Annotated in this window: 105 protein-coding genes and 3 tRNA genes; 18 read left to right on the forward strand and 90 right to left on the reverse strand. The window is 70.7% G+C overall.

Annotation, left to right across the window (positions count from 1 at the left end; translation table 11 throughout):
- Positions 1-372: 372 nt before the first annotated feature.
- Positions 373-1,608: a nucleotide sugar dehydrogenase gene (locus AB0F62_RS20175; RefSeq protein ID WP_361800493.1), complete on the forward strand. Its 1,236-nt coding sequence runs from the start codon at positions 373-375 to the stop codon at positions 1,606-1,608.
- 12 nt (positions 1,609-1,620) lie between these two features.
- On the opposite strand, the gene AB0F62_RS20180 is transcribed toward AB0F62_RS20175, so the two are convergent.
- The 11 genes from AB0F62_RS20180 to AB0F62_RS20230 form a co-directional block, all read right to left on the reverse strand.
- Positions 1,621-2,712 carry an NDP-sugar synthase gene (locus AB0F62_RS20180; protein ID WP_361800496.1) on the reverse strand — a complete coding sequence of 364 codons (1,092 nt, stop codon included), beginning with the start codon at positions 2,710-2,712 and terminating at the stop codon, positions 1,621-1,623.
- Positions 2,709-3,263 (reverse strand): GtrA family protein, encoded by a 555-nt coding sequence (locus tag AB0F62_RS20185; protein WP_361800499.1) that lies wholly within the window; start codon positions 3,261-3,263, stop codon positions 2,709-2,711. Before AB0F62_RS20185 ends, AB0F62_RS20180 begins: the two co-directional genes overlap by 4 nt.
- A gap of 87 nt (positions 3,264-3,350) precedes the next feature.
- Positions 3,351-4,070, reverse strand: a complete 720-nt coding sequence (locus AB0F62_RS20190) for a polyprenol monophosphomannose synthase (protein ID WP_361800729.1) — start codon at positions 4,068-4,070, stop codon at positions 3,351-3,353.
- Positions 4,071-4,129: 59 nt separating this feature from the next.
- Entirely contained in the window at positions 4,130-5,452 is a 1,323-nt protein-coding gene (locus AB0F62_RS20195) for a UDP-glucose/GDP-mannose dehydrogenase family protein (protein ID WP_361800732.1), read from the reverse strand.
- A gap of 37 nt (positions 5,453-5,489) precedes the next feature.
- Positions 5,490-7,286 carry a glycosyltransferase family 39 protein gene (locus tag AB0F62_RS20200; protein ID WP_361800502.1) on the reverse strand — a complete coding sequence of 599 codons (1,797 nt, stop codon included), beginning with the start codon at positions 7,284-7,286 and terminating at the stop codon, positions 5,490-5,492.
- A complete protein-coding gene (locus tag AB0F62_RS20205; RefSeq protein ID WP_361800505.1) occupies positions 7,286-8,290 on the reverse strand; it encodes a glycosyl hydrolase in 1,005 nt (334 codons plus the stop codon). Before AB0F62_RS20205 ends, AB0F62_RS20200 begins: the two co-directional genes overlap by 1 nt.
- Complete coding sequence (locus AB0F62_RS20210; protein ID WP_361800735.1) at positions 8,287-9,702, reverse strand: glycosyltransferase family 2 protein; 1,416 nt, start codon at positions 9,700-9,702, stop codon at positions 8,287-8,289. Before AB0F62_RS20210 ends, AB0F62_RS20205 begins: the two co-directional genes overlap by 4 nt.
- Positions 9,703-10,274: 572 nt before the next feature.
- Positions 10,275-11,396 (reverse strand): GuaB3 family IMP dehydrogenase-related protein, encoded by a 1,122-nt coding sequence (locus AB0F62_RS20215; RefSeq protein WP_361800508.1) that lies wholly within the window; start codon positions 11,394-11,396, stop codon positions 10,275-10,277.
- 116 nt (positions 11,397-11,512) lie between these two features.
- A complete protein-coding gene (guaB, locus tag AB0F62_RS20220) occupies positions 11,513-13,015 on the reverse strand; it encodes an IMP dehydrogenase (RefSeq protein ID WP_361800511.1) in 1,503 nt (500 codons plus the stop codon).
- 98 nt (positions 13,016-13,113) lie between these two features.
- A complete protein-coding gene (locus AB0F62_RS20225; protein WP_361800514.1) occupies positions 13,114-13,728 on the reverse strand; it encodes a sigma-70 family RNA polymerase sigma factor in 615 nt (204 codons plus the stop codon).
- 261 nt (positions 13,729-13,989) lie between these two features.
- Complete coding sequence (locus AB0F62_RS20230; RefSeq protein ID WP_003948568.1) at positions 13,990-14,601, reverse strand: response regulator transcription factor; 612 nt, start codon at positions 14,599-14,601, stop codon at positions 13,990-13,992.
- Positions 14,602-15,071: 470 nt separating this feature from the next.
- Between AB0F62_RS20230 and AB0F62_RS20235 the strand changes: the two genes are divergently transcribed.
- Positions 15,072-15,386 carry a WhiB family transcriptional regulator gene (locus AB0F62_RS20235; RefSeq protein ID WP_319138961.1) on the forward strand — a complete coding sequence of 105 codons (315 nt, stop codon included), beginning with the start codon at positions 15,072-15,074 and terminating at the stop codon, positions 15,384-15,386.
- Positions 15,387-15,454: 68 nt separating this feature from the next.
- Here AB0F62_RS20235 and AB0F62_RS20240 read toward each other — a convergent pair whose 3' ends face one another.
- Positions 15,455-16,378 (reverse strand): LysR family transcriptional regulator, encoded by a 924-nt coding sequence (locus AB0F62_RS20240; RefSeq protein WP_361800518.1) that lies wholly within the window; start codon positions 16,376-16,378, stop codon positions 15,455-15,457.
- Between the two features lie 84 nt (positions 16,379-16,462).
- Here AB0F62_RS20240 and AB0F62_RS20245 point away from each other — a divergent pair, with 84 nt between their 5' ends.
- From AB0F62_RS20245 to AB0F62_RS20260, 4 genes are all read left to right on the forward strand, one after another.
- The gene (locus AB0F62_RS20245; protein ID WP_361800521.1) at positions 16,463-17,518 is read left to right on the forward strand and encodes an aminotransferase class V-fold PLP-dependent enzyme; all 1,056 of its coding nucleotides are present in this window, start codon (positions 16,463-16,465) and stop codon (positions 17,516-17,518) included.
- 49 nt (positions 17,519-17,567) lie between these two features.
- A complete protein-coding gene (locus AB0F62_RS20250) occupies positions 17,568-18,227 on the forward strand; it encodes an MOSC domain-containing protein (protein ID WP_361800524.1) in 660 nt (219 codons plus the stop codon).
- A 10-nt stretch (positions 18,228-18,237) separates the two neighbouring features.
- Positions 18,238-19,023, forward strand: a complete 786-nt coding sequence (locus tag AB0F62_RS20255) for an SDR family oxidoreductase (protein ID WP_361800527.1) — start codon at positions 18,238-18,240, stop codon at positions 19,021-19,023.
- An 85-nt stretch (positions 19,024-19,108) separates the two neighbouring features.
- Positions 19,109-19,813 (forward strand): ester cyclase, encoded by a 705-nt coding sequence (locus AB0F62_RS20260; RefSeq protein ID WP_361800530.1) that lies wholly within the window; start codon positions 19,109-19,111, stop codon positions 19,811-19,813.
- A gap of 78 nt (positions 19,814-19,891) precedes the next feature.
- On the opposite strand, the gene groL is transcribed toward AB0F62_RS20260, so the two are convergent.
- Together groL and groES are read right to left on the reverse strand one after the other, a co-directional pair.
- Positions 19,892-21,520, reverse strand: a complete 1,629-nt coding sequence (gene groL, locus AB0F62_RS20265; RefSeq protein WP_361800533.1) for a chaperonin GroEL — start codon at positions 21,518-21,520, stop codon at positions 19,892-19,894.
- A gap of 124 nt (positions 21,521-21,644) precedes the next feature.
- Positions 21,645-21,953, reverse strand: a complete 309-nt coding sequence (groES, locus tag AB0F62_RS20270) for a co-chaperone GroES (protein WP_319158003.1) — start codon at positions 21,951-21,953, stop codon at positions 21,645-21,647.
- A gap of 631 nt (positions 21,954-22,584) precedes the next feature.
- Here groES and AB0F62_RS20275 point away from each other — a divergent pair.
- On the forward strand, positions 22,585-23,793 hold the full coding sequence (locus AB0F62_RS20275; protein ID WP_361800537.1) for a class I SAM-dependent methyltransferase: 1,209 nt from the start codon (positions 22,585-22,587) through the stop codon (positions 23,791-23,793).
- A gap of 232 nt (positions 23,794-24,025) precedes the next feature.
- On the opposite strand, the gene AB0F62_RS20280 is transcribed toward AB0F62_RS20275, so the two are convergent.
- The 5 genes from AB0F62_RS20280 to tsaB all read right to left on the reverse strand — a co-directional run bounded on the left by AB0F62_RS20280 (position 24,026) and on the right by tsaB (position 27,473).
- Entirely contained in the window at positions 24,026-24,679 is a 654-nt protein-coding gene (locus AB0F62_RS20280) for an HAD family hydrolase (protein ID WP_361800540.1), read from the reverse strand.
- Between the two features lie 251 nt (positions 24,680-24,930).
- Positions 24,931-25,191, reverse strand: a complete 261-nt coding sequence (locus tag AB0F62_RS20285) for a hypothetical protein (protein WP_361800543.1) — start codon at positions 25,189-25,191, stop codon at positions 24,931-24,933.
- Positions 25,188-26,315, reverse strand: a complete 1,128-nt coding sequence (tsaD, locus tag AB0F62_RS20290; RefSeq protein ID WP_361800546.1) for a tRNA (adenosine(37)-N6)-threonylcarbamoyltransferase complex transferase subunit TsaD — start codon at positions 26,313-26,315, stop codon at positions 25,188-25,190. Before tsaD ends, AB0F62_RS20285 begins: the two co-directional genes overlap by 4 nt.
- The gene (gene rimI / locus AB0F62_RS20295; RefSeq protein WP_361800738.1) at positions 26,308-26,811 is read right to left on the reverse strand and encodes a ribosomal protein S18-alanine N-acetyltransferase; all 504 of its coding nucleotides are present in this window, start codon (positions 26,809-26,811) and stop codon (positions 26,308-26,310) included. The genes tsaD and rimI overlap by 8 nt, the downstream gene beginning before the upstream one ends.
- A gap of 8 nt (positions 26,812-26,819) precedes the next feature.
- On the reverse strand, positions 26,820-27,473 hold the full coding sequence (gene tsaB / locus AB0F62_RS20300; RefSeq protein ID WP_361800549.1) for a tRNA (adenosine(37)-N6)-threonylcarbamoyltransferase complex dimerization subunit type 1 TsaB: 654 nt from the start codon (positions 27,471-27,473) through the stop codon (positions 26,820-26,822).
- Positions 27,474-27,637: 164 nt separating this feature from the next.
- Here tsaB and AB0F62_RS20305 point away from each other — a divergent pair, with 164 nt between their 5' ends.
- A complete protein-coding gene (locus tag AB0F62_RS20305) occupies positions 27,638-28,180 on the forward strand; it encodes a hypothetical protein (protein ID WP_361800552.1) in 543 nt (180 codons plus the stop codon).
- Between the two features lie 141 nt (positions 28,181-28,321).
- Here the strand turns inward: AB0F62_RS20305 and AB0F62_RS20310 are convergent, their stop codons facing one another.
- From AB0F62_RS20310 to AB0F62_RS20355, 10 genes are all read right to left on the reverse strand, one after another.
- Complete coding sequence (locus tag AB0F62_RS20310) at positions 28,322-28,492, reverse strand: hypothetical protein (RefSeq protein ID WP_361800555.1); 171 nt, start codon at positions 28,490-28,492, stop codon at positions 28,322-28,324.
- A 127-nt stretch (positions 28,493-28,619) separates the two neighbouring features.
- Positions 28,620-29,144, reverse strand: coding sequence for a tRNA (adenosine(37)-N6)-threonylcarbamoyltransferase complex ATPase subunit type 1 TsaE (tsaE, locus tag AB0F62_RS20315; RefSeq protein ID WP_361800558.1), 525 nt, complete (start codon positions 29,142-29,144; stop codon positions 28,620-28,622).
- Between the two features lie 11 nt (positions 29,145-29,155).
- Entirely contained in the window at positions 29,156-30,439 is a 1,284-nt protein-coding gene (locus AB0F62_RS20320) for an alpha/beta hydrolase (protein ID WP_361800561.1), read from the reverse strand.
- 31 nt (positions 30,440-30,470) lie between these two features.
- Positions 30,471-31,607 (reverse strand): alanine racemase, encoded by a 1,137-nt coding sequence (gene alr, locus AB0F62_RS20325; protein WP_361800564.1) that lies wholly within the window; start codon positions 31,605-31,607, stop codon positions 30,471-30,473.
- Positions 31,608-31,642: 35 nt separating this feature from the next.
- Entirely contained in the window at positions 31,643-32,641 is a 999-nt protein-coding gene (locus AB0F62_RS20330; RefSeq protein WP_361800567.1) for a L,D-transpeptidase, read from the reverse strand.
- A gap of 80 nt (positions 32,642-32,721) precedes the next feature.
- Positions 32,722-34,188, reverse strand: a complete 1,467-nt coding sequence (locus AB0F62_RS20335; protein WP_361800570.1) for an NAD(P)H-hydrate dehydratase — start codon at positions 34,186-34,188, stop codon at positions 32,722-32,724.
- A gap of 1,041 nt (positions 34,189-35,229) precedes the next feature.
- Entirely contained in the window at positions 35,230-35,598 is a 369-nt protein-coding gene (locus tag AB0F62_RS20340) for a holo-ACP synthase (protein WP_361800573.1), read from the reverse strand.
- Between the two features lie 7 nt (positions 35,599-35,605).
- Complete coding sequence (glmS, locus tag AB0F62_RS20345) at positions 35,606-37,453, reverse strand: glutamine--fructose-6-phosphate transaminase (isomerizing) (protein WP_361800576.1); 1,848 nt, start codon at positions 37,451-37,453, stop codon at positions 35,606-35,608.
- Positions 37,454-37,539: 86 nt separating this feature from the next.
- On the reverse strand, positions 37,540-38,346 hold the full coding sequence (locus AB0F62_RS20350) for an ABC transporter permease (protein WP_361800579.1): 807 nt from the start codon (positions 38,344-38,346) through the stop codon (positions 37,540-37,542).
- Positions 38,343-39,317 carry an ATP-binding cassette domain-containing protein gene (locus AB0F62_RS20355; RefSeq protein ID WP_361800582.1) on the reverse strand — a complete coding sequence of 325 codons (975 nt, stop codon included), beginning with the start codon at positions 39,315-39,317 and terminating at the stop codon, positions 38,343-38,345. The genes AB0F62_RS20350 and AB0F62_RS20355 overlap by 4 nt, the downstream gene beginning before the upstream one ends.
- A gap of 163 nt (positions 39,318-39,480) precedes the next feature.
- Between AB0F62_RS20355 and coaA the strand changes: the two genes are divergently transcribed.
- Both coaA and AB0F62_RS20365 read left to right on the forward strand, forming a co-directional pair.
- The gene (gene coaA / locus AB0F62_RS20360) at positions 39,481-40,473 is read left to right on the forward strand and encodes a type I pantothenate kinase (RefSeq protein WP_361800585.1); all 993 of its coding nucleotides are present in this window, start codon (positions 39,481-39,483) and stop codon (positions 40,471-40,473) included.
- 35 nt (positions 40,474-40,508) lie between these two features.
- The gene (locus AB0F62_RS20365) at positions 40,509-41,480 is read left to right on the forward strand and encodes a DUF389 domain-containing protein (protein ID WP_361800588.1); all 972 of its coding nucleotides are present in this window, start codon (positions 40,509-40,511) and stop codon (positions 41,478-41,480) included.
- 26 nt (positions 41,481-41,506) lie between these two features.
- On the opposite strand, the gene glmM is transcribed toward AB0F62_RS20365, so the two are convergent.
- From glmM to AB0F62_RS20385, 4 genes are all read right to left on the reverse strand, one after another.
- Complete coding sequence (gene glmM / locus AB0F62_RS20370; protein WP_361800591.1) at positions 41,507-42,865, reverse strand: phosphoglucosamine mutase; 1,359 nt, start codon at positions 42,863-42,865, stop codon at positions 41,507-41,509.
- Between the two features lie 152 nt (positions 42,866-43,017).
- Entirely contained in the window at positions 43,018-43,518 is a 501-nt protein-coding gene (gene rpsI, locus AB0F62_RS20375) for a 30S ribosomal protein S9 (RefSeq protein WP_319140461.1), read from the reverse strand.
- A 40-nt stretch (positions 43,519-43,558) separates the two neighbouring features.
- Positions 43,559-44,005 (reverse strand): 50S ribosomal protein L13, encoded by a 447-nt coding sequence (gene rplM / locus AB0F62_RS20380; protein ID WP_361800595.1) that lies wholly within the window; start codon positions 44,003-44,005, stop codon positions 43,559-43,561.
- 268 nt (positions 44,006-44,273) lie between these two features.
- Entirely contained in the window at positions 44,274-45,896 is a 1,623-nt protein-coding gene (locus AB0F62_RS20385) for an ATP-binding cassette domain-containing protein (RefSeq protein ID WP_361800598.1), read from the reverse strand.
- 66 nt (positions 45,897-45,962) lie between these two features.
- Here AB0F62_RS20385 and AB0F62_RS20390 point away from each other — a divergent pair, with 66 nt between their 5' ends.
- Both AB0F62_RS20390 and AB0F62_RS20395 read left to right on the forward strand, forming a co-directional pair.
- Positions 45,963-47,000, forward strand: a complete 1,038-nt coding sequence (locus AB0F62_RS20390) for a hypothetical protein (RefSeq protein ID WP_361800601.1) — start codon at positions 45,963-45,965, stop codon at positions 46,998-47,000.
- 25 nt (positions 47,001-47,025) lie between these two features.
- On the forward strand, positions 47,026-48,876 hold the full coding sequence (locus AB0F62_RS20395; protein WP_361800604.1) for a hypothetical protein: 1,851 nt from the start codon (positions 47,026-47,028) through the stop codon (positions 48,874-48,876).
- Positions 48,877-48,888: 12 nt separating this feature from the next.
- On the opposite strand, the gene truA is transcribed toward AB0F62_RS20395, so the two are convergent.
- The 33 genes from truA to AB0F62_RS20560 form a co-directional block, all read right to left on the reverse strand.
- On the reverse strand, positions 48,889-49,737 hold the full coding sequence (gene truA, locus AB0F62_RS20400; RefSeq protein ID WP_361800741.1) for a tRNA pseudouridine(38-40) synthase TruA: 849 nt from the start codon (positions 49,735-49,737) through the stop codon (positions 48,889-48,891).
- Between the two features lie 78 nt (positions 49,738-49,815).
- Complete coding sequence (gene rplQ, locus AB0F62_RS20405) at positions 49,816-50,319, reverse strand: 50S ribosomal protein L17 (RefSeq protein ID WP_361800607.1); 504 nt, start codon at positions 50,317-50,319, stop codon at positions 49,816-49,818.
- 81 nt (positions 50,320-50,400) lie between these two features.
- Positions 50,401-51,423: a DNA-directed RNA polymerase subunit alpha gene (locus tag AB0F62_RS20410; RefSeq protein ID WP_361800610.1), complete on the reverse strand. Its 1,023-nt coding sequence runs from the start codon at positions 51,421-51,423 to the stop codon at positions 50,401-50,403.
- A gap of 106 nt (positions 51,424-51,529) precedes the next feature.
- On the reverse strand, positions 51,530-52,156 hold the full coding sequence (rpsD, locus tag AB0F62_RS20415; RefSeq protein ID WP_361800613.1) for a 30S ribosomal protein S4: 627 nt from the start codon (positions 52,154-52,156) through the stop codon (positions 51,530-51,532).
- A gap of 36 nt (positions 52,157-52,192) precedes the next feature.
- Positions 52,193-52,597: a 30S ribosomal protein S11 gene (rpsK, locus tag AB0F62_RS20420; protein ID WP_018558890.1), complete on the reverse strand. Its 405-nt coding sequence runs from the start codon at positions 52,595-52,597 to the stop codon at positions 52,193-52,195.
- 67 nt (positions 52,598-52,664) lie between these two features.
- Positions 52,665-53,045: a 30S ribosomal protein S13 gene (gene rpsM / locus AB0F62_RS20425; RefSeq protein ID WP_361800616.1), complete on the reverse strand. Its 381-nt coding sequence runs from the start codon at positions 53,043-53,045 to the stop codon at positions 52,665-52,667.
- A gap of 188 nt (positions 53,046-53,233) precedes the next feature.
- Complete coding sequence (rpmJ, locus tag AB0F62_RS20430; protein WP_003956441.1) at positions 53,234-53,347, reverse strand: 50S ribosomal protein L36; 114 nt, start codon at positions 53,345-53,347, stop codon at positions 53,234-53,236.
- Positions 53,348-53,376: 29 nt separating this feature from the next.
- Positions 53,377-53,598: a translation initiation factor IF-1 gene (gene infA, locus AB0F62_RS20435; RefSeq protein ID WP_003956442.1), complete on the reverse strand. Its 222-nt coding sequence runs from the start codon at positions 53,596-53,598 to the stop codon at positions 53,377-53,379.
- 154 nt (positions 53,599-53,752) lie between these two features.
- On the reverse strand, positions 53,753-54,589 hold the full coding sequence (map, locus tag AB0F62_RS20440; RefSeq protein WP_361800619.1) for a type I methionyl aminopeptidase: 837 nt from the start codon (positions 54,587-54,589) through the stop codon (positions 53,753-53,755).
- A 92-nt stretch (positions 54,590-54,681) separates the two neighbouring features.
- Entirely contained in the window at positions 54,682-55,356 is a 675-nt protein-coding gene (locus AB0F62_RS20445; protein WP_361800622.1) for an adenylate kinase, read from the reverse strand.
- The gene (gene secY, locus AB0F62_RS20450) at positions 55,356-56,669 is read right to left on the reverse strand and encodes a preprotein translocase subunit SecY (RefSeq protein WP_361800625.1); all 1,314 of its coding nucleotides are present in this window, start codon (positions 56,667-56,669) and stop codon (positions 55,356-55,358) included. Before secY ends, AB0F62_RS20445 begins: the two co-directional genes overlap by 1 nt.
- A gap of 223 nt (positions 56,670-56,892) precedes the next feature.
- On the reverse strand, positions 56,893-57,348 hold the full coding sequence (rplO, locus tag AB0F62_RS20455; RefSeq protein ID WP_361800628.1) for a 50S ribosomal protein L15: 456 nt from the start codon (positions 57,346-57,348) through the stop codon (positions 56,893-56,895).
- 1 nt (position 57,349) lies between these two features.
- Complete coding sequence (rpmD, locus tag AB0F62_RS20460) at positions 57,350-57,532, reverse strand: 50S ribosomal protein L30 (protein ID WP_018558884.1); 183 nt, start codon at positions 57,530-57,532, stop codon at positions 57,350-57,352.
- Positions 57,532-58,137, reverse strand: coding sequence for a 30S ribosomal protein S5 (gene rpsE, locus AB0F62_RS20465; protein ID WP_319158054.1), 606 nt, complete (start codon positions 58,135-58,137; stop codon positions 57,532-57,534). Before rpsE ends, rpmD begins: the two co-directional genes overlap by 1 nt.
- Positions 58,138-58,177: 40 nt before the next feature.
- Entirely contained in the window at positions 58,178-58,561 is a 384-nt protein-coding gene (gene rplR, locus AB0F62_RS20470; protein ID WP_361800633.1) for a 50S ribosomal protein L18, read from the reverse strand.
- 3 nt (positions 58,562-58,564) lie between these two features.
- Positions 58,565-59,104, reverse strand: coding sequence for a 50S ribosomal protein L6 (rplF, locus tag AB0F62_RS20475; protein ID WP_319139016.1), 540 nt, complete (start codon positions 59,102-59,104; stop codon positions 58,565-58,567).
- 21 nt (positions 59,105-59,125) lie between these two features.
- Positions 59,126-59,524 (reverse strand): 30S ribosomal protein S8, encoded by a 399-nt coding sequence (rpsH, locus tag AB0F62_RS20480; protein WP_018558881.1) that lies wholly within the window; start codon positions 59,522-59,524, stop codon positions 59,126-59,128.
- A 195-nt stretch (positions 59,525-59,719) separates the two neighbouring features.
- The gene (locus AB0F62_RS20485; protein ID WP_003948630.1) at positions 59,720-59,905 is read right to left on the reverse strand and encodes a type Z 30S ribosomal protein S14; all 186 of its coding nucleotides are present in this window, start codon (positions 59,903-59,905) and stop codon (positions 59,720-59,722) included.
- Between the two features lie 3 nt (positions 59,906-59,908).
- Positions 59,909-60,478, reverse strand: a complete 570-nt coding sequence (gene rplE, locus AB0F62_RS20490; protein WP_361800637.1) for a 50S ribosomal protein L5 — start codon at positions 60,476-60,478, stop codon at positions 59,909-59,911.
- Entirely contained in the window at positions 60,478-60,801 is a 324-nt protein-coding gene (rplX, locus tag AB0F62_RS20495; RefSeq protein WP_361800640.1) for a 50S ribosomal protein L24, read from the reverse strand. The genes rplE and rplX overlap by 1 nt, the downstream gene beginning before the upstream one ends.
- Positions 60,802-60,804: 3 nt before the next feature.
- The gene (gene rplN, locus AB0F62_RS20500; RefSeq protein ID WP_055718836.1) at positions 60,805-61,173 is read right to left on the reverse strand and encodes a 50S ribosomal protein L14; all 369 of its coding nucleotides are present in this window, start codon (positions 61,171-61,173) and stop codon (positions 60,805-60,807) included.
- 149 nt (positions 61,174-61,322) lie between these two features.
- Positions 61,323-61,607 carry a 30S ribosomal protein S17 gene (gene rpsQ, locus AB0F62_RS20505; protein ID WP_319658487.1) on the reverse strand — a complete coding sequence of 95 codons (285 nt, stop codon included), beginning with the start codon at positions 61,605-61,607 and terminating at the stop codon, positions 61,323-61,325.
- Entirely contained in the window at positions 61,607-61,831 is a 225-nt protein-coding gene (gene rpmC / locus AB0F62_RS20510) for a 50S ribosomal protein L29 (RefSeq protein ID WP_319139014.1), read from the reverse strand. Before rpmC ends, rpsQ begins: the two co-directional genes overlap by 1 nt.
- Positions 61,831-62,250 carry a 50S ribosomal protein L16 gene (gene rplP, locus AB0F62_RS20515; protein WP_018558876.1) on the reverse strand — a complete coding sequence of 140 codons (420 nt, stop codon included), beginning with the start codon at positions 62,248-62,250 and terminating at the stop codon, positions 61,831-61,833. The genes rpmC and rplP overlap by 1 nt, the downstream gene beginning before the upstream one ends.
- A gap of 5 nt (positions 62,251-62,255) precedes the next feature.
- Positions 62,256-63,080 carry a 30S ribosomal protein S3 gene (gene rpsC / locus AB0F62_RS20520; protein WP_361800646.1) on the reverse strand — a complete coding sequence of 275 codons (825 nt, stop codon included), beginning with the start codon at positions 63,078-63,080 and terminating at the stop codon, positions 62,256-62,258.
- Positions 63,080-63,427: a 50S ribosomal protein L22 gene (gene rplV / locus AB0F62_RS20525; protein WP_361800744.1), complete on the reverse strand. Its 348-nt coding sequence runs from the start codon at positions 63,425-63,427 to the stop codon at positions 63,080-63,082. The genes rpsC and rplV overlap by 1 nt, the downstream gene beginning before the upstream one ends.
- 43 nt (positions 63,428-63,470) lie before the next feature.
- Complete coding sequence (rpsS, locus tag AB0F62_RS20530; RefSeq protein WP_018558873.1) at positions 63,471-63,752, reverse strand: 30S ribosomal protein S19; 282 nt, start codon at positions 63,750-63,752, stop codon at positions 63,471-63,473.
- Positions 63,753-63,764: 12 nt separating this feature from the next.
- On the reverse strand, positions 63,765-64,601 hold the full coding sequence (rplB, locus tag AB0F62_RS20535; protein WP_361800650.1) for a 50S ribosomal protein L2: 837 nt from the start codon (positions 64,599-64,601) through the stop codon (positions 63,765-63,767).
- Positions 64,602-64,648: 47 nt separating this feature from the next.
- Positions 64,649-64,975, reverse strand: a complete 327-nt coding sequence (gene rplW, locus AB0F62_RS20540; protein WP_018558871.1) for a 50S ribosomal protein L23 — start codon at positions 64,973-64,975, stop codon at positions 64,649-64,651.
- A complete protein-coding gene (rplD, locus tag AB0F62_RS20545) occupies positions 64,975-65,625 on the reverse strand; it encodes a 50S ribosomal protein L4 (protein ID WP_326572869.1) in 651 nt (216 codons plus the stop codon). Before rplD ends, rplW begins: the two co-directional genes overlap by 1 nt.
- A gap of 4 nt (positions 65,626-65,629) precedes the next feature.
- Positions 65,630-66,274, reverse strand: a complete 645-nt coding sequence (gene rplC, locus AB0F62_RS20550; RefSeq protein ID WP_018558869.1) for a 50S ribosomal protein L3 — start codon at positions 66,272-66,274, stop codon at positions 65,630-65,632.
- A gap of 14 nt (positions 66,275-66,288) precedes the next feature.
- On the reverse strand, positions 66,289-66,597 hold the full coding sequence (rpsJ, locus tag AB0F62_RS20555; RefSeq protein WP_014144312.1) for a 30S ribosomal protein S10: 309 nt from the start codon (positions 66,595-66,597) through the stop codon (positions 66,289-66,291).
- Positions 66,598-66,988: 391 nt separating this feature from the next.
- Positions 66,989-68,170: a S8 family peptidase gene (locus AB0F62_RS20560; RefSeq protein ID WP_361800656.1), complete on the reverse strand. Its 1,182-nt coding sequence runs from the start codon at positions 68,168-68,170 to the stop codon at positions 66,989-66,991.
- Positions 68,171-68,398: 228 nt separating this feature from the next.
- Between AB0F62_RS20560 and AB0F62_RS20565 the strand changes: the two genes are divergently transcribed.
- On the forward strand, positions 68,399-70,438 hold the full coding sequence (locus AB0F62_RS20565) for a PIG-L family deacetylase (protein ID WP_361800659.1): 2,040 nt from the start codon (positions 68,399-68,401) through the stop codon (positions 70,436-70,438).
- A gap of 118 nt (positions 70,439-70,556) precedes the next feature.
- Here the strand turns inward: AB0F62_RS20565 and tuf are convergent, their stop codons facing one another.
- From tuf to AB0F62_RS20640, 15 genes are all read right to left on the reverse strand, one after another.
- Positions 70,557-71,750, reverse strand: a complete 1,194-nt coding sequence (gene tuf, locus AB0F62_RS20570) for an elongation factor Tu (protein WP_361800662.1) — start codon at positions 71,748-71,750, stop codon at positions 70,557-70,559.
- Between the two features lie 160 nt (positions 71,751-71,910).
- Positions 71,911-74,040 (reverse strand): elongation factor G, encoded by a 2,130-nt coding sequence (gene fusA, locus AB0F62_RS20575; RefSeq protein ID WP_361800665.1) that lies wholly within the window; start codon positions 74,038-74,040, stop codon positions 71,911-71,913.
- Positions 74,041-74,079: 39 nt separating this feature from the next.
- Complete coding sequence (rpsG, locus tag AB0F62_RS20580) at positions 74,080-74,550, reverse strand: 30S ribosomal protein S7 (protein WP_018558864.1); 471 nt, start codon at positions 74,548-74,550, stop codon at positions 74,080-74,082.
- A gap of 2 nt (positions 74,551-74,552) precedes the next feature.
- On the reverse strand, positions 74,553-74,924 hold the full coding sequence (rpsL, locus tag AB0F62_RS20585; protein WP_014144289.1) for a 30S ribosomal protein S12: 372 nt from the start codon (positions 74,922-74,924) through the stop codon (positions 74,553-74,555).
- 300 nt (positions 74,925-75,224) lie between these two features.
- Positions 75,225-75,656, reverse strand: coding sequence for a DUF1707 and DUF4190 domain-containing protein (locus tag AB0F62_RS20590; protein WP_361800669.1), 432 nt, complete (start codon positions 75,654-75,656; stop codon positions 75,225-75,227).
- 215 nt (positions 75,657-75,871) lie between these two features.
- The gene (locus tag AB0F62_RS20595) at positions 75,872-79,771 is read right to left on the reverse strand and encodes a DNA-directed RNA polymerase subunit beta' (protein WP_361800672.1); all 3,900 of its coding nucleotides are present in this window, start codon (positions 79,769-79,771) and stop codon (positions 75,872-75,874) included.
- 98 nt (positions 79,772-79,869) lie between these two features.
- A complete protein-coding gene (gene rpoB / locus AB0F62_RS20600; RefSeq protein ID WP_361800675.1) occupies positions 79,870-83,358 on the reverse strand; it encodes a DNA-directed RNA polymerase subunit beta in 3,489 nt (1,162 codons plus the stop codon).
- 565 nt (positions 83,359-83,923) lie between these two features.
- Positions 83,924-84,307, reverse strand: coding sequence for a 50S ribosomal protein L7/L12 (gene rplL, locus AB0F62_RS20605; protein ID WP_361800678.1), 384 nt, complete (start codon positions 84,305-84,307; stop codon positions 83,924-83,926).
- Positions 84,308-84,388: 81 nt separating this feature from the next.
- On the reverse strand, positions 84,389-84,943 hold the full coding sequence (gene rplJ, locus AB0F62_RS20610) for a 50S ribosomal protein L10 (RefSeq protein WP_018558859.1): 555 nt from the start codon (positions 84,941-84,943) through the stop codon (positions 84,389-84,391).
- 325 nt (positions 84,944-85,268) lie between these two features.
- On the reverse strand, positions 85,269-86,195 hold the full coding sequence (locus AB0F62_RS20615; protein ID WP_361800682.1) for a hypothetical protein: 927 nt from the start codon (positions 86,193-86,195) through the stop codon (positions 85,269-85,271).
- 162 nt (positions 86,196-86,357) lie between these two features.
- Positions 86,358-87,083, reverse strand: a complete 726-nt coding sequence (gene rplA / locus AB0F62_RS20620; protein ID WP_361800685.1) for a 50S ribosomal protein L1 — start codon at positions 87,081-87,083, stop codon at positions 86,358-86,360.
- Positions 87,084-87,157: 74 nt separating this feature from the next.
- A complete protein-coding gene (rplK, locus tag AB0F62_RS20625) occupies positions 87,158-87,592 on the reverse strand; it encodes a 50S ribosomal protein L11 (RefSeq protein WP_319135229.1) in 435 nt (144 codons plus the stop codon).
- A gap of 389 nt (positions 87,593-87,981) precedes the next feature.
- Entirely contained in the window at positions 87,982-88,806 is an 825-nt protein-coding gene (nusG, locus tag AB0F62_RS20630; RefSeq protein ID WP_361800690.1) for a transcription termination/antitermination protein NusG, read from the reverse strand.
- Between the two features lie 69 nt (positions 88,807-88,875).
- Positions 88,876-89,175, reverse strand: coding sequence for a preprotein translocase subunit SecE (gene secE, locus AB0F62_RS20635; RefSeq protein WP_361800693.1), 300 nt, complete (start codon positions 89,173-89,175; stop codon positions 88,876-88,878).
- Between the two features lie 64 nt (positions 89,176-89,239).
- A tRNA-Trp gene (locus AB0F62_RS20640) sits at positions 89,240-89,312 on the reverse strand.
- Positions 89,313-89,525: 213 nt separating this feature from the next.
- Between AB0F62_RS20640 and AB0F62_RS20645 the strand changes: the two genes are divergently transcribed.
- Positions 89,526-90,743, forward strand: coding sequence for a pyridoxal phosphate-dependent aminotransferase (locus AB0F62_RS20645; RefSeq protein WP_361800696.1), 1,218 nt, complete (start codon positions 89,526-89,528; stop codon positions 90,741-90,743).
- Between the two features lie 139 nt (positions 90,744-90,882).
- The gene (locus AB0F62_RS20650; protein ID WP_361800699.1) at positions 90,883-91,896 is read left to right on the forward strand and encodes an adenosine deaminase; all 1,014 of its coding nucleotides are present in this window, start codon (positions 90,883-90,885) and stop codon (positions 91,894-91,896) included.
- A gap of 327 nt (positions 91,897-92,223) precedes the next feature.
- On the opposite strand, the gene AB0F62_RS20655 is transcribed toward AB0F62_RS20650, so the two are convergent.
- On the reverse strand, positions 92,224-93,279 hold the full coding sequence (locus tag AB0F62_RS20655; protein ID WP_361800702.1) for a UDP-N-acetylmuramate dehydrogenase: 1,056 nt from the start codon (positions 93,277-93,279) through the stop codon (positions 92,224-92,226).
- Positions 93,280-93,334: 55 nt separating this feature from the next.
- Complete coding sequence (locus AB0F62_RS20660) at positions 93,335-94,504, reverse strand: thiolase family protein (RefSeq protein WP_361800705.1); 1,170 nt, start codon at positions 94,502-94,504, stop codon at positions 93,335-93,337.
- A 112-nt stretch (positions 94,505-94,616) separates the two neighbouring features.
- Between AB0F62_RS20660 and AB0F62_RS20665 the strand changes: the two genes are divergently transcribed.
- The gene (locus tag AB0F62_RS20665) at positions 94,617-95,099 is read left to right on the forward strand and encodes a helix-turn-helix domain-containing protein (protein WP_361800708.1); all 483 of its coding nucleotides are present in this window, start codon (positions 94,617-94,619) and stop codon (positions 95,097-95,099) included.
- 454 nt (positions 95,100-95,553) lie between these two features.
- On the opposite strand, the gene AB0F62_RS20670 is transcribed toward AB0F62_RS20665, so the two are convergent.
- From AB0F62_RS20670 to AB0F62_RS20700, 7 genes are all read right to left on the reverse strand, one after another.
- Entirely contained in the window at positions 95,554-96,996 is a 1,443-nt protein-coding gene (locus tag AB0F62_RS20670; protein WP_361800711.1) for a DHA2 family efflux MFS transporter permease subunit, read from the reverse strand.
- Between the two features lie 81 nt (positions 96,997-97,077).
- Complete coding sequence (locus tag AB0F62_RS20675) at positions 97,078-97,641, reverse strand: TetR/AcrR family transcriptional regulator (RefSeq protein WP_361800714.1); 564 nt, start codon at positions 97,639-97,641, stop codon at positions 97,078-97,080.
- Positions 97,642-97,718: 77 nt separating this feature from the next.
- Positions 97,719-98,153, reverse strand: a complete 435-nt coding sequence (locus AB0F62_RS20680) for a MaoC family dehydratase (protein ID WP_361800717.1) — start codon at positions 98,151-98,153, stop codon at positions 97,719-97,721.
- Positions 98,154-98,157: 4 nt separating this feature from the next.
- Entirely contained in the window at positions 98,158-98,610 is a 453-nt protein-coding gene (locus AB0F62_RS20685) for a MaoC family dehydratase N-terminal domain-containing protein (protein ID WP_361800720.1), read from the reverse strand.
- Between the two features lie 163 nt (positions 98,611-98,773).
- Positions 98,774-98,938 carry a 50S ribosomal protein L33 gene (gene rpmG / locus AB0F62_RS20690; protein ID WP_004571794.1) on the reverse strand — a complete coding sequence of 55 codons (165 nt, stop codon included), beginning with the start codon at positions 98,936-98,938 and terminating at the stop codon, positions 98,774-98,776.
- An 87-nt stretch (positions 98,939-99,025) separates the two neighbouring features.
- Positions 99,026-99,098, reverse strand: a tRNA-Met gene (locus AB0F62_RS20695).
- Between the two features lie 46 nt (positions 99,099-99,144).
- A tRNA-Thr gene (locus AB0F62_RS20700) sits at positions 99,145-99,217 on the reverse strand.
- 213 nt (positions 99,218-99,430) lie between these two features.
- On the opposite strand from AB0F62_RS20700, the gene AB0F62_RS20705 reads away from it, so the two are divergent.
- Both AB0F62_RS20705 and AB0F62_RS20710 read left to right on the forward strand, forming a co-directional pair.
- Positions 99,431-100,675, forward strand: coding sequence for an amidohydrolase family protein (locus AB0F62_RS20705; RefSeq protein WP_361800723.1), 1,245 nt, complete (start codon positions 99,431-99,433; stop codon positions 100,673-100,675).
- A 28-nt stretch (positions 100,676-100,703) separates the two neighbouring features.
- Entirely contained in the window at positions 100,704-101,366 is a 663-nt protein-coding gene (locus AB0F62_RS20710) for an NAD(P)H-binding protein (protein WP_361800726.1), read from the forward strand.
- Positions 101,367-102,257 lie beyond the last annotated feature (891 nt).

Below are 102,257 nucleotides of genomic sequence, written 5' to 3' on the forward strand. Positions count from 1 at the left end.
GTGCGGCATCCGGGACGACAAGAGCAGGTGCCCGCCATGCACATAAATATGCGGTCCAGAATGCCCAGCCCCGGAGGCCCCGACCCCGGCCCACCCACACACGCAGCGGCGCGGTCACTGACCGCGCCGGATGGGGGCACCCCCGGCCGAAGGTTGGGGGAGGGAGGGCGGGCGGGAAACCCCCAACCGAAACCACAGCGGCGCCGCACACGGCAACGGGCCGCAAGGGGCACCCCGCGCACCCCGCGCACCCCCCGGGCGGGAGCCCGCGTGGCGTGCAGTCATATCAGCTACCTGTCTGGTTAGCCTGATTTCGCGCCATTTGGGTACCCATGCGTACCAGGACGCGCCCCGCCGCCCGAGAGGACCCCCATGCCCACAGACCTCGCAGTCATCGGACTCGGCCACGCCGGGCTGCCCCTCGCGCAGGCGGCCGGCACCGCCGGGCTGGGGGTGATCGGGTACGACCCGGACGAGCGGGTGGTGGAGGCGATCAACTCCGGCACCCGGGTGCCCTGCGGGGCGCTGGCCGCCGCGGACGTGCGGCGGATGCTCGCGGGCGGATTCCGGGCGACCGCGGACCCGGGCGCGCTGGGCCGGGTGCGGGCGGCCGTGCTGTGTCCGCCGACCCCGCTCGGGGAGCGCGGCGAGCCGGACCTGACGGCGCTGGCGGAGGCCGCCCGCGCGCTGGCCGCGCAGCTGCGGCCGCACACCACGGTGGTCTTGGAGTCGCCGGTGTACCCGGGGACCACGGAGGACTTCCTGCGCCCGCTGCTGGAGGAGGGGTCCGGGCTGCGGGCCGGGCACGGCTTCCACCTGGCGTACGCCCCGGCCCGGCACCCCGGTACGCCGAAGGTGATCGGCGGGCTCACTCCCGCCTGCACGGAGGCCGCCGCCGCCTTCTACGGCCGGTTCACCGAGCGGATCGTCCGGGCCCGGGGCGTGCGGGAGGCGGAGACCGTGCAGTTGCTGGAGACCAACTACCGGCACGTCAACATCGCCCTGGCCAACGAGATGGCGGTGTTCTGCCACGACATCGGGGTGGACGTCTGGGACGTCATCCGCTGCGCCGAGACCCGCCCCCAAGGCTTCCAGGCGTTCCGCCCCGGCCCCGGTGTCGGCGGCCACACGATGCCGCTGGACCCGGGCCACCCGCCGTACCAGGGCCGCGTCCGCGGCCACCCGCTGCGCCTGGTCGAGTACGCGCAGGAGGTCAACGCCCGCATGCCGCGGTACGTGGTGCAGCGCGCCGCGGCCCTGCTCAACGAGCACGGCAAGTCGCTGCGCGGGGCCCGGGTCCTGCTGCTGGGCGTGACCTACAAGCCCGATCTGCCCGACCAGGAGCGCTCGCCCGCCCCCGAGATCGGCGCCCGCCTCGTCGAGTTGGGCGCGCAGCTGAGCTACCACGACCCCTACACCCCGCAGTGGCGGGTGCTGGACCGCCCGGTCCCGCGCGCCGACTCCCTGTGGGAGGCCGCGGCGCATGCCGACCTGACGGTCCTGCTCCAGCACCACCGCACGTACGACATGCAGGGTCTGGCGGTGAAGGCCCAGTTGATGCTGGACACCCGCGGGGCCACCCCGGTCGGGGCGGCCGCGCGGCTGTGAGCCGCCCGGGACTCAGGCCGGGGAGGTGGGGGCCGAGAGGCGGACCGCCCTCTCGGGAAGGCGGACGCCGCAGTCGACGCGCACGCCCGTCGGGAGCTCGTTGTGCGGGCCCACGTGGGCGTGGTCGCCCACCACCGCGCCGACCACGCTGGTGCGCTCGCCGACGACCGCCCCTCGTCCCACCACGGACCGCTGCACCAGCGCCCCCCGCCCGATGCTCGCCCCGGGCAGCACGACACTGCCCTCGACCACGGCACCGGCCTCCACGACGGCGCCCTCGCACACCGCGGTGCCCCCCGTCAGCACCGCCGTCGGGTCGACCCGTGCCCCCGGCAGGACCAGGGCCTCCCCCGTCGGACCGGGGAGCGCGGGCGAGGACACCAACCCGCGCACCAGATCGGCCGACCCGGTGACGAAGGCCGCCGGCGTGCCGAGGTCCAGCCAGTACGTCTCGTCGACGACGCCGCGCAGCAGGGCGCCGGCCGCCAAAAGGCCGGGGAACGTCTCCCGCTCGACGGAGACCACCCGGTCCCCGGGGATGGAGTCGATGACGGAGCGGGTGAACACGTAGCAGCCCGCGTTGATCTGGTCGGTGACGATCTCCTCCGGCCGCTCCGGCTTCTCCAGGAACGTCGTGACCCTGCCCCGCTCGTCGGTGGGGACCAGCCCGAAGGCCCGGGGGTCCGAGACCCGGGTCAGGTGCAGGCTGACGTCGGCTCCGGAGGCGCGGTGTCCGTCCCGGAGGCCGCGGATGTCGAGGCCGCTGAGGATGTCGCCGTTGAAGACCAGGACCGGCTCGTCGGGGCCGCAGGTCAGATGGCGGGCGGCGTTGCGGATCGCGCCCCCGGTGCCGAGGGGCTCGGTCTCGGTGACGTAGACCAGTTCCAGGCCCAGTCCGGCGCCGTCGCCGTACTCCCGCTCGAACAGCTCCGCGAGGTAGGACGTCGCGAAGACCATCCGGGTCACCCCCGCGGCCGCGGCGCGGGCCAGCTGATGGGTGAGCAGCGGCACACCGGCGACGAGCAGCAGGGGCTTGGGGGTGAAGGTGCACAGCGGATGCAGCCGGGTGCCCTTGCCGCCGACGAGGAGAATCGCTTCGCTCATGTCTTCTCCCAGGAAACGTTCAGGAGGGGTTCGGAGGGCGGCGCTGCCGGCGGAGTGTGGTGGGCGGGCGCTCCGCCGCGCTGGACGGGTACGGTCGCCCCCGTGTCACCGGTGGCGGTCTTGAAGACCCACGTCCGGTAGGACCAGAAGCGGAAGAGGGTGGCGACGCCGATGCCGACGAACTTGAAGGCGTTGTTGGCGAGCGCGCCGTCCCAGCCGAATCCGTATGTGGTGATGTAGAGCACGGAGTTCTCGATCACCAGGCCGACCGCGCTGAAGAAGAGGAAGAGCCCGAGCTCCCTCTTCTGGCCGCCCTGGCCGTCCTGGCCGCGGTCGCGGTAGGTGAAGTACCGCAGGCCGAGGTAGTTGGTCATGATCGCCACGACCGTCGCCAGGACGCTCGCCCGCACGGTCTGCCAGTGGGCGACGTGCCTGATGAAGTTGAAGACCCCGAGATTGACCACGAATCCCGAGAGCCCCACCAGGCCGAACTTCGCGATCTCGCGGTACAGGTGCCCCAACCGCGAAGGAAGCGCGTGCCGTCCGCTCATGGTGAAGTCATGTCCCTTGTCTCGGCAGTCTCGTGACTCGTGGCCTCTGGGTCGTCCGCCGGCCCGCCGCGGCCGGCGGTCTCCGGTTCAGCTCCGGCGGTTGCGCATCCGCAGTCGCAGCGGCACCAGCGCCGACTCGATCTGCGTCGCGAGGTTCATCTTGGAGACGCCCTCGGTGCGCTCCTCGAAGCGGATCGGGATCTCGACGCCGTTGTGGCCGTTGCGCGCCGCGAGGAACTTCAGCTCCACCTGGAAGCTGTAGCCGGCGCTGTCCAGCGTCCGCAGGTCCACGTCGCGCAGCGTCTCGGCACGCCAGAGGTTGAAGCCCGCGGTGATGTCGCGGATCTTGGTGTCGAGGATGGTCCGCGCGTAGCGGTTGGCGAAACGCGACAGCAACTGCCGGTGCCTGCCCCACTCCTCGTCCAGGGAGCCGCCGTCCACGTACCGGCTGCCCACGACGAAGCCCGCCCCGGTGGACAGCGCGGTGCCCAGCATCTGCGGGATCACGTCGGCCGGGTGGCTGCCGTCGGCGTCCATCTGCACCACGAACTCGGCACCCTCGTCGAGCGCGGCCAGCATGCCCTCCGTGTAGGCCCTGCCCAGGCCGTCCTTGGCGGTGCGGTGCAGTACACTCATGCGCGGATACAGGCCGAACTCGTTGTACTTCTCAGCCAGTTGCTCGGCGAGCGCACCCGTTCCGTCGGGGCTCGAGTCGTCCACGACCTTCAGATGCAGGCCGGGCAGCGGCAGCCGCATCACGATGTCCGCGATCCTCGGCAGATTCGCCGCCTCGTTGTACGTGGGCATGACGACCGTCAGTGGAACGTTCCCCCACGACGGGGGGAAGTGGGCCGGATCGAGAGTGTTCACGGTCGCTCCTGTCTCGGTTGGGCCGGACGGCCCAGGGCGTGAAATTCCCAGCCGGCGGCGGCCCAACGGGCGCCGTCCAGGAAGCCCCGGCCGTCGATGATCCGGGGACGGGCGGTGGCGGCGGCCAGTTCGGCCGGATCCAGCGCCCCGAACTGCGGCCATTCGGTGAGGTGCAGCACCAGGTCGGCGCCCCGCACCGCGTCCGGGGCCGAGACGGCGTAGCCCAGCGCCGGGTACGCCTTGCGGGCGTTGTCCATGGCCTCGGGGTCGAAGACGGTGACCTCGGCGCCCTGGAGGTGGATGCGACAGGCGATGTCCAGGGCCGGCGAGTCACGGATGTCGTCCGAGTCGGGTTTGAACGCCGCGCCCAGCACGGCCACCCGCTTGCCTTCGAGGCTGCCGCCGCACAGTTCGCGCGACAGCTCCACCGTCCGCTCGCGACGCCGCAGATTGATGGCGTCGACCTCGCGGAGGAAGGCCAGCGACCGACCGGTGCCCAGTTCCTCGGCACGCGCGGCGAAAGCCCGGATGTCCTTGGGCAGACAGCCGCCGCCGAAGCCGATCCCGGCACGCAGGAAGCGGGACCCGATGCGCTCGTCGTGGCCGATCGCACGGGCCAGCACCGAGACGTCGGCGCCGGTTGCCTCGCACACCTCGGCCATCGCGTTGATGAAGGAGATCTTGGTGGCGAGGAAGGCGTTGGCCGCCGTCTTCACCAGCTCCGCCGTGGGGAAGTCGGCGGTGACCACGGGCGTGCCCGCGTCGATGACCGGGGCGTAGACCTCCCGCAGCAGCGCCTCGGCGGGCTCGGAGCGTACGCCGAGCACCAGCCGGTCGGGGCGCAGCGTGTCCTGCACCGCGAAGCCCTCGCGGAGGAACTCGGGGTTCCACGCCAGCTCGGCCTTCCCCTCCAGTCGCTCGGCGAGCCGCTCGGCCGTCCCCACCGGGACCGTGGACTTGCCGACCACCAGCGCCGGGGCGTCGCCGAGGTGCGCGCGCAGCCCGTCCACGACCGCGTCGACATGGCGCAGGTCGGCGGCATCGGAGTCCTTGCGCTGCGGGGTGCCGACGCACACGAAGTGCACCCGGCCGAAGGCCGCGGCCTCCTCGTACGAGGTCGTGAAGCGCAGCCGCCCGGAGGCAGTGTGCTTGGCCAGCAGTTCCTCGAGCCCGGGCTCGTAGAAGGGGACCCGGCCGGCGCGCAGCGCCGCGATCTTGTCCGGATCCACGTCCACGCCGAGCACGTCGTGACCGAGCTCCGCCATACAGGCGGCATGGGTGGCACCGAGGTATCCGGTGCCGAAGACGGTGAGCCGCAGGGCCACGGTCTCTCCTCACAAAAATCCGTAGGTGCGGCTACTGCTTGATCCAGATGCGGTACTCGCCGTGGCCGGAGGAATTCTTGAAGGGCACGTTGCCCAGCAGCCGGTAGTGGGAGCTGCCCTTCATCTGCCCGGCGATGTACTCGTCCATCTCCGGGGTGGTCACCATGTCCAGGACCACCATGTCGAAGTAGCCGTCCTTGATGGCCTGGCGGTACCCGTCGCGCCCGGTGTGGGTCTTGCCCTTCTTGTCCTCGTAGGAGATGAAGAAGGTCGACGTCCACTGGCGCTGGTTGGTGCGGTCCCTGAGGTAGTAGATGGGCACCTCGTAGGTCTCCGCGAGGTAGCGCCCCTCCTTGCTCACATGGGGCTTGATCGCCGCCACGAGCTGGCTGGAGTCCGACCAGACCCCGAAGCGCCAGGTGGACTGGCTCAGTCCCAGGCACAGCATCACGACCCAGACGAGTATCCCGAGCTGGGGGTAGCGGAAGTGCGCGCCCACCAGCCGGGTCACGCCGATGCCCGCCATCGGCGCCGCGAAGAGCAGGCCGAAGCCGATGTGCTTGAAGAGCGACACCGAGGTGTGCAGGTGGATCTGGTAGGCCGGGGCCAGCAGCGCCGTCCCGCACAGGGTCAACGCGAGCAGCGTCCGCCAGCGCCAGCCCGGACCGCTCATGCGCAGGGAGAGCGGCGACTCGTTCATCCGGCTCCGCCGGATGTACGACACCAGTCCGCCGCAGGCGGTGAGGAACATCAGACCGCCCCAGTCCCTGGACTTCTCGATGAGCGACCAGGTGCTGTCGGTGCCGTGCTCGCGGTTGGTGGTCGTCTGCTGGACGCCGGACAGCACGTCCGTGTACTTCGCCCCGATCAGGATGAGGCCGCCGACGAAGACGGCGAGCAGCACACCGCGCAGCAGCGCACGCCACTTCCGGTGCGGCCAGGAGGTCAGCACCGCGAGCACGACGATCGTCGGCAGGTACAGGGCGGAGGCGTACTTCACCCCGACGGCAAGCACCGCGATCGGGGCCGCGAGCAGCACGGCGGCGATGGGCGCGCGGTCGGTCCGCACCACGATCCAGGTCGTCAGCGCGAGCAGGAACAGCGCGGCGGCGTCGTAGGTGGCGAAGTTGCCCATGACGATCGCCGACTGGGTGACCGCGAACATCGCGGCCGCCACCAGGGCCACCCGCTCGTTGAACATCCGCCGGGTGAAGGCGTAGAGCAGGGTCGTGGTGCCCAGCATGAACGCCAGGCTGAGCAGCCGGGCGCCGATCAGGCCGAAGGTTCCGTCGACGGCGGCCGCCAGCACCGGGTACAGCACGGGCGAGCCCGAGAAGTACGAGTTGTAGTCGATCGGGGTGGGCGTGCCGTGCAGGAGGTTGGCGATCTCCATGTGCCCGGCGTAGAGGTAGAGCGCCTCGTCCTGGAAGGCCGTGTTGTCCAGGCGCAGCGACAGCACTGCCTGGATGGCCAGGATGGCCAGCAGGATGGCGCGGCTGACCCAGTCCCTGCGGCGGCTGGGCGCTGCGTCCCAGCCGGCCTCGGGGCTCTCCGGCACGTGGTAGGCGGGCTCGGGCTCCGGCTCGTGGTCCGGGTACTGGCCGGCGTGGGTGTACGACTCGTACGAGGGGTAGCCCTCGTGCTGCGGGTACGCCTCGTGCTGCGGGTAGCCCTCGTGCTGCGGGTAGGCCTCCTGCTGCGGGTACGCCTCGTGCGCCCCGTAGTCCTCGTAGGTCTCCTCCTGCGGCGGGTAGGGGGCGTATGCCGCCGGCTGCCGGTTCCACCTCTGGCGCGCCGCGTAGCGCGCATCGTTGGTCTCAGGTTCCATCACGGTTTCCGGACGTCGAAGCCGAAGCGGTCGTCGGCGGCGAGGCGCTTGAACTCGGCCAGGGCCAGCGGGCTCACCTTCAGGCGCCAGTCGGCGCGCTTGCGGTAGTCGAACCAGACGAATCCGAGGAGATCGTCATCGGCTGCGACGCCCTCGAAGAGGTTGCGGACGTCGGCACGCCGGCGCTCGCCGGGCTCGGCGGCCGTCTCGACGATGATGAAGGGCTTCTTGCTGAAGGTGCGGACCTCGCGCATCGTCGGGCCGAAGACGCTGTCGAAGGCGTTGTCCGATTGCAGGGTGAAGTAGCCGATCATCCCGATCCAGTCGACGTACCCGTCGCCGGGGTAGTACGGCTTCAGCTTGACCTGCTTCACCGGGTTGATCACGTTGGGCGACCAGGCCCAGATCACGTTGGCGGCGCCGACATCGGCGAAGACGTCGTGGATGTGCCGCCAGGCGGCCACGAACTCGGCGGCCGTGACGTGCTTGGTGCCCCAGTTCTCCCAGCCGCCGTTGAACTCGTCGGCGAAGTCCAGGACCACGGGCAGGTTGAGCTTGCGGACCGCGGTCGCGTACTCCCTGATGTAGTCGTCGTCCTTGCCGGCCGCGATGTCGGCCAGGGAGATGTGGAAGGGCTCCCACGACATCAGCGTGATGGCGCCGGACTGCCAGGCCTTCCGCACGCCCGAGGCGTCGAAACCGGCACCCCACTCCGCGTAGTACGCGACCAGGTTGGGCTGCTTGCCGGTCATCCCGGCGTACTTCTCCACCGGCGCCATCGAATGCGGCGCCTTGTCCTCCGCGACACCGAAGTACTTCTTGTCGGGCCGCAGCAGCGGACGCACGTCATAGGGGAGGGAGGCCGGAGCGCTCGCCTCGTTGGAACCGTCCGGCTTGTGGGCCGCCGGCGAGCCGGACCCGGAGGGGCTGCAGGCGGTGAGCGCCAGCAGGGCCGCCGCCACCAGCCCGGCCGATGTCCGGATGATCCTCGCCGTCGACCTCATGCCGCGCTCCCCGCTCGCGGCTGCACCAGGACACGCCCGACGACCACCGCGTAGAAGAGGCCGGACGAGAGGACGAGGGCGAAGTCCAGCGGGTCCATCGACAGCATCCGCCACACCGCGACGCCGACCCAGAGCAGGGCGGTGCCGCCGCCCCAGGCCCACATGCCGATCCAGAAGCGCCGGGTCTTGTTCTTCTTGGCGCCGGAGGACCCGGTGGGCTGCCAGCCCATCCGGTTCTTGCGGAGGATGTCCCAGATGGCGAAGACGTGCGCCCAGCCGTACATCATGCGGGCGGCCCAGGCCTCGAGACGGTACGGGGCACGGTGCCACAGGGGGAAGATGATCGTGGTGTAGAGGATGCTCGGCACGACGAGCGCCAGGTTCTCCACCCGGAGCTTCTCCGGCATGGCCAGCAGCAGCACGATCGGGATGATGGGCGCCGCGAAGGTGAACAGCGCCGTGTGGATGTAGTAGAAGAAGCCGGACATGTAGCACATGCGGCTGGAGAACTTGATCTTCGAGTCCCAGAACTTGCGGCTTCCCAGCAGGCTCATCGAACCGGAGCACCAGCGGTACTGCTGGTTGAAGAACGCGCCCGCGTTGTCCGGGCACACGCCGGTCGACACGGGGACGGGCACGTAGCGCACGTCCCAGCCGAGGTTGCGGAGGTCGAAGCCGGTGTGCACGTCCTCGGAGTGCTCGATCAGCGTGGTGCCGCCGTTGGTCTCCAGCGCGGCCCGCCGGTAGACGGCGCAACTACCCACACAGATCGCGCCATCGCTGCCCTGCCGGGCGACCTGCACGGAGCGGTAGAACAGCTCCTGCACGGCGCCGGCGCCCCGCTCGATCCAGTTCTGCGAATCGAGGACGCGGAAAAACTGCGGGGACTGGACGATGCCGATGCGCTCGTCCGCCGCCATATACGGAATCAGTTCTTCCAGAAGATCGGAACGCGGTGTGAAATCGGCGTCGAGGATGAGGATGTACTCCCCATCCGTCTGCTCGAAGCCGAAGTGGAGGTTGCCCGCCTTCTTGAACCAGCCGCGATTCTCCCGGGTGCCGTAGCGGAACCCGAAGTCCCTTGCCATGGCGGCCAGCTCGGGGCTCGCGCCGTCGTCGAGGACGAAGGGAACGCACCGGCCGGGGTAGCGGTCGGCGAGGGCGCGCACATGGGTCCACGTGTTGTGGAGGACCTCGATGGGTTCACCGCACACGGGGAGGAAGACGTCGACGGAGGGATACACCTCCGGACGCCATTCGCGCACGAGACGCTTGTGCGCCTTCATGTCGAAGTCCCTGGTCAGCGCGTTGACCCGGAGCGAGATCAGGTAGTACACCACGGTGAAGACCAGCAGTGGCATGTAGATCCACATCCACGGCGTGGACTGCGCCAGCTTGAACTGGCTCACCACCAGGCAGCAGAAGCTGACCAGCGAGAAGATCGTCAGGACCCACAGATGCCGCTTGGCGTACGAATACTTCTCGCGGTCCGTGGGCGGCATCGGCAGCAACCCGAGTTGCAGGGCGTGCTTGCGCGTCGCGTGACGGCGATTCACGGCAGGCTGCCGCCCCCGGCTTCCCCCCGCGAACACAGGTTGAAGAGAACTCATTTTCACTCCCCGGACCGGCGGCCCGTATACCCCCACCCTTTACTCGGCCTCCACAAGTCGAACACGCAGCCGAGCATCGGAAGCATATATGAGACTTCTCGCGACGCCAGATACCAGAGGGACCTCGGGTGTCCGTTATGTGCATCTTGCATATAAGTAGAAACGGAAACTTTTGGTTACGGAATGGTTGCCGCCGCGGTTGGCTCGAACTGATCGGCCCAGGCTGCGCGTTCACGGCAGGGGCGGTCCCGCGTCCGGACCGGCGGACGGCGCGACGTGTCCGACATCACGTGAGTCGGTCCGCGGCGTCCGCGCATGACGAAGGGCCCGGACCACGCGCGGTGGTCCGGGCCCCGGTACGGCTTCGGGAGCGGTCAGCGGTGCTGCGCCGGCGACACCGTCACCTCGACCCGCTGGAACTCCTTGAGCTCGGAGTAGCCGGTCGTGGCCATCGCACGGCGCAGCGCGCCGAAGAAGTTCATCGAGCCGTCGGGAGCGTGGGAGGGGCCGAGCAGGATCTCCTCGGTCGTGCCCGCGGTGCCCAGGTTCATGCGCTTGCCGCGCGGCAGCTCCTCGTGGGTGGCCTCCATGCCCCAGTGGAAGCCGCGGCCGGGCGCGTCGGTGGCGCGGGCCAGCGGGGAGCCCATCATGACCGAGTCGGCACCGCAGGCGATCGCCTTGGGCAGGTCACCGCTGGAGCCGAAGCCGCCGTCGGCGATGACGTGCACATAGCGGCCGCCGGACTCGTCCATGTAGTCGCGGCGGGCCGCGGCCACATCGGCGACCGCGGTCGCCATGGGGACCTGGATGCCGAGCACGTTGCGGGTGGTGTGCGCGGCGCCGCCGCCGAAGCCGACGAGGACGCCCGCCGCGCCGGTGCGCATCAGGTGCAGCGCCGCGGTGTACGTGGCGCAGCCGCCGACGATGACCGGGACGTCCAGCTCGTAGATGAACTGCTTCAGGTTGAGCGGCTCGTGCGAGCCGGACACGTGCTCCGCGGAGACCGTCGTGCCGCGGATGACGAAGATGTCCACGCCCGCGTCGACCACGGCCTTGGAGAACTGGGCGGTGCGCTGCGGGGAGAGCGCCGCGGCGGTGACCACGCCGGCGTCGCGCACCTCCTTGATGCGCTGGCCGATCAGCTCCTCCTTGATCGGCGCCGCGTACAGCTCCTGCAGGCGCCGGGTGACGGCGGCGTCGTCCAGCTCGGCGATCTCGGCGAGCAGCGGCTCGGGGTCCTCGTAGCGGGTCCACAGGCCCTCGAGGTTGAGCACGCCCAGGCCGCCGAGGTTGCCGATGCGGATCGCGGTCTCCGGGGAGACCACCGAGTCCATCGGGGCCGCGAGGAAGGGCAGCTCGAAGCGGTAGGCGTCGATCTGCCACGCGATCGAGACCTCCTTGGGGTCCCGCGTGCGGCGGCTCGGGACGACGGCGATGTCGTCGAATGCGTACGCCCTGCGGCCGCGCTTGCCCCGCCCGATCTCGATCTCAGTCACTGTCGCTATGCCTTTCCTTCGTGGCTTGCCCGTCCAGTATCCCAGGGAGGGCAGGCGAAAGCCCGCGGCCGTACGGGGCCGCGGGCTCCCGGTGATCCGTGGATCCGGTGGATCCGTCAGCGCCCGTGGTAGTTCGGCGCCTCGGTGGTCATCTGGATGTCGTGCGGGTGGCTCTCCTTGAGGCCGGCCGCGGTGATGCGCACGAAGCGGCCCTTCTCCTTGAGCTCGGGGATCGTCGCGGAGCCGACATAGCCCATGGAGGAGCGCAGGCCGCCGATGAGCTGGTGGGCGACCGCGGAGAGCGGGCCGCGGTAGGGGACCTGGCCCTCGATGCCCTCGGGGACGAGCTTGTCCTCGGAGAGGATGTTGTCCTGGAAGTAGCGGTCCTTGGAGTAGGACTTGGCCTGGCCGCGCGACTGCATCGCGCCGAGGGAGCCCATGCCGCGGTAGGACTTGAACTGCTTGCCGTTGATGAAGAGCAGCTCGCCCGGCGACTCCTCGCACCCCGCGAGCAGGCTGCCCAGCATGACGGTGTCCGCGCCGGCCGCGATGGCCTTCGCGATGTCGCCGGAGTACTGCAGGCCGCCGTCGCCGATCACCGGGACGCCCGCCGGGCCCGCCGCGAGGGAGGCCTCGTAGATCGCCGTCACCTGCGGCGCGCCGACACCGGCGACCACGCGGGTGGTGCAGATGGAGCCCGGGCCGACGCCGACCTTGATGCCGTCGGCACCGGCGTCGATCAGCGCCTGGGCGCCGTCGCGGGTGGCGACGTTGCCGGCCACCACGTCGATCTTGATGTTGGCCTTGACCTTGGCGACCATGTCGAGGATGCCGCGGCTGTGGCCGTGCGCGCTGTCGACGACCAGGAAGTCCGCGCCCGCCTCGACCAGTCGCTGCGCGCGGAGGAACGCCTCGTCGCCGACGCCCACCGCGGCGCCGACGAGCAGCCGGCCCTCGGCGTCCTTCGCGGCGTTGGGGTACTTCTCGGCCTTCACGAAGTCCTTGACCGTGATCAGGCCCTTGAGCCGGCCCTCGTCGTCGACGAGCGGCAGCTTCTCGATCTTGTGCCGGCGCAGCAGCTCCATCGCCTCGACACCGGAGATGCCGACCTTGCCGGTGACCAGCGGCATCGGCGTCATGACCTCGCGGACCTGGCGGGAGCGGTCGCTCTCGAAGGCCATGTCGCGGTTGGTGACGATACCGAGCAGCTTGCCGGCGGCGTCCGTGACCGGGACACCGCTGATGCGGAACTTGCCGCACAGGGCGTCGGCCTCGGCCAGGGTGGCGTCGGGGTGGACCGTGATCGGGTCGGTCACCATGCCGGACTCGGACCGCTTCACCAGGTCGACCTGGTTGACCTGGTCCTCGATGGAGAGGTTGCGGTGGAGGACGCCGACACCGCCCTGACGGGCCATCGCGATGGCCATCCGCGCCTCGGTGACCTTGTCCATCGCCGCCGACAGCAACGGGATGTTCACGCTGACGTTCCGGGAGACCCTCGACCGGGTGTCGACCTGGTTCGGCACGACGTCCGACGCACCCGGGAGCAGCAGTACATCGTCGTAGGTGAGTCCGAGCAGCCCGAACTTCTCGGCTACTCCGTCGGCGTTCAGTGTCATGACACCTTCCCCATGGTCTTGCCCGGCGAGATGTTCAATGCTAATGGCTCCCGCGGGAAACCCATTCCGCCCCCTGACGAGGGCGAAGGGGGAGCTCCCTAGGCGCTCAGACCGGGCGCGCCCGCGGCGGCTTCCTCCGCCAGCGCCCGCAGCCGGGACAGCGCTCGGTGCTGCGCCACGCGGACGGCCCCCGGCGACATGCCGAGCACCTGACCGGTCTCCTCGGCGGTGAGGCCCACGGCGACGCGGAGCAGCACCAGCTCGCGCTGGTGCTCCGGGAGATTCGCCAGCAGCTTCCTGGCCCACTCCGCGTCGCTGCTGAGCAGCGCCCGCTCCTCGGGGCCGAGCGAGTCGTCCGGCTGCTCGGGCATCTCGTCGGAGGGCACCGCCGTCGAGCCCGGGCCGCGCATGGCGGCCCGCTGCAGATCGGCGACCTTGTGCGCCGCGATGCCGAAGACGAAGGCCTCGAAGGGCCGGCCCTGGTCCCGGTAGCGGGGCAGGGCGCACAGCACCGCGAGGCAGACCTCCTGCGCCAGGTCGTCCACGAAGTGGCGCGCGTCGCCCGGCAGCCGCGACAGCCTGGTACGGCAGTAGCGCTCGGCGAGCGGGTGCACATGGGCGAGCAGGTCGTGGGTCGCCTGCTCGTCCCCCTCCACGGCTCGACGTACGAGAGCCCCTATGGCTGTCTCATTGCCGGTGGCCTCGTCGCGCATCCATCCATAGTGCATCGCCGCGGGCCGCTCCGTGGGCTCACACCCGTGGTTCTGGTCCGAAGCGTTATGCGGCGAGCCGTGTGGAACGTTTCGAGGGACCGCACCGGCCGTAGTCATGTCGTGCACCCGCCGCCCCGCCCGCCCGTGTCCCCGAGAGTCCATACCTCAAGCATGCGCCCTCGGCGCGGAAACCGGTACGAGCGGGGCAGCCGCACAGCCGCCCCACAGCTCATCGGCCCCTCAGCCCTCAAAGCCGCTGCCTCAGCGCACCAGGCCCCAGCGGAACCCGAGCGCCACCGCGTGGGCCCGGTCCGAGGCGCCGAGCTTCTTGAAGAGGCGTCGCGCGTGCGTCTTGACGGTGTCCTCGGAGAGGAAGAGCTCACGACCGATCTCGGCGTTGGAGCGGCCGTGGCTCATGCCCTCCAGCACCTGGATCTCGCGGGCGGTCAGCGTCGGGGCGGCGCCCATCTCCGCGGAGCGCAGCCGGCGCGGCGCCAGCCGCCACGTGGGGTCGGCGAGCGCCTGGGTGACCGTGGCCCGCAATTCGGCGCGCGAGGCGTCCTTGTGCAGGTATCCGCGGGCACCGGCGGCGACCGCGAGGGCGACCCCGTCCAGGTCCTCGGCGACCGTGAGCATGATGATGCGGGCGCCGGGGTCGGCGGACAGCAGCCGCCGTACGGTCTCGACACCGCCGAGGCCGGGCATCCGGACGTCCATGAGGATGAGGTCCGAGCGATCGGCGCCCCAGCGGCGGAGGACTTCCTCGCCGTTGGCCGCGGTCGTTACACGCTCGACGCCGGGCACGGTCGCAACCGCGCGGCGCAGGGCCTCTCGGGCAAGCGGGGAGTCGTCGCAGACGAGAACGGAAGTCATGACCGTCCTCCGCAGCTGATCCGCGTCACGTTGAGCCTCCAGGCTGTACGAATCGTTCACCGGTGGGGCTGACGTCCTCGGGCGTCTGCCCGATTAGTTCGACCGCCAACCACTTCCGCACCTTCAACGACCCTCACTCGAAAGAGTTACGGAGTTTGGCGACCGTCTCCCGCACTCTCCGTGCGCGGACCGACACGGATCAGCAACGTCGCAGGTCGCGGCGGCAGACCGGGCCCCAAAACCCGATGCGACGGGCGCCCGCTTGCAGCACAGACCCCCCGCCGACCGGGGGGCAATGTCAGATTTTGCCTGTTTGGAGGCTTTTTACCCGCATGGCGGGAGTTCGTTGGCGATTTTGTGATGAATCATATTTACATCTACTTCGACAGTAGATGTACGGTCGACAGCACCTCCCCCAGAGCTTCGTCTGGGCGGTGTCCCCTGCAGGCCACCTCTCGAGGAGATGAGCAATGGCAGACTTCTCCCGCCTCCCGGGCCCCAACGCCGACCTCTGGGACTGGCAGCTGGTCGCCGCCTGCCGCGGTGTCGACAGCTCCCTGTTCTTCCATCCCGAGGGAGAGCGCGGCGCCGCCCGGAGCGCGCGTGAGGCCGCAGCGAAGGAGGTGTGCATGCGCTGCCCCGTGCGCGCCGAGTGTGCGACGCACGCTCTGACGGTCCGCGAACCCTACGGGGTCTGGGGCGGACTCACCGAGGACGAGCGCGAGGAGATGATGGGCCGGTCCCGCAACCGGGTCATGAGCTCGCACGCCACCGGCAGTCACTGACACACCGGCCACCAGCCACCGAGGAAACGTTTCGTCACAAGCGACGGGGCACCCGCAGCGGTGCGTCCTCAGCCCGCCGTGGGGTCGCGCAGGGCCGCGAGCCGCAGCCGCCCCAGCATCATGTCCACGGCCGGCACTTGGGCAAGGTCGGGCAGCGTCAGCGCCACCACGTGGCGGCGTACCGCCGGGCCGAGTTCCCTGACGGCCACCCCGCGCAGCCGTACCGCCTCCAGCGCGAGGCCGGGCTGCGCCGACACCCCCATCCCCGCCGCCACCAGTCCAATCGCCGCCGGATAGTCGTCCGTGGCGAAGTCGATCCGCGGCGTGAAGCCCTCGCGCGCGCACAGCTCGACCAGATGCCGCCGGCAGTGCGGGCAGCCCGCGATCCACGGCTCCTCCGCCAGGTCGCCGAGCCGCACCGGGCCGTCGCCGCGGGCGAGCGCGTGCCCGGCCGGCAGCACCGCGAAGAGCCGGTCGCGGAGCAGCGGGCGCGCCGACAGCCCCTCCCAGTCGGCCGCGCCCCCGGCGCCGTCGTCGTCCTCGTAGCGGTAGACCAGCGCCAGTTCGCACTCCCCGCCGCGCAGCATCTCCACCGCGTGCGGCGGCTGCGCCTCCGCGAGCGTGATCCGTACGTCCGGGTACGCGGCGCGCATCGCGGCCAGCGCGGTGGGCACCAGCGACGGGCCCGCGCTCGGGAAGGACACCAGCCGCACCCGCCCGGCGCGCAGGCCCCCGATGGCCGCGACCTCCTCCTCGGCGGCGGCCAGCCCCGCGAGGATGCCGCTCGCGTGCCGTGCCAGCGCCTCGCCCGCCTCCGTCAGCCGGGTCGTCCGCCCGCCGCGGACCAGCAGCGGGGTGCCCGCCGCGAGCTCCAGCGCCTTCATCTGCTGGCTGACCGCCGGCTGCGTGCAGCCCAGCTCCCGCGCGGCGCCCGACAGCGAGCCGGTGCGGGCCACGGCGCGCAGCACGCGGAGGTGACGGGCCTCGAACACGCTCCGAGCATAAGCATTGCTTGGGGGTTCCGCCCGGGGATCGATGATGGACTTTGGGCAACCGGGGGCGCACGCTGAGGAACCATGGACATCACCGGGGAATTCGCGCTGGACGCCGGGGTCACCTACCTCAACACCGCCTCGTCGGGCATCGGGCCGCGCCGTGCCGCCGAGGTGCTGCGCAGCGCCGTGGCCGCCTGGTCCGACGGCACCGACGACTGGGTGCGCAACGAGCGCGCCGTGAACGCCGCCCGCGCCGTCTACGCCCGCCTCACCGGCGTCGCCGCCGACCGCGTCTCGGTGGGCTCCTCCGTCACAACGCACGTCGGCATGATCGCCGCGGGTCTCCCGGCCGGAGCGGAAGTCGTGCTGGCCGAGGGCGACTTCAGCTCGCTGGTCAACCCCTTCGCCTCCCGGGCCGACGTCACCACACGCACCGTGCCCCTGGAAGGCGTCGCCGACGCCGTACGTCCCACCACCGACCTCGTCGCGGTCAGCGCGGTGCAGTCCGCGGACGGCCGGGTCGCCGACCTCGCGGCGGTCCGCGAGGCGGCGGCGCGGCACGGGGCGCGCGTCCTCGTCGACGCCACCCAGGCCGCCGGGTGGCTGCCACTGCGCGCGGACGGCTTCGACTACGTCGTGTGCGGCGGCTACAAGTGGCTGCTCGCCCCGCGCGGGGTGTCCTTCCTGACCGTGCGGGAGGGCGCCGAGGACGGGCTGTCGCAGCAGTTCGCCGGCTGGTACGCGGCCGAGGACCCGTGGGGCGACTGCTATGGGCCGGTCGCGCATCTCGCCCGCTCCGCACGGCGGTTCGACGTGCTGCCGCCGCTGCTGCCGTACCTGGCCGGGGCCGCCTCGCTCGGGCTGATCGAGGAACTGGGCGTCGAGGCCGTCGGCGCCCACGACGTCGCGCTGGCCGAGCGCTTCCGGGAGGGTCTGCTGCGACTCGGCCACAAGCCGGTGCCGTCCGGCGCGCGCGCCTCGGCGATCGTCGCCGTCCCGGGCCTGGGCGACGCCGCGCAGCGGCTGGCCGCCGCCGGCATCCGGGTCTCGGCCCGGGCCGGCAATCTGCGGGCGGCCTTCCACCTGTACAACACCGGCGCGGACGTGGACCGGCTGCTCGCCGTGCTCGCCCGCTGAGCCGCAAAACGCTTCGCCGGGCGGCGCACCGGCACCGTACCGTCGGAGCATGAAGCTGCTCTCGGTGAACGTGGGCCGCCCCCGCGCCAACCCGTGGAAGGACTCCGGGACGACGGGCATCGACAAGCATCCCGTGCCGGGCCCGGTCGCGGTGACCGCCCCGGGCCCCAAGGGCACCGGCGCGGTCGGCCTCGCCGGCGACCGGGTGTACGACGTGGCGCACCACGGCGGCGCCGACCAGGCGGTCTACGCCTACGCCCGCGAGGACCTGGACGGTTGGGAACGCGCACTGGACCTGCCGCTGCGCAACGGCATGTTCGGGGAGAACCTGACCACCCTGGGGCTGGAGGTCAACGGCGCCCTGATCGGTGAGCGCTGGCGGATCGGCGGCCCGGGCGGCGCCGTCCTGGAGGTGTCCTGCCCGCGCGTCCCCTGCGCCACGTTCCAGGGCTGGCTGGAACAGGGCGGCTGGATCAAGCGGTTCACCCGGGCCGCGCTGCCCGGCGCCTACCTCAGGGTCGCCGAGCCCGGGGAGATCCGGGCGGGCGACCCGGTCGAGGTCGTCCACCGCCCGGACCACGGGGTGACGGTCGCCCTGACCTTCCGGGCGGTCACCCTGGAGCCGGAGCTGCTCCCCCGGCTGCTCGCGGCGAACGCGCTCCCGGAGGAGGTACGCGCCGCGGCCCGCAGACGCACGGGGGGCCACTAGCCTGCGGGACATGACGACTTCACTCATCACGGGAGCCACCGCGGGCATCGGCGCGGCCTTCGCGCGCCGGCTCGCGAACGACGGTCACGCCCTTGTCCTCGTCGCGCGCGACGAGCAGCGGCTGGAGGAGTGCGCCGCCGAGCTGCGGCGCGCGTACGCGGTGACCGTGGAGGTGCTGCCGGCCGACCTGTCGACGGACAAGGGCATCGAGGCGGTCGAGGCCCGGCTCCGCGACCGTGAGCGCCCGGTCGGCGTGCTGGTCAACAACGCGGGCTTCGGCAACCGGGGAGCCTTCGGCGACGTGCCGATGGCCGACGAGCTGACCATGCTCAAGGTGCACTGCGAGGCCGTGCTGCGGCTGACCGGCGCCGCGACCGGGGCCATGCGGGAGCGCGGACGCGGATTCGTGATCAACGTCGCCTCCGTCGCGGCCTTCGTGCCGCGCGGCACATACGGGGCGAGCAAGGCGTGGGTCGTCAGCTTCACCCAGGGCCTGGCACGCGAACTGGCGGGCACGGGTGTGCGGCTGCTGGCGCTGTGCCCGGGCTTCGTCCGCACCGAGTTCCACGAGCGGGCCGGGATGGACACCGGCAACATCCCCGGCTGGGCGTGGCTCGACGCCGACAAGGTGGTCGCGGCGGCCGTCCGCGATCTGGCCCGCGGCCGTTCCCTGAGCGTGCCCGACCCCCGCTACAAGGCCGCGGTCGCCGCGGCCAAGCTGGCGCCGAGCGGGGCGTTCGGCCGGGTCTCGACGAAGGCGGGGCGGCGCTTCGGGCCGGCCTATCCCCGCGACTAGGACGGTCGCCGGGGGTCGGTCATTCCGCCATAAAATGGGCGGTGGACTCGGGGATCGCCCACCACACGGCCCCCGGGAGGCCGCCATGACATTCGTCCAGATCATCGACTGCAGGACCAGCAGGCACGACGACATGAACCGGCTCATGGACACCTGGATCGAGGCGACGAAGGGCAAGCGCACCGCCACCCACTCCATGGTCGGCCGGGACCGGTCCGGGCCGGACCACCTCGTGGAGATCGTCGAGTTCCCCTCCTACGAGGAGGCGATGCGGAACTCCACGCTCCCCGAGACCAACCGGATCTTCGAGGAGATGGTCGCCCTCTGCGAGGAGATCCCGACCTTCACCGACCTGGACGTCGTCCGCGACGAACAGCTCGGCAAGGAGACGTGCCGCCGCTACCTGAGGGAGCTGTGCGGCCGGGACGACCCCGCCGCGTACGCCGAGATGTTCACGCCGGCGTACATCGACCACGACATCGCGATGGACGTGGACACCATCGGCCCCGACGCCCTGCGCGAGGAGACCCTGGCCTACCGGCACGGCTTCCCGGACTTCGAGTTCACCGTCGAGGACCAGATCGCCGAGGGCGACCGGGTCGTGACCCGCTGGAGCTGGCGCGGCACCAACTCCGGGGAGATGCGCGGAATGCCGCCGAGCGGCAAGGAGGTCTCCGTCGTCGGCACGACGACCTTCCGCTTCGAGGGCGGCAGGATCGCGGAGGGCTGGTGGCACTGGGACTCGCTCGGCATGCTCAGCCAGATGGGCGTCATCAGGCTGCCCTCGTGACGGCCGGGCCGCGCGCCGGCCCCGGGCAGCCCGAAGGCCCCCGTTCCCGGGCGGGAAGGGGGGCCTTCGCGGAACAGCTCAGTGGGAGTGGCCGTGACCGTGGCCGTGACCGGCCTCGGCGGGCTCCTCCTCCTTCTTCTCCACCACGAGGGTCTCGGTGGTGAGGAGCAGGGAGGCGATGGAGGCGGCGTTCTCCAGGGCGGAGCGGGTGACCTTGACCGGGTCGATGACGCCGGCCTTCACCAGGTCGCCGTACTCGCCGGTCGCGGCGTTGAAGCCGTGGCCCTTCTCCAGCTCGCCGACCTTGGAGGTGATGACGTAGCCCTCCAGGCCCGCGTTCTCGGCGATCCAGCGCAGCGGCTCGACCGCGGCGCGGCGCACGACCGCGACACCGGTGGCCTCGTCGCCGGACTTGCCGAGGTTGTCGTCCAGCACCTTGACCGCGTGGACGAGCGCGGAGCCACCACCGGAGACGATGCCCTCCTCGACCGCGGCGCGGGTCGCGGAGATGGCGTCCTCCAGACGGTGCTTCTTCTCCTTGAGCTCGACCTCGGTGGCCGCGCCGACGCGGATGACGCACACGCCGCCGGCCAGCTTGGCGAGGCGCTCCTGGAGCTTCTCGCGGTCCCAGTCGGAGTCGGTCGCGGTGATCTCGGCCTTGATCTGGTTGATCCGGCCGGTGATCTCCGAGGAGTCGCCGGCGCCGTCGACGACGGTGGTGTCGTCCTTGGTGACGGTCACGCGGCGGGCGGTGCCGAGCACGTCCAGGCCGACCTGGTCGAGCTTGAGGCCGACCTCCTCGGCGACGACGGTGCCGCCGGTGAGGGTGGCGATGTCGCCCAGCATGGCCTTGCGGCGGTCGCCGAAGCCGGGGGCCTTGACCGCGACCGCGTTGAAGGTGCCGCGGATCTTGTTGACCACCAGGGTGGACAGGGCCTCGCCCTCGACGTCCTCGGCGATGATCAGCAGCGGCTTGGAGGCGCCGGCCTGCAGGATCTTCTCGAGCAGCGGGAGCAGGTCCTGGATGGAGGAGATCTTGCCCTGGGTGATGAGGATGTACGGGTCCTCCAGGACGGCCTCCTGGCGCTCCTGGTCCGTCACGAAGTACGGCGACAGGTAGCCCTTGTCGAAGGCCATGCCCTCGGTGAAGTCCAGCTCCAGGCCGAAGGTGTTGGACTCCTCGACGGTGATGACACCGTCCTTGCCGACCTTGTCGATCGCCTCGGCGATCAGCTCGCCGACCTGCTTGTCCTGGGCGGACAGGGCGGCGACGGCGGCGACGTCCTCCTTGCCCTCGATCGGGCGGGCGGTGGCGAGCAGCTCGTCCGAGACGGCCTTGACCGCCGCGTCGATTCCCTTCTTCAGGGCGGCCGGGGAGGCGCCGGCGGCGACGTTGCGCAGACCCTCGCGAACCAGCGCCTGGGCCAGCACGGTGGCGGTGGTGGTGCCGTCACCCGCGATGTCGTTGGTCTTGGTCGCCACCTCCTTCACCAGCTGCGCGCCGAGGTTCTCGTACGGGTCGTCGATCTCGACCTCACGCGCGATGGTCACACCGTCGTTGGTGATGGTCGGGGCGCCGAACTTCTTGTCGATGACGACATTGCGGCCCTTGGGGCCGATGGTCACCTTCACGGTGTCGGCGAGCTTGTTGACGCCACGCTCGAGGGCGCGACGGGCGTCCTCGTCGAACTTCAGGATCTTGGCCATACCGGCGGAATTCCTCGTCTTTGGGTTCTCGTCAAAGACCGCGCCCCGGGTCCCCGGTCCGTGCGTGGACTCGGTGTGCCCGGGGCGTGGTCACGGCATTTCTCGGTTAAGAGCGGCGCCGGTTCTACTTCTCGACGATCGCGAGGACGTCGCGAGCCGAGAGGACGAGGTACTCCTCGCCGCTGTACTTGACCTCGGTGCCGCCGTACTTGCTGTACAGCACGATGTCGCCGACCTTGACGTCGAGCGGGATGCGGTTGCCGTCCTCGAAGCGACCCGGGCCGACGGCCAGGACGACGCCCTCCTGGGGCTTCTCCTTGGCGGTGTCCGGGATGACCAGGCCGGAGGCGGTGGTCTGCTCGGCATCCAGCGGCTGGACCACGATGCGGTCCTCGAGCGGCTTGATGGCAACCTTGGTGCTGGTGGTCGTCACGATCCGACCTCCCCCTTCAAAGGGCTCACGGGAGTGTCTGTCTGGGGTGGCGACCTGGTAGGCCCGTCGTCGCGGGTGCCGGACCTGCCCGTCGCGTTTGTGCTGGCACTCGGCATGGCTGAGTGCCAGGTCCGAGATTAGGACGCGCTTAGCACTCGGTCAAGCGGAGTGCCAACGCCGCGCCGTGTTGGACGCGTTTCCGATGGGGGAACGCCCTGCCCCGGCGCCGGGTTCCGGGCCCGGGGCGGCTGCCCGGATCGCCGCGGCGTCCTGCTCGCCGCGCCCGGCGCGGCGAGGGCGGAACCGTCGCGCACCCCGCCCGCGCGGAGCCCACGAGGCCGGTCTCCTCCCGGAGTTCGGACGGGGCGCCGGGGCGGCGCGGCCCTCGCCGAGGCCGCTCGGCAGCTCCCGGGGCCGGCGGCCGGCCGCGGGCTTCCGCTGACGGATCCTCGGCACGCACCCCACCCCGCCGGGCGAGGACCACGACATCTGTGCGACCGCCGCCGGCCCCGACCCGTTGCGGCTGCGTCTCCGCCCCCGGGCAGCCGGTCGGCGTACCGCCCCGATGGTCCCGCGGGCGCGGCGGCCGCCCGTACCGGGCAGGTCCGCCACGCGCCGGCGCCGCGGGACAATGGGCAGCGTGGATCTTGACGCGTTCTCGGCACTGCTGACCGACGAGGGGCAGTCGCTGCTCGCCTCCCTGCGGGACTACGACCCCGCCGCCGAACTGGCGACCGCCACACGCCTGCGGCGCGAGCACGACGCCGGGCTGGTGTCGGCGGCACTGACCCAGGCACGGCTGCGGCAGCGGGCGGCGGCGAAGTTCGGGGAGGACGCGTACCGGATGTACTTCACGCCCGACGGGGTCGAGCAGTCGACGCGGGCGTCGGTGGCCGGGCACCGGGCGGCGCGGTTCGCTGCGCTCGGGGTGCGCCGGCTGGCGGACCTGTGCTGCGGGATCGGCGGGGACGCGATCCCCTTGGCGCGCGCCGGGGTGGAGGTGCTGGCCGTCGACCGGTCCCCGCTGACCTGCGCGGTGGCGCGGGCCAACGTGCAGGCGCTGGGGCTGTCCGGGCTGATCGAGGTGCGGTGCGCCGATGTCACGGAGGTCGGCACGGACGGCTTCGACGCGGTGTTCGTCGACCCGGCCCGGCGCGGCGGACGGGGCAGGATCTTCGACCCCGAGGCGTACTCCCCGCCGCTGTCGTGGGCGGTGGCGGCGGCCCGGAAGGCACCGCTGGCCGCGCTGAAGGTGGCGCCCGGTATCCCGCACGAGGCCGTGCCCGAGGACGCCGAGGCGGAGTGGGTCTCGGACCACGGCGATGTGAAGGAGGCCGTGCTGTGGTTCGGCACCGCGCCCGGCGCCCGCCGCGCCACACTGCTGCCGGCCGGTGCCACCCTGCCCGCCGCCGGGCTGCCCGACCCCCGGGTGCGTCCCGTGGGGCGCTGGCTGTACGAACCGGACGGCGCGGTCATCCGCGCCCACCTGGTGGCCGACGTGGCGGCACGGGTCGGCGGCGGGCTGATCGACGAGACCATCGCGTACGTCACCTCGGACGAGCCGCACGCCACCCCCTGGGCGACCGCGTACGAGATCACGGATGTGCTGCCCTTCAACCTCAAGCGGCTCAAGGCGCTGCTGCGTGAACGCGGGATCGGCGTACTGACCGTCAAGAAGCGCGGCTCGGCCGTCGAGCCGGAGGAGCTGCGCCGCCGGGTCAAGCCCCAGGGGCCCAACGCGGCCACCGTCTTCCTGACCCGGGTCGCGGGCGCCCCGAGCATGCTGCTGGGCGCGCCGGCCGCGTCCTCCGCCGCCCCCTCGGCGCCGCCGAGCGCCTGACCCGGGCTGAGCCCGGCTGAAGCCTGTCGTCACATCGGCTCCCCCCGCTACCGCCGGGAGGTGCCCCCACGTGCGGTGCATCCCTAGGCGGAGAGTCGTCCTCGCAGTGGGCTACGCGGACGATGCGACAACTCCCCCGGGCCGAAGGCCGAGGGGAGTGTCGTTGCCCGGGGACTCCTCCCGGCGCCCCCCGGCCGAAGGTTGGGGGAGGGAAGGTGACGACGGGCTCCGGCTAGGACCGGCCGAGCAGGCGCCTCGCGACGCCCGGCACGTCGGTGAGGGCACCGGCGAGCACGGTGGGGTCGCACTTCTCCAGCGCGGGGCCGGTGTACCCCCAGACCGCGCCGATCGAAGGAATCCCGGCGGCCGCCGCGGCGGCGACGTCGGAGGGGCTGTCGCCCACGAAACACGCACGGCCCGGGGGCACCCCGAGGCGGTCGAGCGCGAGCAGGATCCCCTTCCCGGAGGGCTTGGGTTCCGCGTCGCCCCATCCGACCACCACACCGAAGTACGAGGACAGCTCCGCGGGGACGAGCCGCGCCACCCGGCTCGCGGGCTGCATGGTCACCACCCCGATCGCCGTGCCGGAGGCCGCGAGGTCGCGCAGCACGCCGGCCGCGCCCGGGAACGGTGACGCGCCCCACCCGGCGAGGGTGAGCGCCTCCTCCCAGGTGGCGCCGAACACGGTCTCCTCGTCGGTCACGCCGAGACGCGCCAGGAGGTCGTGGTGGGGAAGGTGGTCGAGTCCGGCCGGCAGACGGCTCTCGTCGACGGGCTCGCCCAGGGCGGCGCGGGCGATGTCGAGGATCGCCTGCCGCATCGCCCGCCGGCTGTCGAGGAGGACGCCGTCGAGATCGAAGAGGACGGCACAGCCGGAATCGGACACGCGTACTTCGCCACCTGCGAGAACGCCTCCCGGACACCGGTCGTCCGGCAGGACGCCTGCTCGGGGGGCGCCGAGACAGAAGCCCGGTTGCGATCGACGCCGGACACATCATAGGACGGGCCCCATCGCGCCCCGGGGCGCAGGTCCGGACCAGGGGGATGCCCGCGCCGCGCCCGGGCCGGGACCGCGCCCGGGCCGGGACCGCGCCCGGGCCGGACCATGACCGTGCCCAGGCCGTCCCCAGGCGTTCCCTAGGCGCCGTCCTCCACCGACTCGAAGCGCCAGCGGTGGACGGCCCGCCGGGCCAGCCCCCCGTCCGGCTCGGGCAGCTCGGGCAGCTCGGCGTCGTACGGGGCGTCCCACCAGGTGATGACCAGGACCCGGTCCTGAGGGGCGGCGAAGGTCTCGCGGCGCAGCGGGGCGGGCGCCAGCGTCCGCGCGCGGGCCCACGCCAGCAGCTCGGGCCCGCGGCCCTCGACGGCGCGGGCCTCCCACATGAGGGCGACGGTCACGAGTAGAGGTTGTCCTTGCTGAGCTCGTGGACGTGGTCGTGGTCGTGGCCGTGCGTGTGGCCGTGGCCGTGGTCGTGCGTGTGGCCCGGCACGGACACGTCCGTGATCTGCAGCGAGGAGTCCGCCGGCAGGTCCCAGGTGGAGGACGGGCGGCCGCGGGCGACCATCTCCGCACCGAGCGCCGCGACCATCGCGCCGTTGTCGGTGCACAGCTTGGGCCGCGGCACGCGCAGGATGATCCCCGCGTCCTCGCAGCGCTCCTGCGCCAGCGAGCGCAGCCGGGTGTTGGCCGCGACACCGCCGCCGATCATCAGATGGTCGACGCCGTTGTCCTTGCAGGCCCGGATCGCCTTGCGGGTGAGGACGTCGACGACGGCCTCCTGGAAGGACGCGGACACGTCCGCGACCGGCACCTCCACGCCCTCGCGGCGCTTGGACTCGATCCACCGGGCCACCGCGGTCTTCAGCCCCGAGAACGAGAAGTCGTACACCGGGTCGCGGGAGCCGGTCAGGCCGCGCGGGAAGCGGATCGCGTTCGGGTCGCCCTCGCGCGCGGCACGGTCGATGGCCGGGCCGCCGGGGAACCCGAGGCCCAGCACACGGGCCACCTTGTCGAAGGCCTCGCCCGCCGCGTCGTCGATGGTGGAGCCCAGCGGACGCACGTCGCCGGTGATGTCGGGCGCCAGCAGGAGGGAGGAGTGGCCGCCGGAGACCAGCAGCGCCATCGTCGGCTCGGGCAGCGCCCCGTGCTCCAGCTGGTCCACGCAGATGTGGGAGGCGAGGTGGTTGACCCCGTACAGCGGCTTGCCGAGCGCGTAGGCGTACGCCTTGGCAGCCGACACGCCGACCAGCAGCGCGCCCGCGAGGCCGGGACCCGCGGTGACCGCGATCCCGTCGAGGTCGGAGGCGGCGACGCCGGCCTCCTTCAGCGCGCGCTGGATGGTGGGGACCATCGCCTCCAGGTGCGCGCGGCTGGCGACCTCGGGGACGACGCCGCCGTAGCGGGCGTGCTCGTCCACGCTGGAGGCGACCGCGTCGGCGAGCAGGGTGTGCCCGCGCACGATGCCGACACCGGTCTCGTCGCAGGACGTCTCGATGCCGAGGACAAGGGGCTCGTCAGCCATGGGTGGTCTCTGTTCCTTGTAGTCCCGGTACGTCAGGGGATGCCGGCAGCTCGCCGAGCCTCATCACGAGCGCGTCGACGTTGCCCGGCTGGTAGTAGCCGCGGCGGAAGCCGATCGGCTCGAAGCCGAAGCGCTGGTACAGCCGCTGGGCGCGGATGTTGTCGACCCGCACCTCCAGCAGCACCTCGTGGCACTCGAAGGCGGTGGCCTGATGGAGCAGTTCCCCGAGCAGCCGGGCGCCGAGGCCGGTGCCCCACTGCTCGGCGGCGACGGCGATGGTCTGCACGTCCCCGGTGCCGCCGACGGCGGCCAGGCCCGCGTAGCCGACGACGCGCCGGTCCCCGTCCTCGGCCACGACGTAGTGCCGGGTCGCCGACGGGTGCCGCGCGTCGGCCAGTTCGGACCAGAACATGCCGCGCGACCACGCGTCGTCCGGGAAGAGCGCCTGCTCGAGCTCCATCACCGGGTCCAGATCCCACCAGCGCATCTCGCGCATCACCGCGGTCACTTCGGCAGGACCGCCTTGTAGCCGGCCGGCACCTGGGCGTCCGGGCGGCGCAGGTACAGCGGCAGCGGGGGAAGGAACTCCTCGCCCTCCGCCAGCTTCGCGGCGGCGAGCGCGGCCAGGGCGGCGGCGGACTGGTCGGCGGGCGGGCGGATGTCCGTGAACACCTCGGGGTAGAGGGCGGCGCCCGCGCCGACCGCCGGCACCCCGGCGACCTCGCCGGCGATGTCGGCCGGCCGGTCCACGGACGGATCGGTCAGCCGGGTCCGCGGACCCTCGTACCGCGCCCAGTAGACCTCCTTGCGGCGGGCGTCCGTCGCCACGGTGAACGGCCCCTCGATCCCGGCGGCGTACGCCAGGCCGTCGAGGGTGCAGATCCCGTGCACGGGGACGCCGAGGACATCGCCGAAGGAGACGGCGGTCACCAGGCCGACGCGCAGCCCCGTGTACGGTCCGGGGCCGACGCCAACCACGATCCCGGTCACGGCGCCGAGGTCGGTCCCCGCCTCGCGCAGCACGCGGTCCACGGCGGGCATCAGCAGCTCCCCGTGCCGCCTCGCGTCGATCTCGGTCGACTCTGCGAGTACGCGCCGGCCGTCGTGCAGGGCGGCCGTGACGGCGGGGGTTGCGGTATCGAAGGCAAGCAGCAGCACGCGTTCAGCCTACGGCGTTCACCGGGGTGGCCCTGCCAGGACGGGGCCAGTGCCGCGGGCCGGGACGGCGCTCCCGTGGCGGTGCGGCCCGGCTGCTAACGTCAACCCAGCGTGACGCCCACCTCCGGAGGAAAGCCGTGGCAAGGATCGGTTCAGGGACGATCGTGACCGGACTGACCGCAGCCGCTCTGGCCGCCGTCGGCGTGCTCGCCGTCCAGGCCTCCGGCTCCGCGAGCGAGATGGCCAAGAACGTCCGTCCCTTGGACACGGGCGGCACGGACACCTCCGTGGCGGCCTCCGCCTCCCCCGCGCCGAAGAAGGCCCACGAGCTGCCCCCGGCTTCCGGAAGCGGCACCAGGGTCGTCTACTCCCTGCGCGCGGACCGCGTGTGGCTGGTCGGCACCGACGGGAAGGCGCGCACCACTTATGTGGTCGTCCCCGGCACCGTGGACCCGGCCCCCGGCACGTACTCCGTGACCTCCCGGAGCGCCGGCGGGGTCGGCGGCGACGGTGTGCCGGTCGAGAACGTGGTGCGGTTCACGACCGTCGACAGCGTGGTCATCGGCTTCAGCGCGGCGAAGGACGGCTCGCTGCCCGATCCCCCTCCGCCGGGCCAGCAGACCGGCGGTATCCGCGAGAAGCGGAAGGACGGCGCGGCGCTGTGGAAGTTCGCGACCATCGGCAGCAAGATCGTCGTCGTCCGCTGATTCCCCCGAAAGAGTGAACGCCCACGGGGGTGCGACGAACGCCGCGCCCCTCGCGTGCGGCGTCCCCGCCGGTTCCGGCGGATCCGGATCCCGGCGTCCGGAACCACCCCGGCCGGGCATGGGCCAAGCCCTGGAGCAGGTCTAGGCCGCGTCCGCCTCGGGCCGCTTCACGGGCTCTTCCGGCGTCGCTTCCGGTTCCGGCGCCTCCGGCTCTGCCGGCGGGGTGCACACCGCGTTCGCCGCCGCGCACGCCGCGAGCAGCTCTTGCATCGAGTAACCCGGCTCCGGCTCCGGGGCCGTGTGGGCCGACATGGATGCCTCCTGGGTCCGACGGGGTCGGGTTAGGCAGCCCTAACCAGCTCCTGGACTCCAGCAGAACACGTGGGACGTGCCGCACGCAACATCTTCCCGACAGCTTGTCGGAACGGTTACGCGCCGCTCAGGCGCCCAGCCCCGTCAGATCCGCACCCGCCCAGCGCGCGCCGACCCCGCTGACGACGACCTCGCGCACGTCGTGGTCCTCCTGACCGTTCTCCGCCACCTCGCCCACCGCGCGGTGGATCACCAGTTGCAGCCGGTCCTCCGACAGCTCCTCGACCTTGCCCTCGCCCCACTCGACCACGACCACCGACTCCGGCAGCGAGACGTCGAGGTCCAGGTCCTCCATCTCGTCGAGGCCGCCGGTCAGCCGGTACGCGTCCACGTGCACGAGGGCCGGGCCCCCGCTCAGCGAGGGGTGCACCCGCGCGATCACGAAGGTCGGCGACGTCACCGCGCCGCGGACGCCCAGCCCCTCCCCGAGCCCACGGGTCAGCGTGGTCTTCCCCGCGCCCAGGTCACCGCTGAGGACGACGAGGTCGCCGGCGCGCAGCAGGGGCGCGAGACGGCGCCCCAGCTCGCGCATCCGGTCGGGGGTCTTGACGGTGACCCGGGTCGCTTCCATGCCGATGGCTTCCATGCCCATGTGCCCGAATGCTACGCGCCGCCGGAGGCCACCCGGTCCGCCCGCTCCGATGAGCCGGGCGGCGGCACCGCCAGTTCGCGCAGCGCCTGCGGAAACGGGGCGCGCGAGGCGTCGGCCGCCTCGGCAAGCAGCGCGGCAAGGTGCGTGTTGACCAGTTCGGGGTGTTCCAGCATCACCAGGTGCCCGGCGCCGGGCACCACGACCAGCTCGGTGTCCGGCAGGCGTTCGGCGATGGCGCGGCTGTGCTCACTGGGCGTCAGCAGGTCCTTGTCCCCAGCCAGTACGAGCCCGGGCAGTCCGTCCAGGACGTCCAGCGCCTCGCTCTTCTCGTGCTCGGTGAAGGCCGGGTAGAACTCGGCGACGACGTCGATCGGGGTGGACTCGATCATCCGCTCGGCGAAGCGCGCGACCCCCGGGTCCACCTCGGAGCCGAAGGAGTAGCGCTTGATGATCCCGGCGAAGAGGTCGGCTGTCGCCCGGCGCCCCCGTTCCACCAGGTCGACCTGGGCGCCCAGGATGCGCAGCACCCCCGGAGCCAGCGCCCGCAGCGCCCGCGCGCCGGCCGCCGGCAGACCGAGCGTCACGCTGGCCAGCTTGCCGGAGGAGGTACCGACGAAGGCGAAGCCGGCCACTCGCTCGGCCACCATCTCGGGGAACTGGTCGGCGAACGCCATGACCGTCATCCCGCCCATGGAGTGCCCGACCAGCACCAACGGTCCCTCCGGCGCGGCGGCGTCGAGGACCGCCTTGAGATCGCGGCCGAGCTGGTCGATCGTCGCGGGCCCGCCGTCCGCCTGGTCCTTGCCGCGGCCGGAGCGGCCGTGGCTGCGCTGGTCCCAGTAGACGGCGCGTATCGCCCCGCGCAGCGCGGCACGTTGGAAGTGCCAGGAGTCCTGGTTGAGGCAGTAGCCGTGAGAGAAGACCACGGTCAGCGGCGGCGCATGGCCGTTCCGGCGGAACAGCTGCCAGCGCCGCGGCGGCGCGGCCGCGTCGATCGCCGCCGGGTCCGCCTCCTCGACCTCGTAGTACAGCTCGGTGCCGTCCTCGGCCGCGGCCCGGCCCGGCATCCCGCGCAGGGAGCCGTAGGGCCCGGCCAGGTCGAGGGCGAGCCGGGCGCGCTTGCGCATGCCGCGGCCGACCGTGGCGCGCTCCAGCGCGACACCCGCGGCGGCGCCCGCCGCGACGACGCCGATCGCCGCGCCGACGATCCCGGCGCGCTGCCAACGACCGGAAGCGGCGGCCGCTTCGGCCACCGCCTCGATCGTCGTCCCCGTTGTCCTGCCGCTGTCCGTCATGGTCGTACGCTGCTTCCCCTCGGCTACGCGTTTACGTACCCACGTAGACGCGCGGCACCCGGGTCCCGATCCGAGTGACGATCTCGTACGCGATGGTGCCCGCCGCGCGCGCCCAGTCCTCGGCGGTCGGCTCACCGCGGTCACCAGGGCCGAACAGTACTGCCTCGTCACCCGCGTCGGCGGAGTCGCCCCCGAGGTCGACCACGAACTGGTCCATCGCCACCCGCCCGGCGACCGTCCGCCATTTGCCCGCCACCAGCACCGGGCCGGTGCCGGAGGCGTGCCGCGGGACGCCGTCGGCGTATCCGACCGGCACCAGGGCGAGGGTCGTCTCGCCGGGCGTCGTGTAGTGGTGGCCGTACGAGACACCGTGCCCGCCGGGGACGCGCTTGGCCGAGGCCAGCCGCGCCGACAGCGTCATCACCGGCCGCAGCCCGAAGTCCGCCGGGCCGCCGACCTGCGGGATCGGCGAGATCCCGTACATCGCCACCCCGGTCCTGACGAGGTCGAAGTACGCCTCGGGCAGGGTCAGAGTGGCCGGGGAGTTCGCCATGTGCCGGATCTCGGGGCGCAGTCCGGCACGCTCCGCGGTCTCCAGGGCGGTGCGGAAGACGGCGAGCTGCGCGGCGATCGAGGGGTGGCCGGGCTCGTCGGCGCACGCGAAGTGCGACCACAGCCCGGTGACCTTGACCAGGCCCGCCACCTCCGCGGCCCGCGCGGCGTCGACCAGGTCAGGCCAGTCGGCGGGCTGGGCGCCGTTGCGGCCCAGGCCCGTGTCGGCCTTGAGCTGGATCCGCGCGGTACGGCCGGCCGCCGCGGCGGCCGCGGAGACCTCGCGCAGCGCCCACAGCGCGCTGACGGTCACGTCGACGTCCGCCTCGACGGCGGCCCGCCACGGCCCGCCCGGCGTCCACAGCCAGCACAGCACGGGCGCCGTGATCCCGGCGGCGCGCAGCGCCAGCGCCTCGTCGGGCGTCGCCGTGCCGAGCCAGCCCGCGCCCGCCTCCAGCGCCGCCCGGGCGCACGGCACCATGCCGTGGCCGTAGGCGTCCGCCTTGACCACGGCCATCAGCCCGGAGCGGGGGGCGCGGGCCCTCAGCGCCTCGACGTTCGACCGCAGAGCGGCGAGGTCGATCGTGGCCTGGGCGCGCAGATTCGTCTCATCCATCGCGCCCAGTGTCTCAGGCGCAGCCTGTGCCGCCGTCACGTGCTGGGTTTCCTGCCCCACACGTAGACCGGCTCGTGGAGCTTCAGGAAGTTCCACAGCAGGCGCGCGTTGCGGTTCGAGAGGTTGATGCAGCCGTGCGAACCGGGCGCCTTGTAGACGCTCCCGGGCGTGGCGTGCATCGCCTGGCCCCCGCTGAAGAACTGGCTGTAGGGCATCGGGGCGTCGTAGATGTCGGAGACGTGGTTCTTGTGGCGCCAGTAGACGGAGAAACGGCCGGTGCGGGTGAGGTAGCCCTTGCGACCGCTGCGGATCGCGACGGGACCGAAGACGGTCTTCGTGCGGCTGCTCTGCACCCACAGGATCTGCCGGTTCAGGTCGATGCAGACGATGCGCCCGCCCCGGAACGGGGCCGGACACCGGCGGGAGGCGTTCGGGCCCTTCCTGCGCGCCTCGTCGAGGCGGAGGTGGCCCCAGGTGGTGGGGCCCGCGAAGCCCGTGCCGGGGACGATGCCCCTGGCCTGCTGGTAGTGCCGGATCGCCGCGCAGTCGGCCGCGGACTGCCTGCCGTTGACGCGCAGCCCCAGGCGCTTCTCGACCTCCCGCTGATAGGGGCCGGTGAAGGCCGTGCAGTACTCCGGGCGCTCCGCGTTCTCCCCGTCGTCGTAGTAGGGGTCCTCGTTCTCCTCCTCGGCCTTCCGCTCCTCCTCGAACGTACGGGCCCGCTCGACGTCCTTGGCCGGCACGAACTCCACCAGCTGCGGGTCCACGTAGTCGTCGTCCGCGTCCTCCGCCGGCACCGCGCTGCGCACCGGTTCGGTGGCCGACATGCCGATCCGGCGGGGCGGGGCGCCCTGGTCGGGGGTGTCGACCTGCCGGGAGGCGTCCGGGCCGAAGGGGACCCCGGGGACGAGCCGGTCGACCGGTACCGGCCGTTCGTCGTCCTCCGCGGCGGCCGTCGTGTGCGCCCCGAGGGCGGTGAGGGCGACCACTGCCGCGGTGAGCAGCCGGGCCCAGCTTCTGGCATACGTTCCCATGAACACAGAAATTGACGTGCGGCCGCCGCCCGGAACGCCGCGTCGGCGGACTCCACCCGTTTCGCCCAACTGAGGGCGGGTCAGGACCTGATGTCGCGCCAGGCGTCCGGAAGGGCCGCGGCCACGTCGTGCGCGGCGATCGGCGCGCCCACCGGGCCCGCGGCGACCCGCGCCGACAGGCCGTGCAGATAGGCGCCGACAGAGGCCGCGTCGCGCGGGGCGAGGCCCGCGGCCAGCAGGGAACCGGTGATCCCGGAGAGCACGTCCCCGCTGCCTGCCGTGGCCAGCCAGGACGTGCCGGTGGGGTTGACCCGGACCTGGACCCCCGGCTCCGGGGACGCCACCAGCGTCGTCGAGCCCTTCAGCAGCGCCGTCGCGCCGAACGCGGCGGCCAGGCGCCGCACATGGTCCAGCCGCCCGGCCTCCACCTCCTCGCGGGCCACGCCGAGCAGTGCCGCCGCCTCCCCCGCGTGCGGGGTCAGTACGGTCCCCGCGCTGCGGGAGCGCACGATGGCCCGGTCCAGCAGCCGCAGGCCGTCCGCGTCGACGAGCACGGGCACGTCCGAGGCGAGCACGTCGTCCACCGCGCGGCATGCCTCCGGCCCGTCACCCAGCCCCGGGCCCACCACCCAGGCCTGGACCCGGCCGGCCTTGCGCGGCGGCCCGGCCGACACCAGCGTCTCCGGGAAGCGGGCCAGTACGGCTCCCGCCGCCGGCCCCACGTACCGTACGGCCCCCGCGCCGGCGCGCAGCGCGCCCGCCACCGCGAGAACGGCGGCTCCCGGGTAGCGCTCCGAGCCCGCGACGACGCCGATCACCCCGCGCCGGTACTTGTCGCTCTCGGCGTCCGGGCCGGGCAGAAGGGCGGCGACGTCGGCGTGCTGCAGCGCCTCCAGGTCGGGCGGGACGCGATCCAGGCCGGGGCCGAGGCCGATGTCGATCAGGCGCAGCGCGCCGGCGTACCCGGCGGCGGGGTCGATGAGCAGCCCCGGCTTGTACGTGCCGAACGTGACCGTCATGTCGGCGCGCACCGCCGCGCCCCGCACCTCGCCGGTGTCGGCGTCCACACCACTGGGGAGGTCGACGGCGACCACGACCGCGCGGGACGCGTGCGCCGCCTCCGCGAGCGGCACCGCCTCGGGGCGCAGGCCGCCCTTGCCGCCGATGCCCACGATGCCGTCCAGCACGAGGTCGGCGCGGTGGATCAGCGCCTCGGCGCCGTCCGGGGCGACGGTGCGGCCGCCCGCGGCGCGCAGGGCCGCCAGGCCCCCGGCGTGCGCCTTCTGCGGCGCCAGCAGCACGGCGGTGACGCCCGCCCCGCGCCGGGCCAGGCGGGCGCCCGCGTACAGCGCGTCGCCGCCGTTGTCCCCGCTGCCGGTGAGCACGACGACGCGGGCCGCGTAGACCCCGCGCCCGGGGGCGAGCGCGTTCGCGCACGCGGCGGCCAGGCCTGCCGCCGCCCGCTGCATCAGGGCTCCCTCGGGAAGCCGCGCCATGAGCTCGCGCTCCGCCGTCCGTACGGTCTCCACGCTGTAGGCCTGCCGCATGCGGCCATGTTCCCACCGTGGGGTCGTGGTTGCGCGCCGTCGTTGTGTGCGGGTCGTTCGCGGTCGCGGTCGCGGTTTCTCCCCCACCCCTCCCGGTCTTCGACCGGGGGCACCCCACACGGGCGCACCCCGCCACGCCCCCTCCCGCCGCACCGCTGCACGCCGTCGGGGTGGTGTGACGGGGGTGGGGCCGGTGGGTGGGTGCGGGTTCGTCTCGCGCCCTTCGGTCGCACAGCGGCGGGCTGCGGATGGGAGGGTGGGGCGGGCCCTCGTCGGGCGTGTGCGGGTGAGTGAGTGGCGGGGGTTCAGGCGCCGGAGCGGGTGCCTTTCCGGTGGCGGGGGTCTCGTCGCCGTCCGCGCGTAGAGATGGCCGCTTCCACGCCTTCGCTGGGTGGTGGGCGCGCCTGCCGTGACCGGCGTCTGCGGCTGATTCGGGGTGCTGGCCGGGGGTCCACGGGAGATCGGGCTCGCTTTCGCCGACATAGTCGGCGGAACAGAGCCCGATCTTTGAGCCGGAGATGATCGGGCCCGCTTTCACCGACTATGTCGGCGAAACAGAGCCCGATCTCGGCAGACCACCCGCCGAGCGCTGTGCTGCCGGGGAAGCACCCGCAGACGCCCGTTACAGCGGGCGCGCCACCCACGGACGGTGGGCGTGGCAACCAGCCATCTATACCCGCGGACGGCAACGAGACCCGCGCCCATGAACAACCGGCCCCGCTCCGGCGCCTGAACCCCCGCCCGCCACCCACCCGCACACCGCAGCGAAGGCCCGCCCCCACCCTCCCCATCCGCAGCCCGCATCTTTGCGCCCGAAGGGCGCGAGACGGCGGGACACATGACGACCCACCACACCCCGCGGTCGGCCGCCCGTCAACCGGCCGGCACCCACCGCAACGAGATGCCGAAGCGCCAAGACGCCAGCGGAGCACGCGGCGCCTGACGTGGGCAGCGCAGCGGACGCAACCACCCGGACACGAACACCGGCCGCAATGGGCGCGAACGACCCGCACACGGCGACACGGGGTACCTCGGACCGGGTCACCCCTCGGCGATGACCACCGCCGACGCGACCCCCGCATCATGGCTGAGGGAGATGTGGAACGCCCGCACCCCCAACTGCTCGGCCCGCGCCGCCACCGTCCCCCGGACGATGAGCCGCGGCTGTCCCGAATCCTCCGTGACGACCTCCGCGTCCGACCAGTGCAGCCCCCCGGGGGCCCCCAGCGCCTTCGCGACCGCCTCCTTCGCGGCGAAGCGTGCCGCGAGGGAGGCGCTGCCCCGGCGGGCCCCACTGGGAAGGTGGAGCTCGCCGGGGAGGAAGAGCCGCTCGGCCAGGCCGGGAGTGCGTTCGAGGGACTGCTCGAAGCGGTCGATCTCGGCGACGTCGATGCCCACCCCGATGATCACGGTGTCGTCACTCGACCGTGACGGACTTCGCCAGGTTCCGCGGCTGGTCGACCTCGTTGCCGCGGGCCGTGGCCAGTTCGCACGCGAAGACCTGCAACGGCACGGTCGCGACCAGCGGCTGCAGCAGCGTCGGGGTCTGCGGCACCCGCACCAGGTGGTCGGCGTAGGGGACGACGGACTCGTCGCCCTCCTCGGCGATGACGATGGTGCGCGCCCCGCGGGCCCGGATCTCCTGGATGTTGGAGACGATCTTGTCGTGCAGGACCGAACGCCCGCGCGGCGACGGCACCACGACGACGACCGGGAGGTCCTCCTCGATGAGCGCGATGGGGCCGTGCTTGAGCTCGCCGGCGGCGAAGCCCTCGGCGTGCATGTAGGCGAGCTCCTTGAGCTTGAGCGCGCCCTCGAGCGCGACCGGGTAGCCCACGTGCCGGCCGAGGAAGAGGACGGTGTTCTTGTCCTTGAGGGAGCGGGCCAGCTCGCGGACCGGCTCCATGGTCTCCAGGACCTGCTCGACCTGGCGGGAGATCTGGGAGAGCTCGCGGATGACGGCGAGGATCTCGTCGCCCCACTTCGTGCCGCGCACCTGGCCCAGGTAGAGGGCGACGAGGTAGCAGGCGACGACCTGGGTGAGGAACGCCTTCGTGGAGGCGACCGCGACCTCGGGACCCGCGTGCGTGTAGAGCACGGCGTCGGACTCGCGCGGGATGGTGGAGCCGTTGGTGTTGCAGATGGCCAGCACCTTGGAGCCCTGCTCGCGGGCGTGCCGCAGTGCCATCAGGGTGTCCATGGTCTCGCCGGACTGGCTGATGGCGACGACCAGGGTGCGCGGGGCGAGGATGGGGTCGCGGTAGCGGAACTCGCTGGCGAGCTCGACCTCGCAGGGGATGCGGGTCCAGTGCTCGATCGCGTACTTGGCGATCATGCCGGCGTGGAAGGCGGTACCGCAGGCGACGATGACGATCTTGTCGACCTCGCGCAGCACGGAGGCGGGGATGCGCACCTCGTCGAGGGTGAGCAGGCCGCTCGCGTCGATCCGGCCCAGCAGCGTGTCCGCGACGGCCTTGGGCTGCTCGGCGATCTCCTTGAGCATGAAGTAGTCGTAGCCGCCCTTCTCGGCGGCGGAGGCGTCCCAGTCGATGTGGTACGGGCGGACGTCTGCGGGCTTGCCCTCGAAGTCCGTGACGGTGACGCCCTCGCGGCGCAGCTCCACGACCTGGTCCTGGCCGAGCTCGATGGCCTCGCGGGTGTACGCGATGAACGCCGCGACGTCGGAGGCGAGGAAGTTCTCGCCGTCGCCGACGCCCACGACGAGCGGGGAGTTGCGGCGGGCGCCGACCACGACGTCCGGCTCGTCGGCGTGGACGGCCACCAGGGTGAAGGCGCCGTCGAGGCGGCTGCAGACCTGGCGCATGGCCTCGGCGAGGTCCCCGGTGGAGGAGTAGGCCTCGGCGAGGAGGTGGGAGACGACCTCGGTGTCGGTCTCGGAGAGCAGATCGTGGCCGCGCTCGGCGAGTTCGGCGCGCAGGGCGGCGAAGTTCTCGATGATGCCGTTGTGCACGACGGCGACCCGGCCCGCGTTGTCCAGGTGGGGGTGCGCGTTGGCGTCCGTGGGGCCGCCGTGGGTGGCCCAGCGGGTGTGTCCGATACCGGCGGGGCCGGTCGGCAGCGGTCGCTCGTCCAGCAGCTTCTCGAGGTTGGCGAGCTTCCCGGCCTTCTTGGCCGCGGCCAGGCCCCCGTCGGCGAGGACGGCGACGCCGGCCGAGTCGTATCCCCGGTACTCGAGACGCTTCAGCCCCGCGATGACAACGTCGAGGGCGGACTGGCCGCCCACGTATCCAACGATTCCGCACATGAGGAGAACTCTAGGCGGCGAACGCCGGACATCGAACCTGCGACCGCCCCGGACCTGGACGGTCCGGGGCGTCCCGGGGAGCGCGGTCAGCTGCGCGCGCGGTAGGCGCGCATCACCAGCGGGATGAAGACCACCGCGATCCCGGCGGCCCACAGCAGCGACCACATGACCGGCCCGCCGACCTCACCGCTGCCCGTCATCAACCCCCGCACGGCGTCGGCCAGGCGGGTGACCGGGTTCACGTCCGCCCACGCCTTGAGCCACCCGGGCATGGTGTCGGCCCGGACGAAGGCGCTGGAGGTGAAGGTGAGCGGCATGACCAGCACGAAGCCGAAGGTCATCACCTTCTCCGGCTCGGAGACCAGCATCCCGATCAGCAGCGTCATCCAGGACATGGCGACCGCGAAGGCCAGCAGCAGGCCCGCCGCGCCCAGCACGCCGGGCACGCCGCCGTTCACGTCGAAGCCCATGAGCATGCCCAGGCCCAGCATCAGCAGCAGCGACCACAGCTGCTTGCCGAGGTCCGCCACGACGCGCCCCATGAGCGGCGCGGAACGGGCGATCGGCAGGGAGCGCAGCCGGTCCAGGACGCCCTTGGTGAGGTCGATGTTGAGGCCCATCGCGGTGTTCATGGTCGCGAAGAGGGCGTTCTGCACGATGATCCCGGGCAGCGCGTACTGCAGATAGGCGTCCGGCGAGCCGGCCATCTGGCCGCCGAAGACGTAGGTGAACAGCAGCACGAACATGATGGGCTGGACGCTGAGGTCCATCAGCTCCATCGGGTTGTGCTTGATCTGCACCAGGTTGCGCCAGGCGAGGGTGCAGGTCTGCTGCACCCCGTCCCAGGGCCGCACCTTGGCGGCCGGCATCACGTCCAGGGTCACCGCGCTCATACCAGGGCCTCCGTCTTGTCCTCGTCCGTCGTCGTCTCCTCCACCGCGCGGTGCCCGGTCAGGGACAGGAACACCTCGTCGAGGCTGGAACGGCGCAGCGTGAGCTCGCTGACCCGCACCCCGGCCTCGTCCAGCCGCCGTACGACGGCGGGCATCAGCTCCGGGTCGTTGACCGGCGCGGTGACCAGGCCGGACTCGACCTTGGCGGTGGGCCCGGCGGTCGCCGAGACGATCGCGAGGACCTTCTCCAACTGCTCCGCGACCATCGGCCGCACCTGCAGCACCTGCCCGCCGACCTGCTCCTTGAGCCCGTCCGGGGTGCCCTCGGCGATCACCCGGCCGCGGTCGATGACCGCGATGTCGTCGGCGAGCTGGTCGGCCTCCTCCAGATACTGCGTGGTGAGCAGCACCGTCGTGCCGTCCCCGACCAGGCCGCGGACGATGTCCCACAACTCGTTGCGGCTGTGCGGGTCCAGGCCGGTGGTCGGCTCGTCGAGGAAGAGCACGCGCGGCCGGCCCACCAGGCTGGCGGCGAGGTCGAGGCGGCGGCGCATGCCGCCGGAGTAGGTCTTGGCGGCCCGGCCGCCGGCGTCGGCGAGCCGGAACTCCTCCAGCAGCCGCGTCGCCCGGGCGCGGGCCTCACGGCGCGGCAGGCCCAGCAGCCGGGCGATCATCAGCAGGTTCTCGTGGCCGGTGAGCATCTCGTCGACCGCCGCGTACTGCCCGGTGAGCCCGACCAGAGCGCGCACGGCGCCCGCCTCCCGCACCACGTCGTGGCCGCCGACGAAGGCCCGGCCGGCGTCCGGCCGCAGCAGCGTGGCCAGGATGCGCACCGCCGTGGTCTTGCCGGCCCCGTTGGGACCGAGCACACCGAGCACCGTGCCGCTGCGCGCGGCCAGGTCCACGCCGGACAGGGCCGTGGTCTCCTTGAAGCGTTTGACCAGGCCCTCCGCCTGGATCGCGTAACTCATCCGCGATGCCCTCCCCGTCATGGTTCGCTCGGTGTTGTTCTGTTGCGCACCACTGTCCCGGATGCCACTGACATCCGGCTGACATTCGGCTGACGACGGCTCCGGCGGCGGGCTGCCCGACCCCCGGCGTGAGCGCCGTTCATCCCGGCGCAACAATGAATCCGTGCCGCCGACCACTTCGCCACACCCCACGCGCCGCCGCGCCGAGCCCACGCCGTACGTCGACCTGACGCGGGCGGAGTGGAGCGCGCTGCGCGACCGCACGCCCCTGCCGCTCACCGCGGACGAGGTCGAGCGGCTGCGCGGACTCGGTGACGTCATCGACCTGGACGAGGTGATCGACGTCTACCTGCCGCTGTCCCGGCTGCTCAACCTCTACGTCGGCGCCAGCCACGGCCTCCGCGGCGCGGTCAACACCTTCCTCGACGACACCGGCGACGGCCACGGCTCGCAGACCGGCACGCCCTTCGTCATCGGGGTCGCCGGCAGCGTCGCGGTCGGCAAGTCCACCACCGCGCGCATCCTCCAGGCGCTGCTCGCCCGCTGGCCGGAGCACCCCCGGGTGGAACTGGTCACCACCGACGGCTTCCTGCTGCCCAAGGCCGAGCTCCAGCGTCGCGGGCTGATGTCCCGCAAGGGCTTCCCCGAGTCGTACGACCGGCGTGCCCTGACCCGGTTCGTGGCCGATGTGAAGGCCGGCAAGGACGAGGTGCGCGCGCCCGTCTACTCGCACCTGATCTACGACATCGTGCCCGGCGAGGAACTGGTCGTACGGCGGCCCGACATCCTCATCGTCGAGGGCCTGAACGTCCTGCAGCCCGCGCTGCCCGGCAAGGACGGCCGCACCCGGGTCGCGCTCGCCGACTACTTCGACTTCAGCGTGTACGTGGACGCGCGCACCGAGGACATCGAGCAGTGGTACCTGGCGCGCTTCCGCAAGCTGCGCGAGACGGCCTTCCAGAACCCCCTGTCGTACTTCCACCGCTACACCGAGGTCTCCGAGGAGGAGGCCATGGAGTACGGCCGGCACACCTGGCGCGCCATCAACCAGCCGAACCTGGTGCAGAACGTGCTCCCGACCCGCGGCCGGGCCACGCTGATCCTGCGCAAGGGCCCCGACCACAAGGTGCAGAAGCTCTCACTGCGCAAGCTGTAGGGCCGCTTCCCGCTCTTCGGGGATAGCCTGCCCGCGTGCTGCATCTGAGGATGATCGTCCCGGCCGGGCGGACCGACGACGTCGTGGCCCTGATCGAACGGACCGTGGGCACCGCCCACGTCGCGGTGCTGACGGGTGCCGCGCGCGATCCGAGCGGAGACCTCGTCCTGTGCGATGTGGCCCGCGAGGCGGGCGACGAGCTGCTGCGGGGCCTTCGGGAGCTGGGGATCGCCGACACCGGCTCGATCGCGGTGGAGCACGTCGACCTGTCCCTGTCGCGCCGTGCGGAGCGGGCCGAGGAGGAGGCACCCGGCGAGGGCGCGGACGCGGTGCTGTGGGAGTCGCTCACCGAGGCGACGCACGAGGAGTCCACCCTCACCGTCACCTATCTGGCGTTCCTGTCGCTGGCGACGATGCTGGCGGCCTGCGGGGTCATGCTGGACAGCGCGATCCTGATCGTCGGCGCGATGGTGGTCGGCCCTGAGTTCGGGCCCCTGGCGGGGGTGTGCACCGGTCTGGTCCAGCGCCAGTGGCGGCTGGCGCGGCGCTCCCTGGTGGCACTCCTGGTGGGCTTCCCGGTGGCGATGGTGCTCACCGGCGGCTTCACCTATCTGATGGACGCGCTCGGGGTCTTCGGCGTCGACGACTTCACCAAGCCGCATCCGTCCACCGGGTTCATCTGGCAGCCGGACGCGAGCTCCTTCGTGGTGGCCTTCCTCGCCGGGATCGCCGGGATCCTCTCGCTGACCTCGTCCAAGTCCGGGGCCCTGGTCGGCGTGGCCATCTCCGTGACGACCGTGCCGGCCGCCGCCAACGCCGCGCTCGCCCTGTCCTACGGGGACTACCGCGAGCTGTGGGGGTCCTCGGTGCAGCTGGGCGTGAACCTGGCGGGCATCGTCATCGCGGGCGTGCTGACGCTGCTCGCCCAGAAGGGGTTCTGGGCGATGCAGCGCAGGCGGCGTGCGGGGGCGGGGGCGGGGGCCGGGGCGGGGGCGGGGGCGCTGTAGGCCCCGCCGGCCCGGACCGTGCCGTCCTAGCCGAGCGCGGACTTCACGACGTCGGCGAGCCGGCCGGCCACGGAGCGGGCGTGGTCGATGTCGGCGGCCTCGACCATGACCCGGACCAGCGGCTCGGTGCCCGAGGAGCGCAGCAGCACGCGGCCGGTGGTGCCCAGCTCGGTCTCGGCCTCGGCCACGGCGGCGGCCAGCTCGGGCGAGGACCCGACGCGGTTCTTGTCGACGTCCCGGACGTTGATCAGGACCTGCGGCAGCCGCTCCATGACGCCGGCCAGGTCGGCCAGCGTGCGGCCGGTGGCGGCGACCCGGGCGGCCAGCATGAGGCCGGTGAGGGTGCCGTCGCCGGTCGTGGCGTGGTCGAGGATGATCACGTGCCCGGACTGCTCGCCGCCGAGCGCGTAGCCGTGCTCCTTCATGGACTCCAGCACATAGCGGTCGCCCACGGCGGTCTGCACGAGGTCGATGCCCTCGCGCTCCATGGCGAGCTTGAAGCCCAGGTTGGACATGACGGTGGCGACGACGGTGTTCTTCCGCAGCCGGTCCGCCTCGCGCATGGCGAGCGCCAGAACGGCCAGGATCTGGTCGCCGTCCACCTCGTTGCCCTGGTGGTCCACGGCCAGGCAGCGGTCGGCGTCGCCGTCGTGGGCGATGCCGAGGTCCGCGCCGTGGTCGGTGACGGCGGCCTTGATCAGGTCCAGGTGGGTGGAGCCGCAGCCGTCGTTGATGTTGAGGCCGTCCGGCTGGGCGCCGATGGTGACCACCTCCGCCCCGGCGCGGGCGAAGGCCTCGGGGGAGACGCGGGCGGCGGCGCCGTGCGCCTCGTCCAGAACGATCTTCAGGCCGTCCAGGCGGTTGGGCAGGACGCCGATCAGATGGGCGACGTACTGGTCGAAGCCCTCGTCGTAGTCGCGCACACGGCCCACGCCGGCACCGGTCGGGCGGTCCCAGGGGGCGCCGGTGCGGTGCTCCTCGTAGACGGCCTCGATACGGTTCTCGAGCTCGTCCGCCAGCTTGTGGCCGCCCCGGGCGAAAAACTTGATCCCGTTGTCGGGCATCGCGTTGTGGCTCGCGGAGAGCATCACGCCCAGGTCCGCGCCGAGCGCGCCGGTGAGATAGGCCACGGCCGGGGTCGGCAGCACGCCCACCCGCAGCACGTCGACGCCCGCGCTGGCGAGCCCCGCCACCACGGCGGCCTCCAGGAACTCTCCGGACGCCCGCGGGTCCCGTCCCACCACGGCCACCGGCTTGTGGCCCTCGAACGTCCCCGCCTCGGCGAGCACATGCGCCGCCGCGACCGACAGTCCGAGCGCCAGCTCGGCCGTCAGATCGGCGTTCGCGACGCCGCGCACACCGTCCGTACCGAAGAGTCGTCCCACAGTCTTTCCTCCGAGATGTTGCCGTGCGTCGCCCCGCGTTCGTTCAACGGGCGTTCATCCGGTTATACGCCTATACCCCCCGGAATGCGTACGCCCCGGAGACACACAAAGTGCCTCCGGGGCGTACGTGCAGAGCAGCGCGCGCGTGGTGATTAGCGCTTGCTGTACTGCGGCGCCTTGCGGGCCTTCTTCAGACCGGCCTTCTTGCGCTCGATCTCGCGAGCGTCGCGGGTCAGGAAGCCGGCCTTCTTGAGCGGGCCGCGGTTGTTGTCGACGTCCGCCTCGTTCAGCGCGCGGGCGACGCCCAGGCGCAGCGCACCGGCCTGGCCGGAGATGCCGCCGCCGTTGATGCGGGCGATGACGTCGTAACGGCCGTCGAGCTCGAGGATCTTGAACGGCTCGTTGACTTCCTGCTGGTGCACCTTGTTGGGGAAGTACTCCTCAAGGGTGCGACCGTTGATCGTCCACTTGCCGGAGCCCGGGATGATCCGGACGCGGGCGACGGACTCCTTGCGGCGGCCCGTACCGGCGGCCGGCTGGGGCTCGCCGAAGCGGGAGGCGAGGGACTCGGAGGTGTACTCCTCCGGGATCTCGATGGTCTCCACGATCTCGCCGTCTTCGACGAGAGGGGTCTCAGGGGTGGTCTCGGCCACGATGCTCCTCAGATGCTTTCTGTGTCGGTGGTGGCCGGGACTAGCCCTGCGCGACCTGGCTGATCTCGAACGGAACCGGCTGCTGGGCGCCGTGCGGGTGCTCGGCACCCGCGTACACCTTCAGCTTCGAGAGCATCTGGCGGCCCAGGCTGTTCTTGGGCAGCATGCCCTTGACGGCCTTCTCGATGGCCTTCTCGGGGTTCTTGTCGAGCAGCTCGTCGTAGCGGACGGAACGCAGACCGCCCGGGAAGCCCGAGTGGCGGTAGGCGAGCTTCTGCTGCTTCTTGTTGCCGGAGAGGTGCACCTTGTCGGCGTTGATGATGATGACGAAGTCACCAGTGTCGACATGGGGCGCGTACACGGGCTTGTGCTTGCCCCGGAGGAGGGACGCGGCCTGGGACGCCAGACGGCCCAGGACGACGTCCTGCGCGTCAATGACGTGCCACTGGCGCTGGACATCGCCGGGCTTGGGGCTGAACGTACGCACGGTCGTAGCCTTCGCTTCTTCAGTGAGTGGGTCCTGACAAGGCCACCCGGACGATCACGACAGCCCTGTCGCCTGCGGCGACGCATACCGCGGGGCGAACGCTGGTCATCGGCCCGGTGGACCGGCGTAGCGGCCTCTCACGTGAGAACGAGCAAGCCAATACGCATAACGAACCTGCAGAATACCCGCGGTCTGCTGTTCGGGTCAAAACAGCCGGCGCGGGGCGTGCCCGCACCGGCCGCCGCCGGAGCCGCCGCAGGTGCGGGGGCTACCGCTCCCGCACCACTCGCGTCTCGTCCCACACCGGCTCCGGCACCTCCCGGACCACCCCGTCCGCGCCGAAGACCAGGTACCGGTCGAAGCTGCGGGCGAACCAGCGGTCGTGCGTCACCGCGAGCACGGTCCCGTCGAACGCCTCCAGCCCCTCCTGGAGGGCCTCCGCCGACTCCAGGTCCAGGTTGTCCGTCGGCTCGTCCAGCAGCAGTGCCGTCGCCCCGGCCTGCTCCAGCAGCAGGATCTGGAAACGCGCCTGCTGCCCGCCCGACAGCTGGTCGAAGCGCTGGTCGCCCTGCCGGTCGAGCTCGTAGCGCCGCAGGGCCGACATCGCCTTGCCGCGGTCGCGGGCGTGCTCCGTCCACAGGATGTCGACGAGAGTGCGGCCCATCAGCTCCGGGTGCGCGTGCGTCTGGGCGAAGTGCCCCGGCACGACCCTCGCGCCCAGCTTCCACTCCCCCGTGTGCCGGACGCCGGGGTCCCCCGCCAGCAGCCGCAGGAAGTGCGACTTGCCCGATCCGTTCGAGCCCAGGACGGCCACCCGCTCCCCGTAGAAGACCTCCAGGTCGAACGGCTTCATCAGCCCGGTGAGCTCCAGCCGTGCGCAGGTGACGGCCCGCACGCCGGTGCGGCCGCCGGACAGCCGCATGCGGATGTCCTGCTCGCGCGGCGGCTCCTGCGGCGGCCCCGCCTCCTCGAACTTCCGCAGCCGGGTCTGCGCGGCACGATAGCGGGAGGCCATGTCGGGACTGATCGCCGCCTGCTGGCGGAGCGTCAGCACGAGCTTCTTCAGCCGGGCGTGCTCCTCGTCCCAGCGCCGCCGCAGCTCCTCGAAGCGGGCGAACCGCTCCCGCCGCGCCTCGTGGTACGTGGCGAAGCCCCCGCCGTGCACCCACACGTCCGAGCCGGCCGGCCCCGGCTCCACGCTGACGATCTTCTCGGCGGAGCGGGCCAGCAGCTCCCGGTCGTGGGAGACGAACAGCACGGTCTTCCTGGTCTGCCCCAGCTGCTCCTCCAGCCAGCGCTTGCCGGGGACGTCGAGGTAGTTGTCCGGCTCGTCCAGCAGCAGCACCTGGTCGGTGCCGCGCAGCAGCGCCTCCAGCACCAGCCGCTTCTGCTCGCCGCCCGACAGCGTCCGCACCTCACGCCACTGGGCCCGCTCGTACGGAACCCCCAGCGCGGCCATCGTGCACATGTCCCAGACCGTCTCGGCCTCGTAGCCGCGGGCCTCGGCCCAGTCGCTGAGCGCTTGCGCGTAGGCCAGCTGGGCGGCCTCGTCGTCCTGCGCCATGATCTCCAGCTCGGCCGCGTCGACGGCCGCGGCGGCCTCGCGGATCCGCGGCGGCGCCACGGACACCAGCAGGTCCCGCACGGTGCGGTCGTCCCGTACCGAGCCGACGAACTGCGGCATGACACCGAGTCCGCCGCTGACCGTCACCGTGCCGCCGTGCGGCTTCAACTCACCGGAGATCAGCCGCAGGAGAGTCGTCTTGCCGGCGCCGTTCGCCCCGACGAGGGCCACCGCGGCGCCCTCGCCCACCCGGAACGAGACGTCGCCCAGCAACACCCGGCCGTCCGGCAGGTAATACTCCAGATGCGCAACGTCCACATGTCCCATGCCGTGGATTCTCGTAGCCCGGTCGCCCGCCGCCAAACTGGTTTTCCCCTCTATAGAATCCGCGCCATGACTGACGGGCCGCAGCAGCCGTATCACCCGAACGAAGGATGGACCGCACCGCCGGGACAGCAGGGCGCGCCGGAGGGCACCGGTGACCGGCGCCAGGTGCTCCGCGGCCAGATCGTCGGCGGCCCCGACCACCAGCCGCAGCGGCCGGCCTGGACGCCGCCCGCCGACTGGTCGCCGCCCGTGCCCGGTCAGGGCACCCGCGGTCCTTCGCAGCCGCAGTCCACGCCGCCCGCCGGCAACGAGCCCGACTGGTCGGCGCTCGCCGACGAGGCGGAGGCCGGGGCGCGCCGCCGCCGGCTGCTCCTTATAGGCGGCGGCGTCCTCGCCGTCGCCGCCGTCGCCGGGATCGTCGCCACCGCGGTGGTCACCTCCGGCAGCCCCGAGCCCTCCCCCACCGAGACCGCCTCCGCGCCCGCCTCCGAGGTCGCGCTGCCGCCCGAGCCCTCCTTCTCCGAGGTCTCCCCCGGCCCGACGTACGGCCCGCTCGACTTCCTGTCCACCGCGGCCAAGGACACCGCCCCGCTCGCCGTGGGCACCCTCTTCCCCGGGAAGAAGCTGGACTGGGTGGACGGCCGCACCTACACCAAGACCCGCTCCGCCGAGAACCGCGACTGCGCCGCCGGCGCCACCGGCTCGCTCTCGGCCGCCCTCTCCGGCAGCGGCTGCACCCGGATGATGCGGGTGACCTACACCCGCGGCGGCTCCGCGGTCACCGTCGGCGTGGCCGTCTTCAAGGACGCGGCCTCCGCCAAGAAGCTGGCCAGGACCAACAAGTTCGTGCGCCCGCTGGGCGGCGGCGGGGTCGGCGACTTCTGCCACGCGGTGGCCTGCTGGTCCAAGTCCGGTGCCGTGGGCCGCTACGCCTACTTCACCATCTCCGGCCCGAAGAACGGCACCGCGGCGACCAGCTCCGACACCGCCTCCCGCCAGGCCGGCCAGGACGGCTTCAACTACGCCTTCAACCGCATCGTCCAGCGCGGCAAAGAGCAGGCCGACGCCGCCATGGCCGCCGCGGCCGCCTCGCCGGCCAACTGACCCCACGCGACCCGACCGGAACGGCATGCCCTCCCTGCGTACGCTGCTGACCCTGCCCCGAGTGCTCCGCCACGGCACCGCCGTCGGGGCCGGCCTGCCGCCGGACGAGGCCGTCGTCCTGGACGTGCCGGACGTCGCGCTGCGCACCGCCCTCGCCGCGGCGGGCACCGGCGACCACGCTCCCGCCCGGGAGCTGCTGTCCGCCACGCGCCTGGGCTGCCAGTGGGAGCAGCGGGACGTGTACGTCTCCGAACTGGCCCAGTTCGCCCTGCACAACCCCGGCTGGCTGGACGCCTGGCTCGCCGCTGCCCCCGAGGACCCGGACGCGGCGCTGGTCAGGGCCGACCTGCGCATCCACCAGGCCTGGGAGATACGCAGCGGCGCCCGCGCCGCGGAGGTCTCGCCCGAGCAGTTCAAGGCCTTCTTCGCGCTGCTCAAGGACGCCGTGCCGGTGATCGGCGCCGCCGCCGAGCTCAACCCCGCCGACCCCGTGCCGTGGCGCATCGCCCTCACCCACGCACGCGGTATGCAGTCCTCCCGGGAGATCTTCGACGCGTACTGGACCGAGGCCGTGGAGCGCGCCCCGCACCACTACGGCTGCCACGCCTCCGCCCTGCAGTACCTGTGCGCCAAGTGGTACGGCACCCACCGCGAGATGTTCGACTTCGCGGAGCAGGCCGCCGAGGAGGCCCTGCCCGGTTCGAAGATCAACGCGCTGCCGCTGCTCGCCGCCGTCGAGTACGAGATCGTCGCGGGCGGGCCCGCCGCCGACGACCCGTCCGGTGCGGACTCCATCCCGCCGCACCGTGTCGCCGCCGCCGTCGACCGGGCCCTGGAGCTGTCCGGCTGGTACGACCCCGGTGACCCGGAGGCGGCCGGGTTCCGCAACCACCTCGTGCTGATGCTGGTGCGCGCGGGCCGCTGGGAGGAGGCGCTGCGCGTCTTCCGCGCCATCGGCGTGCACGCCACCAGCTTCCCGTGGGCCCACCTGGGCGGGGACCCGCGCCGGCACTTCCTCGACGTCCGGACGGGGGTGCGCGTGCAGGTCGCCACCCGCACCCCGTTCTTCGGTGCCCCGCCCGCGGTCCCCGTCCCGGCCGGCGCTCCCGACTGGGCGCCGCGCAGCCTGGCGGTGGCCTCCGCGCCGCTCACCGCCGTCGCCCAGGCCGCGCTGCTGTGCCGGACCGGGCTGCGGCTGGCCCCGGCGGGAGCGGCCTTCACCCACGTGGAGCTGACCGGGGAGGGCAGCCTGGCGGGGGCGGTCGACCTCTTCACGACGGGCGAGAAGTGGCCCGCCGTCGTCCTGCAGCGCTCGGGCGACCGGTACGGCATCACGCTGTACGCCAAGGGCAGGAAGCTCGCCGGCCACGAATGGGCACCGGGCGCGCCCGTGCCCTCCCTGGAGACCGCGGGCGCGACGGCCGCCGCCCTCGCCGCCGCCTATGGCGTCGCCGACGCGCGCCCCCTCACGGCGCTGCTGCGCGCCATGGACGCCCCCGGACGGCGGCTGGCGGACACCGTGGCGGCACTGGGCCTGCCAGCGCTGCCGGAGGGCTTCGGGGAGCGCTCCGCCACCCTCGACGGGGTGCCCGGAGCCCGGGTGCTCGCCCCGCGCGGCTTCCTCTCCGGCGTCAGGGACACCCTCACCACGGAGGACGGCGCGATGCCGCTCCCGCCGCGGGGCACCCCGGTGCGCTTCCCCGCCCGCTGGTGGGCGATGCGCGCGCTGTATCTGCTGCTGCTCGCCCCGGCCGCCTGCTTCTCCTGGTGGGGTGCCTTCCACGACCGGCTCCGCCCCGTCCCCCTGGCGCTGACCACGCTGGGCTCGGGGTACGTCCTCACCCAGGTGGTCGCGGCGTTGCGCCGCCGGGGGTGAGCGGCCCGGGCCTCAGGCCCGCGGCAGCGGCAGGCTCCGCATGTTGCGGGCCTCACGGCTGCGCGCCGCCAGCAACTCGTCCGCCGGGTAGCCGACCTCCTCCAGGGTCAGCCCGTGCGGCCGCACCACGTTGACCGCCGAGTGCCGCACCCGTCCCGCGAGGACCTCCCCGGGGAAGCCGACCGCCCGGTGGCCGTCGCCGACCAGCAGCATCGCCCCGACCAGGGCGCGCACCATGTTGTGGCAGAAGGCGTCCGCCCGCACCGTCGCCACGGCGAGCCCGGAGGCGTCCCGCTCCCAGCGCAGCTCCAGGAGGGTGCGGATCGTCGTCGCCCCCTCCCGCTTCTTGCAGTAGGCCGCGAAGTCGTGCTCCCCGAGGAGCTTGTCCGCCGCCGTGTTCATGAGGTCGACGTCCACCGGCCGGTCGTGCCACAGCACGTGCCCCCGCAGCAGCGGATCCACCCCGCCCTGGTGGTCGCCGACCCGGTAGGCGTAGCGGCGCCAGATCGCGGAGAAGCGCGCGTTGAAGCCCGCCGGGGCCTGCGACACCTTCCACACCCGTACGTCCCAGGGCAGCCGCCCGGCCAGCCGGCGGAGCAGCTTGTCGCCCTCCCGGGCCCACACGTCCTCCGGCAGGTCCACATGGGCCACCTGCCCGCGGGCGTGCACACCCGCGTCCGTGCGCCCGGCGACGGTCAGTTCGACCGGATCGGGCAGCCGCAGCACGGTCTGCAGGGCCGACTCCAGCTCCCCCTGCACGGTCCGCCTGCTGCGCTGCTTCGCCCAGCCCGAGAACTCCGCCCCGTCATAGGCCAGGTCCAGCCGTACCCGGACGAGACCGGGCTCCACCTCATCGCTCACGCTCACCCGCAGATCCTCTCAAACACGCGGACGGGCCCGCCCCCAGCGATCTGGGTGCGGGCCCGTCCGGTCAGGACGTCAGGCGTCCTTGGACTCCTCGGCCGGAGCCTCGGTGGCCTCGGCCTTGTCCTCGACCTCGGCCGGAGCCTCGGTCTTGGCCTCGGCCTCCTTGACCGCGCGCTTGGTCGCGGCCTCCGCCTCGCCCGTGGCCTGCTGGGCCACGGTCAGCGCCTCCACCAGCTCGATGACCGCCATCGGCGCGTTGTCGCCGCGACGGTTACCGATCTTGGTGATGCGGGTGTAACCACCCGGGCGGTTCTCGTACCGCGGGGCGATCTCGGTGAAGAGCGTGTGGACGACGCCCTTGTCCGTGATCGTCTGCAGCACCAGGCGACGGTTGTGGATGTCGCCCTTCTTCGCCTTGGTGATCAGGCGCTCCGCGACCGGACGCAGACGGCGCGCCTTGGCCTCGGTGGTGGTGATGCGACCGTGCTCGAACAGCGACTTCGCGAGGTTCGCGAGAAGCAGACGCTCGTGCGCGGCGCTGCCGCCCAGACGGGCACCCTTGGCGGGCTTCGGCATGGTGTTTCTCCTCAGATCTGCACCGGCCGTGTCAGGTACCGGTGTCAGGACCCTCCAGGCGGACGCCTGGAGGCAGTCGGATCAGTACTGCTCGGTCTCGACGAAGCCGGCGTCGGCGTCGTCGTCCGCACCGAAGGTGTCGGCGGCGGAGGTCGGGTCGAATCCGGGCGGGCTGTCCTTCAGGGCCAGGCCCATGCCGGCCAGCTTCGCCTTGACCTCGTCGATCGACTTCGCACCGAAGTTGCGGATGTCGAGCAGGTCGGCCTCGGAGCGCGCGACGAGCTCACCCACGGAGTGGATGCCCTCGCGCTTGAGGCAGTTGTAGGAGCGGACGGTGAGCTCGAGCTCCTCGATCGGGAGCGCGAGGTCCGCCGCGAGGGCGGCGTCCGTCGGGGACGGGCCCATGTCGATGCCCTCGGCGTCGACGTTCAGCTCGCGGGCGAGACCGAACAGCTCGACGAGGGTCTTGCCGGCCGAGGCCACGGCGTCACGGGGACGCATCGCGGGCTTGGTCTCGACGTCGACGATCAGCTTGTCGAAGTCGGTGCGCTGCTCGACACGGGTCGCCTCGACCTTGTAGCTGACCTTGAGCACCGGGCTGTAGATGGAGTCGACCGGGATGCGGCCGATCTCCTGGCCCTGCTGCTTGTTCTGGACGGCGGAGACGTAGCCGCGACCGCGCTCGACGGTCAGCTCCATCTCCAGCTTGCCCTTGCCGTTCAGGGTGGCCAGGACGAGGTCGGGGTTGTGCACCTCGACACCGGCCGGGGGCGCGATGTCGGCGGCGGTGACCACACCCGGGCCCTGCTTGCGCAGGTACATCACGACCGGCTCGTCGTGCTCCGAGGAGACGACCAGGGACTTGATGTTGAGGATGAGGTCGGTGACGTCCTCCTTGACACCCGGCACGGTGGTGAACTCGTGCAGGACGCCGTCGATCCGGACGCTGGTGACAGCGGCACCGGGGATCGACGAGAGGAGAGTGCGGCGGAGCGAGTTGCCGAGGGTGTAGCCGAAGCCCGGCTCCAGCGGCTCGATCACGAACCGGGAACGGAACTCGTCGACGACCTCTTCGGTCAACGAAGGGCGCTGAGCGATCAGCATGAGGTAATGCCTCCAGTCTTCGGCACCCACTATTTGATGCCGAGGCTTCAAGGGTACGGGCGGTGCGGCGCCAGAAGCGCCGCACCGCCCGGGACCGTGAGCCCTGCTACTTCGAGTAGAGCTCGACGATCAGCTGCTCCTGCACCTGGGTGTCGATCACCGGGCGCTCGGGCAGGTTGTGCACGAGGATCCGCAGACGCGAGGGGATCGCCTCCAGCCAGGCCGGGACGGTCCTCTCGCCGGCCTCCCCCTGGGCCACCGCGAACGGCGTCAGGTTACGGGAGGACTGGCGGACCTCGACGATGTCGTTCGCGACGACACGGGCCGACGGGATGTCGATCTTGACGCCGTTCACGAGGAAGTGGCCGTGACGGACCAGCTGCCGCGCATGATCACGCGACTTGGCGAAGCCCGCCCGGTAGACCACGTTGTCCAGCCGGGACTCGAGGATGCGGAGCAGGTTCTCACCGGTCTTGCCGGTCCTGCGGTTCGCCTCCTCGTAGTACCCGCGGAACTGCTTCTCAAGGACACCGTAGATGCGCGCGCACTTCTGCTTCTCGCGCATCTGCAACAGGTACTCGCTGTCCTTGGTGCGCCCGCGTCCGTGCTCACCCGGGGGGTAAGGACGGATCTCGATCGGGCACTTCGCGCTCTCGCACTTGCTCCCCTTGAGGAAGAGCTTCTGCTTCTCCCGACGGCAACGCTTGCAGTCGGCCCCGGTGTAACGCGCCATTCCTGTTTGTCTCCTACCTGCTCAGCGGATTGCTGATCAGACGCGCCGGCGCTTCGGCGGGCGGCATCCGTTGTGCGGGGTCGGAGTGACGTCCTGGATCGAGCCGACCTCGAGGCCGGTGGCCTGGAGGGAGCGGATCGCGGTCTCACGGCCGGAGCCGGGGCCCTTGACGAACACATCGACCTTGCGCATGCCGTGCTCCTGCGCGCGGCGGGCGGCCGACTCGGCGGCCATCTGCGCGGCGAACGGGGTCGACTTGCGCGAGCCCTTGAAGCCGACGTGGCCGGCAGAGGCCCAGGAGATCACGTTGCCGGACGGGTCCGTGATCGAAACGATGGTGTTGTTGAACGTGCTCTTGATGTGGGCGTGCCCATGAGCGACGTTCTTCTTCTCCTTGCGGCGCACCTTCTTGGCGCCGGCCTGACGGCCCTTCGGAGGCATATGTGGTTACTCCCGGTGGAGGTGGTCGGTCCTACAGCGAAGACCGCTGACGAGCGTCCGCTGAGGACTACTTCTTGCCCGGCTTCTTCTTGCCGGCGATGGCGCGACGCGGGCCCTTGCGGGTGCGGGCGTTGGTGTGGGTCCGCTGACCGTGGACCGGCAGGCCGCGGCGGTGGCGCAGGCCCTGGTAGCAGCCGATCTCGACCTTGCGGCGGATGTCCGCCTGGATCTCGCGACGGAGGTCACCCTCGGTCTTGATGTTGGCGTCCACGTACTCGCGGATCTTGACGAGGTCCTCTTCGTCCAGGTCGCGAACGCGGGTGTTCGGGTTCACGCCGGTGGCGGCGAGGGTCTCCTTGGCCAGGGTGCGGCCGATGCCGAAGACGTAGGTGAGGGCGACTTCCACGCGCTTTTCGCGCGGGATGTCAACACCTGAAACGCGTGCCATTCAATGGCTCCTGTTGGTGTTGGGGGTCTTCCGCAACGCCGCTCCTGGCCGCCGTACGAGGTACGGACCAGGTCCCCGGCCCCCGCCGGAGGTGTCGTCAGCCGGACGGATCCGGCCCGACGGGCGCTGCGTATGTACGTGAGTTGCTCGCGTCGCGAGAAGAACTGCGAGGTGCAGGTCGGCGTGCGTCAGCCCTGGCGCTGCTTGTGGCGCAGGTTGTCGCAGATGACCATGACCCGGCCGTGACGGCGGATCACCTTGCACTTGTCGCAGATCTTCTTGACGCTCGGCTTGACCTTCATGGGATGTCAGGTTCTCCGGGTCGTGAGATCTACTTGTAGCGGTAGACGATCCGTCCGCGCGTGAGGTCGTAGGGAGACAACTCCACAACGACCCGGTCATCGGGGAGGATGCGGATGTAGTGCATGCGCATCTTGCCGCTGATGTGCGCGAGGACCTTGTGACCGTTCTGCAGCTCCACCTTGAACATAGCGTTCGGCAGAGACTCGATCACGGTGCCCTCGATTTCGATGGCGCCTTGCTTCTTGGCCATGTCCTGCTTTCGGGATCGGCTACCTTGATCGGCTTTTGGCATGCCTGAAGGCATACGCGAGCCGACGTGACAGTCTACGTCAGCCGTTCCTGAAAGACGAATCCGGGGTGTATGCCCCCGAAAGATGATCGTTAAGCGGCCCCGAGGGGGGCGCTCAGGCGAGCGGGTCCGGCGCGGCCGTGATCCCGTACTCCGCCAGCTTGGCCTTGCCGCCGTCGAGGGCGGTCAGGACCAGCGGTCCCTCCTCGGTCAGCGCGACGGAGTGCTCCCAGTGGGAGGACCAGGTGCCGTCGTCGGTCTTGACCGTCCACTCGTCCTCGAGGACATGGGTGAGCGGGGTGCCCAGGCTGACCATCGGCTCGATCGCGAGGCAGAGGCCCGGCACCAGCCGGGGACCCTTGCCGCGCTTGCGCGAGACGTAGTTCAGCAGGTGGGGGTCCATGTGCATCTGCGAGCCGATGCCGTGACCGCCGTACTCCTCGATGATCCCGTACTTGCCGCCGCCGGGCTTGGGCTGCCGGCGGATGTAGGTCTCGATGGCACGGGAGATGTCCACCAGCCGGTCGCCCTTGCGGAAGGCGGCGATGCCGGCCCACATGGACTCCTCGGTGACCCGGCTGAGCTCGATCAGCTCCGGAGCGTGACCGCCGCCCACGAAGGCGGTGTAGGCGGCGTCGCCGTGCCAGCCGTCGACGATCGCCCCGCAGTCGATGGAGATGACGTCGCCGTCCTTCAGGACGGTCGCGGTGTCCGGGATGCCGTGGACGACGACGTCGTTCACGGAGGTGCAGATCGTGGCGGGGAAGCCGCCGTAGCCCAGGAAGTTCGACTTGGCCCCGTGGTCGGCCAGGACCTTGCGGGCGACGTCGTCGAGATCCTTGGTGGTGGCCCCGGGGACGGCCGCCTCGCGGGTGGCCTCGTGGATGGCGGCGACGACCAGACCCGCCGCGCGCATCTTCGCGATCTGCTCGGGGTTCTTGATCTCCACCATCGGCTCTCGCCTTCCTTCGTCCACCGGATTACCTCAACGGTACGGCCGCGGCGTCCTCGGGGACACCGCGGCCGTAACGGTCACACGTGCGTTCAGGCGGCGCTGTCGCCCGTGTCCTTCTTGTCGTGCAGCGCGTCCATCGCCCGCTTGGTCACCTCGGCGACCTTGCCCAGGGCCGAGATGGTGCGCACCAGGCCCTGCTGCTTGTAGTAGTCGATGATCGGCTCGGTCTTGCTGTGGTACTCCTCCAGCCGGACTCGCACCTTTTCCTCGGTGTCGTCCGACCGCTGGTACAGCTCACCACCGCACTCGTCGCACACGCCCTCGACCGCCGGAGGCCTGTAGGCCACGTGGAAGACATGGCCGCCGTCCTTGCGGCACAGCCGGCGACCGGCGATCCGCTTGACGACCTCTTCCTCGGGGACCTCCAGGTCCAGGACGGCGTCCAGCGCTATCCCGGTCTCGGCGAGGATCTTGTCGAGCGCCTGGGCCTGGCCCACGTTCCGCGGGAAGCCGTCGAGCAGGAAGCCGTTCCCGGCGTCCGGCTGCAGCATGCGGTCCTTGGCCATGCCGATGGTGATCTCGTCGGGGACCAGCCGTCCGGCATCGGTGTACTCCCGGGCCTTGAGGCCCAGCTCCGTGCCCTGGCTGATGTTCGCCCGGAAGAGGTCGCCCGTGGAGATGTGCGGGATCGACAAGTTCCTGGCAAGGTACGCGGCCTGCGTACCCTTGCCGGCCCCGGGAGGCCCGACGAGGACGATGCGCATCAGCGGAGGAACCCTTCGTAGTTACGCTGCTGAAGCTGGCTCTCGATCTGCTTCACGGTCTCCAGGCCGACACCCACGATGATCAGGATGCTCGTCCCGCCGAACGGGAAGTTCTGGTTCGCGTTGAACAGCACCAGCGCCACGGTGGGCACCAGGGCGATCAGACCCAGGTACATCGCGCCCGGCCACGTGATGCGGTTGAGCACGTAGCTGAGGTACTCCGCGGTGGGACGACCAGCCCGGATGCCCGGGATGAACCCACCATACTTCTTCATGTTGTCCGCGACTTCTTCGGGGTTGAAGGAGATGGCCACGTAGAAGAAGGCAAAGAAGACAATCAGCAGGAAATACGCGGTGATGTAGATCGGGTGGTCGCCCTTGACCAGGTTGTCCCTGACCCAGTTTGCCCAGGTAGACGTGGATCCACTGAACTGGACGACCAGTGACGGGATGTACAGGAGCGATGACGCGAAGATGACGGGAATCACACCCGCCTGGTTCACCTTCAGCGGGATGTAGGTGGACGTGCCGCCGTAGGAACGACGGCCGATCATGCGCTTCGCGTACTGCACGGGGATGCGGCGCTGTGCCTGCTCGACGAAGACGACCAGGGCGACCATCGCCAGACCCACGAGGATCACGGCCCCGAACTCGACCCAGCCGCCGCCGATGTTGCCGGACTTCTTGATCGCCCACAGGGCGCCGGGGAAGCCGGCCGCGATCGACAGGAACATCAGGATCGACATGCCGTTGCCGATGCCGCGGTCGGTGATCAGCTCACCCAGCCACATGATCAGCGCGGTGCCCGCGGTCATCGTGATGACCATCGTGATCGTCGTGAAGATCGACTGGTCCGGAACGATGTTGAACCGGTCGGGACACTGCTGGAAGAGGCTGCCGGAGCGGGCGGTGGCCACCAGGCCGGTGCCCTGCAGGACCGCGAGCGCCACGGTGAGGTAGCGCGTGTACTGCGTGATCTTCGTCTGGCCGGCCTGGCCCTCCTTCTTGAGGGCTTCCAGGCGGGGGATGACCACGGTCAGCAGCTGCAGGATGATGCTCGCGGTGATGTACGGCATGATGCCGAGCGCGAAGATCGTGAGCTGCAGAAGCGCGCCGCCGCTGAAGAGGTTCACCAGACCGAACAGGCCCTGGTTCCCCCCGACCGCCTTGATGCAGGAGTTGACCACCTGGTAGTCGACCCCGGGGACCGGGATGTGTGCTCCCAGCCGGAACAGCACCATGATGCCCAGCGTGAACAGCAGCTTCTTGCGCAGGTCGGGCGTCCTGAACGCCCGGGCGAACGCGGTGAGCACGGTGCCTCCTGCGCCCCCCGCCTCTTCGGCGGGAGGTGACGGTGTTGAAAGCTACGAATGGTGGGACTGCAAAACGTATGGGGTTGCCGGACCCGCGTCAGCACACAGGCTTCGCAAGACTAGCCCGGCCCACCTTACCGGCGAGCATCCATCCCCGGAATGACCAACCGGGGATGCCCCGCACGAAAGTGCGGAACATCCCCGGCCGGGTGGGACATCACTCTCAGACGAGCTCGTTGACCGAGCCGCCCGCGGCGGTGATCTTCTCCTTGGCGGAGCCGGAGACCGCGTCAACGGTCACCTGCAGCGCCACGGAGACCTCGCCGGTGCCGAGCACCTTGACGAGCTGGTTCTTGCGCACCGCGCCCTTGGCGACCAGGTCGGCCACCGTGACCTCGCCACCCTCGGGGTAGAGCGCGGCCAGCTTGTCCAGGTTCACGACCTGGAACTCGGTGCGGAACGGGTTCTTGAAGCCCTTGAGCTTCGGCAGACGCATGTGGAGGGGCATCTGCCCACCCTCGAAGCGCTGCGGAACCTGGTAGCGGGCCTTGGTGCCCTTGGTGCCACGACCGGCCGTCTTGCCCTTGGAGGCCTCACCACGACCGACACGGGTCTTGGCGGTCTTGGCGCCCGGGGCCGGACGGAGGTTGTGGACCTTCAGCGGAGACTGCTCTCCCATGTCAGTCGACCTCCTCGACCGTGACGAGGTGGCGGACGGTGTGGACCATGCCGCGGATCTCCGGGCGGTCCTCCTTGACCACGACGTCGTTCAGCCGCTTCAGGCCGAGCGAACGCAGGGTGTCACGGTGGTTCTGCTTGCTGCCGATGTAGGACTTGACCTGCGTGACCTTGAGGCGAGCCATTACGCACCCACCCCTGCACGCGCCCGGAGCAGAGCAGCCGGGGCCACGTCCTCGAGCGGCAGACCACGACGGGCGGCGATCTCCTCGGGACGCTGCAGGCCCCTCAGCGCCTCCACCGTGGCGTGCACGATGTTGATCGCGTTGTCGGAGCCGAGCGACTTCGACAGCACGTCGTGAATGCCGGCGCACTCCAGAACGGCGCGCACCGGACCACCGGCGATCACACCCGTACCGGGGGAAGCAGGCTTGAGCAGGACGACGCCCGCGGCCTTCTCGCCCTGGATGGGGTGCGGGATGGTGCCCTGGATACGGGGGACCTTGAAGAAGTGCTTCTTGGCCTCCTCAACGCCCTTGGCGATGGCGGCCGGCACCTCCTTGGCCTTGCCGTAACCGACACCCACGGTGCCGTCACCGTCGCCCACCACGACCAGCGCGGTGAAGCTGAAGCGACGACCACCCTTCACAACCTTGGCGACGCGGTTGATCGCGACAACGCGCTCAACGTACGCGGTCTTCTCGGCGGCAGCTGCGCCGCCGTCACGGCCCTTCCGGTCCCGCCGCTCGCCGCCACCGGCACCGCCACCGCGGCGCTGGGGTCCAGCCATTGGATTACCTCTCTCTGTTTCCGCTAGCTACGGAACCGGCTCAGAAACCGAGCCCGGCTTCGCGGGCGGCGTCGGCCAGGGCGGCGATGCGCCCGGCGTACCGGTTGCCACCACGGTCGAACACGACGGTCTCGACGCCGGCGGCCTTGGCACGCTCGGCAACCAGCTGGCCGACCTTCTTCGCCTGCTCGGTCTTGTCGCCCTCGCCACCCCGGATGGAGGTGTCCAGGTGCGACGCCGAGGCCAGCGTGTGGCCCGCGATGTCGTCGATGACCTGCGCCGTGATACCCCGGTTGGAACGGGTCACGACCAGGCGCGGACGCGCCTCGGTGCCCGAGATCCGCTTGCGAACGCGGATGTGGCGACGCTTCTTGGCCGCGCCCTTGTAGGCGTTGCCCTTGGCGATCTTCACACCGTATGCCATGGCTTACTTACCCGCCTTTCCGACCTTGCGGCGGATGACTTCGCCCTCGTACTTGACGCCCTTGGCCTTGTACGGGTCGGGCTTCCGCAGCTTGCGGATGTTCGCGGCGACCTCGCCGACCTTCTGCTTGTCGATGCCCTCGACCGAGAACTTGGTGGGGGACTCGACCTTGAAGGAGATGCCCTCGGGGGCCTCGACAAGGATCGGGTGGCTGTAGCCCAGGGCGAACTCCAGGTTGGAGCCCTTCGCCTGGACGCGGTAGCCGACACCGCTGATCTCGAGCTTCTTCACGTAGCCCGCGGTCACGCCGGTGATCATGTTCGCCACCAGCGTGCGGGACAGGCCGTGCAGGGCCTTGTTCTGACGCTCGTCGTTCGGACGCGACACCTGAAGGGTGCCGTCCTCGCTCTTGACGATGTCGATCGGCGCGGCAACGGTGTGGGTCAGGGAACCCTTGGGGCCCTTCACCGAGACCGTCCGGCCATCGATGGTGACGTCCACGCCGGCGGGAACCGGGATGGGCAGCCGTCCAATTCGCGACATGGCTATACCTCCGTTTCCCGACTACCAGACGTAGGCGAGGACTTCCCCACCCACGCCCTTCTTGTTTGCCTGCTTGTCGGTGAGGAGCCCGTGGGAGGTGGAGATGATCGCCACGCCCAGGCCGCCGAGCACCTTCGGCAGGTTGGTGGACTTTGCGTAGACCCGCAGACCGGGCTTGCTGATGCGCTTGATGCCGGCGATCGAGCGCTCGCGGTTCGGCCCGAACTTCAGGTCGATGGTGAGGTTCTTGCCGACCTCGGCGTCCTCGACCTTCCAGCCCTGGATGTAACCCTCCTGCTGGAGGATCTCCGCGATGTGCGACTTGATCTTGCTGAACGGCATGGTGACCTCGTCGTGGTACGCGGAGTTCGCGTTCCGCAGACGCGTCAGCATGTCTGCGATCGGGTCAGTCATGGTCATGTGATGGCCTTAGGCCTCTCTCGCCGGGGTTTCCTATATGCGCCATCCCTCTCCCCCATAAGACTGAGGACGGGTGCGGCGCGGGGACCTACGGCGTAGTAAGACGGTCATGGGCGGCGGGCGCCCAACCCTTCTACCTTACGGTATGCAGGGCTGGGCTCCCGCCACTCATCTGCTTACCGAGAGCCCTGGTGATTACCAGGAGCTCTTGGTCACGCCCGGCAGCTCGCCGCGGTGCGCCATCTCGCGAAGGCACACACGGCACAGGCCGAACTTGCGGTACACGGAGTGCGGACGGCCGCAGCGCTGGCAGCGCGTGTAGCCACGCACGCCGAACTTGGGCTTGCGGGCGGCCTTCGCGATAAGAGCCTTCTTCGCCACGGCTCACGCCTCCTTGAACGGGAAGCCGAGGTGACGGAGGAGCGCACGGCCCTCAGCGTCGTTGGTCGCCGTGGTCACCACGGTGATGTCCATACCCCGGGTGCGGTCGATCTTGTCCTGGTCGATCTCGTGGAACATGACCTGCTCCGTGAGACCGAAGGTGTAGTTGCCACGGCCGTCGAACTGCTTCGGCGACAGACCGCGGAAGTCGCGGATGCGCGGGAGCGCGAGCGACAGCAGACGGTCCAGGAACTCCCACATGCGGTCACCGCGGAGGGTGACGTGGGCGCCGATCGGCTGACCCTCGCGCAGCTTGAACTGCGCGATGGACTTCCGGGCCTTGGTGACGGCCGGCTTCTGGCCGGTGATCGTGGTGAGGTCGCGGATGGCGCCCTCGATCAGCTTGGAGTCGCGGGCGGCGTCGCCCACACCCATGTTGACCACGATCTTGGTGAGACCCGGGATCTGCATGACGTTCTCGTACTGGAACTCGTCACGCAGCTTGCCCGCGATCTCCTCGCGGTAGCGCGTCTTCAGACGCGGCTGCACGTGCGTCGTGTCGGTGGCAGTCATCAGATGTCCTCACCGGTCCGCTTGGCAACGCGGATCTTGTTGCCCTCGTCGTCGAAGCGGAAGCCGACGCGGGTCACGACCTTCTTGCCGTCCTTCTCCACGACCAGCTGGACGTTGGAGACGTGGACGGGAGCCTCGGTCGTGATGATGCCGCCGGTCTTCGAGCCGCGAGCGGTCTGGCCGGCCTTCGTGTGCTTCTTGACCCGGTTGACACCCTCGACCAGGACGCGGTCCTCAGCCGGGTAGGCCGCGATGACCTTGCCCTGCTTGCCCTTGTCCTTACCGGTGATGACCTGGACCAGGTCGCCCTTCTTGATCTTCATCGGTTACAGCACCTCCGGCGCGAGCGAGATGATCTTCATGAACTTCTTCTCGCGCAGCTCCCGGCCCACGGGGCCGAAGATACGGGTGCCGCGGGGGTCACCGTCGTTCTTGAGGATGACGGCCGCGTTCTCGTCGAAGCGGATGTACGAACCGTCGGGACGGCGGCGCTCCTTGACGGTGCGCACGACGACCGCCTTGACGACGTCGCCCTTCTTCACGTTGCCACCGGGGATCGCGTCCTTGACGGTGGCGACGATGACGTCACCGATTCCCGCGTAGCGGCGACCGGAGCCACCGAGCACACGGATGCAAAGGATCTCCTTCGCACCAGTGTTGTCGGCGACACGCAGTCGCGACTCCTGCTGGATCACGTCTATCTCCTGATCGTCTGCCGGTTCCCTCCGGGGCGAGCCCGGAGAGCCTGGCGGAACCGTCCTGCGGGGAGCCCCCCGCAGGAATTACGTGCCGGCCGGGGCCGGGCCGCGCGCACTGGTCGCGCGGCCCGGCCGGCCGGGCGGTCTTACTTGGCCTTCTCGAGGATCTCGACGACGCGCCAGCGCTTGGTCGCGGACAGCGGCCGGGTCTCCATGAGGAGGACGCGGTCGCCGACGCCCGCGGCGTTCTGCTCGTCGTGCGCCTTGAGCTTGTTGGTACGGCGGATGACCTTGCCGTACAGGGCGTGCTTCACACGGTCCTCGACGGCGACCACAACGGTCTTGTCCATCTTGTCGCTGACCACGAGACCCTCACGGGTCTTGCGGTCACCGCGCTGCTCGCTGCTCTCAGTCACATTCTTCTCGCTCATCAGGCGTTCTCCACCGTCTCGATGCCGAGCTCACGCTCACGCATGAGGGTGTAGATCCGGGCGATGTCCTTGCGGACAACCTTCAGCCGGGAGTTGTTCTCGAGCTGTCCGGTGGCCGCCTGGAAGCGGAGGTTGAACAGCTCCTCCTTGGCCTCACGCAGCTTGCCGACGAGCTCCTCGTCGCCCAGCTGACGCAGCTCGGTCGCCTTGGTACCGGCCGCCATTACAGCTCACCTGCCTCGCGCCGGACGATCCGGCACTTCATCGGAAGCTTGTGGGCGGCTCGGGTGAGCGCCTCACGCGCAACCTTCTCGTTCGGGAAGGACAGCTCGAACATCACCCGACCGGGCTTGACGTTCGCGACCCACCACTCCGGGGAACCCTTACCGGAACCCATGCGGGTTTCGGCCGGCTTCTTCGTGAGCGGGCGGTCCGGGTAGATGTTGATCCAGACCTTGCCGCCACGACGGATGTGACGGGTGATGGCGATACGAGCGGACTCGATCTGCCGGTTCGTCACGTACGCGGGGGTGACGGCCTGGATGCCGTACTCACCGAACGCCAGCTCGGTGCCACCCTTGGCCATGCCATCACGCTTCGGGTGGTGCTGCTTACGGTGCTTGACCCGACGGGGGATCAGCATGGGGGTCAGGCCTCCGTTCCGGTGGTCTCCGCGGCCGGAGCCTCAGCGGTGGTCGCCTCGGCCTTGGGGGCCTGGGCGTCACCCTGGGGACGACGGCCACGGCCGCCGCGCTCGCCACCGCGGCGCTGCGGACGGTCGTTGCCACCACCACGGGCCGGGCGGTTGCCGGCGCGGGCGGCGGCGTTCTCGGCGCGGACCTCGGCGATGTTCTTGACGTCGCCCTTGTAGATCCACACCTTCACGCCGATGCGGCCGAAGGTCGTACGGGCCTCGAAGAAGCCGTAGTCGACGTTGGCGCGCAGCGTGTGCAGCGGAACGCGACCCTCGCGGTAGAACTCCGAGCGGGACATCTCGGCGCCGCCGAGACGGCCACCACACTGGATCTTGATGCCCTTGGCGCCGGCCTTCATCGTGCTCTGCATCGACTTGCGCATGGCACGACGGAAGGAGACGCGGGAGGACAGCTGCTCGGCGACGGCCTGGGCCACCAGCTGAGCGTCCGTCTCCGGGTTCTTGACCTCGAGAATGTTCAGCTGGACCTGCTTGCCGGTCAGCTTCTCCAGGTCACCGCGGATGCGGTCGGCCTCCGCGCCGCGACGGCCGATGACGATGCCCGGCCGGGCGGTGTGGATGTCGACGCGGACGCGGTCGCGGGTGCGCTCGATCTCCACCTTGGAGATGCCGGCCCGCTCCATGCCCTGCGTCATCATCCGGCGGATGGCGACGTCTTCCTTGACGTAGTCCTTGTACAGCTTGTCGGCGTACCACCGGGACTTGAAGTCCGTGGTGATGCCGAGCCGGAACCCGTGCGGGTTAACCTTCTGGCCCATTACCGGGTTCCTTCCTTGCTGCTGACGACCACGGTGATGTGGCTGGTCCGCTTGCGGATCCGGTAGGCACGGCCCTGGGCACGCGGACGGAACCGCTTCAGGGTCGGGCCCTCGTCGACGTACGCCTCGCTGATGTACAGCGACTCGGCGTCGGTGTGGTCGTAGTTGTGCGCGGCGTTGGCAATGGCGCTGTCGAGCACCTTGCCCACCGGCACGCTCGCGGCCTGCGGGGCGAAACGCAGGACCGCCTGAGCCTCCGTGGCGCTCATGCCACGGATGAGGTCCACCACGCGGCGGGCCTTCATGGGCGTGACGCGGATGTACCGCGCCTGGGCCCTGGCTTCCATGGTTGTCCCTTCGGTGTCTGTCATGGTCTTCGCTCTCCGCAGATCAGCGACGACGCGACTTGCGGTCGTCCTTCTCATGGCCGCGGAAGGTGCGGGTCGGCGCGAACTCGCCGAGCTTGTGGCCGACCATCGACTCGGTGACAAACACCGGGACGTGCTTACGGCCGTCGTGCACCGCGATCGTGTGGCCCAGCATCGCCGGGATGATCATCGAGCGGCGGGACCAGGTCTTGATGACGTTGTGGGTACCGGCCTCGTTCTGAACGTCCACCTTCTTGATCAGGTGGTCGTCGACGAAGGGCCCCTTCTTGAGACTGCGCGGCATCTAAACCCGCTCCTAGCGCTTCTTGTTCGTCTTGCGGCGGCGGACGATGTACTTGCTGCTGGCCTTCTTCGGCGAGCGAGTACGACCCTCCTTCTGACCCCACGGGCTGACCGGGTGGCGACCACCGGAGGTCTTGCCCTCACCACCACCGTGCGGGTGGTCGACGGGGTTCATGGCCACACCGCGGACGGTCGGGCGGACGCCCTTCCAGCGCATACGGCCGGCCTTGCCCCAGTTGATGTTCGACTGCTCGGCGTTGCCGACCTCGCCGATGGTGGCGCGGCAGCGGACGTCGACCATCCGGACTTCACCGGACGGCATGCGAAGGGTGGCCATGGAGCCCTCCTTCGCCAGCAGCTGGACGGAAGAGCCCGCGGAGCGGGAGATCTTCGCGCCGCCGCCGGGACGCAGCTCGATGGCGTGGACGGTGGTACCGACGGGGATGTAGCGCAGCGGCAGGTTGTTGCCGGGCTTGATGTCCGCGCCGGGGCCGTTCTCGATCCGGTCACCCTGGTTCAGCTTGGCCGGGGCCAGGATGTAGCGCTTCTCGCCGTCCGCGTAGTGGAGCAGCGCGATGCGCGCGGTGCGGTTGGGGTCGTACTCGATGTGCGCGACCTTGGCCGGCACGCCGTCCTTGTCGTGACGACGGAAGTCGATCACGCGGTAGGCGCGCTTGTGGCCACCACCCTGGTGGCGAACGGTCACACGACCGGTGTTGTTACGGCCGCCCTTGCTGTGCAGGGGGCGGACCAGCGACTTCTCCGGCGTGGACCGCGTGATCTCGACGAAGTCGGCGACGCTGGAGCCACGACGGCCCGGGGTCGTCGGCTTGTACTTGCGGATACCCATTTCTCAGTCCTCGGAAGATTCCGGACTTCTGAACGTTCCGGCCTCCGTTAGGAGACCGGGCCGCCGAAGATGTCGATGCGGTCGCCCTCAGCGAGGGTCACGATGGCGCGCTTGGTGTCCTTGCGCTTGCCGAAACCGGTCTTGGTGCGCTTGCGCTTACCCTGACGGTTGATCGTGTTGACCCCGGTGACCTTGACCGAGAAGACCGCCTCGACGGCCTGCTTGATCTGGGTCTTGTTGGCACGCGGGTCGACGACGAACGTGTACTTGTTCTCGTCCAGCAGCGCGTAGCTCTTCTCGGAGACCACCGGCTTGACCAGGATGTCACGGTGGTCCGTGAAGGTCTTGCTGGTGATCGCGGTCTGCTCGGCCATCAGGCGTCGCTCCCTTCGGTCTCGGCGGCGCCGTTACCGGTGAAGCGGTCGAAGGCGGCCTTGGTGAAGACCACGTCGTCGGAGACGAGCACGTCGTACGTGTTCAGCTGGCCGGCCTCCAGGATGTGGACCTGGGGCAGGTTGCGGGCGGAGAGCCACGCGACCTCTTCGGCGCGGTCGGCGACGAGCAGCACGTTCTTGCGGTCGCTGATCTTGCCCAGCAGCGTCTTCGCGGCCTTCGTCGACGGGGCCTCGCCCTCGACGACGCCGGTCACGACGTGGATGCGGTTGTGACGCGCCCGATCGGTGAGGGCACCGCGCAGGGCGGCGGCCTTCATCTTCTTCGGGGTCCGCTGCGAGTAGTCACGCGGCACGGGACCGTGCACGACGCCACCACCGGCGAACTGCGGGGCGCGGGTCGAACCCTGACGGGCGCGGCCGGTGCCCTTCTGGCGGTACGGCTTCTTGCCACCACCGCGGACCTCGCCACGCGTCTTGACCTTGTGCGTGCCCTGACGGGCGGCGGCCAGCTGCGCCACGACGACCTGGTGGATCAGCGGGATGCTGACCTTCGCGTCGAAGATCTCGCCCGGGAGCTCAACGGTCCCGGTCTTGTCGCCGGCGGGCGACAGAATGTCAATGGTGCTCATATCCTCAGGCCCCCTTGGCCGCGGTGCGGACCAGGACGAGGCCGCCGTTCGGGCCGGGAACCGCGCCCTTGATGAGCAGCAGGCCCTTCTCCGCGTCAACAGCGTGGACGGTCAGGTTCTGGGTGGTGACCCGCTCGTTGCCCATGCGGCCCGCCATGCGCAGACCCTTGAACACACGGCCCGGGGTGGCGCAGCCACCGATGGAGCCGGGAGAGCGGTGCTTGCGCTGGGTGCCGTGACCGGCGCCGAGGCCCTTGAAGTTGTGACGCTTCATGACACCGGCGAAGCCCTTGCCCTTGCTCTTGCCGGTGACGTCCACCTTCACGCCGGCCTCGAACACCTCGGCGGTGATCTCCTGGCCGAGGGTGTACTCGGCGGCGTCCGCGGTGCGGAGCTCCACCAGGTGGCGGCGGGGGGTCACGTCGGCCTTGGCGAAGTGGCCCTTGAGGGGCTTGTTCACCTTGCGCGGGTCGATCTCGCCGAAGGCGATCTGGACCGACTCGTAACCGTCGACGTCGTTCGTACGGACCTGGGTCACGACGTTCGGACCGGCCTTGACCACGGTCACCGGGACGACACGGTTGTTCTCGTCCCAGACCTGGGTCATGCCGAGCTTCTCGCCCAGGATGCCCTTGATCTGCTTAGCCATCTGTTCCGCGCCTCTCAGAGCTTGATCTCGATGTCGACGCCGGCCGGAAGGTCCAGGCGCATCAACGAGTCAACGGTCTTGGGCGTCGGGTCGAGGATGTCGATCAGGCGCTTGTGCGTGCGCATCTCGAAGTGCTCGCGCGAGTCCTTGTACTTGTGCGGCGACTTGATGACGCAGTACACGTTCTTCTCAGTGGGCAGCGGCACCGGGCCCGCGACCTGCGCACCAGTACGCGTCACCGTCTCGACGATCTTCTTCGCCGAGGAGTCGATGACCTCGTGGTCGTAGGCCTTGAGCCGGATGCGGATCTTCTGTCCCGCCATGGCTACTTCGTAGTCCTGTCTGCTAGTCAACGCTCTGGAACTCGGTGGTTCGACCGTCTTCTCCGACCCACGCGGTCGGGCGTGTCGCTTCCCTTCCCTTAAATCACCGCATGGCGGAGACCCTCAGGGAGGGGATACGTGGGAGAAGACACCCACCGAGTGCCTGGCAAGCACCCCGCTGACGCTTCCCGGAAGATTCCCGTACGTCCGCCACTCCGCCTGGGGCGGAGATGACGACGAGTACTGTGGGACTCGCTTCCGGTCCTCCCGACGGGAGGCGCGCAGCATCGGCACTCGACCGAGCAACCCGGCTAGTCTGCCATACCGGACGCGCCGGACGCCAATCGGGGCGCAGTACCTTACCCCCCGCCCCCGCTCCCCCAAACCCGGGTCACAGTCCGGAGGTGTACACCAGCAGCCGCGGCGTGCCGGCCGGGGCGTCGGAGGGGACTCCGGGAGTGGCGTTGGCCGAGAGCCAGGAGGCGAGGACGGCCGTCGGGACGTCCCCGTACGTGTCCTTGTAGAGCGCGGCCACCCCCGTCACGTGGGGCGCGGCCATCGAGGTGCCGCTCATGCGGACCAGGCCGCCGCCCATGGCCGCGGAGGTGATCCCCGTGCCCGGGGCGCTGATGTCCACACAGCCGCCCCAGTTACTGAAGGACGCCTTGCGGTCGGACTCGTCGACGGCGGCGACCGTGAACGCGCCGGGTGCCCCGGCAGGGGAGACCCCGCATGCGTCCTCGTCGGAGTTGCCGGCCGCCACGGCGGGGAAGACGCCCGCGGCCGCCAGGCCCTCCACGGCGCGGTCCGCGGCCTCGCTTCGCGCGCCGCCGGTCGACAGGTTGGCGACCGCGGGCTTCACCGCGTGGGCGGCCACCCAGTTCATCCCGGCGACCACCGTGGCCACCGAGCCGCGGCCGTCGCAGCCCAGCACCCGCACCGAGACCAGCTTCGTCGCCCGGGCCACCCCGGTCGTGGCGCCGCCCACCGTCCCGGCGACATGCGTCCCGTGGCCGTTGCAGTCGGCACCGCCCCGGCCGTCGCCCACCGCGTCGAAGCCCGGCACCGCGCGACCGCCGAACTCCGCGTGCCCGAACTCGATGCCGGTGTCGATGACGTACGAGGTGACCTTGGCGCCCGTCGCCCGCACCGCGAAGGCGCCGCTGCCCCGGGCGCGGTTCCCGATCCGGGTCAGCCCCCACGACACCTCCGGGACGGCCGCGGCGACCTGCGTCGCGGGCTTCGGCGCCGCCACGACCGCGTCCTGCTCCACGGCCTCCACCCCCGGCTCCGCGCGCAGCCGGGAGACCTGCCCGTCGGTCAGCCGCGCGGCGAAGCCGACCAGGGCGCTGGTGTACGTGAACATCGGCTGCGCCGCCACGGTGCGCAGCACCGAGCCCGGATCCGTCCCCTGGCGCAGCATCACCACGTACTGCCCCGTGATGCCGCCCTGAGCCGCCATCCGCAGCGGCGCCCCGGGCGGTTCCGGCGCCGCCGCGGCCCCGCCGAGGGCGGGCAGGACGGCCGTCAGGACGGCGGCTACGACCACTGCCCGGCGCTGGGACAGGCGCATGGCGGGCTCCTCGGGGGGACTCGTACGGGTGTGCACCGAACGTGACAAGTCGTAACACCCGGTTGCCGGGCCCTGCTCGCGCAGTGCGCCAATCGGGCGAGCGCGCGTGCGCCCCCGAATGGCCTGGGAACGGAGGCGTGAGCCCGGCGGCGGCCGCGCGTCGCCCGGGTGGCGCACGGCGCACCGCGGCATGGCAACCTCCCGGGCGCGACGGCCCTCTAGCGTGACGTGAAGATCGCTGCCACGCGCCGGAGCCTCCTCGCCGCGCTCGCCGCCACCGCCGGGGCCGTCGCCGTGGGCGGCTGCTCCCGGCACCCGGGTACCGCCGCCGGCACCGTCCCCGCTCCCCTGGCGTTCCGCGCGACCGCGGGCGGGGCGCGGCTGCTGCAGGTGCTGGCGCACCCCGACGACGAGCTGTACTTCATGAACCCGGACACCGTGCAGGCCGTCGAGGCCGGCGTGCCCGTCGTGTCGGTATACGTCACCGCGGGCGAGGCGCACGGCGTCAACCGCCCCCCGGGGCGGCCGCGTCCGGCCCCGGACAAGGCGGCCTACTCCGCCGCCCGCCACCAGGGACTGCGCCAGGCGTACGCGGCGATGCTGGGCACCGACATCTTCACCCCGTGGCGGCGCGGCACCACGCGGCTGGCCCACGGCATGACCGCCGAGGTCGACACCCTGCGCGTGCACGGACGCGAGGCGGTGCTGGTCTTCCTCAACCTGTCCATGCACGGCTCCACCAACACCGTCGGCCTGCCGCAGCTGTGGCAACTGCCCGGGATGACGCTGCGGACCTTCACCTCCGCCGGCTCACCCGACGGCACCACGGAGACGTACACCCGCGAAGTCCTGGTCGACGTACTGGCGGGCCTGCTGGAACGCTATCGGCCGACCATCGTCCACACCCTCGACCCCGACCCCGACATGGAGGCCAACCAGGCCACTTGGCGACGGGACACCGAGCAGCTCGGCTACAGCGACCACTGGGACCACACCGCGACCGCGCTCTTCACCTGGAGGGCGATCACCCGCTACGCGGACACCGCGGCACGCCGCGAGGGGCGCGCGCCCGCCTTCCTGGCGACGGCCTACCGCGGCTACTACAACCACCACTGGCCGTACAACCTGCCGCCCGCCCTGCTGCGGCGGAAGGCCGGATACCTCGCCCCGTACGGCGGCGCCCCCGACTGGCCGTGCGGCAACCCCGCCGGATGCGGCGACTACTCGGTCGGCATGGGCAGGCCCCTGACCAACCGCAAGGGCTGGGTGCGGAGCACCCACTACCGCTACCCCGGGGCCCGGCCCGTGCCGGGCACCGACGCCGGGGGGCGGCTGGTCGCCCACGGCGTCCTCGGCACGCGCGCGGTGCGCTGGCGGGAGACCGCACCCGGCAGCGGGCGCTGGAGCGCACCGCAGGACCTGGGCGGCGGCCCGCTGGCCCCCGCGCTGAGCGCCGTCACCGACCCGGCCGGCGGCGGGCCGCTGCTGTTCGCCCTGCGGTTCGCCTCCCTGGAGGGCGACCGTGCGGCGAACACCCGGGAGATCGTCATGCTGGAGGACGGCCGCCCCTGGACCGGGCTGGGCTCCCCCGAGGACGACCCGGACCGGGGCCGCAGGATCGGCGTCCCGGTCGCGGTGACCGCCCACGACGGGCGGGTCCATCTGTTCGTGCGCAACGCCGCCAAGGGCCTCAGCGGCCGCGTGAGGGAGCCGGACGGCCGCTGGATCGGCTGGCAGGACCTGGGCGGCGGCGAGGTGCAGGACGGGCTCAGCGCGGTCGTGGACCGCGAGGGACGGGTGCATGTGTTCGCCGCCGGGCGGACGGCCGTACACCACTGGTCGCAGGACGCGCCGGGCCTGCCGTTCGGCTGCCGCGCGCTGACCGGGCTGCCGGTGCCCGCCGACCCCCCGGTCGCCACCGCCGAGGCCGACGGTTCGCTGTCGCTGGTCTACCGGCTCCCGGCGAGCGACGAACTCCTCGTCCACCGGCTCGGCGTCGTCCGGGCCGCGCTGGGCCCGTCCCGGCCGCGGCTCTTCGCCGGTTACGGCCCTCTCGCGCAGTCCCGGGGACTGCTCGCCGGCCGGACGGCCGACGGCACCGTCCGTCTCGCCGGCCTCGCGCACCCGGCGGGGGTGCTGCGCCCGGGCCCGCCCGGATACGGCTTCCCGGCCCTGCACACCCGTCCCGGGGCGCGGCCCGCCGTCGTGGGGTACGGGACCGACGCCGCGCCCTGGATCTGGCGTCCCGAGCTGCGCACGCCGGTCTAGAGCACCCCGCCCCCCGCCCCGCCCCGGAAACACGAAGAGGGCCCCGGCCCACCGCGTGAACGGTGGCCCGGGGCCCTCCTGCAGCTCGCCTACGGCAAGCGGCTGATCGCCGGGATCCTTACTTCAGGATCTTGGTGACCTGGCCGGCGCCGACGGTCCGGCCACCCTCGCGGATGGCGAACTTCAGGCCCTCCTCCATGGCGATCGGCTGGATCAGCGCGACCGTCATGGCGGTGTTGTCGCCCGGCATGACCATCTCGGTGCCCTCGGGGAGGGTCACGACGCCGGTCACGTCCGTGGTACGGAAGTAGAGCTGCGGGCGGTAGTTGTTGAAGAACGGGGTGTGACGACCACCCTCGTCCTTCGACAGGATGTAGGCCTGGGCCTCGAAGTCGGTGTGCGGCGTGACCGTACCCGGCTTGATGATGACCTGGCCGCGCTCGACGTCCTCGCGCTTGATGCCGCGGAGCAGCAGACCGACGTTCTCACCGGCCTGGCCCTCGTCGAGCAGCTTGCGGAACATCTCGATACCGGTGACCGTGGTGGTGGTCTTCTCGGTCTTGATGCCGATGATGTCGACGGTCTCGTTGACCTTGAGGATGCCGCGCTCGATACGACCGGTGACGACGGTGCCACGACCGGTGATCGTGAAGACGTCCTCGATCGGCATCAGGAACGGCTTGTCGACGTCGCGCTCGGGGGTGGGGACGGCCTCGTCCACGGCCTTCATCAGACCGAGGAGCTTCTCGCCCCACTCCTTGTCGCCCTCCAGCGCCTTCAGCGCGGAGACGCGGACGACCGGCAGGTCGTCGCCCGGGAACTCGTACTCGGAGAGCAGCTCACGGACCTCGAGCTCGACGAGCTCCAGGATCTCCTCGTCGTCCACCATGTCGGCCTTGTTCAGCGCGACGACGATGTAGGGAACGCCGACCTGGCGGGCCAGGAGCACGTGCTCCTTGGTCTGCGGCATCGGACCGTCGGTGGCGGCGACCACGAGGATGGCGCCGTCCATCTGCGCGGCACCGGTGATCATGTTCTTGATGTAGTCCGCGTGACCGGGGCAGTCGACGTGCGCGTAGTGACGCGCGTCCGTCTGGTACTCGACGTGCGCGATGGAGATGGTGATACCGCGCTGCCGCTCCTCCGGCGCCTTGTCGATCTGGTCGAACGGCGTGAAGGGGTTCAGGTCCGGGTACGCGTCGTGCAGCACCTTGGTGATCGCAGCGGTAAGAGTGGTCTTACCGTGGTCGATGTGACCGATGGTGCCGATGTTGACGTGCGGCTTAGTCCGCTCGAACTTCGCCTTCGCCACTGGGGTCCTCCTGTGGAGTTGCTGTACGCCTTACTTCATCGGCGCCAGGGTGATCTTTGCTGGGTTACGGGCGGCCGGGGCACCCGACGCTCCCCTTGCGGTTCGCGGCGGAATGCCCCCAAGCCTCCCGGTCAAGCCTAGTGCGGGAACAACTGCTGGGTTACTCGCCCTTGGCCTTCGCGATGATCTCCTCGGCGACGTTCTTGGGAACCTCGGCGTAGGAGTCGAACTGCATCGAGTAGCTCGCGCGACCCGACGTCTTGCTGCGGAGGTCGCCGACGTAGCCGAACATCTCCGACAGCGGTACCAGGCCCTTGACGACCCGAGCACCACTGCGCTCCTCCATGGCCTGGATCTGGCCACGGCGGGAGTTGAGGTCGCCGATGACGTCGCCCATGGACTCCTCGGGCGTGGTGACCTCGACGGCCATCATCGGCTCGAGGAGGACGGGGCTCGCCTTGCGGGCGCCCTCCTTGAAGGCCTGCGAACCGGCGATCTTGAACGCCAGCTCGGAGGAGTCGACCTCGTGGTAGCCACCGTCGAGAAGGGTGACGCGAACGCCGACCATCTCGTAGCCGGCCAGGATGCCGAACTTCATGGCCTCCTGGGCACCGGCGTCCACCGACGGGATGTACTCGCGGGGGATGCGGCCACCGGTGACCTTGTTGACGAACTCGTAGGAGGCGTCTCCGCCCTCCAGCGGCTCCAGCGCGATCTGCACCTTCGCGAACTGGCCGGTACCGCCGGTCTGCTTCTTGTGCGTGTAGTCGATCCGCTCGACCGCCTTGCGGATGGTCTCGCGGTAGGCGACCTGGGGCTTGCCCACGTTCGCCTCGACCTTGAACTCGCGCTTCATGCGGTCGACCAGCACCTCGAGGTGCAGTTCGCCCATGCCGCCGATGATCGTCTGACCGGTCTCCTCGTCCGAGTGGACCTGGAAGGAGGGGTCCTCCTCCGAGAGACGCTGGATGGCGACACCCAGCTTCTCCTGGTCGCCCTTGGACTTGGGCTCGATCGCGACCTGGATGACCGGAGCCGGGAAGTCCATGGACTCCAGGATCACCGGGTTCTTGTCGTCGGACAGCGTCTCACCGGTGGTGGTCTGCTTCAGGCCCATGACGGCGACGATGTCGCCGGCGCCCACCGAGTCGATCTCCTCACGCTTGTTCGCGTGCATGCGGTAGATCTTGCCGATGCGCTCCTTCTTGCCCTTGACGGAGTTCAGCACGGAACTGCCGGACTCCAGGCGGCCCGAGTACACCCGGACGAAGGTGAGCTTGCCGAGGTGCGGGTCGCTCATGATCTTGAACGCGAGACCGGAGAAAGGCTCGTCGTCCGAGGGCTTGCGCTTGATGATCTGCTCGGCGTCGCCGACGGCGTGGCCCTCGATGGCCTCGACGTCCAGCGGCGACGGCAGGTAGCGCACGACCGCGTCGAGCAGGGGCTGGACGCCCTTGTTCTTGAACGCGGTGCCACAGAACACCGGGGTGACGGTGACGGAGCCCGCGCCGCCCTTGGAGGCGAGGGTGATGCGGCGGATGGCCGCCATCAGCTGCTCCTGGCTGGGCTCGGTGCCCTCCAGGTACAGCTCCATCATCTCTTCGTCGTTCTCGGCGACGGCCTCGAGCAGCTTGCCGCGCCACTCGTCGGCGGCCTCGGTGTGGGTGTCCGGGATGTCGACGACGTCGTACATCTCGCCCTTGGTGGCCTCGGCGGACCACACGAGGGCCTTCATCTGGACGAGGTCGACCACGCCCTTGAAGTCGGCCTCGGCACCGATCGGCAGCTGCATGACCAGCGGAACCGCACCCAGGCGGTCCACGATCATGTCGACGCAGCGGTGGAACTCGGCGCCGGTGCGGTCGAGCTTGTTGACGAAGCAGATACGCGGCACGCCGTACCGGTCCGCCTGACGCCAGACGGTCTCGGACTGCGGCTCGACACCGGCGACACCGTCGAACACCGTCACGGCACCGTCGAGCACGCGCAGCGAACGCTCCACCTCGACGGTGAAGTCGACGTGGCCCGGGGTGTCGATGATGTTGATGGTGTGGTCGACGTTCTCCAGCGGCCAGTGACAGGTGGTCGCGGCGGACGTGATCGTGATGCCGCGCTCCTGCTCCTGCTCCATCCAGTCCATCGTGGCAGCGCCGTCGTGGACCTCACCGATCTTGTACGAGACACCGGTGTAGAACAGGATCCGCTCGGTGGTCGTCGTCTTGCCCGCGTCGATGTGGGCCATGATCCCGATGTTGCGGACCCTGGCCAGGTCAAGTGAAGTGGTAGCCATAAGGCTTCAGTCTTCTCTCGGTTCTCGATGGGGTAGCGACTACCAGCGGTAGTGCGCGAAGGCCTTGTTGGACTCGGCCATCTTGTGGGTGTCCTCGCGGCGCTTGACCGCGGCGCCCAGACCGTTGCTGGCGTCCATCAGCTCGTTCATCAGACGCTCGGTCATGGTCTTCTCGCGGCGGGCGCGGGAGTAGCCCACGAGCCAGCGCAGCGCCAGGGTGTTGGCGCGGCCGGGGCGGACCTCGATCGGCACCTGGTAGGTCGCACCACCGACACGGCGGGACTTGACCTCGAGGGAGGGCTTGACGTTCTCCAGGGCGCGCTTGAGCGTGATGACCGGGTCCTGCCCGGTCTTCTCGCGCAGGCCCTCGAGGGCGCCGTACACGATGCGCTCGGCGGTGGAGCGCTTGCCGTGCAGCAGGATCTTGTTGACGAGCGACGTCACCAGAGGAGAACCGTAGACCGGGTCGATGATGACCGGGCGCTTCGGGGCGGGGCCCTTACGAGGCATTCTTACTTCTCCTTCTTGGCGCCGTAGCGGCTGCGGGCCTGCTTGCGGTTCTTGACACCCTGGGTGTCGAGCGAGCCGCGGATGATCTTGTAGCGAACACCCGGCAGGTCCTTCACACGGCCACCACGCACGAGCACGATCGAGTGCTCCTGCAGGTTGTGGCCCTCACCCGGGATGTAAGCGGTGACCTCGATGCCGCTGGTCAGACGCACACGCGCGACCTTACGCAGGGCAGAGTTCGGCTTCTTCGGGGTGGTCGTGTAGACGCGCGTGCAGACGCCGCGGCGCTGAGGGGAACCCTTCAGTGCGGGCGTCTTGTTCTTCTCGACCTTGTCCTGCCGGCCCTTTCGGACCAGCTGCTGGATCGTAGGCACCGTTTCTCCGGTTTCTGTGTGCCGACTCGATACTTCTAACCTGGGGTTTCAGCGGCTCACGCCGACCCACGCGGTCGGGTGTGTCGCGCACCTCATACGATTTCCGTCGAGCGAAAACTGCGTATTTGTCGGTGTCTCGGCCTCGTGTTCCGCGCGGACAAGTGCACGCACGAGAACCCGGGCACACCCCAGGCACAAGGTCAGAGCGTACCCAGCGCTCAGCCTTCGGTCAAAACATATGGTCTCGGCCGATGCCGCACCCTCCCGCCGGACCCCCGCGAGGGGTTCGCGCCGGCGCCCTCAGCCGCGACTGACCGCCACTACCACCATAACGACGATCGCCGTCAACGCGACCGTGAACGCTGTCAGAAGGTAGCCCATCACCAGACCGCACACGGCGAGCGCGTCGCCCCGTTCACCGGTGCGCCGGATCTCCCGGCGGGCCATGTGCCCCAGCACGACGGCCGGTATGCCGGTGATCAGCAGTCCGAACATGCCCACCGAGCCGCAGACGAGCGAGGCGACCGCCTTGGCGTTGACCGCCGGCGGCGGCGTGGGCAGCCGGCGGGGGCGCGGAATGTCCGCGGTGAGGCCGTACAGCTCCTGGTACGTCACCGCCTGGTAGGCCAGCCCCACCCGATCCTCGAATTCCGGCTGGTTCAACCGGCCCTCGGCGAACGCCGCCTTGAGCACGTCCACCGTACGCTCGCGATCATCGTTCGCAGCCCGCATCGCTCCATTATGCCCGGAAAACCACGTTCCGCGGGCGCCCTGTCACCCGCCCCGCCGCCGGGGCCGTCCTCACGCCGGCCCGGGCACCGGTCTCGCCCCCGCACCGGTGGGCCCCCGCATGCCCGAGAAGGCCCTGGAAGCCGTCCAGGACAGCGGAAAGCCGCTGGGCGGCCACCCCGGAAGGGATGGCCGCCCAGCGGCTTCAAGCGGACGACTCAGCCGTTGTACGGGCCGTAGTCGTAGTCCTCCAGCGGGACGGCCTGGCCGGAGCCGGTGCCGAACGGGCTGTAGTCGATGTCGTCGTAGCCGACGGCCGAGTACATCGCGGCCTTGGCCTCCTCGGTCGGCTCGACCCGGATGTTGCGGTAGCGGGACAGACCCGTACCGGCCGGGATGAGCTTGCCGATGATGACGTTCTCCTTGAGGCCCAGCAGCGAGTCGGACTTGGCGTGGATCGCCGCGTCGGTGAGGACTCGGGTCGTCTCCTGGAAGGAGGCGGCCGACAGCCAGGACTCGGTGGCCAGCGAGGCCTTGGTGATACCCATCAGCTGCGGACGGCCGGAGGCCGGGTGGCCACCCTCCGCCACGACCCGACGGTTCTCGGTCTCGAAGCGGCCGCGCTCGACCAGCTCGCCCGGCAGCAGCTCCGCGTCGCCGGACTCGATGATCGTCACCCGGCGGAGCATCTGCCGGATGATGATCTCGATGTGCTTGTCGTGGATCGACACACCCTGCGAGTTGTAGACCTTCTGGACTTCCCCGACCAGGTGGACCTGGACGGCCCGCTGACCCAGGATGCGCAGCACGTCGTGCGGGTTGGTGGCACCCACGGTCAGCTTCTCGCCGACCTCGACGTGGTCGCCCTCGCCCACCAGCAGGCGGGCACGCTTGGAGATCGGGTAGGCGATCTCCTCGGCACCGTCGTCCGGGGTGATGACGATCTTCTTGGTCTTCTCGGTCTCCTCGATCCGGATGCGGCCGGCCGCCTCCGAGATCGGGGCGACACCCTTGGGGGTACGCGCCTCGAAGAGCTCGACGACACGCGGCAGACCCTGGGTGATGTCGTCACCGGCCACACCACCGGTGTGGAAGGTACGCATCGTCAGCTGGGTGCCGGGCTCACCGATGGACTGGGCGGCGATGATGCCGACCGCCTCACCGATGTCCACCAGCTTGCCGGTCGCGAGCGAACGGCCGTAGCACATCGCGCAGGTGCCCACCGCGGACTCGCAGGTCAGGACCGAGCGGGTCTTGACCTCCTCGACGCCGTTGTGGATGAGCTGCTCGATCAGCACGTCGCCCAGGTCGGTGCCGGCGGTGGCCAGCACCTTGCCGTCCACCACGACGTCCTCCGCGAGGCAGCGCGCGTACACGCTGGTCTCGACGTCGTCCGTCTTGCGCAGCGAACCGTCCTCGGAACGCTCGGCGATCGCCAGCTTGAGACCGCGCTCGGTGCCGCAGTCCTCCTCGCGGATGATGACGTCCTGGGAGACGTCGACCAGACGACGCGTCAGGTAACCGGAGTCGGCGGTACGCAGAGCGGTGTCCGCGAGACCCTTACGGGCACCGTGGGTGGAGATGAAGTACTCCAGCACGGTGAGACCCTCGCGGAACGACGCCTTGATCGGCCGCGGGATGGTCTCGTTCTTCGCGTTGGACACCAGGCCACGCATACCCGCGATCTGACGCATCTGCATCATGTTTCCGCGGGCACCCGAGTCGACCATCATGAAGATCGGGTTGGTCTTCGGGAAGTTCGCGTTCATCGCCTCGGCGACCTCGTTGGTCGCCTTGGTCCAGATCGCGATGAGCTCCTGCGTGCGCTCGTCCTTGGTGATCAGACCGCGCTCGTACTGCTTCTGGACCTTCTCGTCCTGTGCCTCGTAGCCCGCGATGATGGCCTTCTTGGCCTCGGGCACGACGACGTCGGAGATGGCCACGGTGACACCGGAACGCGTCGCCCAGTGGAAACCGGACGCCTTCAGGTTGTCGAGCGTCGCCGCCACGATGACCTTCGGGTAGCGCTCGGCGAGGTCGTTGACGATCTCGGAGAGCTGCTTCTTGCCCACCGGGTAGTCCACGAACGGGTAGTCCTCGGGCAGCAGCTCGTTGAAGAGCGCACGGCCCAGGGTCGTGTTCAGCCGGAAGGTGTCGCCGAGCTGCCAGGGCTCCTCGCCCTCCACGTCCGCCGGCGGGGTCCAGCCACGCGGCGGGACGGTGCCGATCGGGAAGCGGATGTCGATCCTGGACTGCAGCGACAGCTCACGCGCGTCGAAGGCCATGATCGCCTCGGCGACGGAGCCGAACGAGCGGCCCTCACCCTTGATCTCGCGCTCCTCCGCGTCCGTGGTGAGGAAGAACAGACCCAGGACCATGTCCTGCGTCGGCATCGTCACCGGACGGCCGTCGGCGGGCTTGAGGATGTTGTTCGAGGACAGCATCAGGATGCGGGCCTCGGCCTGCGCCTCCGCGGACAGCGGCAGGTGCACGGCCATCTGGTCGCCGTCGAAGTCCGCGTTGAACGCGGTGCAGACGAGCGGGTGGATCTGGATGGCCTTGCCCTCGACCAGCTGCGGCTCGAAGGCCTGGATGCCGAGGCGGTGCAGGGTCGGCGCACGGTTCAGCAGCACCGGGTGCTCGGCGATGACCTCTTCCAGCACGTCGTACACGACCGTGCGGCCGCGCTCGACCATGCGCTTCGCCGACTTGATGTTCTGCGCGTGGTTCAGGTCGACCAGGCGCTTCATCACGAACGGCTTGAAGAGCTCCAGCGCCATGGCCTTGGGGAGACCGCACTGGTGCAGCTTGAGCTGCGGGCCGACGACGATGACCGAACGGGCCGAGTAGTCGACGCGCTTGCCGAGCAGGTTCTGACGGAACCGGCCCTGCTTGCCCTTGAGCATGTCGGACAGCGACTTCAGCGGACGGTTGCCGGGACCCGTGACCGGGCGGCCGCGGCGGCCGTTGTCGAAGAGCGCGTCGACGGCCTCCTGAAGCATGCGCTTCTCGTTGTTCACGATGATCTCGGGGGCACCGAGGTCGAGGAGGCGCTTGAGGCGGTTGTTGCGGTTGATGACGCGGCGGTACAGGTCGTTCAGGTCGGAGGTCGCGAAGCGGCCACCGTCCAGCTGCACCATCGGACGCAGGTCCGGCGGGATCACCGGGACGCAGTCCAGCACCATGCCCTGCGGCTTGTTGGTGGTCTGCAGGAAGGCGGAGACGACCTTGAGGCGCTTGAGCGCACGGGTCTTCTTCTGGCCCTTGCCGGTACGGATGATCTCGCGGAGCTTGGCGGCCTCCTCGTCCAGGTCGAAGGACTCCAGGCGCTTCTGCAGCGCCGCGGCACCCATCGAACCCTGGAAGTAGGTGCCGAAGCGCTCCCGCAGCTCGCGGTAGAGCAGCTCGTCACCCTCCAGGTCCTGGACCTTGAGGTTCTTGAAGCGGGACCACACCTCGTCGAGCCGGTCCAGCTCGCGCTGGGCGCGGTCGCGCAGCTGCTTCATCTCACGCTCGGCGCCCTCGCGCACCTTGCGGCGCACGTCAGACTTGGCGCCCTCGGCCTCCAGCTCGCCGAGGTCGGCCTCGAGCTTCTTCTGCCGGGACTCGATGTCGGAGTCGCGGCGCTGCTCGATCTGCTGGCGCTCGACGGAGACCTGGGCCTCCAGCGAGGGCAGGTCGCGCGTGCGGCGCTCGTCGTCCACCCACGTGATCATGTAGGCGGCGAAGTAGATGACCTTCTCCAGGTCCTTCGGGGCGAGGTCGAGCAGGTAGCCCAGCCGCGACGGAACGCCCTTGAAGTACCAGATGTGGGTCACGGGAGCGGCCAGCTCGATGTGGCCCATCCGCTCACGACGCACCTTGGCGCGAGTGACCTCGACGCCGCAGCGCTCGCAGATGATGCCCTTGAAGCGGACACGCTTGTACTTGCCGCAGTAGCACTCCCAGTCCCGGGTGGGGCCGAAGATCTTCTCGCAGAAGAGTCCGTCCTTCTCGGGCTTCAGGGTGCGGTAGTTGATGGTCTCAGGCTTCTTGACCTCGCCGTGGGACCACTGCCGGATGTCGTCCGCGGTCGCAAGGCCGATCCGCAGCTCGTCGAAGAAGTTGACGTCGAGCACTTTGTCGTCAATCCCTCTTTCGGGGTCGAAAGTCAAACATGTCTGAACGGTCCGGGGGAGGTGGGGAGCCGCCGGGAGGCGGCTCCCCTACCGGCCCGTCAGACCTCTTCGACGCTGCTCGGCTCGCGCCGGGACAGGTCGATACCGAGCTCCTCCGCGGCGCGGAAGACGTCCTCGTCCGTGTCGCGCATCTCGATGGACATGCCGTCCGAGGACAGCACCTCCACGTTGAGGCAGAGCGACTGCATTTCCTTGATGAGCACCTTGAAGGACTCGGGAATGCCGGGCTCGGGGATGTTCTCGCCCTTGACGATGGCCTCGTAGACCTTCACGCGGCCGAGGACGTCGTCGGACTTGATGGTGAGGAGCTCCTGCAGCGCGTAGGCCGCGCCGTAGGCCTCAAGGGCCCACACCTCCATCTCACCGAAGCGCTGACCACCGAACTGCGCCTTACCACCCAGCGGCTGCTGGGTGATCATCGAGTACGGACCGGTGGAGCGGGCGTGCAGCTTGTCGTCCACCAGGTGGTGCAGCTTGAGGATGTACATGTAGCCGACCGAGATCGGGTCCGGGAACGGCTCGCCGGAGCGGCCGTCGAACAGCCGGGCCTTGCCGGAGGGCAGCACCATGCGCTGGCCGTCGCGGTTCGGGATCGTCGCCTCGAAGAGGCCGGCGATCTCGTCCTCGCGGGCACCGTCGAACACCGGGGTGGCGACGTTGGTGCCGGGCTCGACGCGGTCGGCGCCGATCGCCGTGAGGCGACGCGCCCACTCCTCGCCGAGGCCGGAGACGTCCCAGCCCTGGGCGGCGAGCCAGCCGAGGTGGATCTCCAGGACCTGTCCCGGGTTCATTCGGGACGGGACACCCAGCGGGTTGAGGATGATGTCGACCGGGGTGCCGTCCTCCAGGAACGGCATGTCCTCGATCGGCAGGATCTTGGAGATGACGCCCTTGTTGCCGTGGCGGCCGGCGAGCTTGTCACCGTCGGTGATCTTGCGCTTCTGCGCGACGTAGACGCGCACCAGCTGGTTCACACCGGGGGGAAGCTCGTCGCCCTCCTCGCGGTCGAAGACGCGGACGCCGATGACCTTGCCGGTCTCGCCGTGCGGCACCTTCAGCGAGGTGTCACGGACCTCACGGGCCTTCTCACCGAAGATCGCACGCAGCAGCCGCTCCTCCGGGGTCAGCTCGGTCTCGCCCTTCGGGGTGACCTTGCCGACCAGGATGTCGCCGGCGACGACCTCGGCACCGATGCGGATGATGCCGCGCTCGTCGAGGTCGGCCAGGACCTCCTCGGAGACGTTCGGGATGTCCCGGGTGATCTCCTCGGGGCCGAGCTTGGTGTCACGGGCGTCGACCTCGTGCTCCTCGATGTGGATCGAGGAGAGGACGTCGTCCTGCACGAGGCGCTGCGACAGGATGATCGCGTCCTCGTAGTTGTGACCCTCCCACGGCATGAACGCGACCAGCAGGTTCTTGCCGAGCGCCATCTCGCCGCGCTCGGTGGACGGGCCGTCGGCGAGCACCTGGCCGGCGATCACACGGGCGCCCTCGTCCACGACGACCTTCTGGTTGAAGGACGTGCCCTGGTTCGAGCGGGAGAACTTGGCGACGCGGTAGGTGTTGTACGTGCCGTCGTCGTTGGCGACGGTGACGTAGTCCGCGGAGACCTCCTGGACCACACCGTCCTTGTCGGCCTTGATGACGTCACCGGCGTCGACCGCGCAGCGGTACTCCATGCCGGTGCCGACCAGCGGGGCCTGCGCCTTGAGCAGCGGCACGGCCTGGCGCATCATGTTCGATCCCATGAGCGCGCGGTTGGCGTCGTCGTGCTCGAGGAACGGGATCATGGCGGTCGCCACCGACACCATCTGGCGCGGCGAGACGTCCATGTAGTCCACGTCCTCGCCCGGGACGTAGTCGATCTCACCGCCGCGGCGACGCACGAGGACGCGCGACTCCGCGAAGTGGTTGTCGTCGGTCAGCGGGGCGTTCGCCTGGGCGATGACGAAGCGGTCCTCCTCGTCGGCCGTGAGGAAGTTGACCTCGTCGGTGACGACACCGTTCTCGTCGACCTTGCGGTACGGGGTCTCCACGAAGCCGAACGCGTTGACCCGGCCGTAGGAGGCCAGCGAGCCGATCAGACCGATGTTCGGGCCTTCGGGGGTCTCGATCGGGCACATGCGTCCGTAGTGGGACGGGTGCACGTCACGGACCTCGAAGCCGGCCCGCTCACGGGACAGACCACCGGGGCCCAGCGCGGACAGACGGCGCTTGTGGGTCAGGCCCGACAGCGGGTTCGTCTGGTCCATGAACTGGGACAGCTGGCTGGTGCCGAAGAACTCCTTGATGGAGGCGACGACCGGCCGGATGTTGATCAGGGTCTGCGGCGTGATCGCCTCGACGTCCTGGGTGGTCATCCGCTCGCGGACGACGCGCTCCATACGGGCCAGACCCGTGCGGACCTGGTTCTGGATGAGCTCGCCGACGTTGCGCAGACGACGGTTGCCGAAGTGGTCGATGTCGTCGACCTCGACGACCACGGAGGAACCGTTGTCGCCGGTGGTCTCGGTCTCGCCCGCGTGCAGCTTGACCAGGTACTTGATCGCCGAGATGACGTCCTCGACGGTCAGCACACCGGCGTCCAGCGGCGCGTCGGCACCCAGCTTCTTGTTGATCTTGTAGCGGCCGACCTTCGCCAGGTCGTAGCGCTTGGGGTTGAAGTAGAGGTTCTCGAGCAGCGTCTGCGCGGCCTCACGGGTCGGCGGCTCGCCCGGACGCAGCTTGCGGTAGATGTCCAGCAGCGCGTCGTCCTGGCCCTGGGTGTGGTCCTTCTCCAGGGTGGCGCGCATGGACTCGTACTCGCCGAACTCCTCGAGGATCTGCTCGGTGGTCCAGCCGAGCGCCTTCAGGAGGACGGTCACGGACTGCTTGCGCTTGCGGTCGATGCGGACACCGACCATGTCGCGCTTGTCGATCTCCATCTCCAGCCAGGCACCACGCGACGGGATGACCTTGGCGGAGTAGATGTCCTTGTCGGACGTCTTGTCGATCTGGCTGTCGAAGTAGACACCCGGCGAGCGCACCAGCTGGGACACCACGACACGCTCGGTGCCGTTGATGACGAAGGTGCCCTTGTTGGTCATGAGCGGGAAGTCGCCCATGAAGACCGTCTGCGACTTGATCTCGCCGGTCTCGTTGTTGGTGAACTCGGCCGTGACGAAGAGCGGGGCGGCGTACGTGAAGTCGCGCTCCTTGCACTCGTCGATCGAGTTCTTCGGAGGCTCGAAACGGTGATCGCGGAAGGTCAGCGACATCGACCCGGAGAAGTCCTCGATCGGGGAGATCTCCTCGAAGATCTCCTCCAGACCGGACTTGGTGGGGACGTCCTGACCACTGTCCAGGGCCGCCTCGACACGAGCCTTCCACGCGGCATTGCCGAGAAGCCAGTCAAAGCTCTCGGTCTGCAGCGCGAGGAGGTTCGGGACCTCGAGGGGCTCCTTGATCTTCGCGAAAGAGATGCGCAGCGGGGCGGTGCTTGCGCCGTTGTTCGAATTGGCAGTCGAGGCGTTGCGCGAGGCGGCCAAGAGGGGGTCCTTCCGAGGGCTCGGACTCACTACGCGCGTACCGGTTCCGCCCCCGGGCGCAGACAAGGATGTCCTGGTCAGGACGATTCCTCATGTGTGCTCAGGCTTGGGCTTGCCCCTGGTGACGGGCCAGGCGACAGCTAACAGGCAGCGCAAAGGGTCAGTGTAGCCACTTGGCACACTGATGTCCAGTGCAGAGTTTCGGAGACCGGTGCTGCACCAATCTCTTCCTCCGGAGGGGTCGGTCGGATCCCCTTGTTGTGAGCCGTCATGCCCTCTTTCACGCTTGCCACGCTAGGCATTCCCGCATCGCCTTCGATCCATGCCTCGGTCCATGGCCGATGTGACGACGCGTCCTGAGAATCGCGCGCTGCGTGCGGTTCGTCAAGGCCCCCGCCCCGCGGAGATCGTCACAGCTCATGGAAGAGGACGATCCCGGAACGGTGATGATCACCCTACCCGGGTCCGTCGCCGGACCGGGTGACGCACCACGCAAACGACCGAGGGCGGCCACCCGAAAGGGTGGCCGCCCAGCGGCTGATCAGCCCCCCGAAAGGGGCAGGGATCACTTGACCTCGACAGCCGCGCCCGCGGCCTTGAGGGACTCGGCGGCCTTCTCGGCGGCCTCCTTGTTGACCTTCTCGAGGACCGGCTTCGGGGTGCCGTCGACGAGGTCCTTGGCCTCCTTCAGACCCAGGGAGGTCAGCTCGCGCACGACCTTGATGACCTGGATCTTCTTGTCGCCGGCGCCGGTGAGGATGACGTCGAACTCGTCCTTCTCCTCGACGGCCTCGGCGGGGGCACCGGGGACACCGGCGGCAACGGCCGCGACCGGGGCGGCGGCGGTGACGTCGAACTTGTCCTCGAAGGCCTTCACGAACTCGGAGAGCTCGATGAGGGTCATCTCCTCGAACTGGGCGAGCAGGTCGTCCTGGCTGAGCTTCGCCATGATGGCGGTCCTTCCACTAATTCGGCTGGTGCCGGATGTACATGTCGGCGGGCGTACGGGCCCGCTAGAGCACGGGAGTGGTTACTCCGCGTCCTCGGCGGGAGCCGGCGTACCGGCACCGCCCTGCTCGGCCTTCGCGCGCAGCGCTTCCACGGTGCGGACGAGCTTCGACGGCAGGGCCTGGAAGACAGCAGCGGCCTGGCCCTGCTTGGCCTTCATGGCACCCGCCAGCTTGGCGAGCAGCACCTCGCGGGACTCGAGGTCCGCGAGCTTCTTGATCTCATCGGCGGACAGCGGCTTGCCGTCAAGCACACCGCCCTTGATGATGAGGTTCGGGTTCTCCTTGGCGAAGTCACGGAGACCCTTCGCCGACTCCACCGGGTCACCGGTGACGAAGGCGACAGCCGTCGGACCCGCGAACAGGTCGTCCAGCTGGGTGATCCCGGCCTCGTTGGCCGCGATCTTGGTCAGCGTGTTCTTCACCACGGCGTACGTGGCGTTCTCACCGAGCGAACGACGCAGCGTCTTGAGCTGCGCCACGGTGAGACCGCGGTACTCGGTCAGCACGGCGGCGTTGGAGCTGCGGAACTTGTCCGTCAGCTCGGCAACCGAACCGGCCTTGTCGGGCCTCGCCATAGAGCCTCGGCCTCCTTCCGGGTGATTCGGACCGCACGGGAAGGGGCCGGGCAAAACAAACGCCCCGGCGCAGGCGCACGGGGCGTGACTCGACCAGAACCGCTTGCGCGATCCCGGGAGTGCATTCCACTGTCACCTGCGCGGGCCGTCCGCATTCAGCGGATCCTTCGGCTGCCGCACCCTCGCGAGCACGACAACAACCAGCGGTCTTTGGCTTCTGTCGAAGAGTACGCGAACGGGTCGGCGCCAGGCAAATCCGGTGTCGGGGCAGGTCAGCACGGGCTGCACGGGCCGCCCTGCCCCTGACTCGCGGCGTCGCCCGGCGTCAGCCGGCCGCCTTCATGTCCTTCAGCATCGCGAAGAGGTCGACGGTGTCCTTCGCCGGCGGGGCCTCGACCGTGGCTGCGGTGCCGTAGTCGGAGTAGCGGGCCGTCATCCGCACCGTGCCCTCGGGCATCCTCATCCCCACGACCATCTTCACCGGGTAGTGGTCCCCGTTGACCCAGATCTCGGTGTCGTACCCCTTGATGCCCGCCTTCTCGGCGTTGGCGATCACCGCCGCGCGCTGCTTCGCGGAGAGCAGGTCGGCGGCCTTGTTGGCGTCGACCATCTCCGCGAACGTCAGCGTGCCCTTGTAGTGGTCCGTCTCGGCGCCGCCGACCTTCTCCGCCCCGACGTGCTTCAGGTTGGGCGACTGGAGCAGCAGGGCGAGCTGCTCGGACGGATCCTGGTTCAGGTTCCCCAGGCTGCCGCTCATCTGCTTCCGCATCGCCTCGCTGCCGCTCGCCTCGGCCGCGGCCTTGAAGTCCAGCTTCATCCAGCGCTTGCCGCCCATCTCGGCGGCCTGCATCGCCCCCACGTCCATGTACATGACGTCGTGGACCATGATCATGCGCATCTCGGACGGGGCGTCCGGGCCGGCGGCCGCGAGGGCGGAGCCCTTCACGGTGAAGTCCATGACCGCCGGATCCCACCCCTGCACGCCGGTCACCTCCATGGTGCCGCCGCCCTCCACGCCGGCCGGCGTGCTGACCGTCATGCGGACCTTGGCGGACTTGGCCTCCGAGGTCTTCCTGAAGGCGGCCTGGATGATCTCGGCGATCTTGCCCTGGGACTGCACCGCGGAGTGGGGCGCGTCGGCCTTCTTCCGCTTCTTGCCGCCCCGGTCGCCGTCGTCGCAGCCCGCGAGCCCGATCACGACGGCCACGACCGCCAGACCGGCCCCCACACGCTTCGCTGCGGACACGCTCATGAATCCCCACCCCATGCTGTTCGTCGTCTGTGACCCCGCGATGTAACCGCTTGTCACGTTAACGCACCGCACTGACACCGTCGTGCGAAAAAAACCGGCCCCGCGCCTCGGAAGAGGCGCGGGGCCGGTTCACAGCACACGGGCCCGTGGGGCCCGACCCGGTCAGACGGCGGCCGGGTCCTCCTCGACGAGGAGGTTGCGGGTGCGGTTCGGGTCGACCGGGATGCCGGGGCCCATCGTGGTGCTGATGGCGGCCTTCTTGATGTAGCGACCCTTGGCGGCGGACGGCTTCAGACGAAGGATCTCGTCCAGCGCGGCGCCGTAGTTCTCGACCAGCTGCTGCTCACCGAACGAGGTCTTGCCGATGATGAAGTGCAGGTTCGAGTGCTTGTCGACGCGGAACTCGATCTTGCCGCCCTTGATGTCGGTGACGGCCTTGGCCACGTCGGGGGTGACGGTGCCGGTCTTCGGGTTCGGCATCAGACCACGGGGGCCGAGGACGCGGCCGAGACGGCCGACCTTGCCCATGAGGTCCGGGGTGGCGACGACGGCGTCGAAGTCCAGACGGCCCTTCGCGACCTCGTCGATGAGCTCGTCGGCGCCGATGATGTCGGCGCCCGCGGCACGCGCGGCCTCGGCACGGTCACCGGTCGCGAAGACCAGGACCCGGGCGGTCTTACCGGTGCCGTGCGGAAGGTTCACGGTGCCACGGACCATCTGGTCGGCCTTGCGCGGGTCGACGCCCAGACGGAAGGCCACCTCGACGGTGCCGTCGAACTTGCTGGTGGAGGTGTCCTTGGCGAGACGGACGGCCTCGAGGGGCGCGTACAGACGCTCCCGGTCGATCTTGGCGTCCGCAGCGCGGAGAGACTTGCTGCGCTTGCTCACTACTGCTCCTGTGTGTCCTGAGGAGTCGTGGTGCGGGCCGAGCAGGCCCTGCCACGGAACTGCTGGTGGTGTGGTCAGCCCTCGACCGTGATGCCCATGGAACGCGCGGTGCCGGCGATGATCTTCTCGGCGGCGTCCAGGTCGTTCGCGTTGAGGTCGGGCAGCTTGGTCGTGGCGATCTCGCGGACCTGGTCACGCGTAAGCTTCGCGACCTTGGTCTTGTGCGGCTCGCCGGAGCCCTTCTCCACACCCGCGGCCTTGAGGATCATCCGCGAGGCCGGCGGGGTCTTGGTGATGAAGGTGAAGGAGCGGTCCTCGTAGACCGTGATCTCCACCGGGATCACCCAGCCACGCTGCGACTCGGTGGCCGCGTTGTAGGCCTTGCAGAACTCCATGATGTTGACGCCGTGCTGACCCAGCGCCGGGCCCACCGGCGGGGCCGGGTTGGCCGCACCAGCGTTGATCTGGAGCTTGATAAGCCCCGTGACCTTCTTCTTCTTGGGAGGCATGTGCTCTCTCCGGGTCCTAGTGAGAGTTTTCCTGCCTGCGAGCAGGCATACCGCACCACGATAGCGGGTATTGCGGCAAGCCCTGAAACCGGGCAGGTCAGACAGGGAGCGCGACCCGCGCGGAGCGCCGTCGGCACCGCCTCCCGAAGCCGCCGCGATCGGCCCACGCCACCCCGGGCCGCCGGGGAGCCGGGGCCACCGATGCGCGACGGGAAGCCGGAGTGGGGGCGTCCGCACGGCGCCACGCCCGCGCCGGGGCCCTCGTCGCGCAGCGCCCTGCGGGGCGGCGTCCGGTGGCCCTTCCGGCGGCCCGGTGGCCGTCCGCACGCGCGAGGGCCCCTGCTCAACGGGAAGCCGTTGGGCAGGGGCCCTCGCGGATGATCGTTCGACTAGTTCTTCTGGATCTGGTCGAAGCTGAGCTCGACCGGGGTCTCGCGACCGAAGATCTCGACGAGGCCCTTGACCTTCTTCGAGTCCGGGTTGATCTCGTTGATCGTGGCCTGCAGCGTCGCGAAGGGGCCGTCGGTGACGGTGACCGAGTCGCCCACCTCGAAGTCCAGCACCTGGACCTCGACCTTGCGCTTCGGCGCGGCGCCCTCGCCGCCCTCGCCGGCGGCCGCAGCCTGCTCCTCGACCTCCGGAGCCAGCATCTTGGTGACCTCGTCCAGCGTCAGCGGGTACGGGTCGTAGGCGTTGCCGACGAAGCCGGTGACGCCGGGGGTGTTGCGGACGACGCCCCAGGACTCGTTCGTCAGGTCCATGCGCACCAGCACATAGCCGGGCAGCTTGTTCTGGCGGACGGTGCGGCGGTCGCCGTTCTTGATCTGGACGACCTCTTCCTGGGGCACCTCGGCCTGGTAGATGTAGTCCTCGACGTTCAGCGAGACGGCGCGCTGCTCCAGGTTGGACTTCACGCGGTTCTCGTAGCCGGCGTAGGTGTGGATGACGTACCACTCGCCGGGCAGGACGCGCAGCTCCTCGCGGAAGGCGGCGACCGGATCCACCGGGGCCTGCTCCTCCGCGGCTTCCCCACCCGTGAGCTCGTCCTCGTCCTCGTCGACGACCTGGACGGCGGCCTCCTCGGCGGGCTCGCCGGCGGCCTCGTCTGCAGCCTCCGCCTGGTCGATGTCGCCGTCGGCTGCCTCGACGATGTCGAGCGCGGTGTCGTCGCCCTCGACGGTCTCGTCGGCGTCGTACAGGTTCGGGTCAGACACGGTCGCTGCTTCTTCCTTCACGATGTGGAACAGGCGGTCGGGCGCCACGGGCGCCCTCCGCGGGAGGAATCACCCGAAGACGTACGAGACGCCCTTGTTGAATCCCCAGTCAATCACGGTAACGAGCGCGATGATGACCACAACGAAGACAATCACCACGCTGGTGTACGTGATCAGCTCGCTGCGCGTGGGCCAGACGACCTTGCGGAGCTCCGCGACGATCTGGCGGTAGAAGAGCGCGAGGCGCGCCAGGGGGCCCTTCTTGCCGCGCTTGCCGCCGCGGCGGGGCTTCTTGGAGGTGGCGTCCTCGGATTCACTGTCGGGACGACCACTCTCAGGTGTCGCGGTGGAGCCCAGGGCTTCCGTCACTCGGTCCTCACCTGAATCCGGGTCGTTTGCCGAAACAATCCTCAAAGCGTGTGCCTGCTTGTAGCAGGGCCGGAGGGACTCGAACCCCCAACCGCTGGTTTTGGAGACCAGTGCTCTACCAATTGAGCTACGACCCTTTGGGTGCCCCCCAACTTACCGCATCCGAGCGGCTGCACGATGTGTGCGGCCAAGATCAGCTCGCGGGGGCCATCGACGGATGAGTGTACGTGTTCACGGCCCGGGCGTCGAATGCGTTGCGTGTTCGGCGCGGTTCGGCGCGGTTGCGCACGGTTGTGCCCGGAACGTGAACTCGTGTGCTCGGGGCCCGCCGGGTCTGCGACGATGCAGGCATGACCGCTGCAACTGAACGACGCGTGTCGGCCCGCATCGGGTCGATCTCCGAGTCCGCGACGCTCGCCGTGGACGCCAAGGCCAAGGCCCTCAAGGCAGCCGGGCGACCGGTCATCGGCTTCGGAGCCGGCGAGCCCGACTTCCCGACGCCCGACTACATCGTCGAGGCCGCGGTGGAGGCGTGCCGCAATCCGAAGTTCCACCGCTACACCCCGGCCGGCGGCCTGCCGGAGCTGAAGGCCGCGATCGCCGCCAAGACCCTGCGCGACTCCGGCTACGAGGTCGACGCCTCCCAGATCCTGGTCACCAACGGTGGCAAGCAGGCCATCTACGAGGCGTTCGCCGCGATCCTCGACCCGGGCGACGAGGTCATCGTCCCCGCGCCGTACTGGACGACCTACCCGGAGTCGATCCGCCTGGCCGGCGGTGTCCCGGTCGACGTGGTCGCCGACGAGACGACCGGTTACCGGGTCTCCGTCGAGCAGCTGGAGGCGGCCCGCACGGAGAAGACCAAGGTCGTGCTCTTCGTGTCGCCGTCCAACCCGACCGGCGCCGTCTACACGGAGGCCGAAACCGAGGCGATCGGCCGCTGGGCCGTCGAGCACGGCCTGTGGGTGCTGACCGACGAGATCTACGAGCACCTGGTCTACGGCGACGCCGCCGCGGTCTCGCTGCCCGCGCTCTTCCCCGAGCTGCGCGACAAGTGCGTGGTCGTCAACGGCGTCGCCAAGACCTACGCCATGACCGGCTGGCGCGTGGGGTGGATCATCGGCCCCAAGGACGTCGTCAAGGCCGCCACCAACCTGCAGTCGCACGCCACCTCGAACGTGAGCAACGTCGCGCAGGTCGCCGCCCTGGCCGCCGTCTCCGGCGACCTGGTGGCCGTGGCCGAGATGCGGAAGGCCTTCGACCGCCGCCGCCAGACCATCGTGCGGATGCTCAACGAGATCCCCGGCGTCGTCTGCCCGGAGCCGGAGGGCGCGTTCTACGCCTACCCGTCGGTCAAGGGCCTGCTCGGCAAGGAGATCCGCGGCAAGCGGCCGCAGAGCTCGGTGGAGCTCGCGGAGCTGATCCTGGAGGAGGCCGAGGTCGCCGTGGTCCCGGGCGAGGCCTTCGGCACCCCCGGCTACCTGCGCCTTTCGTACGCGCTCGGCGACGAGGACCTGGTCGAGGGCGTCTCCCGGCTGCAGAAGCTGCTGGGCGAGGCCAAGGCCTGAGCGAGCCCGGCCGAACCGCCCCGCGGGGCCCCGGACCGATCGGTCCGGGGCCCCGCGTGTGTGTGCGGGCAAGCGCTCGTTCGGGGAAAGCACGGGAAAGCGGTACCGGCACCCCCCGCCGGTGCGGCAGGATCTGTGAATGGCACGCGATGTATCCCTCCTCCCCAAGGCGCACCTCCACCTGCACTTCACCGGCTCGATGCGGCCCGCGACCCTGCTGGAGCTCGCCGACAAGTACGGAGTGCACCTCCCCGAAGCGCTGACCTCGGGTGAGCCGCCCAAGCTGCGCGCCACCGACGAGCGCGGCTGGTTCCGCTTCCAGCGCCTGTACGACATCGCGCGGTCCGTGCTCCGCTCCCCCGACGACATCCGGCGCCTGGTGCGGGAGGCCGCCGAGGAGGACGCCCGCGACGGCTCGGGGTGGCTGGAGATACAGGTCGACCCCACCTCGTACGCGCCCCGCCTGGGCGGGCTGATCCCGGCGCTGGAGATCATCCTGGACGCGGTGGAGACCGCCTCCCGGGACACCGGTGTGGGCATGGCCGTGCTCGTCGCCGCCAACCGCACCAAGCACCCCCTGGACGCCCGCACGCTGGCACGGCTCGCGGTGCGCTACGCGGACCGCGGGGTGGTCGGCTTCGGGCTGTCCAACGACGAGCGCAGGGGGCTGGCCAGGGACTTCGACCGGGCTTTCGCCATCGCCCGGGAGGGCGGGCTGCTGGCGGCGCCGCACGGCGGCGAGCTGGCGGGCGCGGGCAGCGTCCGCGACTGCCTGGACGACCTGCACGCCAGCCGCGTCGGGCACGGCGTACGGGCCGCCGAGGACCCGCGGCTGATGGCGAAGCTCGCCGAGCGGGGCGTCACCTGCGAGGTGTGTCCCACGTCCAATGTGGCCCTGGGCGTCTACGACCGGCCCCAGGAGGTCCCGCTGCGCACCCTCTTCGACGCCGGGGTGCCGATGGCGCTGGGCGCGGACGACCCGCTGCTGTTCGGCTCACGGCTCGCCGCGCAGTACGAAGTGGCCCGGGACGCACACGGTTTCACCGACGAGGAACTGGCCGAACTGGCCCGTCAGTCGGTGCGCGGTTCCGCGGCGCCGGAGGGCGTGCGGACCAAGCTGCTGGCGGGGATCGAGGACTGGCTCGGCGGCTGATCCCGGCCGGGACGGCGCGGGCGTACGTGCCCGCGAACGCGTCCGGCGACCGGTCGTCCACGGGTTCGCCCGGACAGCGGGCGAGGCAGCCACACCGGTGCCGGACGCCCGGCGGCGGCGCGCCCGCCGCCTTGGGGTCGGCGTCCGCCCGGATGGGCCCGTTGCGGCGCTCCGCGCGGGCCGGCCTGGCACACGCGGTGCTCGCGGTGACCGGCGGCGTGGCGGCTGTGAGGCGGCGGTGTGCAGGCGGTCCGGGAGGCGTACCGGCCGGCCGGGCCACGGCGGTGAGCCGAGGGGCCCGCAGCGGCCTGGCCCGGCCTGGAGCTGCTAGAGGCTGACGCCGACCGTCACCGGCTCGTTGACCAGCGTGATCCCGAAGGCCGCGCGGACGCCCTCGACGACCTCGCGGGCAAGGGCGAGCAGGTCGGCCGTCGTGGCCGCGCCCCGGTTGGTCAGGGCGAGGGTGTGCTTGGTGGAGATGCGGGCGGGGCCGGTGCCGTAGCCCTTGGCGAAGCCCGCCCGGTCGATCAGCCAGGCGGCGGAGGTCTTGATGTGGCCGTCGCCCGCGGGGTAGGCGGGGGGCGTGGCGTCCGGACCGAGGCGGTCGTGGACCCGGGTGAGGAAGTCCGCGTACCCGGCCTCGGTGAGGACGGGGTTGGTGAAGAAGGAGCCCGCCGACCAGGTGTCGTGGTCCTCCGGGTCGAGCACCATGCCCTTGCCCGAGCGCAGTTTCAGCACCGTCTCGCGGACGGTGCCCAGGGCCACCCGGTCGCCCGCCTCCACACCGAGGGCGCGGGCCACCTCCGCGTACTTCACCGGACCGGACAGGCCCCCGGCGTCCTCCAGGGCGAAGCGGACGCGCAGCACCACATAGCGCGCGGGGTCCGCCTTGAAGCGGCTGTGGCGGTAGGAGAAGGCACATTCGGCGCCGTCCAGGGCGACGGTCTCGCCCGTGGTCCGGTCGTACGCGATCACCTCGGTGATCGTGCTGGACACCTCCTGGCCGTACGCGCCCACGTTCTGGATCGGCGTCGCCCCGGCGGAGCCCGGGATGCCGGCCAGGCACTCGACTCCCGCCAGGCCCGCCTCGACGGTGCGGGCGACGGCGTCCGTCCACACCTCGCCCGCGGCGAGCTCCAGCTCGGTACCGCGCAGCTCGAAGCCGCGCGTGGCGACGCGCAGCGCGGTCCCCGCGAAGCCCTGGTCGCCGATCACGAGGTTGCTGCCGCCGCCGATGACCAGCAGCGGCGTCCCGGCCGCGTCCGCCTCGCGGACGGCCTCGACGACCTCGGCGTCCGTGGTCGCCGTGACCAGACGGGTGGCGGGGCCGCCCAGGCGGAAGGTGGTCAGGGGCGCGAGCGGGGCGTCGTGGAGTACGTGCACGGCATTCAGGGTACGGGGCGGACGGCCTCGTCCAGGGGCCGCCCGCCCCGTGCGCTCAGAGCGCCTCGAGGATCGTCGCGTTGGCCAGGCCGCCCGCCTCGCACATGGTCTGCAGGGCGTACCGGGCGCCGCGCGCCCGCATGGCGTGGACGAGGGTGGTCATCAGCCGTGTGCCGCTGGCGCCGAGCGGGTGGCCCAGGGCGATGGCGCCGCCGTTGACGTTGACCTTGGCGGGGTCCGCGCCGGTCTCCTGGAGCCAGGCGAGGACGACGCTCGCGAAGGCCTCGTTGACCTCGAAGAGGTCGATGTCGGCCAGGTCGAGCCCGGCGCGGCGCAGGACGCGCTCGGTGGCCGGGATGACGCCGGTCAGCATCAGCAGCGGGTCCGAGCCGGTGACCGCGAAGCTGTGCAGCCGGGCGAGCGGGCGCAGCCCGAGGCGCTCGGCGGTCTCGCTGCTGGTGATCAGCACGGCGGAGGCGCCGTCGTTGACCGGGCTGCTGTTGCCGGCGGTGACCGACCAGTCGATCTGCGGGAAGCGCTCCGCGTAGCCGGGGTCGGCGAAGGCGGGGCGCAGCCCGGCGAGGATCTCCGGGGTGGTCGTGGGACGTACGGACTCGTCCGTGGCGAGCCCGGCGAGCGGCGCGACCTCGGCGTCGAAGGCGCCGGCCGCCCACGCGGCGGCGGCCTTGCGGTGCGACTCCGCGGCGAAGGCGTCCATCGCCCCGCGGCTCAGCGACCACTTGGCGGCGATCAGCTCCGCGCTGACGCCCTGCGGCACGAGTCCGCCCGGGAAGCGCTCCGCGACGCCGGGGCCGAACGGGTCGGCGCCCGGGGGCACGTTGGACCACATGGGCACACGGCTCATCGACTCCACGCCACAGGCGACGACGACGTCGTACGCGCCGGCGATGACGCCCTGCGCGGCGAAGTGCACGGCCTGCTGGGAGGAGCCGCACTGGCGGTCGACGGTGGTCGCGGGGACGGAGTCGGGGAAGCCGGCCGAGAGCCAGGCCCAGCGGGTGGTGTTCATGGCCTGCTCGCCGACCTGGTCGACGGTGCCGCCGATGACGTCGTCGACGAGCGCCGGGTCGATCCCGCTGCGCGTGACGAGCTCCCCCAGGGTGTGGGCGAGCAGTTCCACCGGGTGCGTCCCGGCGAGCGCCCCGCCCGGCTTGCCCTTGCCGATGGGGGTGCGGACGGCTTCGACGATGACGGCGTCACGCATGACGTTCTCGCCTCCTGCGAATGGAGCGTGTCGGTTTGATTTTCAAACTATGAACGATGACAAGGCTAGGGCGAGTCGGTTCGAAATCACACAGCCATGTGAAACTGGGCGGGTGAGTCCGACCACACCTGTGCCCCCGCTGCCGGGACGCCCCTGCTCCGCCGCCGCGGCGCTCTCCGTCGTCGGCGAGAAGTGGGCCCTCCTCGCGGTCCGCGAGATCCTGTTCGGCAACCGGCGCTTCGACGCCATCGCCCGCAACACGGGCGCTCCGCGCGACCGCCTCACCGCCCGACTGCGCGCGCTGGAGGAGTCCGGCATCGTCGAACGGCGCGCCTACAACGAGCGGCCGCCGCGGTACGAGTACCACCTGACGCGGGCCGGCCGTGACCTCGCACCGGTCATCCGGGCGCTGGTGGCGTGGGGCGACAGGTGGGTCATGGACGAGCCGCCGGTCGTCCTCCGGCATCGCGACGGCCACCCGGTGGACACCGTCGAGTACTGCCGCACCTGCGGCGAGGAGGTCCACGACCGCGACCTCGAAATCGACGTCCGGGGCGCGGAGTGGACGCGTACGGGTCCGGCGGCGTCCGTCTGAACCGTGCGCGCCGCACCCGGTACGCACGGCCTCCCGGGCGCCCGACCGGGGCGCCCGGGAGATCCGCGGCCCGGTTCGGGCTCCGGAGCGGGCCGGTTGTTTGCGGGGTGCCGGTCTCGTAGCCGTCCGCCGGTAGAGACGGCCGGTGACCACGCCCACCCTTCGCGGGTGGCGCGCCCGCCGTAACCTGCGTCTTCGGGTGATTCCCCGACAGCGCAGCGGGCTTGGTGAGTCGACTTCCGAGATCGGGCTCTGTTTCGCCGACATATTCGGCGGAAGCGGGCCCGATCTGCCGTGGACCCGCAGACGCGGGTCACGGCGGGCGCGCCCACCACCGGCAGCGGGCGTGGAAGCGGCCATCTCTACCCGCGGACGGCAACGAGACCCGCGCCGCCGGAAAGGCACCCCGTTCCGGCGCCCGTCCCGGCCGGGCCGGGACCGCCCCGGAGTGGCTTCAGGGCGTCGCGTCCACCAGGGCCTCGCGCGCCACGGGGACCGAGCCGGCCGCCCCCGGGGCGCGGCGGCCCGGGACCAGGAGAGCGGCGAGCGCGCCGACCGCGACGGCCGCCGCGCCGACCCAGAGCGCCGGGGTGAGGCCGTCCACGAACCGCGTCGCGGACTCGTAGCCGCCCTGCGCGGAGAAGACCGCCGCGAGCGTCGCCACCCCGAGGGCCCCGCCGACCTCGCGGAGGGCGTTGTTGGCGCCCGAGGCGATGCCCTGCTCCTCCGGCCGTACGCTGCCCATCACGATGTTGGCGCTCGGCGCGAAGTACATCGCCATCCCGATGCCGCTCACGATCAGCGCCGGCACCTGTGCCGCGTACGACACGCCCGGCTCGACGACCACGGCGAACCAGCCGAGCCCCAGCGCCTGCAGGGCGAGGCCGATGGCGACGACCGGACGGCCGCCGACGCGGTCGGAGAGGAAGCCCGCGATCGGCGCCACGATCATCGGCATGCCCGTCCAGGGGAGCATGCGCAGCCCCGCTTCGGTCGGGGAGTAGCCCGCGACGCCTTGGAGGAACTGGCTGAGCAGGAAGATCGAGCCGAACATGCCGAGGAACATCAGCAGGCTGGCGGCGTTGATCGCGGCGAAGGCGCGGCTGCGGAAGAGGCGCATCGGCAGGATCGGATTGCGCGCCCGGGCACCGTGCCGGACGAAGGCGGCCAGCAGCACGCCGCCGCCGAGGAGCCCGCCGAGGACCGGGCCGCTGGTCCAGCCGTCGGCGTTGCCGCGTACGAGGGCGTAGACGATGCCGAACAGGCCCGCGCTGGCGAGCACCGTGCCGACCGCGTCGAGCCGTGGGTCGGGACCGCGGCTCTCGGCGAGCCGCAGCCGCGCGAGGGGCAGCAGGAGCAGACCGAGCGGGACGTTGACCCAGAAGATCCACTGCCAGGAGATGTGCTCGGTGAGCGAGCCGCCGATCAGCGGTCCCGCGGCCACGGCGAGCCCGTTGACGGCTCCCCAGATGCCGAAGACCATGCCCCGCCGCTCGGGCGGGACGGCCGCCGACAGCAGTGTCAGGGTGAGCGGCATGAGGATCGCGGCACCGACGCCCTGGACGGCGCGTGCGGCGATGAGTTCGCCCATGCCGGGGGCGAGCGCGGCGGCGGCGGAGGCCGCGGAGAAGATGCCGAGGCCGACGAGGAACATGCGCCGGCGGCCGAAGCGGTCGCCCAGGGCGGCGCCGAACATCAGGAGGACGGCGAAGGTGAGCGTGTAGGCGCTCACCGTCCACTCCAGGTCCTCCAGGGCGCCGCCCAGGTCCGCCCGGATGGACGGCAGCGCGGTGGTGACGACCAGATTGTCGAGCGCCGCCATGAAACCGGCGACGCTGGTGATGACCAGGGCCCAGCCGACGCCTCCGCGCCTGACCCCCTGCGATGACTGTTCCACGATCTTCCCCCAACTGGTTAGTTATTGATCAATAACTTTTGCGGGCACAGCCGCACCCCGCGAAACGGCCGACGCGACCCGTCAGCCCTTCCCGGGGAAGCGGTCGGCATACAGGTCCTCGATCCCCTTCCAGCCGCGCTCGTCCTGCGGGACACCGAGCGCCACCAGTACGTTCACGAGCATTCCCGTGCCGAAGAACTCCGCCGTCTCGCGGTCGTCCACCCCTGTGCGCGCCCTGACGAAGTCCCACAGACCCAGCCAGCCGCGCCGGCAGGCTTCGCGGACCTCCTCGTCGTCGACGGCGGCCACATACATCTGCAGCTGCATCCGCAGGACGTCGCCGTCCCCGATGAGCTCCTGGTACGAACCGCACATCGCCTCGAACGCCCGCTCCCCCTCCAGCCCTTCGGCCGCCTTCTCGAAGTGCGCCTCGATCCTCTGGACACACCGCGCGGCGGCGGCCAGGAACAGCGCCTTCTTGTTCGGGAAGAGCCGGAAGAGGTACGGCTGCGACACACCCATGCGCTGGGCGATGACGCCGGTGGAGGTGCCGTTGTAGCCACCTCTGCCGAACTCCGTCATCGCCGCGCGGATCGCCGCCTCGCGGCGCTCCTCCGCGCTCATCCGCATGCTGTCGCCTGCCATGCGAAGTAAGTTATCAGTCAATAACAAGCAGACGCAAGAAGGGGGCGGCGGTACGCCCCGCCGCCCTGCCCTCACGGCTATGCCAGCCGGACCACCGCGCGCGACATGCCCAGCACCTTCTGCCCGGCGCTGACGGCCGTCACATCCACCCGGACGGTGCGCTCGTCGTCGTCGAGCTTGGCCGCGACCTTGGCGCTGACCTCGATCAGCGCGCCCGTACCGTCGTTCGGAACGACGACGGGCTTGGTGAAGCGCACCCCGTAGTCCACGACGGCGCCCGGGTCGCCCACCCAGTCCGTCACGACGCGGATCGCCGAGGCCATGGTGAACATGCCGTGCGCGATGACGTCCGGCAGACCGACCTCCTTGGCGAACTTCTCGTTCCAGTGGATCGGGTTGAAGTCCCCGGAGGCGCCCGCGTACTGCACGAGTGTGGCGCGGTTCACAGGGAAGGATCGCGCCGGCAGTTCGGTGCCGACCTCGACGTCGTCGTAGGAGATCTTCGCCGCCATCAGCTCACTCACCCTCCGGCGCGCGCGCCACCAGCTTCATCAGCGCCGTCACCACGTGCTCGCCGCTCTCGTCGTGGACCTCGCCGCGGACGTCGATGACGTCGTTGCCCGCGAGCGACTTGATGGCCTCGATGGCGACCGTGACCGAGAGGCGGTCGCCGGCCCGCACCGGGCGGGTGTAGCTGAACTTCTGGTCGCCGTGCACCACCCGGCCGTAGTCCAGCCCCAGCTCCGGGTCGAGGACGACCTGCCCCGAGGCCTTGTAGGTGATCACGAAGGGGAAGGTCGGCGGCGCGATCACGTCCGGGTGGCCGAGGGCCTTGGCCGCATCGGGGTCGGTGTAGACCGGGTTCGGGTCCCCGACCGCCTCGGCGAACTCGCGGATCTTCTCCCTGCCCACCTCGTAGGGAGCGGTGGGCGGATACGTCCGCCCCACGAAGGACTGGTCCAGCGCCATCGGCACCTCCTGGAACTGTGTTCTGTGTCGTCGCGTCGTCGCGCCGTCGCGTCATGCGCGCGACGGCGTCGGGTCGCCGTGTCCCTGACGGCGTCGGCCGACCGGCCAACGCCAAGAGGCCGCCCCCGGTGACAGGGGCGGCCTCTTGGTCTTACGGCCTGGATCAGCGCGTCTCGCGGTGCGCGGTGTGCGCGTTGCAGCGCGGGCAGTGCTTCTTCATCTCAAGACGGTCCGGGTCGTTGCGCCGGTTCTTCTTGGTGATGTAGTTCCGCTCCTTGCACTCCACGCAGGCCAGCGTGATCTTCGGGCGGACGTCGGTGGCGGCCACGTGAGTGCTCCTTGACGAACGGCAATAAGGTTTGAACACGGAAAGAGTAGCCGATTGAGGGACCGATCCCACAATCGGCTACGCGTGTAGCGGCGACCGGACTTGAACCGGTGACACAGCGATTATGAGCCGCTTGCTCTACCGACTGAGCTACGCCGCTTCGATGAAAAGATCACCCGCCGGGTGGCGGGTCATCCGATCATCAGAGCCCCAATACGGAATCGAACCGTAGACCTTCTCCTTACCATGGAGACGCTCTGCCGACTGAGCTATTGGGGCGAGCGAGGAAGACATTACACGGTCCGCCGCCGAAGGTGAAATCCGTATCTTGCGGGCACCCGCCGGACCGCTCCCCACCTCCACCGACCCACCCGCCAGGTCCCATACGTCACTTGACGTCACCAGTACGACTATTCGCTCTTCCCGGACGGACCGGGCACCGCGCCCTAGGCTCGGAACCGCGTGATCTTGCCTCCGGCCCCGAGGAGCGCGATGACCGACAGCCAGCCGCAGCAGCCCACCGACCCGCCGCTCGGCGAAGCGGCTCCCGCCCCCGCCCTCCTGCTCTGCGACGCCCGCCTCGCCGACGGACGCACCGTCGACGTGCGCCTGGCCGGAGCGCGCATCGAAGCCGTCGGCACCGCCGGCAGCCTCCACGAGGGCACCCGGGTCGACCTGAGCGGCTATCTCCTGCTGCCCGCCCCGGCCGAACCTCACGCCCACCTGGACACCGCGCTGACGGCCGACTGCGCGGGCCCGCCCTCGTACGACGCCGAGGACGTGCAGCGCCGGGTCACCGAGGGCGCCCTCCACCAGCTCGGCCACGGCGCGACCGCGGTGCGCACCCACATCCGCATCGGAGACGTCCAGGGACTGCGCGCCCTGGAGGCGGCGCTCCAGGCCCGCCGCGCGCTGCGCGGGCTGGTCGACCTGCAGACCGTGGCCGTGCCCCGTGTCCTCACCGGTCCCGCCGGGGCCGACGGCCTCGCCGTGCTCCGCGACGCCCTGAAGATGGGCGCCGGCGTGGTGGGCGGCTGCCCCGACCTCGACCCCGACCCCGGCGGCTACGCGGAGGCCGTGCTCTCGGTGGCGGCCGAGTTCGGCCTCCCCGTCGACCTGCACACCGACGCCGGGGACCCCGCCCGGCTCTCCCGGCTCGCCGCGATGGCCGGCGGCCTGCGCCCCGGCGTGGCCCTCGGTCCCTGCGGGGGCCTGGCCCGGCTGCCGTACGACACCACCGTCCGCCTCGCCGGGCAGCTCGCCGCCGCCGGGGTCTCGCTCACCGCCCTCCCCCAGGGCGGCTGCGGGGCTCTGGAATCCGTGCGCCGCGGCGGCACCGCGCCGGTACGGACCCTGCGGGCGGCGGGCGTCCGGATCGCCGCGGGCAGCGGCGCGCTGCGCGACCTGACCAACCCGGTCGGCCGCGGCGACCCCCTGGAGGCCGCCTTCCTCCTCGCCTCCCACGGCGAGTGCGCTCCCGGCGAGGCCTACGAGGCGGTGAGCCGGGACGCCCGCGCCGTCATGGGGCTGCCGGAGGTGCGGGTCGAGGCGGGCTTCCCCGCGGAGCTGCTCGCGGTCCGCGCCGACCGGCTGGAGAGCGCGCTGTCCCTCGCGTACAGCCGGATCGTCATCCACCGGGGCCGGGTCGTCTCCCGGACCAGCGCGGTGCGCGAGTACACCGACACCCTGGCGCTCGACCTGCCGCGACAGTCGAGGAGCCGCCGTGACCCGGCATGAACGGCGCGCCGGGCGTAGCGTCGGTGGCATGCGCACTGTGATCGCGGGTGGACATGGACAGATCGCGCTGCGGCTGGAGCGGCTGCTCGCCGAGCGCGACGACGAGGTGGCGGGCATCATCCGCAAGCCGGAACAGGCCGATGCCCTGCGGGAGGCCGGGGCCGAGCCGATCGTGCTCGACCTGGAGGCGGCCTCGGCGAACGACGTGGCCGAGGTGCTGCGCGGCGCGGGCGCGGTCGTCTTCGCGGCCGGCGCGGGGCCGGGCAGCGGCGTCGCCCGCAAGGAGACCGTCGACCGGGACGCCGCCGTGCTTCTGGCCGACGCGGCCGAACGCGCGGGCGTACGCCGTTATCTGATGGTCTCCGCCATGGGTGCCGACACCGACCCCCGCCCCGGCACCGACGACGTCTTCGCCGCCTATCTGCGCGCCAAGGGCGCGGCGGACGCCGAAGTACGCCACCGCACCGCCCTGGACTGGACGATCCTGCGCCCCGGCCTGCTCACCAACGACCCGGGGACGGGGCGGGTCCGGCTCGCCGCCTCCACCGGGCACGGCTCGGTGACCCGCGACGACGTCGCCGCGGTGCTCGCGGAACTGCTCGACACGCCGTCGACGGCCGGGCTGACCCTGGAGCTGATCGGGGGTCACACTCCGGTGTCCGTCGCGGTGAAGGACATCGCGGGCAACTGACCACCGGCCCTTTTCCATGGACTCCGTGGCGGCCGGACGGTTCATTCCGGGAATTCCCGGGGCCCCATGCCGGAAGCCTCCTGATCGCCGACGCGACGGGGATGCGTACGCCGATTTCCGCGGGCCGTGAGGCGTCCGGCGGCAGTGCGACGCTGGTGGCGTCCTCGAAGATCCGGGAAAGGCACGACCCGGAATGCGGTCGCCGCCGGAAGAGAACGAACCGGACCGCAGAGCCCTTCGACGGCTTGAAGGCGACAGAGGTCCCTTCCTCGACGTCCGGGCGGCCGCGGTCCGACGGTCGCATGGTGCTTCTCACCGAGGGCGAAGCACTTCGCCGCGCCCCGATGGCGGTGAATCCTCAAGGGCGGCGCACCCGTCCGCGACGCATCACCGCCGTCGTCCGACGTCCCGCCCAACGGGAGACAGGCGATGTCCGTCATCGTCGCCCTGGATTCGACGGCCGATTTCCTCAATCTGGGGACGGGTTATGCGTTGGACGGCGTCGACCTCGCCGGACACATCGGCCCTCACCTGGCCACTCACGGCGCTGGTGAACCGCACGCTCGGGTTCCGGACGATTTCCAGCCGGGCCCGTGTCCTGCGCATCCGGTTCGCCGGAATGGCCCGGTGGTGTTCCGCCGGGCGGCGCTCATCACCGTTTCCGGACTCGCCTCCGGACACCGACCTCGAAATCCGCGATGCCCAAATGCGTGTGCGGGAGGCGGTGAGAGGCCCGGGTACAGCCGAGATGCGATCAGCACCGCCGTGGGCTGCACTTGGTCGTATCGGGAAGGGCCAGCGCCATCCCCCTCACGTCACGGAGAGAGCATGCCGATGAAGCCCCCGGCACCCCCGTTCACGCGCGAGACCGCCATCGAGAAGGTCCGCCTG

The sequence above is a fragment of the Streptomyces sp. NPDC026673 genome, assembly GCF_040638135.1.
Classification (GTDB): Bacteria; Actinomycetota; Actinomycetes; order Streptomycetales; family Streptomycetaceae; genus Actinacidiphila.

Bases quoted from the DNA above. Each gene is read 5' to 3' on its own strand.
- rplE (WP_361800637.1), bottom strand. From the start codon at position 60,478: ATGACTGCCACCGACACGACGCACGTGCAGCCGCGTCTGAAGACGCGC.
- rplR (WP_361800633.1), bottom strand. From the start codon at position 58,561: ATGGCATACGGTGTGAAGATCGCCAAGGGCAACGCCTACAAGGGCGCG.
- AB0F62_RS20205 (WP_361800505.1), bottom strand. From the start codon at position 8,290: ATGAGGTCGACGGCGAGGATCATCCGGACATCGGCCGGGCTGGTGGCG.
- rplX (WP_361800640.1), bottom strand. From the start codon at position 60,801: ATGAAGATCAAGAAGGGCGACCTGGTCCAGGTCATCACCGGTAAGGAC.
- rplO (WP_361800628.1), bottom strand. From the start codon at position 57,348: ATGGGAGAGCAGTCTCCGCTGAAGGTCCACAACCTCCGTCCGGCCCCG.
- rplQ (WP_361800607.1), bottom strand. From the start codon at position 50,319: ATGCCGAAGCCCGCCAAGGGTGCCCGTCTGGGCGGCAGCGCCGCGCAC.
- AB0F62_RS20645 (WP_361800696.1), top strand. From the start codon at position 89,526: ATGACCGCTGCAACTGAACGACGCGTGTCGGCCCGCATCGGGTCGATC.
- rpsC (WP_361800646.1), bottom strand. From the start codon at position 63,080: ATGGGCCAGAAGGTTAACCCGCACGGGTTCCGGCTCGGCATCACCACG.
- AB0F62_RS20330 (WP_361800567.1), bottom strand. From the start codon at position 32,641: ATGGGAACGTATGCCAGAAGCTGGGCCCGGCTGCTCACCGCGGCAGTG.
- rpmD (WP_018558884.1), bottom strand. From the start codon at position 57,532: ATGGCTCGCCTCAAGGTCACGCAGGTCAAGTCCTACATCGGCAGCAAG.
- rpsM (WP_361800616.1), bottom strand. From the start codon at position 53,045: ATGGCACGCGTTTCAGGTGTTGACATCCCGCGCGAAAAGCGCGTGGAA.
- AB0F62_RS20310 (WP_361800555.1), bottom strand. From the start codon at position 28,492: ATGTCGGCCCACACGGCCCCGGAGCCGGAGCCGGGTTACTCGATGCAA.
- rpsD (WP_361800613.1), bottom strand. From the start codon at position 52,156: ATGGCGCGTTACACCGGGGCCGACTGCAAGCGTTGCCGTCGGGAGAAG.
- AB0F62_RS20245 (WP_361800521.1), top strand. From the start codon at position 16,463: ATGGACATCACCGGGGAATTCGCGCTGGACGCCGGGGTCACCTACCTC.
- AB0F62_RS20590 (WP_361800669.1), bottom strand. From the start codon at position 75,656: ATGCGGGCTGCGAACGATGATCGCGAGCGTACGGTGGACGTGCTCAAG.
- rpsJ (WP_014144312.1), bottom strand. From the start codon at position 66,597: ATGGCGGGACAGAAGATCCGCATCCGGCTCAAGGCCTACGACCACGAG.
- rpsK (WP_018558890.1), bottom strand. From the start codon at position 52,597: ATGCCTCCGAAGGGCCGTCAGGCCGGCGCCAAGAAGGTGCGCCGCAAG.
- rplP (WP_018558876.1), bottom strand. From the start codon at position 62,250: ATGCTGATCCCCCGTCGGGTCAAGCACCGTAAGCAGCACCACCCGAAG.
- fusA (WP_361800665.1), bottom strand. From the start codon at position 74,040: ATGGCTACCACTTCACTTGACCTGGCCAGGGTCCGCAACATCGGGATC.
- AB0F62_RS20445 (WP_361800622.1), bottom strand. From the start codon at position 55,356: ATGCGCATCGTCCTCGTCGGGCCTCCCGGGGCCGGCAAGGGTACGCAG.
- map (WP_361800619.1), bottom strand. From the start codon at position 54,589: ATGGTGGAGATCAAGAACCCCGAGCAGATCGCGAAGATGCGCGCGGCG.
- AB0F62_RS20385 (WP_361800598.1), bottom strand. From the start codon at position 45,896: ATGGGACATGTGGACGTTGCGCATCTGGAGTATTACCTGCCGGACGGC.
- AB0F62_RS20675 (WP_361800714.1), bottom strand. From the start codon at position 97,641: ATGGCAGGCGACAGCATGCGGATGAGCGCGGAGGAGCGCCGCGAGGCG.
- rpmJ (WP_003956441.1), bottom strand. From the start codon at position 53,347: ATGAAGGTCAAGCCGAGCGTCAAGAAGATCTGCGACAAGTGCAAGGTG.
- groL (WP_361800533.1), bottom strand. From the start codon at position 21,520: ATGGCCAAGATCCTGAAGTTCGACGAGGACGCCCGTCGCGCCCTCGAG.
- rpsH (WP_018558881.1), bottom strand. From the start codon at position 59,524: ATGACCATGACTGACCCGATCGCAGACATGCTGACGCGTCTGCGGAAC.
- AB0F62_RS20200 (WP_361800502.1), bottom strand. From the start codon at position 7,286: ATGGAACCTGAGACCAACGATGCGCGCTACGCGGCGCGCCAGAGGTGG.
- rplB (WP_361800650.1), bottom strand. From the start codon at position 64,601: ATGGGTATCCGCAAGTACAAGCCGACGACCCCGGGCCGTCGTGGCTCC.
- AB0F62_RS20185 (WP_361800499.1), bottom strand. From the start codon at position 3,263: ATGAGCGGACGGCACGCGCTTCCTTCGCGGTTGGGGCACCTGTACCGC.
- AB0F62_RS20190 (WP_361800729.1), bottom strand. From the start codon at position 4,070: ATGCCCACGTACAACGAGGCGGCGAATCTGCCGAGGATCGCGGACATC.
- AB0F62_RS20175 (WP_361800493.1), top strand. From the start codon at position 373: ATGCCCACAGACCTCGCAGTCATCGGACTCGGCCACGCCGGGCTGCCC.
- rpsQ (WP_319658487.1), bottom strand. From the start codon at position 61,607: ATGAGCGAGAAGAATGTGACTGAGAGCAGCGAGCAGCGCGGTGACCGC.
- rpsG (WP_018558864.1), bottom strand. From the start codon at position 74,550: ATGCCTCGTAAGGGCCCCGCCCCGAAGCGCCCGGTCATCATCGACCCG.
- AB0F62_RS20680 (WP_361800717.1), bottom strand. From the start codon at position 98,153: ATGGCGGCGAAGATCTCCTACGACGACGTCGAGGTCGGCACCGAACTG.
- AB0F62_RS20260 (WP_361800530.1), top strand. From the start codon at position 19,109: ATGACATTCGTCCAGATCATCGACTGCAGGACCAGCAGGCACGACGAC.
- AB0F62_RS20255 (WP_361800527.1), top strand. From the start codon at position 18,238: ATGACGACTTCACTCATCACGGGAGCCACCGCGGGCATCGGCGCGGCC.
- AB0F62_RS20355 (WP_361800582.1), bottom strand. From the start codon at position 39,317: ATGAGTTACGCGATCCAGGCGGAGGGCCTGGTCAAACGCTTCAAGGAG.
- AB0F62_RS20615 (WP_361800682.1), bottom strand. From the start codon at position 86,195: ATGAGCGTGTCCGCAGCGAAGCGTGTGGGGGCCGGTCTGGCGGTCGTG.
- AB0F62_RS20320 (WP_361800561.1), bottom strand. From the start codon at position 30,439: ATGACGGACAGCGGCAGGACAACGGGGACGACGATCGAGGCGGTGGCC.
- rpmC (WP_319139014.1), bottom strand. From the start codon at position 61,831: ATGGCGGCCGGTACCAAGGCGACCGAGCTGCGTCAGCTGGGCGACGAG.
- tsaD (WP_361800546.1), bottom strand. From the start codon at position 26,315: ATGGCTGACGAGCCCCTTGTCCTCGGCATCGAGACGTCCTGCGACGAG.
- AB0F62_RS20250 (WP_361800524.1), top strand. From the start codon at position 17,568: ATGAAGCTGCTCTCGGTGAACGTGGGCCGCCCCCGCGCCAACCCGTGG.
- AB0F62_RS20660 (WP_361800705.1), bottom strand. From the start codon at position 94,504: ATGCGTGACGCCGTCATCGTCGAAGCCGTCCGCACCCCCATCGGCAAG.
- AB0F62_RS20395 (WP_361800604.1), top strand. From the start codon at position 47,026: ATGCCCTCCCTGCGTACGCTGCTGACCCTGCCCCGAGTGCTCCGCCAC.
- rpsE (WP_319158054.1), bottom strand. From the start codon at position 58,137: ATGGCTGGACCCCAGCGCCGCGGTGGCGGTGCCGGTGGCGGCGAGCGG.
- AB0F62_RS20390 (WP_361800601.1), top strand. From the start codon at position 45,963: ATGACTGACGGGCCGCAGCAGCCGTATCACCCGAACGAAGGATGGACC.
- AB0F62_RS20685 (WP_361800720.1), bottom strand. From the start codon at position 98,610: ATGGCGCTGGACCAGTCCTTCGTGGGGCGGACGTATCCGCCCACCGCT.
- AB0F62_RS20560 (WP_361800656.1), bottom strand. From the start codon at position 68,170: ATGCGCCTGTCCCAGCGCCGGGCAGTGGTCGTAGCCGCCGTCCTGACG.
- AB0F62_RS20705 (WP_361800723.1), top strand. From the start codon at position 99,431: ATGACCGACAGCCAGCCGCAGCAGCCCACCGACCCGCCGCTCGGCGAA.
- rplW (WP_018558871.1), bottom strand. From the start codon at position 64,975: ATGGCCGAGCAGACCGCGATCACCAGCAAGACCTTCACGGACCACCGT.
- AB0F62_RS20180 (WP_361800496.1), bottom strand. From the start codon at position 2,712: ATGAGCGAAGCGATTCTCCTCGTCGGCGGCAAGGGCACCCGGCTGCAT.
- rplK (WP_319135229.1), bottom strand. From the start codon at position 87,592: ATGCCTCCCAAGAAGAAGAAGGTCACGGGGCTTATCAAGCTCCAGATC.
- AB0F62_RS20235 (WP_319138961.1), top strand. From the start codon at position 15,072: ATGGCAGACTTCTCCCGCCTCCCGGGCCCCAACGCCGACCTCTGGGAC.
- alr (WP_361800564.1), bottom strand. From the start codon at position 31,607: ATGGATGAGACGAATCTGCGCGCCCAGGCCACGATCGACCTCGCCGCT.
- guaB (WP_361800511.1), bottom strand. From the start codon at position 13,015: ATGACACTGAACGCCGACGGAGTAGCCGAGAAGTTCGGGCTGCTCGGA.
- glmS (WP_361800576.1), bottom strand. From the start codon at position 37,453: ATGTGCGGAATCGTTGGATACGTGGGCGGCCAGTCCGCCCTCGACGTT.
- AB0F62_RS20225 (WP_361800514.1), bottom strand. From the start codon at position 13,728: ATGCGCGACGAGGCCACCGGCAATGAGACAGCCATAGGGGCTCTCGTA.
- tsaE (WP_361800558.1), bottom strand. From the start codon at position 29,144: ATGGGCATGGAAGCCATCGGCATGGAAGCGACCCGGGTCACCGTCAAG.
- rplD (WP_326572869.1), bottom strand. From the start codon at position 65,625: ATGAGCACCATTGACATTCTGTCGCCCGCCGGCGACAAGACCGGGACC.
- rpsS (WP_018558873.1), bottom strand. From the start codon at position 63,752: ATGCCGCGCAGTCTCAAGAAGGGGCCCTTCGTCGACGACCACCTGATC.
- rplF (WP_319139016.1), bottom strand. From the start codon at position 59,104: ATGTCGCGAATTGGACGGCTGCCCATCCCGGTTCCCGCCGGCGTGGAC.
- rplC (WP_018558869.1), bottom strand. From the start codon at position 66,274: ATGGCTAAGCAGATCAAGGGCATCCTGGGCGAGAAGCTCGGCATGACC.
- rplJ (WP_018558859.1), bottom strand. From the start codon at position 84,943: ATGGCGAGGCCCGACAAGGCCGGTTCGGTTGCCGAGCTGACGGACAAG.
- rplL (WP_361800678.1), bottom strand. From the start codon at position 84,307: ATGGCGAAGCTCAGCCAGGACGACCTGCTCGCCCAGTTCGAGGAGATG.
- AB0F62_RS20335 (WP_361800570.1), bottom strand. From the start codon at position 34,188: ATGCGGCAGGCCTACAGCGTGGAGACCGTACGGACGGCGGAGCGCGAG.
- rimI (WP_361800738.1), bottom strand. From the start codon at position 26,811: ATGCGCGAGATGCGCTGGTGGGATCTGGACCCGGTGATGGAGCTCGAG.
- AB0F62_RS20275 (WP_361800537.1), top strand. From the start codon at position 22,585: ATGGGCAGCGTGGATCTTGACGCGTTCTCGGCACTGCTGACCGACGAG.
- AB0F62_RS20230 (WP_003948568.1), bottom strand. From the start codon at position 14,601: ATGACTTCCGTTCTCGTCTGCGACGACTCCCCGCTTGCCCGAGAGGCC.
- rplV (WP_361800744.1), bottom strand. From the start codon at position 63,427: ATGGAAGCCAGGGCCCAGGCGCGGTACATCCGCGTCACGCCCATGAAG.
- AB0F62_RS20350 (WP_361800579.1), bottom strand. From the start codon at position 38,346: ATGAGCGCGGTGACCCTGGACGTGATGCCGGCCGCCAAGGTGCGGCCC.
- AB0F62_RS20410 (WP_361800610.1), bottom strand. From the start codon at position 51,423: ATGCTGATCGCTCAGCGCCCTTCGTTGACCGAAGAGGTCGTCGACGAG.
- infA (WP_003956442.1), bottom strand. From the start codon at position 53,598: ATGGCCAAGAAGCAAGGCGCCATCGAAATCGAGGGCACCGTGATCGAG.
- AB0F62_RS20710 (WP_361800726.1), top strand. From the start codon at position 100,704: ATGCGCACTGTGATCGCGGGTGGACATGGACAGATCGCGCTGCGGCTG.
- AB0F62_RS20650 (WP_361800699.1), top strand. From the start codon at position 90,883: ATGGCACGCGATGTATCCCTCCTCCCCAAGGCGCACCTCCACCTGCAC.